The 115,343-nt window shown below is 42.7% G+C and carries 90 protein-coding genes and 1 tRNA gene (2 of these 91 cut by a window edge); 58 read left to right on the forward strand and 33 right to left on the reverse strand.

The features are described from left to right. On the forward strand, positions 1-771 hold the 3' portion of the coding sequence (locus V7R35_RS10940; protein WP_334015016.1) for a methyltransferase domain-containing protein. It extends 21 nt beyond the left edge of the window; only the last 771 of its 792 coding nucleotides appear in the window; its start codon lies beyond the left edge, outside the window; it ends in the stop codon at positions 769-771. Between the two features lie 177 nt (positions 772-948). Here V7R35_RS10940 and metG read toward each other — a convergent pair whose 3' ends face one another. Further along, complete coding sequence (metG, locus tag V7R35_RS10945) at positions 949-2,976, reverse strand: methionine--tRNA ligase (RefSeq protein ID WP_334014862.1); 2,028 nt, start codon at positions 2,974-2,976, stop codon at positions 949-951. 108 nt (positions 2,977-3,084) lie between these two features. Here metG and apbC point away from each other — a divergent pair, with 108 nt between their 5' ends. The 6 genes from apbC (at position 3,085) to V7R35_RS10975 (ending at position 9,561) form a co-directional block, all read left to right on the forward strand. After that, the gene (gene apbC, locus V7R35_RS10950) at positions 3,085-4,188 is read left to right on the forward strand and encodes an iron-sulfur cluster carrier protein ApbC (protein WP_334014863.1); all 1,104 of its coding nucleotides are present in this window, start codon (positions 3,085-3,087) and stop codon (positions 4,186-4,188) included. A 104-nt stretch (positions 4,189-4,292) separates the two neighbouring features. Continuing rightward, entirely contained in the window at positions 4,293-4,886 is a 594-nt protein-coding gene (gene dcd / locus V7R35_RS10955; RefSeq protein WP_334014864.1) for a dCTP deaminase, read from the forward strand. 21 nt (positions 4,887-4,907) lie between these two features. Beyond that, positions 4,908-6,353 (forward strand): SLC13 family permease, encoded by a 1,446-nt coding sequence (locus V7R35_RS10960; RefSeq protein WP_334014865.1) that lies wholly within the window; start codon positions 4,908-4,910, stop codon positions 6,351-6,353. A 91-nt stretch (positions 6,354-6,444) separates the two neighbouring features. Continuing rightward, positions 6,445-6,521 (forward strand) — tRNA-Pro (locus V7R35_RS10965). A gap of 228 nt (positions 6,522-6,749) precedes the next feature. Then, the gene (locus V7R35_RS10970) at positions 6,750-7,151 is read left to right on the forward strand and encodes a hypothetical protein (protein ID WP_334014866.1); all 402 of its coding nucleotides are present in this window, start codon (positions 6,750-6,752) and stop codon (positions 7,149-7,151) included. A gap of 1,060 nt (positions 7,152-8,211) precedes the next feature. After that, a complete protein-coding gene (locus V7R35_RS10975; protein ID WP_334014867.1) occupies positions 8,212-9,561 on the forward strand; it encodes a hypothetical protein in 1,350 nt (449 codons plus the stop codon). A gap of 876 nt (positions 9,562-10,437) precedes the next feature. Here V7R35_RS10975 and V7R35_RS10980 read toward each other — a convergent pair. Then, positions 10,438-10,602 carry a hypothetical protein gene (locus V7R35_RS10980; RefSeq protein WP_156844054.1) on the reverse strand — a complete coding sequence of 55 codons (165 nt, stop codon included), beginning with the start codon at positions 10,600-10,602 and terminating at the stop codon, positions 10,438-10,440. Between the two features lie 79 nt (positions 10,603-10,681). Then, a complete protein-coding gene (locus V7R35_RS10985) occupies positions 10,682-11,800 on the reverse strand; it encodes a hypothetical protein (RefSeq protein ID WP_334014869.1) in 1,119 nt (372 codons plus the stop codon). 1,156 nt (positions 11,801-12,956) lie between these two features. Here V7R35_RS10985 and V7R35_RS10990 point away from each other — a divergent pair. Genes V7R35_RS10990 through V7R35_RS11010 form a run of 5 tightly spaced genes read left to right on the forward strand, consistent with a single transcriptional unit; the run spans position 12,957 to position 21,788 of the window. After that, positions 12,957-14,753 (forward strand): sigma-70 family RNA polymerase sigma factor, encoded by a 1,797-nt coding sequence (locus tag V7R35_RS10990; RefSeq protein WP_334014870.1) that lies wholly within the window; start codon positions 12,957-12,959, stop codon positions 14,751-14,753. After that, complete coding sequence (locus tag V7R35_RS10995) at positions 14,746-16,161, forward strand: ATP-binding protein (RefSeq protein ID WP_334014871.1); 1,416 nt, start codon at positions 14,746-14,748, stop codon at positions 16,159-16,161. Before V7R35_RS10990 ends, V7R35_RS10995 begins: the two co-directional genes overlap by 8 nt. Further along, positions 16,158-19,049: a Z1 domain-containing protein gene (locus V7R35_RS11000; RefSeq protein WP_334014872.1), complete on the forward strand. Its 2,892-nt coding sequence runs from the start codon at positions 16,158-16,160 to the stop codon at positions 19,047-19,049. The genes V7R35_RS10995 and V7R35_RS11000 overlap by 4 nt, the downstream gene beginning before the upstream one ends. Continuing rightward, complete coding sequence (locus V7R35_RS11005; RefSeq protein ID WP_334014873.1) at positions 19,033-20,028, forward strand: PD-(D/E)XK motif protein; 996 nt, start codon at positions 19,033-19,035, stop codon at positions 20,026-20,028. The genes V7R35_RS11000 and V7R35_RS11005 overlap by 17 nt, the downstream gene beginning before the upstream one ends. Then, positions 20,028-21,788 (forward strand): AIPR family protein, encoded by a 1,761-nt coding sequence (locus V7R35_RS11010; protein WP_334014874.1) that lies wholly within the window; start codon positions 20,028-20,030, stop codon positions 21,786-21,788. Before V7R35_RS11005 ends, V7R35_RS11010 begins: the two co-directional genes overlap by 1 nt. A 24-nt stretch (positions 21,789-21,812) precedes the next feature. Here V7R35_RS11010 and V7R35_RS11015 read toward each other — a convergent pair whose 3' ends face one another. Continuing rightward, complete coding sequence (locus V7R35_RS11015; protein ID WP_334014875.1) at positions 21,813-23,345, reverse strand: DNA cytosine methyltransferase; 1,533 nt, start codon at positions 23,343-23,345, stop codon at positions 21,813-21,815. Positions 23,346-24,386: 1,041 nt separating this feature from the next. Between V7R35_RS11015 and V7R35_RS11020 the strand changes: the two genes are divergently transcribed. From V7R35_RS11020 to V7R35_RS11055, 8 genes are all read left to right on the forward strand, one after another. Beyond that, a complete protein-coding gene (locus V7R35_RS11020) occupies positions 24,387-24,599 on the forward strand; it encodes a helix-turn-helix domain-containing protein (protein WP_334014876.1) in 213 nt (70 codons plus the stop codon). Further along, entirely contained in the window at positions 24,599-25,867 is a 1,269-nt protein-coding gene (locus tag V7R35_RS11025; protein ID WP_334014877.1) for a hypothetical protein, read from the forward strand. Before V7R35_RS11020 ends, V7R35_RS11025 begins: the two co-directional genes overlap by 1 nt. 463 nt (positions 25,868-26,330) lie before the next feature. After that, the gene (zorA, locus tag V7R35_RS11030; RefSeq protein WP_334014878.1) at positions 26,331-28,409 is read left to right on the forward strand and encodes an anti-phage ZorAB system protein ZorA; all 2,079 of its coding nucleotides are present in this window, start codon (positions 26,331-26,333) and stop codon (positions 28,407-28,409) included. A gap of 3 nt (positions 28,410-28,412) precedes the next feature. Then, positions 28,413-29,144, forward strand: coding sequence for an OmpA/MotB family protein (locus V7R35_RS11035; protein ID WP_334014879.1), 732 nt, complete (start codon positions 28,413-28,415; stop codon positions 29,142-29,144). A gap of 27 nt (positions 29,145-29,171) precedes the next feature. Continuing rightward, positions 29,172-30,602, forward strand: coding sequence for an EH signature domain-containing protein (locus tag V7R35_RS11040; RefSeq protein ID WP_334014881.1), 1,431 nt, complete (start codon positions 29,172-29,174; stop codon positions 30,600-30,602). After that, positions 30,602-34,054 carry an SNF2-related protein gene (locus V7R35_RS11045; RefSeq protein ID WP_334014882.1) on the forward strand — a complete coding sequence of 1,151 codons (3,453 nt, stop codon included), beginning with the start codon at positions 30,602-30,604 and terminating at the stop codon, positions 34,052-34,054. The genes V7R35_RS11040 and V7R35_RS11045 overlap by 1 nt, the downstream gene beginning before the upstream one ends. A gap of 262 nt (positions 34,055-34,316) precedes the next feature. Next, a complete protein-coding gene (locus tag V7R35_RS11050) occupies positions 34,317-35,261 on the forward strand; it encodes a slipin family protein (protein WP_334014883.1) in 945 nt (314 codons plus the stop codon). Between the two features lie 2 nt (positions 35,262-35,263). Further along, on the forward strand, positions 35,264-35,716 hold the full coding sequence (locus tag V7R35_RS11055; RefSeq protein ID WP_334014884.1) for an NfeD family protein: 453 nt from the start codon (positions 35,264-35,266) through the stop codon (positions 35,714-35,716). Positions 35,717-35,920: 204 nt separating this feature from the next. On the opposite strand, the gene V7R35_RS11060 is transcribed toward V7R35_RS11055, so the two are convergent. Then, positions 35,921-37,297 (reverse strand): sensor histidine kinase, encoded by a 1,377-nt coding sequence (locus V7R35_RS11060; protein ID WP_334014886.1) that lies wholly within the window; start codon positions 37,295-37,297, stop codon positions 35,921-35,923. Continuing rightward, on the reverse strand, positions 37,297-38,823 hold the full coding sequence (locus tag V7R35_RS11065) for a DUF3369 domain-containing protein (RefSeq protein ID WP_334014887.1): 1,527 nt from the start codon (positions 38,821-38,823) through the stop codon (positions 37,297-37,299). Before V7R35_RS11065 ends, V7R35_RS11060 begins: the two co-directional genes overlap by 1 nt. Before the next feature lie 250 nt (positions 38,824-39,073). On the opposite strand from V7R35_RS11065, the gene V7R35_RS11070 reads away from it, so the two are divergent. Beyond that, positions 39,074-39,745: a nitroreductase gene (locus V7R35_RS11070; protein WP_334014888.1), complete on the forward strand. Its 672-nt coding sequence runs from the start codon at positions 39,074-39,076 to the stop codon at positions 39,743-39,745. Here the strand turns inward: V7R35_RS11070 and V7R35_RS11075 are convergent. From V7R35_RS11075 to V7R35_RS11085, 3 genes are all read right to left on the reverse strand, one after another. Then, positions 39,742-41,655, reverse strand: a complete 1,914-nt coding sequence (locus V7R35_RS11075; protein ID WP_334014889.1) for a putative bifunctional diguanylate cyclase/phosphodiesterase — start codon at positions 41,653-41,655, stop codon at positions 39,742-39,744. The two genes, V7R35_RS11070 and V7R35_RS11075, sit on opposite strands and share 4 nt — an antisense overlap. 238 nt (positions 41,656-41,893) lie before the next feature. Beyond that, complete coding sequence (locus V7R35_RS11080; RefSeq protein WP_334014890.1) at positions 41,894-43,048, reverse strand: iron-containing alcohol dehydrogenase; 1,155 nt, start codon at positions 43,046-43,048, stop codon at positions 41,894-41,896. A gap of 22 nt (positions 43,049-43,070) precedes the next feature. Then, on the reverse strand, positions 43,071-43,931 hold the full coding sequence (locus V7R35_RS11085; RefSeq protein ID WP_334014892.1) for a type 1 glutamine amidotransferase domain-containing protein: 861 nt from the start codon (positions 43,929-43,931) through the stop codon (positions 43,071-43,073). Positions 43,932-44,042: 111 nt separating this feature from the next. Between V7R35_RS11085 and V7R35_RS11090 the strand changes: the two genes are divergently transcribed. The 7 genes from V7R35_RS11090 (at position 44,043) to V7R35_RS11120 (ending at position 56,347) form a co-directional block, all read left to right on the forward strand. Next, entirely contained in the window at positions 44,043-44,951 is a 909-nt protein-coding gene (locus V7R35_RS11090) for a LysR family transcriptional regulator (RefSeq protein ID WP_334014893.1), read from the forward strand. 194 nt (positions 44,952-45,145) lie between these two features. Continuing rightward, positions 45,146-45,397 carry a hypothetical protein gene (locus V7R35_RS11095; protein WP_334014894.1) on the forward strand — a complete coding sequence of 84 codons (252 nt, stop codon included), beginning with the start codon at positions 45,146-45,148 and terminating at the stop codon, positions 45,395-45,397. A gap of 169 nt (positions 45,398-45,566) precedes the next feature. Then, on the forward strand, positions 45,567-47,486 hold the full coding sequence (locus tag V7R35_RS11100; RefSeq protein WP_334014895.1) for a methyl-accepting chemotaxis protein: 1,920 nt from the start codon (positions 45,567-45,569) through the stop codon (positions 47,484-47,486). Positions 47,487-47,667: 181 nt separating this feature from the next. Then, entirely contained in the window at positions 47,668-50,286 is a 2,619-nt protein-coding gene (locus V7R35_RS11105) for a M1 family metallopeptidase (protein WP_334014896.1), read from the forward strand. Positions 50,287-50,587: 301 nt separating this feature from the next. Further along, the gene (locus V7R35_RS11110) at positions 50,588-54,643 is read left to right on the forward strand and encodes an ExeM/NucH family extracellular endonuclease (RefSeq protein ID WP_334014898.1); all 4,056 of its coding nucleotides are present in this window, start codon (positions 50,588-50,590) and stop codon (positions 54,641-54,643) included. Positions 54,644-54,663: 20 nt separating this feature from the next. Beyond that, positions 54,664-55,284: a PEP-CTERM sorting domain-containing protein gene (locus V7R35_RS11115; protein WP_334014899.1), complete on the forward strand. Its 621-nt coding sequence runs from the start codon at positions 54,664-54,666 to the stop codon at positions 55,282-55,284. A 178-nt stretch (positions 55,285-55,462) separates the two neighbouring features. After that, entirely contained in the window at positions 55,463-56,347 is an 885-nt protein-coding gene (locus tag V7R35_RS11120; protein ID WP_334014900.1) for a WYL domain-containing protein, read from the forward strand. A 29-nt stretch (positions 56,348-56,376) separates the two neighbouring features. Here the strand turns inward: V7R35_RS11120 and V7R35_RS11125 are convergent, their stop codons facing one another. Further along, complete coding sequence (locus tag V7R35_RS11125) at positions 56,377-58,503, reverse strand: response regulator (RefSeq protein WP_334014901.1); 2,127 nt, start codon at positions 58,501-58,503, stop codon at positions 56,377-56,379. Positions 58,504-58,932: 429 nt separating this feature from the next. Here V7R35_RS11125 and V7R35_RS11130 point away from each other — a divergent pair, with 429 nt between their 5' ends. From V7R35_RS11130 to V7R35_RS11140, 3 genes are all read left to right on the forward strand, one after another. After that, complete coding sequence (locus V7R35_RS11130) at positions 58,933-60,789, forward strand: alkaline phosphatase PhoX (RefSeq protein WP_334014902.1); 1,857 nt, start codon at positions 58,933-58,935, stop codon at positions 60,787-60,789. A gap of 60 nt (positions 60,790-60,849) precedes the next feature. Then, the gene (locus V7R35_RS11135) at positions 60,850-62,619 is read left to right on the forward strand and encodes a hypothetical protein (protein ID WP_438823467.1); all 1,770 of its coding nucleotides are present in this window, start codon (positions 60,850-60,852) and stop codon (positions 62,617-62,619) included. A gap of 460 nt (positions 62,620-63,079) precedes the next feature. Further along, positions 63,080-63,682, forward strand: a complete 603-nt coding sequence (locus V7R35_RS11140; protein ID WP_334014903.1) for a hypothetical protein — start codon at positions 63,080-63,082, stop codon at positions 63,680-63,682. Here the strand turns inward: V7R35_RS11140 and V7R35_RS11145 are convergent. Then, the gene (locus V7R35_RS11145; RefSeq protein ID WP_334014904.1) at positions 63,662-64,636 is read right to left on the reverse strand and encodes an endonuclease/exonuclease/phosphatase family protein; all 975 of its coding nucleotides are present in this window, start codon (positions 64,634-64,636) and stop codon (positions 63,662-63,664) included. The two genes, V7R35_RS11140 and V7R35_RS11145, sit on opposite strands and share 21 nt — an antisense overlap. 465 nt (positions 64,637-65,101) lie before the next feature. On the opposite strand from V7R35_RS11145, the gene V7R35_RS11150 reads away from it, so the two are divergent. Beyond that, complete coding sequence (locus tag V7R35_RS11150; protein ID WP_334014906.1) at positions 65,102-65,707, forward strand: BON domain-containing protein; 606 nt, start codon at positions 65,102-65,104, stop codon at positions 65,705-65,707. 81 nt (positions 65,708-65,788) lie between these two features. Continuing rightward, positions 65,789-66,199: a hypothetical protein gene (locus V7R35_RS11155; RefSeq protein ID WP_334014907.1), complete on the forward strand. Its 411-nt coding sequence runs from the start codon at positions 65,789-65,791 to the stop codon at positions 66,197-66,199. A gap of 63 nt (positions 66,200-66,262) precedes the next feature. On the opposite strand, the gene pyk is transcribed toward V7R35_RS11155, so the two are convergent. Both pyk and V7R35_RS11165 read right to left on the reverse strand, forming a co-directional pair. Next, on the reverse strand, positions 66,263-67,699 hold the full coding sequence (gene pyk / locus V7R35_RS11160) for a pyruvate kinase (RefSeq protein ID WP_334014908.1): 1,437 nt from the start codon (positions 67,697-67,699) through the stop codon (positions 66,263-66,265). A 361-nt stretch (positions 67,700-68,060) separates the two neighbouring features. Beyond that, positions 68,061-68,912 (reverse strand): MurR/RpiR family transcriptional regulator, encoded by an 852-nt coding sequence (locus V7R35_RS11165; RefSeq protein ID WP_334014909.1) that lies wholly within the window; start codon positions 68,910-68,912, stop codon positions 68,061-68,063. A 284-nt stretch (positions 68,913-69,196) separates the two neighbouring features. Between V7R35_RS11165 and zwf the strand changes: the two genes are divergently transcribed. From zwf to V7R35_RS11195, 6 genes are all read left to right on the forward strand, one after another. After that, positions 69,197-70,690, forward strand: coding sequence for a glucose-6-phosphate dehydrogenase (zwf, locus tag V7R35_RS11170; protein ID WP_334014910.1), 1,494 nt, complete (start codon positions 69,197-69,199; stop codon positions 70,688-70,690). A gap of 1 nt (position 70,691) precedes the next feature. Then, positions 70,692-71,384, forward strand: a complete 693-nt coding sequence (gene pgl, locus V7R35_RS11175; RefSeq protein WP_334014911.1) for a 6-phosphogluconolactonase — start codon at positions 70,692-70,694, stop codon at positions 71,382-71,384. Positions 71,385-71,395: 11 nt separating this feature from the next. Further along, positions 71,396-73,222 carry a phosphogluconate dehydratase gene (edd, locus tag V7R35_RS11180; RefSeq protein ID WP_334014912.1) on the forward strand — a complete coding sequence of 609 codons (1,827 nt, stop codon included), beginning with the start codon at positions 71,396-71,398 and terminating at the stop codon, positions 73,220-73,222. Then, positions 73,222-74,175: a glucokinase gene (glk, locus tag V7R35_RS11185; protein WP_334014913.1), complete on the forward strand. Its 954-nt coding sequence runs from the start codon at positions 73,222-73,224 to the stop codon at positions 74,173-74,175. Before edd ends, glk begins: the two co-directional genes overlap by 1 nt. Positions 74,176-74,178: 3 nt before the next feature. Next, positions 74,179-74,823, forward strand: coding sequence for a bifunctional 4-hydroxy-2-oxoglutarate aldolase/2-dehydro-3-deoxy-phosphogluconate aldolase (locus V7R35_RS11190; RefSeq protein ID WP_334014915.1), 645 nt, complete (start codon positions 74,179-74,181; stop codon positions 74,821-74,823). 756 nt (positions 74,824-75,579) lie between these two features. Beyond that, the gene (locus V7R35_RS11195) at positions 75,580-76,191 is read left to right on the forward strand and encodes a hypothetical protein (protein WP_334014916.1); all 612 of its coding nucleotides are present in this window, start codon (positions 75,580-75,582) and stop codon (positions 76,189-76,191) included. Positions 76,192-76,565: 374 nt separating this feature from the next. Here V7R35_RS11195 and V7R35_RS11200 read toward each other — a convergent pair whose 3' ends face one another. The 4 genes from V7R35_RS11200 to gap all read right to left on the reverse strand — a co-directional run bounded on the left by V7R35_RS11200 (position 76,566) and on the right by gap (position 80,497). Then, positions 76,566-76,982 (reverse strand): tyrosine-type recombinase/integrase, encoded by a 417-nt coding sequence (locus V7R35_RS11200; RefSeq protein ID WP_438823468.1) that lies wholly within the window; start codon positions 76,980-76,982, stop codon positions 76,566-76,568. 336 nt (positions 76,983-77,318) lie between these two features. Continuing rightward, entirely contained in the window at positions 77,319-77,930 is a 612-nt protein-coding gene (locus V7R35_RS11205) for a hypothetical protein (protein WP_334014917.1), read from the reverse strand. A gap of 545 nt (positions 77,931-78,475) precedes the next feature. Further along, the gene (locus tag V7R35_RS11210) at positions 78,476-79,327 is read right to left on the reverse strand and encodes a D-hexose-6-phosphate mutarotase (protein ID WP_334014918.1); all 852 of its coding nucleotides are present in this window, start codon (positions 79,325-79,327) and stop codon (positions 78,476-78,478) included. 174 nt (positions 79,328-79,501) lie between these two features. Then, positions 79,502-80,497 carry a type I glyceraldehyde-3-phosphate dehydrogenase gene (gene gap / locus V7R35_RS11215; RefSeq protein ID WP_334014919.1) on the reverse strand — a complete coding sequence of 332 codons (996 nt, stop codon included), beginning with the start codon at positions 80,495-80,497 and terminating at the stop codon, positions 79,502-79,504. A gap of 249 nt (positions 80,498-80,746) precedes the next feature. On the opposite strand from gap, the gene malQ reads away from it, so the two are divergent. The 12 genes from malQ (at position 80,747) to V7R35_RS11275 (ending at position 98,698) form a co-directional block, all read left to right on the forward strand. Further along, complete coding sequence (gene malQ / locus V7R35_RS11220) at positions 80,747-82,945, forward strand: 4-alpha-glucanotransferase (protein ID WP_334014920.1); 2,199 nt, start codon at positions 80,747-80,749, stop codon at positions 82,943-82,945. A gap of 127 nt (positions 82,946-83,072) precedes the next feature. Further along, on the forward strand, positions 83,073-85,262 hold the full coding sequence (gene glgB, locus V7R35_RS11225; protein WP_334014921.1) for a 1,4-alpha-glucan branching protein GlgB: 2,190 nt from the start codon (positions 83,073-83,075) through the stop codon (positions 85,260-85,262). 87 nt (positions 85,263-85,349) lie between these two features. Continuing rightward, positions 85,350-87,443 carry a glycogen debranching protein GlgX gene (gene glgX, locus V7R35_RS11230; RefSeq protein ID WP_334014922.1) on the forward strand — a complete coding sequence of 698 codons (2,094 nt, stop codon included), beginning with the start codon at positions 85,350-85,352 and terminating at the stop codon, positions 87,441-87,443. Positions 87,444-87,616: 173 nt separating this feature from the next. Continuing rightward, on the forward strand, positions 87,617-89,170 hold the full coding sequence (gene gndA / locus V7R35_RS11235; RefSeq protein ID WP_334014923.1) for an NADP-dependent phosphogluconate dehydrogenase: 1,554 nt from the start codon (positions 87,617-87,619) through the stop codon (positions 89,168-89,170). A gap of 76 nt (positions 89,171-89,246) precedes the next feature. After that, positions 89,247-89,666, forward strand: coding sequence for a peptide-methionine (R)-S-oxide reductase MsrB (gene msrB, locus V7R35_RS11240; RefSeq protein WP_334014924.1), 420 nt, complete (start codon positions 89,247-89,249; stop codon positions 89,664-89,666). A gap of 533 nt (positions 89,667-90,199) precedes the next feature. Then, positions 90,200-91,645: a glyceraldehyde-3-phosphate dehydrogenase gene (locus tag V7R35_RS11245; RefSeq protein ID WP_334014926.1), complete on the forward strand. Its 1,446-nt coding sequence runs from the start codon at positions 90,200-90,202 to the stop codon at positions 91,643-91,645. A 189-nt stretch (positions 91,646-91,834) separates the two neighbouring features. Continuing rightward, the gene (locus V7R35_RS11250) at positions 91,835-92,965 is read left to right on the forward strand and encodes a M14 family metallopeptidase (RefSeq protein ID WP_334014927.1); all 1,131 of its coding nucleotides are present in this window, start codon (positions 91,835-91,837) and stop codon (positions 92,963-92,965) included. A 115-nt stretch (positions 92,966-93,080) separates the two neighbouring features. Next, positions 93,081-94,739 (forward strand): alanine/glycine:cation symporter family protein, encoded by a 1,659-nt coding sequence (locus V7R35_RS11255; protein WP_334014928.1) that lies wholly within the window; start codon positions 93,081-93,083, stop codon positions 94,737-94,739. A gap of 215 nt (positions 94,740-94,954) precedes the next feature. After that, on the forward strand, positions 94,955-95,284 hold the full coding sequence (locus V7R35_RS11260) for a zinc ribbon domain-containing protein (RefSeq protein ID WP_334014929.1): 330 nt from the start codon (positions 94,955-94,957) through the stop codon (positions 95,282-95,284). After that, positions 95,281-95,574 carry a YeaC family protein gene (locus tag V7R35_RS11265; protein ID WP_334014930.1) on the forward strand — a complete coding sequence of 98 codons (294 nt, stop codon included), beginning with the start codon at positions 95,281-95,283 and terminating at the stop codon, positions 95,572-95,574. Before V7R35_RS11260 ends, V7R35_RS11265 begins: the two co-directional genes overlap by 4 nt. Beyond that, complete coding sequence (locus V7R35_RS11270; RefSeq protein WP_334014931.1) at positions 95,564-98,482, forward strand: DUF349 domain-containing protein; 2,919 nt, start codon at positions 95,564-95,566, stop codon at positions 98,480-98,482. Before V7R35_RS11265 ends, V7R35_RS11270 begins: the two co-directional genes overlap by 11 nt. Then, the gene (locus V7R35_RS11275) at positions 98,483-98,698 is read left to right on the forward strand and encodes a hypothetical protein (protein WP_334014932.1); all 216 of its coding nucleotides are present in this window, start codon (positions 98,483-98,485) and stop codon (positions 98,696-98,698) included. Positions 98,699-98,811: 113 nt separating this feature from the next. On the opposite strand, the gene V7R35_RS11280 is transcribed toward V7R35_RS11275, so the two are convergent. Together V7R35_RS11280 and V7R35_RS11285 are read right to left on the reverse strand one after the other, a co-directional pair. Further along, positions 98,812-99,006: a hypothetical protein gene (locus V7R35_RS11280; RefSeq protein ID WP_334014933.1), complete on the reverse strand. Its 195-nt coding sequence runs from the start codon at positions 99,004-99,006 to the stop codon at positions 98,812-98,814. Between the two features lie 55 nt (positions 99,007-99,061). Continuing rightward, positions 99,062-99,238 carry a DUF1328 domain-containing protein gene (locus V7R35_RS11285; protein ID WP_334014934.1) on the reverse strand — a complete coding sequence of 59 codons (177 nt, stop codon included), beginning with the start codon at positions 99,236-99,238 and terminating at the stop codon, positions 99,062-99,064. A gap of 266 nt (positions 99,239-99,504) precedes the next feature. Between V7R35_RS11285 and yfbR the strand changes: the two genes are divergently transcribed. Beyond that, positions 99,505-100,146: a 5'-deoxynucleotidase gene (yfbR, locus tag V7R35_RS11290; RefSeq protein WP_334014935.1), complete on the forward strand. Its 642-nt coding sequence runs from the start codon at positions 99,505-99,507 to the stop codon at positions 100,144-100,146. 14 nt (positions 100,147-100,160) lie between these two features. On the opposite strand, the gene V7R35_RS11295 is transcribed toward yfbR, so the two are convergent. From V7R35_RS11295 to V7R35_RS11340, 10 genes are all read right to left on the reverse strand, one after another. After that, on the reverse strand, positions 100,161-100,799 hold the full coding sequence (locus V7R35_RS11295) for a phosphoribosyl-AMP cyclohydrolase (protein WP_334014936.1): 639 nt from the start codon (positions 100,797-100,799) through the stop codon (positions 100,161-100,163). Positions 100,800-101,025: 226 nt separating this feature from the next. Further along, complete coding sequence (locus V7R35_RS11300) at positions 101,026-101,601, reverse strand: CC0125/CC1285 family lipoprotein (protein ID WP_334014937.1); 576 nt, start codon at positions 101,599-101,601, stop codon at positions 101,026-101,028. Between the two features lie 23 nt (positions 101,602-101,624). Then, the gene (locus tag V7R35_RS11305) at positions 101,625-101,885 is read right to left on the reverse strand and encodes a hypothetical protein (RefSeq protein WP_334014938.1); all 261 of its coding nucleotides are present in this window, start codon (positions 101,883-101,885) and stop codon (positions 101,625-101,627) included. Positions 101,886-101,902: 17 nt separating this feature from the next. Then, a complete protein-coding gene (locus V7R35_RS11310) occupies positions 101,903-102,451 on the reverse strand; it encodes a hypothetical protein (RefSeq protein ID WP_334014939.1) in 549 nt (182 codons plus the stop codon). A gap of 2 nt (positions 102,452-102,453) precedes the next feature. Next, positions 102,454-102,786: a DUF883 domain-containing protein gene (locus V7R35_RS11315; protein ID WP_334014940.1), complete on the reverse strand. Its 333-nt coding sequence runs from the start codon at positions 102,784-102,786 to the stop codon at positions 102,454-102,456. A gap of 199 nt (positions 102,787-102,985) precedes the next feature. After that, positions 102,986-105,022, reverse strand: coding sequence for a response regulator (locus V7R35_RS11320; protein WP_334014941.1), 2,037 nt, complete (start codon positions 105,020-105,022; stop codon positions 102,986-102,988). A gap of 42 nt (positions 105,023-105,064) precedes the next feature. Then, positions 105,065-105,517: a response regulator gene (locus V7R35_RS11325; protein ID WP_334014942.1), complete on the reverse strand. Its 453-nt coding sequence runs from the start codon at positions 105,515-105,517 to the stop codon at positions 105,065-105,067. A gap of 1 nt (position 105,518) precedes the next feature. Then, on the reverse strand, positions 105,519-107,018 hold the full coding sequence (locus tag V7R35_RS11330; protein WP_334014944.1) for a sensor histidine kinase: 1,500 nt from the start codon (positions 107,016-107,018) through the stop codon (positions 105,519-105,521). Continuing rightward, complete coding sequence (locus V7R35_RS11335) at positions 107,008-107,247, reverse strand: hypothetical protein (RefSeq protein ID WP_334014945.1); 240 nt, start codon at positions 107,245-107,247, stop codon at positions 107,008-107,010. The genes V7R35_RS11330 and V7R35_RS11335 overlap by 11 nt, the downstream gene beginning before the upstream one ends. 17 nt (positions 107,248-107,264) lie before the next feature. Beyond that, positions 107,265-108,593, reverse strand: a complete 1,329-nt coding sequence (locus tag V7R35_RS11340; protein WP_334014946.1) for a sigma-54-dependent transcriptional regulator — start codon at positions 108,591-108,593, stop codon at positions 107,265-107,267. 432 nt (positions 108,594-109,025) lie between these two features. Here V7R35_RS11340 and V7R35_RS11345 point away from each other — a divergent pair, with 432 nt between their 5' ends. Continuing rightward, entirely contained in the window at positions 109,026-109,631 is a 606-nt protein-coding gene (locus V7R35_RS11345; protein ID WP_334014947.1) for an exopolysaccharide biosynthesis protein, read from the forward strand. A 12-nt stretch (positions 109,632-109,643) separates the two neighbouring features. Here the strand turns inward: V7R35_RS11345 and V7R35_RS11350 are convergent, their stop codons facing one another. Together V7R35_RS11350 and V7R35_RS11355 are read right to left on the reverse strand one after the other, a co-directional pair. Next, the gene (locus tag V7R35_RS11350) at positions 109,644-110,570 is read right to left on the reverse strand and encodes a LysR family transcriptional regulator (protein WP_334014948.1); all 927 of its coding nucleotides are present in this window, start codon (positions 110,568-110,570) and stop codon (positions 109,644-109,646) included. A gap of 55 nt (positions 110,571-110,625) precedes the next feature. Continuing rightward, positions 110,626-110,976 carry a rhodanese-like domain-containing protein gene (locus tag V7R35_RS11355; RefSeq protein ID WP_334014949.1) on the reverse strand — a complete coding sequence of 117 codons (351 nt, stop codon included), beginning with the start codon at positions 110,974-110,976 and terminating at the stop codon, positions 110,626-110,628. A 184-nt stretch (positions 110,977-111,160) separates the two neighbouring features. Between V7R35_RS11355 and V7R35_RS11360 the strand changes: the two genes are divergently transcribed. Continuing rightward, positions 111,161-111,472, forward strand: coding sequence for an ArsR/SmtB family transcription factor (locus V7R35_RS11360; RefSeq protein WP_334014950.1), 312 nt, complete (start codon positions 111,161-111,163; stop codon positions 111,470-111,472). Between the two features lie 177 nt (positions 111,473-111,649). Here V7R35_RS11360 and V7R35_RS11365 read toward each other — a convergent pair whose 3' ends face one another. Both V7R35_RS11365 and maoP read right to left on the reverse strand, forming a co-directional pair. Beyond that, positions 111,650-112,381, reverse strand: coding sequence for a PRC-barrel domain-containing protein (locus tag V7R35_RS11365; RefSeq protein WP_334014951.1), 732 nt, complete (start codon positions 112,379-112,381; stop codon positions 111,650-111,652). 208 nt (positions 112,382-112,589) lie between these two features. Next, positions 112,590-112,946 carry a DUF413 domain-containing protein gene (maoP, locus tag V7R35_RS11370; RefSeq protein ID WP_334014952.1) on the reverse strand — a complete coding sequence of 119 codons (357 nt, stop codon included), beginning with the start codon at positions 112,944-112,946 and terminating at the stop codon, positions 112,590-112,592. Between the two features lie 393 nt (positions 112,947-113,339). Here maoP and V7R35_RS11375 point away from each other — a divergent pair, with 393 nt between their 5' ends. From V7R35_RS11375 to V7R35_RS11390, 4 genes are all read left to right on the forward strand, one after another. After that, positions 113,340-113,507 (forward strand): hypothetical protein, encoded by a 168-nt coding sequence (locus V7R35_RS11375; RefSeq protein WP_334014953.1) that lies wholly within the window; start codon positions 113,340-113,342, stop codon positions 113,505-113,507. A 127-nt stretch (positions 113,508-113,634) separates the two neighbouring features. Then, entirely contained in the window at positions 113,635-114,465 is an 831-nt protein-coding gene (locus V7R35_RS11380; protein WP_334014954.1) for a LysR family transcriptional regulator, read from the forward strand. 74 nt (positions 114,466-114,539) lie between these two features. Further along, positions 114,540-114,890, forward strand: coding sequence for a DUF2750 domain-containing protein (locus tag V7R35_RS11385; RefSeq protein WP_334014955.1), 351 nt, complete (start codon positions 114,540-114,542; stop codon positions 114,888-114,890). Between the two features lie 138 nt (positions 114,891-115,028). Then, positions 115,029-115,343 carry the 5' portion of a ribonuclease J gene (locus V7R35_RS11390; RefSeq protein ID WP_334014956.1) on the forward strand. The gene runs 1,068 nt beyond the window's last position, so the window shows 315 of its 1,383 coding nt (coding positions 1-315); its start codon is at positions 115,029-115,031; its stop codon lies off the right edge, out of view.

Below are 115,343 nucleotides of genomic sequence, written 5' to 3' on the forward strand. Positions count from 1 at the left end.
AAGCCTCTACGTTACCCTGAAAGCTGGGGCGACTTTCCAGCAGGTGAGCATATACAACACGCTATATCGGAGGTGTGTAACGATTTTGCTGAACGCATTTTTGGTTATCACTTTGCCAAAATTGGTGCGCTTAGTTCCTGCATTTCACTAAATAATAGCCCAATAAGGCACCACATAAACTACACACCGCAGTTGCTTACTAAATCACACCAGCAACCTCTTAATAAAAAAGACAGTGAAAGTTATGTAGTGGGTCATTCTCATTGCCTACCGTTTTCTGAAAACAGCATCGACGGCTTTGTGCTGGCAAACGAGCTTGATTTTGCTCAAGATCCACATGAAATACTGCGCGAAGTTGACCGTGTAATAACACAGAACGGGTACGTTATTATCAGTGGTTTTAACCCGCTTAGCTTAGCCGGTATTGCTAAATATTTGCCGGTAAAACGAGACAACGTGCTGCACGATGCGCGCTTTTTTACCAGCTACAGAATTAAAGACTGGCTGCAGCTTTTGGGGTTTGAAATTGTTGAGCAACGGCAAGTACTGTTTTCAACGCTGTTCTTCCAACAAAAGTGGAAAGGGGCGGCAAGGCTTCAGCATTATTTATCTTCCTATTTACCATGGTGTAGCGCGGTGTATGTTATTCTCGCTAAAAAACGCGTTATTCCTATGACCGCCATTAAGCCGAAAAAGAAGTTAAAACCTCAGTTTTCTGCTGTAGGTGCAAGTGCTAGGGCTTCGTCTGCAAGCAGGCTAGCAAGCAAATAAACTGCTGGCGGGTAAGAAAGGTATTAGAGAAGTAATAAAGCGCTAACACAGAGGCTGCAGTGACGAGTTTTGCTTATGACGCTTAAACAAAAAAGCCATGAAAGGGCTAAATAGCGCCTGTTCATGGCTTTCTAGTTTTAGTCAGGTTTGAGCCCAGGTTTATACCTAGTTCACGCGTTATTTAACTCGCATACCTGGTTTCGCACCTTCGTGTGGCTCAAGGATATATAGCTCATCGCCACCAGGGCCCGCAGCTAATACCATGCCTTCACTCATACCAAAGCGCATTTTACGCGGGGCAAGGTTAGCCACCATTACCGTGTGCTTACCAATAAGCGCTTCTGGTGCGTAGGCCGATTTAATACCTGCGAATACCTGTTTAGTTTCGCCGCCTAAATCCAGTTCTAAGCGAAGCAGCTTGTCTGCTTTTTCAACGTGCTCCGCTTTGGCGATGCGTGCAATACGCAAGTCTACCTTAGCGAACTCATCAAACGAGATAGTATCGCTAATCGGATCTTTAGCTAGTGGGCTGTCAGGGTCGATAGCCGGAGCTGCTGGCGCTAGGCTTTCTTTTGAATCTTCAACCATGGCGTCAATTTTCTCCATCTCTACACGCTGCATCATAGGTTTAAACTTGTTGATGGCGTGGCCTGTTAATAGGGTTTGTAGTGAATTCCAGTCGAACTTGTCGTTTAAGAATCCTTCTGCTTTTTCTGCAAGTACTGGCAGCACAGGCTTTAAGTAAATAACCAACAAACGGAACATGTTGATACCCAGCGAGCACACATCGTGTGTAAACTGCTGCTTAGTCTCGTCTTTGATGGTTACCCAAGGTGCGTTGTTGTCGATAAACTGGTTTGCTTTATCGGCCAAAGCCATAATTTCACGCACGGCTTGGTGGTATTTACGCTTTTCAAACAGTGCAGCAATGCTTTCAGATGCGTTTTGGAATTCAGCAATAAGCTCTGGCTCAATCACGTTGTCAGACAATTTGCCATCGAAACGCTTAGTGATGAAGCTTGCACAGCGGCTAGCAATATTTACCACTTTACCTACTAGGTCTGAATTCACTTTTTGCGCGAAGTCTGTAAAGTTTAGGTCGATGTCAGTTACGCCATCGCCAAGCTTAGACGCAAAGTAATAACGCAGATATTCTGGGTTCAGGTGGTCTAGGTAAGTACGGCCTTTAATAAACGTGCCGCGCGACTTCGACATTTTCGCGCCATTTACCGTTACAAAACCATGAATATTCACGCCAGTAGGTTTGCGGTAACCCGCACCTTCTAGCATGGCAGGCCAGAATAGACAGTGGAAATACGTAATGTCTTTACCAATGAAGTGGTATAGCTCTGCGTCTGAGTCGGCTTTCCAGAAGTCGTCAAACTCAAGGTTGTTTTGGTCGCAGAAGTTTTTAAAACTTGCCATGTAGCCAACGGGTGCATCCACCCATACGTAGAAGAACTTGTTTGGCGCCCCTGGAATTTCAAAACCAAAATACGGCGCATCACGGCTAATGTCCCACTGCTGAAGACCTTCAGTGAACCACTCCTGTAGTTTGTTCGCCATTTCTTCTTGAAGGGCACCAGAGCGGATCCATTCTTTCAGCATGCCTTCAAATTTTGGCAAGTCGAAGAAGAAGTGCTCAGATTCACGCAGTACTGGTGTAGCACCAGAAACAACACTGCGAGGGTTCTTAACTTCTGTTGGGCTGTATGTTGCGCCACATACGTCACAGCTGTCGCCGTTTTGATCTTCTGCGCCACAGCTTGGGCACGTACCCTTTACAAAACGATCCGGCAGGAACATTTCTTTTTCAGGGTCGAATAACTGGTTAATAGTGCGCTTGCTTATGTAACCTGCATTGTCTAAACGCGTGTAAATTTCTTCACACAACGCCTTGTTTTCTGGCGAATGGGTAACATAGTAGTTGTCGTAATCAACGTGGAAATCAACAAGGTCTTGATGATGTTCAGCACGCGTTCTTGCCACCATTTCTTCTGGAGTAATACCCAGCTCTTGGGCTTTTAGCATTACTGGCGTACCGTGTGCATCGTCGGCACAAACACTGTAACATTCGTTTCCGCGAAGGCGCTGAAAACGAGTCCAGATGTCGGTTTGAATGTGTTCTAGCAAGTGGCCTAAATGAATAGAGCCATTTGCGTATGGCAACGCACTGGTTACCAGAATTCGGCGTTTTTCTGACATAATGACGTTATTGATTCTTTGCGTTTCAAAATGGCTGCAAATACTAGCGGAAAACCGCGTTTTTTGCATTACGTAATTCACACAAATCTAAACCTAGTAAGGCATTTTATGTTCTTTTCTCGCAAAGCCTCGCCTTTAACACAAAAAGTTGCTGCTATTTTGGCCAAGTATTTTTCATTAGACGCCGAAGATACCTTACCTTGGTGCAAGTTCAGTAAACCTGAGAACGAGAGCGAAGGGGTTACGGTAACGCTGCCATTTTGTATTGCCACACAGTTAGAAACGCTAAAACATGAAGTGATAAAGCAGCTAAAAGGCGCACTTGATGAAACGCAACTTATATTCAAAACAAGCGTGGCTAGTGGTGAAACAGAGGTAGCGCCAGTTACTAACGTGAAAAACATTATTGCGGTAGCGTCGGGTAAGGGTGGGGTAGGTAAGTCTACAACCACGGTAAACCTTGCCTTTGCCCTTATGCAAGAAGGTGCCAAAGTAGGTATTTTAGATGCCGACATTTATGGCCCGTCTATCCCCATTATGCTGGGTAACACCGATGCTCATCCATCGAGTGAAGACAACAAGCATATGCAGCCACTTGAAGCACACGGTATGGCCGCAAACTCCATTGGCTACTTGGTGCCGCAGGAAGATGCGGCGGTATGGCGAGGGCCAATGGCTAGCCGAGCGTTAAAACAGTTATTAGATGAAACATTATGGCCTGTGCTGGATTACTTAATTGTAGATATGCCGCCAGGCACCGGTGATATTCAGTTAACTATGGCGCAGCAGGTGCCCTTAACGGCGTCAATTGTGGTTACCACACCGCAAGACCTAGCGCTTGCCGATGCCCAAAAAGGTATTAGCATGTTTGAAAAAGTGAACGTGCCTGTATTGGGACTAGTTGAAAACATGAGTTATTACCAGTGTAGAGCCTGTGGTACCAAAGACTATGTGTTCTCAAAAGATGGCGGCGAAGCACTTGCCGAGCGCCATGGTTTACCGCTTTTAGGGCAGTTGCCTTTAGATATTCATATTCGAGAGCATGGCGATGCCGGAACCCCATTACTTGTAGCCACGCCCGATAGCCCTTTAAGTGAAAGTTATAGAGAAGCAGCACGTGCGTTATCAATGCAACTAGCGCTAACAGTGCCGCCTAGAAAGTCTGGTGTGAAACATATAAAAGGCGACCCTATTGGTATTGTTGGAAAATAAATTGGCAATTATTTAATAAAAACCCATTAAATCCTTAAGCCGTACAGTTGATTGGCGCAGGCGACATACGCATAATAGCCGCCTAATTTACAGAGGAATACACCATGCGTTTGTGCGACCGCGACATTTACCAATATCTACAAGACGGGAAAATTAAAATTGACCCATCGCCAAGCTACGATCAAATCAGCGGCGTGACAGTGGATATTCGCCTTGGTAATAAATTTCGCGTATTTGAAGATCATCAAGCGCCATTTATCGACCTAAGCGGCCCAAAAGCCCAGGTTCAAGAAGCGCTTGATCAAGTAATGAGCGATGAAATTGAACTTGAAGAAGGCAAAGCGTTCTTTTTACACCCAGGCGAACTTGCATTAGCAATTACTCATGAGTCGGTAACATTGCCAGATAACATTGTTGGTTGGTTAGACGGTCGCTCGTCTTTAGCGCGTTTGGGGTTAATGGTGCACGTAACGGCCCATCGAATCGACCCAGGTTGGTCAGGCAATATTGTGCTTGAATTCTATAACAGCGGAAAACTACCACTAGCACTTCGTCCAAAAATGAAAATTGGTGCGTTGAGCTTTGAGGTGCTGTCTGCACCAGCCGAAAAGCCCTATAACGCGCGTTTAGATGCCAAGTACAAAGGGCAAGCTGGCGCAGTAGCAAGCCGTATTTCGTCAGATGACGAGAGCAAATAAAAAATAGGTAACTGACAGCTAATGCCAAAAACTCCGCCAACTGCTTCAGCCCCTCACAATACAGCCGGTAAGAAAGCGACCAGCAAAAACCTCATTGTATTGCTGGCTTTTATAGTAAGTGTGCTTAGTGGGGCAGGGTTGTGGTTTGCAGGTCAGCCTAGCGATATTTTTCTTACAGCGGCCATCACACTTTTCGTTGCTGTTTTATGGGTAACAGAGGCTCTGCCCATACCTGCCACATCAATGCTGCCTTTTGCGCTATTCCCGCTGTTTGGTGTGCTGTCGCACAGCGAGGCGGCGTCTTCTCTTGGTAGCCACGTTATCATTTTATTAATGGCTGCTTTTATGCTCTCAAAAGGGCTAGAGCGCGCCAATTTACACAAACGTTTTGCTATCTATATGCTGCGTATTACCGGCAGTGGTAGCGCCCTGAAGTTAATCCTTGGTTTTATGCTTACCACTGCGGTACTAAGCATGTGGATTAGCAACACAGCCACCATATTAATGATGCTGCCTATGGCCATTGCCATTATTAACGCAGTAGACAACCCTCGTTTCGGCATAGCGCTTATTTTGGGTATTGCCTATTCAGCCAGTTTAGGTGGTGTTGGTACACCTATTGGCACACCACCGAATATTATTTTCATGAGCGTTTATGAAGAAACATTAGGCAGTGAATATAGCTTTATAGAGTGGATGAAAACCGGTGTGCCTATTGTAATTATAGGCGTGCCGATTATGGCACTGTGGTTGGCGCGAGGGCTTAAACAAGTAGGCGCAATTAACCTACCTGAGCCAGGTACATGGACTACAGCAGAAAAACGTGTGTTGATGATATTTGGCACCGTTGCTATGGCGTGGGTGTTTCGCCCGTTTTGGACCGCATGGATTGGTATAAGCACCATAAGCGATAGCACTATTGCAGTAGCAGGCGCTGCCGCTATGTTTTTAACGAACAGTGGTAACGATAACGGCCAAATAGACGCCAAAGGCCATAGGGACAAACTGCTAGACTGGAAAACCGCCAATGATATTCCGTGGGGCATGCTGCTACTGTTCGCTGGTGGTATTTGTATAGCGAAGGCGTTTAGCGCCTCGGGCTTAAGCGTGTTAATGGGCACATGGTTAACGGGCTTGTCGACATTTCCGGTGTTACTTTTAGTACTTGGCATTTGCTTGTTTGTGACGTTTTTAACCGAAATTACGTCTAATACCGCCACTTCTACATTGCTAATGCCTATTTTGGCTGCAGCAGGTTTAGCAGTAGGTGTAGACCCCAAATTACTAATGATACCAGCAGCAATTAGCGCCAGCTGTGCCTTTATGCTGCCTGTTGCAACCGCACCCAATGCCATTGCTTATTCTACTGACAAGTTCGATATAAAGACGATGGCGCGCGAAGGAATAGTGCTGAACGTACTGGTGGCAATGGTGGTTACCGGTGTTTGTTATCTAACGCTTGCGTGAAACTGGTTAGCAATTAGGCGCTTAACGGCGCTATTTGTTAAATGTCGTTGCAATGTGAATAAATATGAGTACTATTACTCGCTCTTTCGGTCGGTGTGTAGCGCAGCCTGGTAGCGCACTGTCATGGGGTGTCAGGGGTCGGAGGTTCAAATCCTCTCACACCGACCAATCTCTCCTATTTTTCAATGACTTACCCCACTCATTGATTGCTCATGAAATGAGCGTCCCAAAACTGTCCCATAATTGTCCCATTATACAGTAGTACAAGTTTAAGTTTTCCTACCTGTTCATTCATAACTAACTTTCCGTTTCTGGGTTGGTACTCATATACCAATGGTCAGAATTCTCCATAGTCGTAACTAGTTAATCCTGAGGTTTACTAAACAGGACATCACTATGACAAAGAAGACTCAGAAGCGTGATCTGCAAATCATGTTCATTCATCAGTTCAAAAGAGCGACAAGAACACCATGGCCCGACAAATTCCGTTTATGTTGGTATTTCAATCCAAAAACACTGGATTACGTCTACGAACATAAGAACGAGCAATTTGTTACGAACGGGTTTGTTATCTCAGACGGTCTCGCAAATGAGCTTCCAGAAGAGTTCAGGAAGAAATATTTCGAGCCATCGGAGAGGTGCTTATTGTTCTTATTATTCGAGCTTCAAATCGTTGGTTTTATCAATTCAGATGAAGTTGATGATGGAGAGTTTGAAAATGTTTTCGGTGTAACGAAACATCGTTACTTTTCAGCTGAAGCCATTGATGATTGGACTACGCAGGTTGAATCACTTTAAGGGCTGCTTTGCAGCCCTTTTTTATTATGTGCTAAAAGCTCCTTTTTGTGCGGTGAAGTCTTTCATCAAAAAAGTTCGTGCTATTAAATCTCGCTGTAAAGAATTTGCAATTCGTCAAAAATTCATTAAATTTTCAAACAAGGACACATACTAAAAGGGATATCGAATGAAAGCTGGAGCTATCTGTGAGTGAATTAGAAGCTCACCAAATCATTTGCTTGGTGCTAGGTACTATGAGCGGGATTTGTCTTACGTCGTTTTTCATAACTTTGAACCCGACCTTTGCACTGGCAAATATTCTATTCATAAGCAAAGTAGTTCGAGGTATGGAACGATACTACGATGACAAATTGTGTAGAAAAAGTGGACGTGAGTTGATGTCGCAAGCATTATTGCGATTCTTTTAAACAAGGTATGAACTTGAGTAATGGAGTCGCCGTTGGCTTCGAACTTTATACTGCGGAAAATTTTTGGGTTCTATCCAAAAAAGAAGTCCTAGATGAGGAATTTTGTTATGCAGGAATTATGGTTTTTATTACCAATGCTGATATTAATTGTAGGTTCTTTATTTATAATCAGTAGAGCAAATTATGATGATTGATTAGTTCGCTGCATTCCACTATGTATTTTTAAGTTATTTTGTCATCGTTATTCTGCGCGTAAACCCTTACGAAATGAACGTAAAGTTTATGGGAAATATTTAGCGCAAGATTTTGAATGAGCATAATACAGTATTGGCTCAGTGCATTTTTTGTTCGCGGCAATAAGCGGAACCTTCGTTATACGCTACTCCAACTGATTTCAAGTGCTATGTTTGCCTGACTCGAAAAAGAACAAATAGACGCTAAAAAGTTAACACGACCACTTATACAATCACGACCGAATACTTCTTCATGTCGAACCTTCATTATTGTAAAATGATACACCGCCGCTCTGTCTGCTAAAAAAGCAATTAAAAAAACCACCTAAAGAACTTTAAAACAGCCCTGTTAGAGTTCCGATTAGAAAGTCGATATACTCCTTGCGCTTCAGTAAAATTAAAAAAAAGGAAAAGGATTAAATGAAGAAGTTCGCAACTGCTGTACTGCCCATTTTATTAACAGGCTGTGTTGCTACAAGCCAGGGAGTAAAAAGAGATCAAGAGGAGCTAAAAAGTACCTTTAAAAAAAATAATATCAATAATGTATACGCTCAGCTAATCCGAGAAGGAAATAATTATAAATTCACAAACTTTACCCTAAGTGATCAATATAAAAGCACGCGAAACCAAGCATGGGTTAATTTGGGTAATAAAGAGCCATTATGGAATTATTCAGCAGTTGAAATGTGTGTTGTAACTAATACTGGGGAAGACTCGGAGAGAAGGCCATGCTTGACAGCGAGTGAGGCAAGGTTCATGGAGAGAACATATGACGCTGAGAATGTATTTGCTACAGTTGCAATGGTTGGGATTAATATGCTCAAAGGGCACAAAGTAATAGTGAGTTTTCAGGCAGATGACTATTTTGAGGCATACAGTAGTGCTGAAAGTATCGCTTTCTCTAGTAACCATGAACAGTCAAAGCAATTGGCTTTAGTTACTGAGACAGTAAAAAAAATAAGTTCAGAATACCAAGCCTTAAAGCATGACTATGTTGTTTTAAATCAAAAGTCCCCTCCTGGCTTTGAAATTGGCGAAGTCCTACCTTCTGCAATTTCATTCTCGGAAAAATTTAACTCTTTCGATGGCTTATTGGATTATTTGGCTGGTTATCAAGACGCTCTGGACACTGCAAAATTAGATATAGAAACCGAAAAAACAGAAATGGATAATTTTATTAAGCAAAAAGAGTTGTTAGCTGCAAAGCAAAAAGCAGAATATCGAAATAAGAGAACGGTTGGAACACGTCAGGAGCAACAAGCTGCTTTGGCAAAAATTAAAAACACTTATGATGCGAAAGCGTACTTAGTTAAATACCGATGGAACGTCTACAAAGACAGCGTTTTATATTCTCAAGGTCAAGAACTGTATGATAACTTTCTAAAAAAAGAGTTTACTAACGACTATGAAAATCTCAGTGACTTATCGAGCTACAATAGCTTTATTAGTAGATACGCTCCTTTAACTGGAACCATAGTTGATGAGCAATTAATAATAAAAGCAAAACAGAAGCAAAAAGCACTAATACAAGCAGAACAAAAGAGAAAAATGGAACAATTTATTAGCGTAGTAACAAATTTCAGAGCCGAGTTATCTGAAGGGCAAGATAGCCACTGTGGCCTTATTGTTGAAGTAAAAGATAAAATTGTAAATGTACAAACGATGGCAGGTTTAATGTTTATCAAGCGAGATCAGCTTTATCCTGTTGGTAGTGCCCCATGCAAGTTTTACAATAATGTTTATCAGCCACCTGCCGATTTGCCAATTTAAATTTGGCCCGCCCTGAACTAGGTTTAATCTAATTTGTGTTAGCTCAGGCTTGATCTGAGAGCCACCTGTTTCTAGACGATGGCCGTCAGCTTTTGGCACAACTCGAAAGTTTAAAGCGTAAACGCTGAAGGGCCGTTCCTGTCTTAAGCGGGCTATAGGAGTTGTTTGAGCCTATATCTACTATATGTTTGTAGCTGTCAGGCAAATGGAGCTAAACCTAACCAACATTTTTTAATACAATATATTTTGCAATAGAAAAGCACCCCTCTTGGGGTGCTCAATATTATTCGCTTCTTAGCTTATGCGTAGCATATAAAGAAACTAAAATTAATAGCACTGCTATCGCAATGCAGCCAAACGATAAAAGTAGTAATCTATCCGTTAACGCTTGGTATTCGATATTGTCGAAATGTCCAATTATGGCAAAAGCTGTATTAAAAAATGAATTTAATGCAGCTATTGCTACTAGTGAATTGCTCAGTGCCATCCATTTTCGGCTAAAGCGTGAACAACGGTTAAAAAGCCTCTCATAGTTTATTTTCATATTGTGTTCTCTTAGTTGATGTCCTAAAAATAACTAAGCTTTTTGCATGGAAATTTTTTCTGTCGCGCCATGAGTTTTAGTTTTTTTGACTTTTTTGATCGACGGGCGAAATTAAATATCTTGCTTAATGGGCAAAGGCGCTAACGCTAAAACAGTTCTTTGCAGCATCGCAGAAAGAACTAAGGCGAACAGTGATGTGCCTTAGTATGCTATGACTTTCTTTAATTTATTCAATTGACTTGAGGCGGACGTGGAGTAACTGCCGCCACGGAATATTATCGACTATTTAGGGTGGTTAACGAAGGTATACGAAAAGTTTGCTTGGTAAGTGACTATTTAATAATGGCTGAGTCAGACAACTCTTTATCCATGATCGCTAGAGTTTCATGAGCTTCGGCGAGCACACTATTGATCGCACCGTAAACCTCAACAGTGCTTTCCTGCTGCTGACTCGACGTGCATAGAGGTATGTGCGTTAAATATGTATTGTTTATCATTGCGATACTCGATGCATATTGAAGCTTGAAGCCATAAAAAAGCGGAGCCTTTAAGGCTCCCAGAGGTCACTCCAAGGACTTATTCTAAAATTCCTAGCGCTTTTCCAGCGTCGCGAAACCCGTCCAACCTAATTTCAATTACCCTATCCTGGGTGTTTTTTGCGAGTTTTTCTAATTCTGCTAATTGTCCAATGTAGTTCATCTTATTTGTCGCTGCACCGTTCTCATCACTCAATTGACGCTTACTATTAAACATAAGCTCATAGATTAGACTACATTCAGATGATTTGAATTTTATACTATCGAGCAGCAGTCGTTGTTGGCTGGAAGAGAAAGGAGAACATCGACTATCGAATATTCGAGTATGTGCTTTCTCTATCTGTGTTAGAAACCGCTGGCGATGACTGTACATATGCACAAACTCGTAAAGGCCGTCGTTCGATTCCAGTTCCTCAAGATATTTAATAAGTATTCTGCGTCGTATATCTCCATTATTTTTATTTTTTGAGTTTGATGCTTCCATTTCGATTGCTATTTTTGAGCCGGTATTAGCGTCGACAACTAGCGCATCTACGAGCCTAGGGTCATTTCCTCTATGTTCAAGTTGTATCGCTAGGTCACGTTCGGTTGCGAATCCAGAGATTTTTTTCGCTTTTGCAAGCTTTAAAACAATTAGCTGAACTGAAAGATCATGGATGAGGTTTCGTTCGTTCACTCTGCTCACGTCTGAGCGTAAATTCAGTTCTCGATTCAAAAGAAGTTCTGCCTCTCTAACCCCGAAAGACTTCAGGGTGATAAAACTGCGGTCAGTATTGGCAAAAGTCGGGTGTACTGATATGACCCCTTTTTTTTTCAATCTATTAATCAGTTTGTTAACGCTCTCTCGATTGAGATCTAGGTGACGTTGGATAACCGTTTTACTGGATACGCTAAAAGCTCCAGTGATTGCAATTACAGCATTCTCTCTCACCAACCCCCGTGCTGCCGGATCGCTAGGGGCAGATATACAGACGTGACGCATTGAAGTTTCAATTGCTCTTTCTATGTAATTCATTTCTTCTCCTTTTTTTGATTTCACAAGTACATAGAAATAGCCGAGGGGAAATAAGCAGGGGAAAGCAGTTTGCTTTGCATCCTGCCAGCGCTTCGCTAGGCTAGGCATACTGCGTAATGCCAGCGTTTTTCTAACGAAAACCATACACAACTTCGTTTTAGCAACCCTTCTGCAAGCGAGAGCTGACGCGACTTGTCGCTGCTCACGCACTCATTGCTGCGCGAATTCGACATAAGCGTTGCTCGGAGTCAGCTACCGCTGATTAACCACTATTTTCCCTTTCTTCTGCTCGGGGAAAGCGTCGCGTGGGATACCCCGCTCGCAGTGTTCACAACGGTGTTGCGAAGGTTGCAGATTATTGCTGTGCAATACTCAGCAAGTTTGCTGAAGCAAACGAAAAAAGTGGTTAATCTGCGATGCTGACTCCGGCTTCGAGAACCGCTATGTTTCACAAAGCAGTTCTCTACGCAGTAGTTGTTGAGCTGCGCTCAAGCTGTTTTTTCAAACTCGTATCGAGTTTGTGGCTTGACATCTTTGATGTAAAACAAAGGAAAGAGGACTTTGCGGCGCTCACAGCGGTATTTGCTCATTTAAATTGTATGGAACCAATTTAGCACGTCAAAGAAAGGAGAAAAGTAAACAGGATGGAAGATAACCGCGAACACATCAAAATAACTATGGATCGCGGTTCAAATCTATCAAGCGACGGTATCGATCGGTGCTGCTGAAAATGTTGCATCTTTAATAGTCCGAAGAAATGCACTCGATAATCTCATCAGCTGAAAAGCATAGTCTTCATATAGTTTGCTTAGTGCGTTGATTTTGAATGTTCTCAACATAAAAATGTCGTTACAAGCGTACCTTAATGAAACATAACAATATTTGATTAGTTTATTTTTATGAAGTAAAGGTGATCAACGAAAGAGCCGTAATAATGCAGAGTACAAAAAGTAAGATGGTTAGCTATCGTAATGAATCACTCGCACATGAATCTCTACTTTTCAACTGTTTTAATATCAATTGTTTAGGTGTATCTTTACTACTTAAGGATAATAATAATTTTCAGTCGATCCCAAATAACAAGGATGTAACATGAAGTTTACAAGCGTTCTGTCCCTCGTCACCAGAGTCGAAAAGCCCGAGTTCATCAATTCTATTGACTGTATCCTAAGCAGACCTGTCAAACAGGATAAAAAATAGCGTATTAGTAAGACAAACTTCATGGAAAAATTAGTGCGCTTCGAGAAAAAAGCGCTTTTCTATGGAGAAAACAGATTAAAAAGCATTCAGGTCAGGAAGTATGAATCGATTAATAAGCATAGGGATAAAAACTGAAAGTCTAACTATTATTCAAAAGTACACATCTAATTGCTCTTTTCAAGATGAGCTAATAAAGAAAATTTTTTCAAAGTCGTTAGAGTTAAATAAATTAAAAATTTTGGTATTTTTGTTTGATAAGTTTGGTCGAGAGCTTTTGGAGTCGCTCAATGACGAACAGTTGGAGAAAATAAACAAAAAAGCTGAACATTATGAGAAGCTTGCCTTAGTTTTAGATTCTAAAGGACAAGTCGAGCCAGCCATCGCATTACAAAATGGCCGTGAGCTTTCTCAATATTCTGATTGGGAAAGTGATGATGATGATACAACATTCCAAGCGAGTGACTCTCAAATCCTATCAACAATTGCGGAGTTGGATAAGAAAGTAAGTACAGTTACGCTCAGTCAAGAGGGAGAGTTTTGGGATGAAGTCTCGTCTGAACTCTTACCAAAGGCAAACTCTCTAACTCAAAACTTTTCTAAGTTTATACACAAAAATAAAAGTTCTTTACGAAAGTTTTATAGTAGTGATGTCAATCCAAACCTCAGGAGCGAAGAACTCAAAAAGCTTTTTGGTGATGATTTTGACGATTCTGAATTATTAATCGCGATAGAAAAGTTAGATTCAGATATTGAAAATTTTGATGATTGGCTCGAAGCGCTAGATAGCTTTTTAGCTAATTCATCAAACCCTAAGCTATCAAATCCTGCCTATTATGGATATTTTGGTGATCTGGCAAAAGACATTTGTAAACCGTTGTCAGCTCATGAAGAAAGCTCAATTACCCTCAAGATTCAAAATAATTGTTATGCGCTATTATTTGGCTTAGATAATAAGCAATACCAAGAGGTTATAGAAAACATAAGCACCGAGTTCAACGAAGAGCGTGACAATCCATACATATCTTTTGACTTTGATTCAAATAGAGAATTCATTGTTAAAGACAGCCTTGATACGATGCTTTCAACACGTACGGCCTTTATTAAACCTCTAAGTTTTATTCGGCTTTTACGAAATACCTGCGACTTATCCTTCGAATTACAGCGTGTTATTGAAGAGATTCATCAGTTAGTTTCTGAGTTTCAACTCAGTAATCTACGTCTAGTTATAAGTTTGGTAAAAAAGTATAAAAAATTTTATGCCGATGACTATTTGGATTTAGTCCAAGAGGGAAATATTGCAATACTTTCAGCATTAAATAAATTTGAACCAAGAAAAGGGTACAAGTTTTCAACATATGCTACTTGGTGGATAAAACAAGCACTTACTAGGTATATAGATTCGAATATCAGCACCGTTAGAGTACCTGTTCACATGGCCGAAAAAGTCAAAAAGGTGCAGTTTTATTTCAGAGAGCAAGGAATAGCTCTTTCGTCTGAAACTTTGAAAGAAGCTGAATTTGATGAAATATCGCTAAAAACAGATATCACTATATCTGAGTTGTCTTCATTTCATCAGATGCTGTTTTGGAGGGAGGAAATTGAGAACATAGACAACTTGCAAATTTATGAGCCGAAATCTAACGATGATAGCGTACAGTTTATTGAAAAGCTTTTCGAGGGCGAAACTCTGAAAGAAAAAGAAAAGCTGATAATAACATACAGGTTTGGTCTTAATGGTAACTATGAGAGAACACTCGAAGAAGTAGGTCAAGAGTTGGGAGTGACGAGGGAAAGAATTCGACAAATAGAAGCGAAGGCCTTGGAAAAGCTGGAAGTTAAAGCTGGCCTATTAATAGATAGCGCTCCTACGGCATATGGAGAAAGTATTAATGAGTAACAAAGACGAGCTGATTGATGCTCCTCCTATAGCAATAAACCTTATCAGTTCACTTCGGAGCATCGGGTACACATTAGAGTCTTCTGTAGCTGATTTGATAGATAACTCGATTGCCGCAAAAGCTACTAAGATTGATTTACAATTTAATTGGCATAATGGAAAAGCCAGTTTTTATATCTCAGACAATGGAAACGGTATGTCAGAGCAATCGTTGCTAACTGCTATGACATTTGCATCGAGTAACGTATCGGAAGATCGCACAGGATACGATTTGGGAAGGTTTGGACTCGGATTAAAAAGTGCAAGTCTAGCTCAATGCAAAGTTTTAACAGTGATGTCTAAGCAACTTGATAAAGCAACCAATTTATTTCGCTGGGATCTTAATGAACTTGAAAATAAGAGCGCTAATGGTTGGGCTTTGATAAAACTTAAAGATCTGAAGGATATAGAAAATAGCGACCTTTTGAATGAAAAGGGAACTGTGGTTTTTTGGGATGAGATGGATGCTATATACAAAGTTGGTGTTGGTGAAAGTGAATTTTTAGATCTCGTCGATAAGGTGGAAAGTCATATAGCGAAGACATTTCACAGATTTTTGGAAGAACAAATCGCACTTACGGTTAATGGCAGAAAAGTTCTCCCAAATAACCCTGTTACACCACAAAACGCTTCTTATATATCACCAACTGAAAATGTTGGTTCTAGCAGTATGCCTATTGAATTAAAGGCTTATGGTTATGAAATTAGTCAAAAAATCAAGAGTAATTTTGGTCTCTTTTATATTTATCGTGGTAGTAGGGTTATATGCTCAGGGAAAATTAAAGACCTAATTCAACTTGATGTCCGAAACATAAACTTGACTATAGACATTACAAACAAGCTCGATTTTACATGGTCTATAGATATTGCAAAAACCAATGCACAGCCTCCCAAAGAAGTAACCTCAAGAGTAAAAGAGTTTATTTCTTGGGTTTTAGAAAAGGTTCCTAAGGCCAGAAAAAAAACCATTCGAACATTGGGAAGCAAGGATAAAGATATTTGGCTCACTAAAGAAAACGAACGTCTGGCACCACTTCTCATCAACAGAGACCATCAATTAGTGAAGAAAGTTCTTGGTTTTCTTACTGGTGAAGAATCAAAATATTTTCAGAGTCTTCTCGTGCAGTTAGAAAAAGAAGTACCTATTTCTGTCGAGGTCATTACTCAGCAAAATATAAGCCCAAAAGGACAGTATTCTGAATTGTCGGAGCGAGGTATAAAAGATATCAAAATTCACTTGTTGCGATTGACAAAAATAAAAAAGATGTCGATTGAACAGGCAAAAGAAAAACTTAAGAAAGATGCAATTTTTTCTCAGTATTCTGGAATTATTGATGAAGTTTCCGATGGTTTAAAGGAAGAATTATGAAGGATATTAACAAAAAGATTATCAAAGCAGTCTCGCCCATAGTCGAGTTCGCTCTAATGGAGTTTGAAAACCCTTCATTGGAAGAGAGGGACGAAATTGTCCGTGCGAAAGTTAAAGAATTTTTATCCGAACACATAGAAGGAAAGGTTTCCTCAGCAATGCTCGCGCAAGTCAATGAAGAGCAAATTGTTAGCACGATAAGGATAAGTACATGTAAATGGGATTATAAAGTTCAGGTGATATCCGATCCCACTAATCACATTGCTTGGTTAACAGAAGAAAAGAAATCTGGTTGGAGTTACTGGCCTAGTTATGCTGAATATCTAGAAGGTTACTTAGACGATAGCACCATCGAAAATCTTGATGACTCCACTGATAGAGTTATCGAGCAATTAGAAGACCCTTGTAGAAACGAATCTTGGGACAGGCGAGGCTTAGTTGTAGGTCATGTTCAATCTGGAAAAACTGGGCACTACACTGGATTAGTAGCCAAGGCTGCCGACGCGGGCTATAAAATAATTATAGTATTAGCTGGTTTGCATAATAATTTGAGAGCACAAACTCAATTAAGATTAGAGTCTGGTTTTCTTGGGTTCGAAACAGATGAAGATGGTGAAACGGGAAGAAGTATTGGAGTCGGTAACATTAGGGCACCAGGGATAAAGCCAAACGCAGCGACAAATCGGTCTGAGAAAGGAGACTTTAATAAATCAAAAGCTAAATCAATCCAAGGAATCTCTCCAGAAGAAAAACCTTGGATATTCGTTGTTAAAAAAAATAAGAGTGTATTGGAGCATTTATTAAACTGGATAAAGAAGAGGGTAACGGATTCAGAAGACTCAGAAACGGGTAAGGCTATAGTTGATAAACTTCCTCTTCTTATTATCGACGATGAAGCTGATAATGCGTCTGTTGACACAAAAGAACAAGTTTATACACAAGATGATGAAGTAGACTCGGAACATAATCCAACAGCGATAAACAGTCTTATAAGACAAATAATGCACGTTTTCTCTAGAAAGGCATATATTGGATATACAGCCACTCCTTTCGCCAATGTTTTCATTCATAATAAAAATGAAACGAAGAGAGAAGGAAAAGATCTATTTCCCAATAGTTTTATCGTAAATTTGATTGCGTCGTCTAATTATGTCGGCCCATCGTTTGTTTTTTCCGAAAAAGGCCAAAGGCTGTTCACTAGATCAATCACTGACAATGTAGATAACAAGGACGCTCCTGAAATAGGTTGGATGCCCAATAAGCATAAATCGAATCATATACCCTTGTATGAATCTCAAGCGATACTCCCGCCATCGCTAAAAGAAGCAATCCATTCTTTCATTTTAGCTTGTTGTACACGTCGATATAGAGGTGATGGTGATGAACACTGGTCGATGTTGGTACATGTCACGCGATTTAATAATGTTCAAGGTATAGTTAGTGAACAAGTCTCTACTTATGTTAAGAGTTTAAAACAGAAACTAGCGAGAGGAATTGGCCAAGAAGACATTTTAGATTCTATGAGAGAGCTTTGGAATCGAGATTTTAAAAAAGTAAATGAGGCATTGCTCCCAGAGGACAACGTTGAAGAGAGAGAATTTAATATTAAAAACTTTGATATTAAATGTTTACCAGAGTTCGACGTGATAGAGGAAAACTTACTTAGTGTCTTAAATGAAATTCGCATCTTAACTATAAATGGTCTTGCAAAAGATGCGCTCATGTATGAGGAGTTCAAAGAGGTTGGACTGAAAGTAATTGCTATAGGTGGTGATAAGCTCTCGCGAGGTTTAACTTTAGAGGGACTTATGACTAGTTACTTTCTCAGGGCCAGCAAAATGTACGACACTTTAATGCAAATGGGAAGATGGTTCGGTTATAGGCCTCGATATTTAGATCTGTGCAGACTATATACAACCGATGATCTGACTGAATGGTTTTCTCAGATAGCCATAGCTAGCGAGGAATTAAGGGAGGAGTTTGATATCATGGTGGCTAAAAATCAGCGGCCACATGAATACGGCCTTAAAGTTCAAAGTCACCCTGGCTTACTAGTTACTTCCCCTTTAAAAATGAGAGCAGCAAAAGAGTTCAAACTTTCTTTTAGTGGTGATACTTCAGAGACGGTTGCATTTAGTAATGTGGCCGATATCATAAAATCAAATACTTCTGCTATGGAAGCTCTTATTAATGATATTCCACCGAATTTAATTACTAAATCTGGTTATAGTCATACAAATTATGAATCAAAATTTAATGGCATAATCTTCGACGGTGTAAAAAGCGATTTAGTGATCAATTTCTTAGAGCAATATCAGACGCATCCAGATTCATATAAATCAAATAGCTCCTTGATCTCTAAGTTTATTGAACAAATGAATAGTGTAGGTGAGCTTACAAATTGGACAATAGCGATAGCAGGTGGTGACAAAAGTAATCAAACATTTAGTTTAGGCGACATAACTTTACATGCTTCGAGAAGGGCAAAGCTTTTGACGTCTGACGACCGCAAGATTTCTATTCGTAGATTGCTAGACCCTAAACATGAGTTGCTTGGTACAACTGAACTGCAATATCAAGAAGCGCTGAGCCTAACAGTACAAACTTGGAAAAACCAAGGAATGCAAGGTGAGCAACCCAGTTTTCCGAAGAATACAAATATCAGATACGTTAAGGGCAAAGGACTCCACGCGAATAGAACTAAAGCTTTGTTAATCCTATACATGCTAGAAATTAGAAATAAAAATCAACTAGAGCCGGATAATAAAAACTTAGTCCCTGCATTTGGGGTAAGTTTCCCTGCGAGTAATTCTGGAGTTAAAGTTCCATATATCGTTAACAATGTACTTCAGCAAGAATGGAATTTAGAGTATGGCGGCTCAGAATAATTTGGAACTAAGACAAGGCTGGAATCTTCTTACGGAGAAAGGCTCTAATCGAAAAGGAGTAGTGTCTTCGCTTTGGCAGAAACATGCATTTTGCAATATAGTTTTGGGGGTCGAACACCCTCACCAATTAGAGCAGGTTCGTGTTGAGTTCAAGAATTTTTATGACGATAAACTTGAAGAGTTTATTGATGTCGAAGGATTAAAAATAAAGTATTTTCATAGTGCCAGTGGCGAACTCACTGTCACTATCTCAAGAAACTTACATAGCTCACTTAGTATCTTCGAAACAATCACAAATGATATTCTTGAGGCAATATCTAAGCTTTGTCACAAGCCAGGACGTGAAATTTTTTATGGAGTAGATAAACGAATAAGGATTTGGTTGAATTTTTTAAAACAGAAGTCTCCAAAACAGCTATCTACAAGAGAGCAAATAGGCTTATTTGGGGAGCTTTTACTTTTCAAGTCATTAAAAGAACGCTTTGCTAACGAAGCTGTATGGATGAACGGTTGGAAAGGGCCAGAGAAAAACAATAAAGACTTTGTTTATGAAAGCTTTGAATTAGAGGTTAAAAGTATTTTAAGTGATGAGGGTCAAATAAAAATTTCTAGTTTGCAACAATTAGAAATGAATCAGAAATGTCCTCTCTACTTAGCTATTTTGAAACTAGATGAAGTTTCCGAAGGCGAAACATTGCCAACTTTAGTCGATAGATGCTTAGAATTGTTTGAATCTGAGTTTAGTCGGGATATTTTTATTTCGAAGCTTGCATTAGTTGGTTACTCGCACTTCGATAAAAATCTATATACAAAAAAGTTTTCGATTAGGAATGACACGATTTTACAAGTTGATGAGTTTTTTCCACGACTTACAGCTGCTGTTGTTGACAAGCAAATAGTCAGTGCGAGCTACGTGATTTCTACAGCCGGACTAGAAAGTTTCGTTGTAACGGGAGAAAAAATATATGGAGATTTATAGTGGATATTAATGAGTTCTTGGTGGAAATTTACAATGATGTTCGTACTGCACAATCCGAACCAAATTCTTCAGAGAAATTCGCTGAGAGCATTTTCACCGAAATGGTTATGGCTCACATGTCAGAAATAGGCATGTCTAACGAAGCGACAGTTTGCCACTACGAGGATACGTGGGGTAATGCAAAGCTAAAGTTGTCAGGGTATGCCTTTTCTGAGGATGGTGATGCCCTAGACCTATTTATTAGTCACTATGTGGGAGCTAATGAAATAACCCCTCTACCAGACTCGATAGTTAAAAAACTGGCTGAACAGTGCCTTCGATTTATAGGTAAATGTGCTGAGGGTAAATTATCTGGGCAAGTATCGTCCAATCTCGATGTACATGACTTAATTCTTTTGTTAGAAGATTTATACACGAAGTTAGAGCAAGTTAGGTTATTCGTTCTAACAGACTGTCAAACAAAGTCAAAAAGATTTGCGCCGCGGGAAATAACAGGCAAAACCATTCAACTTGAAGTTTTAGATATTGAGCGCCTGTATAACCATCTGAGTGCGGGAAAGCCAAAAGATGAAATTGTATTTAATGTTGTAGAAAAGTACGGCGCTGCTATTCCTTGTATCTATATTCCGAATGAAAATGAAGAGTATGACTATGCTTTAACCGCCCTCCCAGGGGAAATTTTAAAATATCTGTATGAGCGCTATGGTGATAGGCTACTTGAAACTAATGTTCGCTCATTTTTATCGCAAAGAGGTAAGGTTAATAAAGGAATAAGAGACACTTTATTGGAAGAACCCACTAGGTTTATGGCATACAATAACGGTGTCGTGATGGTTGTTGATGAACTAAGCTTGGAGAAGACCCCTGATGGCTCTTCTGGTCTTGCATGGCTAAAGGGGATTCAAGTTGTAAATGGAGGGCAATCAACGGCATCTTTATATTTTACAAAAAGAAAATATAAAGATACTGATCTATCAAAAGTAAAAATCGCAGCCAAAATAATTGTAGTCAAGAATGATGATATTTCAGAGCCACTGATAGCAGATATTTCAAAGTATGCAAATAGTCAGAATGTTGTAAGACAAGCGGATTTAAGCTCGAATAAGCCGTTTCATATTGAGTTTGAAAAACTAGCGAACACTATATTTTGTCCAGATGGTATGTCTCGTTGGTTCTATGAAAGATCCGCTGGAAGTTATAATGTTATGCTAGCGCGTAATGGAGTGACACCTGCTAAACTGTCCAAATTGAAAAAAGAAGTTCCGACATCTAGAAAAATTACGAAGACGGATCTAGCTAAATTTCTTTTTGCGTGGGAACAAATGCCTCACTTTGTGAGTTTGGGAGGCCAGAAGAACTTTTTAGCGTTTATGGACTATGTTGAAGAGAGTCAAATTGAAGTTGACCAATCTTATTTTAAAGAGTCTGTAGCGAAGACTATCTTATTTAAAGAGACTCAAAAAATTTGCCGGAGAGCTTTTGAAGCATTTCAAGGGAATATTGCAAATTATACTATTTCTGTATTGTCGAGGTTGGCAGGATCAAGCTTCGATTTAGAATTAATATGGAAACAACAAGCTCTTAGCGAAGAGCTTAAAGTCTACTTGGTTCAACTTTCACATGTTGTAAAGGTTCAGTTGGAAAAATCTTCAGGAGAAAAAATGCTATCTGAATGGGCAAAAAAAGAGCAGTGTTGGAACGATATAAAAAACACTAATTTTGAAAGACCAAGCCCTAGTATTCCAGAAATTAAAAACTGATTTAGTTTTTTAGTTGGCGGTGGTTCATTCCGACCCACCGTTTAGCAGATTTAATAAGACCTTAGCGATTTGTCTTGCTAAAAGAGGAGGCACGGCATTTCCAACTTGGTGAAACTGGTTTGTTCGTTTTCCCATAAACTGATATGAATCTGGAAATGACTGTATTCTTGCTGCTTCACGCACAGTTAAAGAGCGACATTGTTTCGCTTCGCTGTGTATAAAATAGTGCCCATCTTTACTGATATGGGAAGTTACTGTACTTGATTGGCTATTGAAGTTTTGAACTTTGAACCGATCAACAAATTTACCACTTTTCCAGTTTTTGTGGTCTGGTGCTAAGTAGTCAGGAAAATCGTCAGCTCTCGCATTTCGGCCATAAACGTCTCTAAATGATGCACAGAAAAAGTAACGCAGTAGATCGCTGTCCATATGTGGACGAGATTCATGTAATCTGACGTTCGATAAAGGGCTGTCCTTTACGAATTCGTCGAAGACCGTTGGAGACTTACTTGGATGGTATTGAGCTACAGAGCGAGTGTCAAAATCACTCTGTTCTAATAGCCTTAAGTTGTTCTTCAGCTTGATAACTAGTTCATCATCAATATTACCGCTATTTATTAGCTCATTAATTCCAGTGAGCACGTTTTCTTTCCATGCGTTCAAACTATCTTTATTAAAGCGCTTACCTCTGCTCGATAGTGGACTCCTTAACTTTGGTAAATCTCCAATGGCATCACCGACGCTAATTTTGGGGGAGTGTCTTAGTGGTTCTATTGAGTCTAAATCTTGCCCGTTTTTTTTCTTGATACCAAGAATTATCACTCTATGCCTATTTTGCGGTACTCCGTAATCTTCTGAACACAATATAAAGTCTTTAGGGTTTGTTTCTCCCCGTATAAACTTCTTCCCAGTTTTTAAGCTATATAGTGAATACCCTGCCGAGCAACACTCAAGGTCTTTGATTATTTGGTCAAATACAGCTCCACCATTAATCTTTGATGAAAGCATACCTTTAACATTTTCCATAACAAAAATATCAGGTGAAAATATTTCCATAATCGATAGATATTCTTTATACAGAAAATGCCGATGATCCTTCTCTGGCACGTACTCTTTATTGCCTTTGTTCCTTGCTCTGCCAACCAGAGAGTAAGCTTGACATGGCGGGCCACCAATTAAAACTCTTGGTGATTGGTCATCACAGCTTTCCTCAATACTTCGAAATAGTTCTATATCGGCCTTCTGATCTCGTCCCATTTCTAGTTGAAGCGTTTCTCTATTAGCTTGCTCCCATAGTTCCTTTGTTGCAGACGTATGCGGGCAGTCTACTTTACCATCGGCATATTGGTAATATTCTTCGGGAATCTCCAGATTGTTTTTTATTAAGAGGCGATAAAATGCTCTCAATGTGAGTGTTGCATGTGCGTGAAGATCTTTTTCGACCGATATTAAACCATCAAATGGAAAATTACCGTTGTCGTCTTCATAAGAAAAAAAGCCTTCTCCTAATCCTCCAGGCCCAGCAAATATATCAATAACCTTGACTGACTTTTCCAACTACATCTTTTCCTTTTAAGACTTTGCTCCAGGATAATAATTTTTAGCGTTTTGTAAACTTTTTTCAGCAAATAGATATTAGATTGTATAATTTTCGACATATTCTAGACACGAAAGCTTACCAGAAGGATTGTGAGATAATATTCGGCTACTTTATGCATCATTATCTGTACTTTGGAATTTACGGCAACAGATGACCAACGTTCATTGCAAAATGCCATTGACGAAACCGTTAAGTTGTATGAAAAGCACTTTGAAAATATTTCACAAACGCGATGTATGGAGCGAAATAGTAACATTGCTGCACGTTGTGGTGGTCATGCATATCATGCTCCGTCTAATTGTGAGTGCCGTGTACCTAGAGCATGTAAATAATCTTATTTTATCTTCGTAAATAGAGCATCCCAGGGTGCTCTAATCATCACCCTGGGTCGGTAACACCTCTTTCCACCAAATTTTGCAAGTTAGCGTTGTGCCGGAGAGCAAAAAATAGAGTCCAGCCTTTCAGTCCGATGAATGTATGATGACGAAATTCGAATGAAGCATCCTCCTGCAACCTTCTCATTTCAGCAACCCACATAAAAGCTGCACCTGATCTTTCCCCTGAATTAGCACCAATCTTTCGAAAAGATTTTTCACTGACCGTTTTATCTGCTTTGGAACTATTACCGATATTGGGTGGAATTTTATAAATCCTGAGGCTGTGAGCTAAATATCAAGTGAAGGCAATTACATTGTTGCTGACTATGCAGTCAATGAAATTGAAAATGCCATATTTTTCATTATATTTCAATTAAATAAAATCATTTTTATAGGCCTCATAAGCTATTATTTAGCAAACTTCGCTTGATTATAGTTTTTAAAGTGTTGAGATTTTTTTCAAAATTTTTTTAATTTTTTATTACTATAAAGTTCAACACTTTATTTTAACTTTGTTTGTGAAAAGTACCTTTTCGTCCACAAAAGCACATAATCTTGCATCGAAAAATTTAACTTTTTTTGTAACATGACCTCAGTTTAACGAAGCAGGTAATGTTCTAAATGAGAAAAATTCGAGTTGCTAAGTACATCAATGAATACTTGTCCGACGACCCTGTTTCGTCGCAAACCGTGATCAATTGGATTAAGAGCGGTGTGCTGAAAGGTGCTAAAAGGGGCGGTATCTGGCTAGTTCACGTTGATGATACGCATGAGTCAATGACATACCAATCTCCTAAGGATGAGTGTTTCAATATCCTCATGGGGGCTAACTGATGGATTTGGTGATAGTGGGACGTAAACGAAAAATTGAAAATACAGATTTGCCGTTAGGACTTTATTCACGCCCATTGCGAGGCAAAATCCGTTACTTTTATCGCAATGCAAAAGGAAAGGACACTTACTTTCCTATCGAATATAAACTTTCCGATATTAGAGCGTCTGTTGTCGAGTTTAATGAAAAAAACCGAAACAGCGCAGAATCTTTGAAGCATCGCTCAGATAAGTACAATGTATCGATATATAAGATATGGTCGAAGATCAAAGAAAACCTTGATGAAGAGAACGAAGGTAAATCTAAAAATACACTGGAAACATTTGAGAGAGATTGTTCTCGTTTTATCGAATTTTTCGCAAACTACTACACTAAAGATATTACCCTAGAAGATGTGAACGAGTATCTTAATGAGTATCACGCAGATGCGTCAGTTAACGTTCGAAATAGAAAAATTCATTTTTTAAGAACTGTGTTTGCCGAGTTTACGGACTTGAGCTATATGGAACGAAACTGCGCGAATGACAAAAAAATTAAGAAAAAGTCTAAAAAAGCTAAATTAAAAGCGCCAGTTCGTATCTCAAAGTATGCCCTTATAATGATGGCTGACGAAGCTGAGCCATTTCTAAGAACAGCAATAATGCTTTCACTTCAAACTTGTCACGCGGTTAATGAGGTTGTGAATCTGAAATATTCAGACTGTCACTATTTTTCTAGTCCTAAGGTGTATTGCACTGAAACAGAAACCTATTTAGAGCCTAGCGAAGATACTCCGCAAGAACTTTTAGTCCATGGCATGATGTGGATTTCTCGCGAGAAGAACCAACACACTGCTGCTTCGAGAGTTGAGATTCCGATTACTGACGAAATGATGGCTACGATTAAGGTTTCGGTGCAAGATTTAGGTGAGGCTTTCGTTAAGGGTAAGGAGCCAAGCTGCCCTTACATTGTTCACCGTCAAAAACGTTACCACAAAGTTAATTACTCCGATGATTTTAACCACCCATGGCAACTGAAGCCTAGCTATTTGAGTAAAGAGTTTTCGAAATTACGGGATTCGTTACAGTTGTATTCGGACATCGAAGATAGAAGAGATCGTCCAGGGTTTCACGGCATTCGTTCTCTTGCAATTTATCTCCATGATAAGCAGGCTAGGGACGAAGAAATTACGATGAACCGTGCAGCACATTCAGATTTAGGGATGACCCAGCGCTACAAGGAAGGCCATGAAAAATTCAAACGAGTACCTCCATCCACGATTACACTTTAATACTAAAAACCGCCGAAACGGCGGTTTTTTTATGTCCCTAATTTAAAAAATAGGTGTCACAAAATACAGTGCTTTTAGTTTTGTAAGTTACTGTTTTTACGATGTTTGCTGTTTTTTGGGGTTTTACGGATTTTGAGTTGTTATTTAAGTTTAGTTGTGATTTTAAGTTTTTGATTTAAAAGTTATTTTCAGGTTTTATTTGATATCCGCTACAACAAATGGGGTGTCAGGGGTCGGAGGTTCAAATCCTCTCACACCGACCAACTTCTCTGCTTGATATTCCCCTTTTCTTGGTAACTCTTTTAATCTATTTTCATGAGTACTTCCATGTTCTTATCTTATTGGATTGTTATCTCGCAATACAAAAAATTAATTTGTCAATTTCACTAATACTTTAGTATATTTTTGGTTCGAGGATCCCCTCAGCTTTTTGAAGTTTTGCGGCTATTAAAAGGAATCAATAATGGCAAATGAAAAGCATATCGAGCTTTCTTGGTTAATCCCAGACTTTTCAAAACTCTCTTTTTCTCCAAATACCGGAACAGAGTTAAGCACCGCTTTTATAGTTTTACTCCTATTTGTTACTACGGTTTTTGCTCTCTTTTTCCTTTATAAATGTTTTAGGACGTGGTTCAAACTAACATGGCTCATAAACCGCCTCAAACCACTAGACCGTGAAGATGTGGCTGACATGAGAGAGCAGCTGTTTTCTCAGGCCAAAAAGAAGGACAAAGGCATTGGTTTTTTATGGCTGGAGTTTGACGAAACTCTGGTCGAGATTCAAAAGGGCGATCACGTCGAATTGAGAAACACATTAGATGCAGGCCACTTTTTTAACTCCTACACGTTAGCTCGAAGTGTGACTGAAAATCGTTTGATTGCTGCTGTACCTGGCTTCCTTACAGCGCTCGGCGTTATCGGCACATTTATGGGCCTCCAGCTAGGTCTCGCCGATTTAAAATTAGGTGCTGGAGTCGATGTAGATCAAATGCAAGAAGGTGTAGCTGGTGTTGTAAACGGTGCAAAAATTGCCTTTCTAACTTCAGTTTGGGGTGTCGCACTCAGTGTCTTTTTTAACTTTTTCGAAAAACTAGGTGAACAGCTAATACGACGTAAAATAAGGGTAATAGAGGACCGTGTAGATTGGCTTTTCCCGCGAATTAGGCCAGAAGAGCAACTTCAGAAAATATCTGAAAATAGTTCTGAATCTCGAGAAGCTCTGCAAGGCTTAGCTGAAAAGATAGGCGAAAAAATGCAGGACGCTATGGTTACAGCAACTCAGGGAATTCAGTCCAGCTTAGAAAAAAGCCTTACTGAGATCATGGCGCCTGCTATCGACAAACTGGTAGACGAGACCTCCGAAGGGAATCAAAAAGCACTGGAAGGCTTACTCGAAAGCTTTATGGATGGTTTCGGACAAGTGGGTAACCAACAGCGTCAGGCATTAGATGATGTTTCATCTAAAGTTAGCCAGTCTGTTGATTCCATGCAAACCACTATGAACAGCTTTGTTGAACAACTACAGAAAACACAGGCAGATTCAGGAGAACGTGAAAAAGCCCTAATCGCTGATATTTCAAATCAGGTGAATAGTCTGTCATCTCAGTCGGAAGCAATTCATCATAAGCTCACATCCTTTGTAGAAAATCAAATTGATGAAATGTCTACACAAATGAAATCTCGCGAAGAGGCTTCGGCTAAAAGAGATGAAGAATTGGTGAGCACGATTAAATCTCAGGTAAATGAGCTGGTAGAGAACTCGCGCAGACAGGGTGAAACGTTGAGTACCTTTGTTGAGACGCAGCTTAGTGGCCTGACTAAGTCATTTGATGAAAGAGAGCAGCGTTCTTCACAATTGGAATCTGAACGGAATGCCCAGATTGCACAACAAACTCAAGCTATTTCCACACTTTCAAACGAAATCCTTCAGTCAGTGGAAAAGTCGGTAGCCGAACAAGTGGCTACTGTTAAACAATTAATAGCACAAGGACAAACGTTGCAAAACAGCATTAATTCTACTGTAGATGCCAGTGCGCAAGCTACACAAGCCATGCGCGAATCTTCAACTGAACTGCGTGTTTCTGCTGATAATATGCGTGTCTTGAGTTCTCATGTTAATGACGCAGGTAATAAGCTGTCTGGTGCGATTAAAGAAGCGGTGGAAAGTACGGCTGATTTGGCAAACCAAAATCAGATGTCTGCACAAAGAATGGAAAGCCTACGCGAAGAGTTAATGAGAGATGTTTCGCGATTCAGTGAGTTAACTACACAGCTCAAAGGCCTGATAGAAAGTGCTGGTTCAACATTCTCTGAACTCAAAGCAACTCAGAAAGAGTTCATAGGCGATCTAAAAGGCGAAGTAGACCAGCTCAGTAGCAACATGACCCAGATGCTCGAAGACTATGCGATACAAGCTAACGGCCAGACGGCAGATCATTTAAAAATTTGGTCACAATCCGTTACCGATTATTCAACGCAAATGAATAATGCGGTCAAAGCTCTTTCCAGTGTTGTTGATGAGATGCAGGTTAAATTGGGGTAACTCATGGATAGGTTATTCAATCGCGGTGGTTCAAAGGTTGATGAAGAAAATCCATACTGGATGTCCTTCTCTGATTTGATGTCTGGGCTACTGGTTATTTTCATTCTGGCAGCGGTGGCGCTTATCATAGAGCTTACCCAAAAGTCACAAAAAATAGATGCCAGTATTGAAGAGCTTAAAAAGGCAGAAGAAGCTCGTAGAAACATTCTTATCGACATTCAGGAAGAATTGGCAAAACAAAACATTCATGTTGAGATTGTTGAAAACGATACGGTTCTTCGGATCCCTGAAAGTACGCTTTCTTTTGAATCTGCAAAAGATACGCTACCAGAAGATGATCAAACACGGGAAGAAGTCAGAGCTATCGGCATCGCACTGCATAAAGCAATTATTACCAACGAGCGATGGAAGTACTTGGATACCGTGTTTGTGGAAGGGCATACGGACAGTGTTGATATTTACTATCGTGGGAAGCGTAACTGGGGGCTATCTGCCGACAGAGCGGTTTCGATTTGGAAGCTATGGCAAGCCGAGATCCCGGTAGAACCGAAACTGAATGAACTTCAAAACTTCAATGGCCAGCTTCTATTCTCAGTGAGTGGTTACGCCGATACGCGCAGAGTCGATTTAATCGAAGAAACAGAAGAGCAAAGAGCTCGCAATCGCCGAATCGATATCCGCTTTACAGTCAAAAAGCCCAAGCTTGAAGATTACGAAAAAGCCAAAGATGTCTAAAAGAATCTGGGACATGTGGAGCGAGTAATGAAGTTCTTCTTAAGTGATGAAGCTTATCGTAAAAATATGAAAGTGCTCGAAGCTTTAACTGCTGAGCACAAAGCGATTGCGAAAAAGGCAGGTACGGATAATCCCAAATTTGAAGCGGCATGGTCAAAGCTTTTTAATCTGTTATCAAGAAACCGCTTTGATCAATTTCGCATCGATAATCGATTTGATGTACGCGCACTATCAATTGCTTTAACTGCAAATCAAAAGCTTCGTAGCGCTATTAATATCGATCGAGAACTCCTCAGTAATATTTCGGTTGTTATCCCTAACGGCAGTAATTTGTTTATTGAATCACTCTTTCAGTATTTTTTAAGTGATTTTGATGCCATATCAGATCCAGATGTCATTGGTGACTGGTTGTGTAAAGAGCGAAAGCGTAAAGGATTGGAGAAAGGTTTGGAGGAACAAGTGCTATGTGCTGATGGCCCAACATTCTTGGCTAAACAAGCAATTAAGCGCGAAGCAACCTTCGAACAACAAGTAAAGCACTGGGGGTTCGATCAATACGCCTCGGGTGACTTTGTTAAGCGGGCTCAGTCAGTGTATTTTGTGGAGCAACTTCAGAATATTCCGGTAAATCAACCGCACGAGTTACTTGAAGAAATCAGTAGAGAAACTGTTGCTAATAGCCGTTACGATTCAGAGGATCTTATCGGTCACCTGGCATTGCGAATCTTAATCGACAGAGCGCCAACACAAAATGTGCACGAGAGCTGGCAAAATGCCGTCATAGCGATTGCAGGCGATCCTCGTGTACCCAAAAATCACCCGCGTTACATTAAATGGTGGAGCCAGCTAAACCCGCAACAAAGTAAAAAAGTACAGAGTTGGTTATCCAAACTGGATCTCAAACTATTCCTCGAAGCGCTAGAAGATTACTCTAAAAGTACCCGTGACGATGACATGATGCGCATGTTCCCGTCTCGCAAACACTTTTTGGAGGGGATGCACGAGGCTGGCACGATTGTACATACTAAACTTTATCTCTCCAAAAAAGCGGATAAATATATTCGCGAAAATTACCGGCCGGAACATGTACCTGATTACTCGATCGTTGAAGATGGTGATCGCTCTATTATTTATGCGGAACTAACCAAAGGGCATATGATAGAGGGAAGTCATAACTGCCAGATTTGGTTTTATAAAAACCTACATGAAACGGCTCCTGTCTTACAGTTTGGTAAACAACGCTTAAGATACGACGATTTAACGGGGCGCATGAGCCGTCAAATGTACGCTCGTGGATGCAGTGTATTTGACCATTTTGCACATGTTTCTTCAGACACTTTTAAATGGCAACAAAAGTCAGTGGATGCATTGAAAAAGATGGGTGTTCAAATAAAAGCTTCCGATGTGCTTAGCGAAGAAGATTATAAAAAATATAAGCGGATGTACGGAGTAGGATAATGAAAAATTGGATTTCATCTTTGTTCAGTGTGAAAGACTCAAGCGCAAAGTTTGATTTTGAAATCAGCAATGAAAGTATCGATTTTTACTGCCCGGAATACCAATTTAATAAAATCAAATCCGGTGGAGCAGATGAATATCTCACAGCGCAGTTTGTTGCCTTACAAATGCTCGCCGAAGAGGGCAATGCCGAAGTAATCCCTCACGGATTTATTGTGCCCCATCATGTTGTCGCGGCGTTAGATGAAGATGTTTTCCAGCTATTAAATTTGCCAACAAGATGGAGTGGTAAGGCCGCCGTAGATATTAAGGGCACTACCTCAGGTGAGTCCTTTAAAGTTACAGTAAATGTAGAGTCTCCTTCCGGCCGCATGACGGCAGCTTACAAACAAAATGGGAGTATTCTCGCTTTTGGTGACACGCAATTTACGCTAAATAAAGCAATGTTCGACGCTTTCACCGCACTTACTGAACATTCGGGGTCAGCTAAAAGTGAATCGGATAATCTTTTGCTATTGTATAGTTTGCAGCAAGCTCAACAGGCGGGTGCAAAACTTTCGCTTAGTCACTTCGATAAGCTGGATATACATGTACCTGACAAAGTTGCAGTAGAAGCTGAGCTCGATGCTTACGGTAATCTTATCCTTACCCCAAGTATGGGTCAAAAGACCGATCACGATAAACTTCAGCGTGTATTAGGGCAGTTACAAGCCGAAAATGGCCGCACCTTAAAAGTAGGTAACGAAATTATTCTCTTTAACGAGAAAACCGCCAAAGCCGCCAAAGAAATAATTAGCCACCGGGCCATTCCGCGTTCTCAGGTACAACAGTTTTTAAAAGCCCCCGGAGCGTTTTTGGATGCGTCGCTTGTTGATCTGGATGTCGGTTTTGCCCTTCGGGTAAAAGGGGCCACTCGATTTAAACACGCTTACTTTGGTGAAACCGACGAGTCGGGAATCGATTGGTTTGGCCAGAGCCATGTTGCCGGAAAAATCCTGCCTATAAGTGCGGTAAATAAAGAAGTTAAAACACAGGAAGATCTTGCGCAACTTCTGCAAGTTATTATCGATGCCAAAGCAACAGGTGCGACCGAAGTTGTCTTTGAGGGCAAAAATTACGATATCGGTAGTGAAGCCGACGTAACGCAAACTCTCACCAAGCTGCAAGACAAAATTAACAACCAGCCAGACGATGACGGCGGAAAAGAGCCGAATTCTCCAGACGGACCTAATGATGATGACGTTGATATCGACGATGGCCCAATCGTTATCGATATTGCCCTCAATGATGACGAACTGGACAGCCCTTCTAAGCTGGTTGAAGATGCGCTCAATGATGTGCTGTATAGTGAAGAACTCGACTGGTCGAATCATAAACGTACACCGTTCCCGCATCAGCTAGTGGGCGTTAAATGGATCCTCGGGCTAGAAGAAATGGCACGCCAGAATGAGCTGGTTAATGGTGCATTGCTGGCAGACGACATGGGGCTGGGTAAAACCTTTATGTCGCTTTCTGCTACGGAGCATTACTACCGGTTGTGCGAAGAAGCGGGTGAAACTTGTCGTCCTACACTAATTATTGCTCCGCTAAGCTTATTGGAAAACTGGAAGGACGAAGTCGCCGAAACTTTTAATGAATCGCCCTTCAGAGACATTGTTATTTTACAGTCAGACGGCGATCTAAACCGCTTCCGTGATGGCAGTACCGAAACCAAAGCTTCTAATATCGATGAGGAATCATTCGAACCTCGCTATTCCCTTAAATTCGGCGAAAAATACGGGCCGGATCGCTTGGATTTACCGCGCCGCTTGGTGATCACCACCTACCAAACGTTGCGTGATTACCAGTTTTCCCTGTCTCAAATTGACTGGGGGTTAGCGGTGTTTGATGAAGCGCAAAATATTAAAAACCCCAATGCATTGCAAACCCGTGCTGCCAAGGGCTTAAAAGCCAAATTCAAACTGCTGGCTACAGGTACTCCGGTAGAAAACAGCCTCGCCGATTTTTGGTGTTTAATGGATACCGCTTGTCCCGGCTATTTAGATTCTTATCAAACGTTTAGGCAAACCTATATAACGCCTATCCTGCAAGCAGCGGGGGATGAAATCGATAGAGTTAGGGCAACCCTTGGGCGCCAACTGCGGGAAAAGGTGGGGGCACTTATGCTTCGCCGCGTAAAAGAAGATAACCTCGAAGGTCTACCGCAAAAGCATATGCTGGTGGGGATAGAGTCAAGTGACTGGCAATACGAACCAAAACTACATGCCATGATGACTGCCTATCAGCAAAAGGTGTACGAAGGCTCTATAGAAGCGCAGTTAGAAGATGAAAACAGTCACGTGCTAACCACCTTAATGCGCTTGCGTGATAGCTCTCTGCATCCACGCTTGGCAGACGGAGGCCGGTTAGACGCGCCGACATCAAAGCGTGAAATCAAAACTCTGTTCGATGAATCCGCCAAAATGGCCCGAACCATCGAAGTACTTAACGATATCAAATCCAGAAACGAAAAGTGTATTATCTTTGCGGTAAATAAACGCTTGCAACGTTTCTTAAGTATTGCGCTGGGCAGCCACTTTGGGCTTGGACCATTGCATATTATCAATGGCGATGCCAAAGCGGTCGTAAAAAAAGTCGGTTCCTTAAGCCGTAAATCCATGATCACAGACTTTGAGGCTAAAGAAGGCTTTAACGTAATTATCATGTCGCCAGTAGCTGCCGGTGTGGGCTTAACTGTTGTAGGAGCTAACAACGTTATCCACTTCGAACGACACTGGAATCCGGCTAAAGAAGCACAAGCCACCGATAGAGTATTTCGTATCGGTCAGAAAAAAGACGTAAATATTTACGTGCCCATACTACATCACCCCAGCTTTGAATCTTTCGACGTTAACCTGCATCACTTGTTATCGCAAAAGTCTATGCTTAAAGATGCTGTTGTGACACCTGGCGAGGTCATGCCTAATCCAACGGGCTCCGACAAGCATAGCCTTGGTGCTGACAGCATAATCACATTTGAGGATATGCCACGCTTAAGTTGGAAGCAGTTTGAAGCGCTAACGTTAGAATTACTCGCCCGTGAATATCAGGCTGACAGTGCGTGGCTAACCAAAGACGGTTCAGATTTTGGTGCCGACGGTGTGTTAACCTTTGCCGGCGAAGCCATATTAATTCAGGCGAAACATAAGCAAGGTGCTTATAAGGGCCACAATGCAGTGCAGGAAATATCCAACGCTAATGCAATTTATGGTCAGCATTTAGGGCGGAAAATTACTCAGCAGATATTTATTACCAACGCTAGGCAATTAGCGAAAACAACACGTGAAATCGCCGGTAAACTTAACGTTACCGTTATTGATGGCAATGAATTATGCGCGCTCTGCGAGCGACATCAGATTACGTTCGGGCAAGTTTTAACAAGATTGTCCAAAGAACGTTATGTTGTTAATTAGAGAGTAAATCATGAAAAAATCGAGCTTAACTATACAGCTTCCCCTCGTTTTTAAATTAATTATGAAACTGAGAAATAATTAGATTGGTCGGAGGTTCAAATCCTCTCACACCGACCAACTTCTCTGCTTGATACTCCTAAAGTCAAACAATTACCTCTGAGTTCGTAACGTTTTCTCACAATTAAACCTCTAGCCGTAACTCAATTTTGTGATATAACATCCCAAGAACATTGTTGTTTTACTTCCTCACTGGAGCTTGTAAATGGAATTAGAAACGTTACTAGACTACGTGTTTTCGTACCAAATCATTCTTCTTGTGCTGATTGTTATCGGCCTAAAATCTTCCATTAAATTTGTACCTCAGAACCGTGCGTATATTATCGAGCGCTTCGGTAAGTACAACACTACTCTTGAAGCTGGCTTAAACTTTATTGTGCCGTTTATCGATACGGTGTCTGCTGACCGCTCTTTGAAAGAACAAGCGGGTGATGTGCCTGAGCAATCCGCTATTACTAAAGACAACATTACGCTTTCTGTTGATGGTGTGCTGTATTTCAAGGTAGTAGACCCTTACAAAGCTACCTACGGTGTAGAAGACTACGTGTTTGCCGTAACTCAGTTAGCACAAACCACTATGCGTTCTGAACTAGGTAAAATGGAATTAGATAAAACCTTTGAAGAGCGTGACTTATTAAACACCAATATTGTGTCGGCGCTTAATGAGGCTGCTGCGCCATGGGGGGTGCAGGTTTTGCGTTATGAACTGAAAGACATAAACCCGCCAAACTCAGTGCTTGATGCCATGGAACAGCAAATGAAAGCTGAGCGTTTAAAGCGTGCTCAAATTCTTGAATCGGAAGGCGACAGGCAAGCTGCTATTAACCGTGCTGAAGGTGATAAGCAAGCCATCGTACTTGCCGCTGAAGCAGACAGAGAACAGCAAATATTAAAAGCTGACGGTGAAGCGCAAGCCATTATTCGTGTAGCTAAAGCCGATGCAGAAGCTATTGAAACCGTTGGTAGGGCAGCTGCCACAGAAGAAGGCCAAAAAGCGGTGCAGTTAGATTTAGCGAAAGGCGCTATTTTGGCAAAAGAGAAAATTGCGAAAGAATCGTCTGTGGTGTTATTACCAGATGGCAGCACTGAGATTGGTAATGTAGTGGCACAGGCAATGACTATTGCCAATACCATAGGCAAAAAGGCGTAGCTATGGAAAATATGCTAACAAATCTTCCACATTTTCTACTTGGCTTGGGCTTACTGCTTCTTATTCTTGAAGTAGTAATGGGCTTTACTACCATTTTGTTGTTAACGCTTGGCGTTTCGATGATGATTGCATCGGGCTTGATGTACCTTGGTATTATTGACGAGTCTCTGTTGTCAGCATTTGTGGTTATTGCGGTACTAGACGCTGTGCTAACCCTTATCGTATGGCGTCCGCTGAAAATGCTTCAGCAAGACCGTGCGCCAAAAGAAGTGAAGTCTGACTGGATTGGTACTACGTTTGATGTTGAGTCGGATATCAGCCCAGAGCAGCCAGGAACAGCGCGTTTTTCAGGTGTAGCGTGGAAGGTGAAATCAAACGCTAATATCGCACAAGGTGCCACGGTTGAAGTGGTGCGTGTAGAAGTAGGGGTTTTACACGTAAAGCCAGTGCAATAGCCCCAATGTTCAAAGCAAAAGCGTTAAAAGAAATAAAGATAAAATAAAAAGCACCATTACGGTGCTTTTTTTACGCCTATACATGTGCTTTCGGAATGCGGGGCGTAGGCTTTCATAGCCGCCCTTAGCACATCATAAGGTTCCCGTTCCAATAACTTTGCCTTTATTAATTTTGGGGAGATACTGGTTACTATTAACCGCTTGTTACTTACCACTCACCATAGGCAATGTTATAGTCACTGACGTTCCTTCACCAGGCGCTGATGCTAGGTCGATGGTGCCGTTCAGTTTTTGCGTTACCAAATTATAAAGTATGTTCATACCCAGCCCCGTGCCGCCTTTATCTCTTGCGGTGGTGTAAAATGGCTCAAAGACCTTCTTGTGTAAACTATCAGGAATACCTTTTCCGTTGTCAGTAACGTTAAGTTCAATCATATCGTTTTGCTTAACACACTTTACGCTAACTTTGTTTACTTCGTTGTTGGTATCTGAGAAAGCATGGCGCTGTGCATTAGATATTAGGTTTGTTAACAGTTGCGCCACAATACCTGGGCAAGCGGTTATGGTGATATCCGGCGCAACGTCTATATCCAACGCAATCTGCTCTTTTTTCAGCATTGGTTTTAACGGGTTACAAACGCTGTGAATATATTCATCAAGCACAAACTCTTCGATCTCAAGTGACGTTTGATCGGCCGACGTGCGTTTAAAGTCTTGTACTAACTTTGCGGCACGCAACAAATTCGATTCAGCTAGGTTTAATCCTTCTGTACACACTTCATTGAATTCTTTGAAACCATCTTCTGATAGCTCTTCGTTTTCAAAGTCTTGGTAAATAGTCTGTAACTCTTCTTTACAGCTGCTTACCGATGTTAAAGCAATGCCAAGTGGTGTATTTACTTCGTGCGCTATACCTGCCACTAAATTTCCAAGCGCCGCCATTTTCTCTGACTCAACCAGCTTTTCCTGTGCGCCTTCCAACGTTTTAAGTGTTGCTTCAAGTTCAGCGGTACGCTCAAGTACTTTTTGTTCTAGCGTATGATTAGCTTCAACAAGTTGTGCTTCATAATCAGACCTTTCTTTTGCACTCACTGCACGCCCGTAAAGATCTGCCAGCGATGCCGCAAATACTATTTCATCATCGTGCCATGTGCGGCCTTCTCCCTGGTGCTCACAGCAAATGATACCGATCATTTTGCCTCTATGCCTTATTGGAACATCAAGCATTGAGCTGATATTTAATGGCGATAAATAAACCTCTGCAAACTCAATAGTGGCAGGGTGGGTAAGGGCATCGTGAGCGGCTATACTTCTTTCAGCGTCTAGTGCTGCAAAGTATTGTGGAAAGTCTGTTCTGCTTAGCACTAAGCTTTCATCATCAAGGTTGTTGCCTTTGTCGATTAAAAGCTTGCAGCGAATCGAAGACTGGGTGTCGTCGTACAACCAAATACCAGCACGTGTAATGTTTAAACCTTTACACACCGAGTTAATAATAAGCTCGGTAGCTACCGATAATTCACCGTTATCGATATCAGGGCTTTGTCCAACGCTAAGTAATATAAGTTCAAGTGCTTCTTTCATTAATCTTCGTCCGGTGCTTGGGCGCGAATGTCTTGAATTTTATCGAAGTGTTCTAACATTACATGAGCAATGAGGGGGTCGAATTGTGTACCGGCATTTTCCTGCAAATACGCTTTTACCTCTTCCTCACTCCATGCGGGTTTGTAACACCGTTTGGAAAGTAAGGCATCAACCACATCAACAATGGCCATAATTCTGCCCTCTACAGGGATATCATCACCTTTTAATCCTTCTGGATAACCCTTACCATCCCAGCGTTCATGGTGCGTTTTAGCTATGATAGCGCCCATTTTCGCCACAATGCGATTTGAATCAGCCAGCAGTTCGTAGCCTTTTTGCGCGTGGGTTTTCATTATTTCCCATTCTTCAGGATCTAACTTGCCAGGCTTATGTAAAATCGTTTCGGGGATACTTATTTTCCCAACATCATGCAGCGCTGCCGCGTAACGTATCGTCTCAATAAATTCCTCTGTCATATGCAGTTTTTCAGCTAAAAACTCAGTCATAAGAATAACGCGTTTTACGTGACCGCCGGTTTCTTTACTACGCATTTCTATGGCGTCGCTTAACACCATAATTAACTCTTTCTGCGTTTCTTGGATATCTTCTTTCTGTGTTAAGTTCTGAAAAATAACCGAAACGTTCGATGCAAACATTTCCAGTGTTTTGCGTTTAACTACATCCAGTGGTTCGTTCAATTTGATATATAAGATGTTATGACCATCCTTGCCAGAGGGGTAATAACCAATGAACAACTCGTCCGACTGATAGTGCACTTTGGTTTCAAGCACTTTCTTTACGTCAGCTTCTATGTCGGGCGGAATTTCCTGCGAAATACCAGGTTGGCATAACCCAATTAAATCGCCGCTAGCACCCAGCACGGTCATTTTAGTATGTCCATAAAGGTCTGTGTGCTGTGTTGAAATATAAAGTACCGAGTTGTTAAGGTTTAGCAGTGTTAAGGTTTGTTTTAAGACGGCAGATCCAAACTGTGCCAATGACTGACTTTCCAATACAGAAGAAGACGATTTTAAGACCTCTTCCATACCGCGCTTACCCGCTTCTATGGTTTTGATATCGCGGTAAGAACGAATAGAAGAGTATACGCATGATTTGAGCTTTAAAGATGAAAGCTCTGTTTTTGCTTTGTAATCATTAATATCGTATTGCTTTATCACATCCTCTTCGGGTGCCTGCCCGGGCTGTCCCGTTCTTAATATCAATCGCGTGGAAAAGTTCTTTTGAACATTTCTCACTTCGTCAATTAGGCGCAGACCTGCATCGTCGGTTTCCATGACCACATCAACAAATGCAAGGGCTATGTCTCTGTGTTCTTCGAAAAGTGCAATACCTTCTTTTGCACTATGTGCAGATAAGAATTCGAGGCCGCGATTTTCGAAGGTGAATTTACGTAAGGTAAGTTTGGTAACCTCGTGTACATCAGCTTCGTCATCAATAATGGCCACCTTCCATGGTTTTAGCTTTACGGTGTTAGACTTACTTGAAGATTTTTTAAATATGGCCATACAACTTGTTGTTTTTGATCTGTGTGTAATAAACGTAATTCACAAATTACGATCCCGCAAATAAAGGAATCGTGAATTTATACGAAATGCTAATAAGGTGAGTTGGAAATACTGCTCAGCGTATACAGATCTTGAAATAGATATATATCAGAAAAATCAATCCGTTTTGGAAGCTCCACACATTGCAACGCAACACACTGCTGTTTACTCTACGTTAACATTTCGATTTACGTTAACGAGCAATCAAACTATGAACTTTGCAGAATTTGCTGCGTCACGCAAAAGCGTGCGCGGGTTTACCAAGCAACCAGTTACCAAAGAAACCGTAGACGCCATCATTAACGCAGCTAAATGGGCACCATCTTCTTACAATACGCAAACGTGGAAAATTCACGTCGTTACTGGTGATGTGCTAGACAATATTCGCAAGGGAAACACCGAGAACACCTTAGCGGGTAAGCCACATGTTCGCGACTTTCCCTACAAAGAGGACTACGAAGGTATTCATCGTCAGCGCCAAATCGATGTGGCGGTTCAACTGTTTGAAGTAATGGGAATTACGCGGGAAGATAAAGAAAAGCGAATGGATTGGATGATGCGAGGGTTTCGTCAGTTCGACGCGCCTGTTTCGCTTGTATTAACCTATGATAAATCGTTAGAACCTGCTGGAATTACGCAGTTTGGTTTGGGGTCGCTTGCCTATGGTATTGTGCTGGCAGCCTGGGATCTTGGGCTTGGCTGTGTAATAAACGGGCAGGGTATAATGCAGTCTGAAGTGGTGCACAAATGCGCCAACATACCAGATAATGAAGCCATCATGATTTGTATTGCGTTGGGTTACCCAGACTCAGATTTCCCAGCAAACGACGTGCGCTCAACACGGGCTGATAACGCCGAGTTTGTTACCTATCATGGCTTTTAATGAGTAAGTTCCGTTTGACTGGGTGTGTGCGAAGAAATAAGTGCCTCAATATCTTTTCGAGGCACAGGCTTACTCCAATGATAACCTTGCCCTATATCGCATTCCATCGTAACGAGTTTTTGAAGTTGCTTAGCATCTTCAATGCCCTCGGCAACGGTTTTCATGCCAATACTTTTAGCAATGTTGATAATGGCTGATACAAGAGGCTCACCATCTTCATCGCTGTTGTTACCGCTATGAAGTTTTTCAATAAAAACACGATCTATTTTTAATTTCTCGGCTTTAAATTTTTGCAAGTAACTTAGGTTTGAATAGCCTGTACCAAAGTCGTCTATGGCAAAGCGTACGCCTAAGTTTCTAATAGCCTCTAGCTGTTTTGAAATTCCTCGAGCAGATTCTGCAATGATGCTTTCGGTTAGCTCTAGCTCAAGATATTGCGGGTCTAATCCAGATTTTTCCAGTGCGTTAGCCACAGCGTGGGGCAGCGAGCCGTCTTTGAATTGCGCAAACGATAAATTAACCGCAATACTTATTTTAGGCATGCCTCGTCGCTGTAATTTAGCACAGAATAAACAAGCTTCTTCCAGTACCCATGCACCCAATTGCGTAATTAAACCACTGCTCTCGGCTAACGGTATGAATTTGTCGGGTAGTATCATGCCTCCATCTTTCTGAGGCCAGCGCAATAAAGCTTCGACCGCACAAATAGCACCTGTTTTTAGGTCAATTAATGGCTGGTAATACACTTCAAACTCATTGTTCTGCACTGCAGGTCGAAGCTTTTGAATTAAGGTAAACTTTTCGTCGCTCTCAACATCAAATGAAGCGTTGTAATACGTGTAGCCGTTTCTTCCACTTCTTTTCGCTTCATACATCGCTACGTCTGCTTTGCGGCAAAGTTGTTTGAATTGATTACCGTCTTGAGGTGCTCGGGCAATGCCTATAGAACAAGAAACCACAATTTTGGTTTGTAACAATTCAAACTCGGTGGAGCACCACGAAATAATGTTGTCGCAAAGTGCGTTTAACTGTGCTTCAGAACGAATACCAGACGCAAGTACAATGAATTCATCGCCGCCAAAGCGAATAATGCGCTCGTTCTCTGTCATGTGGTCGGTCATGGTTTGCGCTAACTTTTGCAGAAAGCGGTCACCAGCTGCATGCCCTAAAGCATCATTAACTGGTTTGAAGTTGTCTAAATCAATAAACAATAAAGCAAGCTGCTTTCCGTCTTGCGTGCTTTCTGTCAGTAATTCTTTAAATAGCCGTTCGCCTAATACGCGGTTGGGTAGGTTGGTGAGTGGATCGTGATGAGCTAGGTGCTGTATTTGTTGCCTGTTTTCTTCTACTTTGGCGTTTTCAGTTTGCAACGACGTCAATAAATGCCTGATATCTTGAACCAATACATAAACGGCAAAACCAATTACACAAAAAATTACCACAATGAATACGAGGTGAGACCAGCTGAGATAGGGCGTATTTACCGAAAGATGGCTCTCCAAAATAAGCCATGTCAGCGTGATACATTGAAGTATCACAAACGACAATACCCCCAGAAAAAGCCCTCTGCCGCCGAGGAGTGCGGCAAAAATAATAATTCCAGGGTAACCTAGCATAGCAAGGTCGAAAGTGCCTGCGCCAGTTGCCGACAGGGCAAAGAGCATTGTAGAAAGCGATGTTAAAAGGATATAACTACTTGCTGTAGCGTGATATCTACTTGCAAACCACGCTGACGCTGCCATTGCCAAAAAGCCTATTAAGAAAATATTAAATGTAATGCCTCTGGCAAAAAAAAGGCAGGTAAGTAGACCAAGCGCAGTTACTGCACTTATTTGTAAAACGCGTTTGCGCCGAAGGTGTGAAAGTCTAGCCTGATTGTCTTCGGATGATAATCGATGTTCTTGCTGCATTGTTTACCTAGTTGGCTACACTTATCGTCGTATTATTGAGCTGCCAAATGGCAGGGGGACAGAGCGTTATTTATTGTATCGCTTTCGGGTGATTGCCCTTTTGCTTATACAGTATAGCGAACTTTTGCTGGGCTGTAGATGACAGTAGTCAGATGCGATGAAGGTTAAGGATGAAAAAAAGGCGTAAGGGAAAAGGAGCGCAACCTAATTAGGCTACGCTTCTTGTTTGCGAGTTTTCTTAAGCAGCTAGCGTTAATATTTCTCTTGCTTTAGCAAGGTCGATATCGCCGTGCTCACCTAACTTGGTTAAGCCATTTCGCTCTAAGTTTTCAATAAGACCATCGATGGCCGATTTTTCAACGCCGTGGTCAGATAATCGAGTTTTAACTTGCATGGTTTCAAAGAAGTCTTGAACTGCCTTGATGGTTAAATCTACGGCTTTATCCTTGTCAGCCTCGTTAATACCGAACACGCGCTCGCCTAGCTGTAGAATTTTTTCCTGCTTTTTCTCGCGCTGCACAAACATGAGCGATGGAAGTACAATGGCCAGCGTAACGGCATGGTCAAGGCCGTGTAGGGCGGTAAGTTCATGGCCTATCATATGCGTCCCCCAGTCTTGCGGTACGCCTTTGCCTATCAGGCCATTTAACGCCATCGTTGCAGACCACATAATGTTCGCGCGAACGTCGTAGTCTTCAGGCGTTTGAAGCGCTTTTGGTCCTTCTTGAACAAGTGTTTGAAGAATTCCTTCAGCAAAACGGTCTTGAAGGGGAGCGTTCACTGGATAGGTAAGGTATTGCTCAATAACGTGAACAAACGCGTCTACAACACCGTTAGATACCTGGCGTGGCGGCAGTGAGAAAGTAAATTCTGGGTCAAGCACAGCAAATGCTGGCTGCACGGTTTCTGAAGAAAACGCGCGTTTTTGAGATGTTTCTTTTCTGTTCACAACAGAGTTACCGTTGCTTTCAGACCCGGTGGCAGGAAGCGTAAGCACTGCGCCTATAGGTAACGGGTTTTTGAAAGGTGCGCCTTTGATGAGGATATCCCAAGGATCGCCTTTGAAGTTTACAGCAGCCGCAATGAATTTTGCGCCATCAATAACGCTGCCGCCGCCAACGGCTAAAATGAAGTTCACATTGTTATCGCGAGCTACATGTACGGCTTTCATCAGCGTTTCGAATTCAGGGTTTGGCTCTACGCCTTGAAACTCAATTACGTCTGCATCTTTAAGCGATGCTATTGCTTGGTCGTAAACGCCATTTTTCTTAATTGAGCCACCACCGTAAAGAAAAAGCACTTTGGCGTTTTCAGGAAGACGAGTTGCTACTTCGCTAAGTTGGCCTTTGCCAAATAGAATTTCAGTTTGGTTTTTGAATGTAAAGTTTAGCATTTGGTTCACCTGTTCTCTTTGCTTATTCGTTTAGCAATTTAAGTAGCTTTTCTGCTAGTAAATCGTCCGAAAAAGGGTTTTGGCCCGTTATAAGTTCGCGGTCTACTACCACGTTTGGAGGCCACATTTCTTTGTATTGCATGTTGCTGCCAGCGCCTGACATTGCATCTGCAGGATAGTACAGCAGCGATGCATCGTTAAGTGTACTCTCGAAGTATGCTTCTTCTGGCGTCGAGAATATTGTCATTTTGTAGCCATCATATATCCACTGGTTAGGTGCGGCTTTACCGCCATTTTTCAATGCCATCTCGTACGTTTGCGGGTTAACTTGCGCAGAAAGTAAGGCAATTGGCCCATGGCAGATGGCCGCAGTGGGTTTTCCTTCATTATGAATGTGCTTAAGAATCTCGCCCACTTTTTTATTGTTAGCCAGATCTATAAGTGGAGCATGTCCACCGAGAATAAATACGCCTTCATACTGAGACAGACCATTTTGAATAACTTCATTTAGCGACAACGTGTCGTTAATACCTTCAAGTGACGCAACCAACTCTTGGATCTGCATCATTTTTTGCTCGCTGCCATCAAAGTATTGAGGTGTTACAGAGTTTACGTCAACCGATGGGGCATTGCCTTTTGGAGACGCTAATACTAACGTGTATCCCGCATCGATAAGCGCTTTCGCTGGTACGCCAAATTCATTTAAATAGTAGCCCGTTGGTGCTGTTTTACCATCGCTTAGCTGCATTACGTTTTCGCTAGAAAGTAATACAAGTACTTCACCTTTACTCACTGCTTTTTGTTGGTCGTTTGCCTGTGCAGATACTTCAACGCCTACGGTTGCTGAAAGCGCTACTGTTAAAAGAGGAATAACTGATTTCATTCATTTGCTCCTGTCGCAATAAATTGTGGGTGTATCCTAGAGCGTTTGTGAGTACTGTAGAAGTCAGATAAATTGGCATGAGTCATCAAAATTCTGATGGGTGAAAGGATAATGTCATACCTAACTCAGCTAAAAACTTTTGTGGAAGTGTATCGAAGTGGCAATATAACGCGGGCCGCGTCGCGCCTTCATATGTCTCAACCCGCCGTTACGTCTCATATTCAGGCAATGGAAGCCATTGTAGGGAAGGAATTGTTTATTAGAAAAGCAAGGGGAGTAGAGCCTACTCCTATTGCAGACGATCTTGCACTTCAGGTAGCAAGCCATATCGATACTTTGGAACAGAAGGTATCATCTATTAGAAGCCGAGCCTCTACCGACCATGGCACATTGCATTTAGCGGGGCCCGCGGAATATTTAAGTTTGGTGGCTGGGCCTACACTGGCTAACTTACTCCAAGCTGATAAAGTCAACTTAGTAATTCATATGGGCAACAAAGCCAATACCTATAAGCTGCTTGAAACAGATGTAGCCGAGTTGGCCATTACAGCATCCGAGCCTTCACACGGTATGTATGAATATCAAAAGCTTGATAGCGAACGCTTAATTCTGGTGATGAATAGGGTTCAGGGTAAGTTATTGGCTGAACAAACGATTACTGCAGATATTTTGAACCAGCACAAAGTAGTGACTTACGATGAACAAAAGCCATTAATAAGACAGTACTTTTCTGATGTTTTCGGCAGTACCTGCGAGTCGCCCGTAGCTGCGGTATGCCCAGACATTCGCGCTATAAGTACCATGATTAAAGCCGGTGTTGGCTACTCGGTGTTACCCGATTACTTGTGTAAGGAAGGCATTGCTAATGGCGAGTTGGTGCAGCTTGGCAAGCCTGGTCCACAAAATGATTTGTACTTGGTATGGAAAAAAGGGGCGCTACGACACCCACGTGTGGCATTTGCTAAAGATGTCATTATGGCGTTTGCTAATTTGAATTATTCCACCGAATACCCAGATTGAACCAGCAATCTTTTACATCATCCAAGCTTTCTTGCGCAATGTAGCTGCACTTAGGTTTTGAACCTGCGTATAGAATCACGCGAGAGAAACGTGGTGAACTGTTGTAGGTCAGTGCATCGCGTGCACAGGGCGTAAATGAAACTTTAATAAGAAATATATAAAAGCTATTTAAGAACTATATAAGAACTATATCTATGGCAAAACCAAACGCAAAAGGGCCCACAAAAACCGTTCAAATATACTGTGTAAAATGTAAGACTCAGCTATACAAATATAGAAAAGGTGGAAAGGGCGCTTTAGTAAAGTGTTTTAAAGAGCGCATAGTAGATGACTTTACGAATGAAGAGGGGCAATGCCCTAATTGTAATAGTATCTTCGCCAGGCCAGCCATGATTAGAGGTGCGCCAGCCCTTAAAATAGTGGGCGGTAAAGTGACTATGAAATAGTGACGTTTACGTGTTGTACTAGCTTGCAAGTGACATCTTATAAAATCACTAAATAGTGCTGTTAAAATTTGCACTTATCTTTTTTTTGCCTAAATTTAAGTTAAGGGACCAGCCGACCACAGGAGTGACATCTAACAATACCGCTTGTTGCAAACAGTGAGAAGAAAACATGTCTATCCAGCGAAAGTTCCTGTTAGCCATATCTACAGTGATCGCCCTTTTAGCCCTCATCATAGCCATCGTTACTGTTTTTACTACCTCCTCAAGCATTTCTAGCCAAATTCAAGATCAGAAGGAAGAAACTGGCGACCGACTAATCAATATATTGCAAGTAACCGACACGCTTATGCTTGAACGTGTAAAAAGCAGTATGGCATTACTAAAGCAACGAGGAGCGCAGTTGGGTACACCCAAACAGTCAGGCATGGTAAGTGTGAAAAATACACAGGCTAGGCAACTGCTTTTAGGTAACGAAACACAGGCTAATAACTTCGAGTTAGTGGACGGTTTAACTAGCGTAATGGGCGGAACTGCAACGCTTTTTAGCCGCACGGGTGAAGATTATATCCGTGTTAGTACAAACGTAATCAAAAACGGCGAACGTGCAATTGGTACTAAACTGGCGCCTAACGGAAAGGCCATCAAACAAATTCAACAGAACAAAGCGTATTACGGTGCGGTAGATATTTTAGGTAGTCCTTACCTTACTGGTTACGAACCTATGTTTGATGCGTCTAACAATGTTATTGGTATTTGGTATGTAGGCTACTCAGCCGACTTAAAAGTGCTAGAGGACGCCATTAAGGAAAGTCATGTTTTAGAGGATGGCTTTGTTGCTTTACGAGATGGCAAGGACAACATAAGAATGCACTCTACGCATGTAAACGATGAAGAAGTTAATAGAGCACTTAGTAATAATGATGACTGGATTGTAACGGTTATTCCTTTCAGTGAATGGGGCTATGATGTCATTTTAGCTGCGTCCACTGACGAAAAAGCCGCATTAATTGGCGGTGCTGTGTTTACTGTTATTCTTAAAATTGTACTTGCTAGCGCGGGTGTATTAATAACCATTTGGCTGTTGGTGAAAAATATTGTGGGTCAACCGTTAGATGAGTTCATTGAAGTCGTTAATAACCTTTCCTCAGGAGAAGGCGACTTAACATTCCGTTTCCAAGCTTCTCGCAGTGATGAGTTTGGTGTAATGGCAAGAGCGTTCAACCAATTACTCGGGCAGCTGCAAGAAACCTTACAAAATGTAGATGAAGCTACCGAGGGTATGCTTGCGAAGTCCGAGGCACTCAATTTAACGGCTTCTGAATCAAGTAAGTCCGTTGATTTACTTTCCAAAGAAACGAAGAACATCAACCATTCGATTTCGCTTCTGCAGCAAAATGCAGACACAGTGTCGGCTAACATACGAAGCTCAAGTGAAGCTGCACAAGCTGCTGACAGTGATACCAGAAACTCTGTAAGTGTGTTGTCGCAAACTATTAGTGACATAGAAGCACAGGCCAGTGACGTTGATGCATCGGTACAGGTAATTACAGAGCTTGCACAAGCAAGCGAGGAAATTAGCGGTGTAATGGAAGTAATTCGAACCATTGCTGAACAAACCAATTTACTCGCATTAAATGCGGCTATCGAAGCCGCAAGAGCGGGTGAGCAAGGAAGAGGCTTTGCTGTGGTGGCAGACGAAGTACGCTCGTTGGCAAGTCGTACTCAATCGTCTACCGAAGAAATAAGGATAATGATTGAACGACTGCAGCAAGGCAGTCGCGTGGCCTCTGAAAAAATGCAGCACAACAAAGATACTGCATTTAAAACGGTAGAGGTTACTAAGCATGCAGGTGAATCATTAAAGCAAGCGTTAGACGCTGTTGCCCGTATAACACTGCTTAATAAAGAAGCGACATCGATGGCTGACGGACAAAAAGATGTGGCAAACAGCGTGAATAATGGGCTTGGTAGCATTCAAAAAGTGGGTGAAGCAAACCGTGATTACGCCCATGATGTAGCGCAAAATTGTGAGGAGCTGGTGGCGCAAATTAAACGTATGCAAATGCAGCTTCGACGCTACCATTTTTAATAAGCGCACTATTTTCAGCATGTAATTAGGCGCATTCATCGCTGAATGCGCCATTTTGAAATGAATCGTAACAATTTGGTGGAGTTAAACAGGGGCATCGCGTTGCCCTTGGGGTTGTTCAACATTATCCTACCCCGTGGATAATAATAGGGCGCAAGCTCTACAAAATGGACAAACCACGATGAAACAATTTAACGCGCTTTGCAGGTATGCGGCGATAGCCATAGTTGGCTTTTTCGCAGTGTGCTCATCGGCACTTGCCGCTGATGTGGAGTATCGCTTGCCTTCTTCGGTAACGCCGAAGTTCCAAAAAATACACCTTAACCTAGACCCAAACCAGCCCGACTATTCTGGTTACACTGACATAGATATAACCGTAAACACCATAACGAAAAAAGTGGGTTTTTATCAACTAGGGTTAACAGTAACGCGCGCTGAATTACATCAAAACGACCACGTTGTACCACTAAACGTTGAAGTGGGTGAGTACGATATTAATTGGGCGATGTCTTCGTCTGATATTGCTCCCGGTGAATATACCCTTCATATCGAGTTCGATGGAAAAGTAAACACATCTTCTGACGGCATGTATTTGTCGAGATTTGAAGAAACGAATTATATTTTTACCCAGTTTGAAGATATGCATGCACGCAAAGCATTCCCAAGTTTTGATGAGCCCATTTTTAAAATTGCATATCAAATGTCGATAAGTGCACCAGAGCAGCAAACCATAGTAGGTAATACTCCGGTGCAAGATACTGAAATAAAAGGCGGCGTTAAAACGGTTTTATTTGAGAAGACCAAACCTATGCCAACCTACTTGATTGCTTATACAGTTGGGCCTTTTGATAGTGCAGAGATGACGGGGCTGCCAGTACCTGGTCGTATCTATGTGCCTAAGGGTTATGCAGATAAAACGAAGTTCGTTATCAAACACACGCCTGAAATTTTAGCGTCTCTTGAAGACTTTTTTGGTATTAAATACCCGTATAAAAAAATGGATTTTGTGGCCGTGCCTAACTTCACGCATGGTGCAATGGAAAATGTGGGCTTGATAACCTATCGCGATAGCCTTTTACTTCTTGATGATAATCCAAGCGTTACAGAACGCTCACGCCCTTTAAATGTTATTGCCCATGAACTTGCACATCAGTGGTTTGGTAACTTGGTAACGATGGCGTGGTGGGATGACCTATGGCTTAACGAAGCATTTGCGTCGTGGGCAGCAAGCCACACCATGAAGCAACTTTATCCAGAACTAAATTATGCCGACCGTATAGTGCAAGAAGGTGCATTTGGTGCTGATGCAAGTCCAACTGTTAAGCCAGTTAAAAAAGTAGTTAAAAGTCAGCCTGATGTGATGGACGGCTTGGGCCTGAATTACTCTAAGGGCGAGTCTATTCTACAAATGATTGAATCGCTGATTGGAACAGAGAAGTTTCGTGAAGGCGTACGCAACTATATGAACAAGCACGCATGGGGCAATACAGTTGCAGATGATCTATGGAATGCCCTCGACGGTGTATCAGATTTTAATCTAAGTGCCATGATGAAAGCGTACTTAGAGCAGCCAGGTTATCCGGTTATTGCTATTTCAAAGGATGGAAAGGTGACGCAGTCGCGCTTTCACTTGCAAGGCGCAAGTGTTGAGGATAAGACTTGGGCAATACCTTTAAAGCTAACATTTGAAAAAAACGGCGAAATAAAGCGTGAAGTGGTTTTCGTCGATCAAAAGACCACAGCACTTCCGCAGTTAGCAGAGGCGAATTGGGTTTATCCAAACGACAATGCGACAGGATATTTCCGTTGGGCAGTGGCACCCAGCCAGTTAGATGCGTTGCTAAATAACTTGGATGTGCTAAACAAGCGTGAAAAGAAAAACGTGCTGTACAACTATCAGGCACTGCTAAATGCTGGCACCGTTGGTGTAGACAGCGTGATGAAAATACTGAACGCTCTCGCAAAAGATAATGATCCTGCCGTTATTCGCGCTGCTGTAAGTGTGCTTGCTGAATTTGATTATCTGGTAAATGATGACAATAAAGCACAGTTTGCAGCACTGCTTAATAAAGACTATTTACCACTGCTGACATCGCTTTCATTAACGCAGAGTGAAGACGATTCTGCCGATGTTATTCGCCTTCGTAACCAGCTGTACAGTTTATTGGGCATGCATGCCGACAGCAAAGCGCTTGTCGAGCAAAGTGAAACCTTGGCTAAACAGTATATTGAAGACACCAGTAGCTTACCGTCAGGTATTGCGGGTACTGCTATTGCAATCGCCACAAAGAATAGTGTGGAAAAAGACAGTGCAAAGTGGCTTTCCAGGTTGGTGAAAGCGTTTAAAGATGCGCAGTTACCTAACGTTAAAAATACGTTAGTTTATTCAATGCACTTCAGCGACAAGCAGTCAGTGTTCAAGATGCTCGATTTAGCACTGACAGATGATATTACTCCTGCGAATACCATGTACATGGTGGTGAGGGTTGCGCGTAATCTAGATAATCATGCGCTGCTTTATGAATGGCTCGAGAATAACTACGAAGCGCTTTTTGCAAAAATGCCCGAGTATCATGTGACCAGAATGCCTGAGTTTGTATCGACAACGTGCTCGACTGAAAACCTTACTATGGCGAATGCATTTTATAAAAAGGTGCAGCCGTCGCATCAATCAATCACTCGTGGCGTTGAAATTATGCAAGATGAATCGGCACAGTGCTTGCGACTAAAAGCGGCGTTTCAAGCAGACTTTAACGATTTTTTATCGGCGTACAGTGCTTTCGCTAAACCTGCGAAATAGCCTTCTTTGATATTCAAAAATACCTAAAAAGCGCGCTATCAAGTGCGCTTTTTTTGTGCAGTAGTTAATGTCTGGCACTAAGGTAGTGCAACGAATGTAGGTAAATTGAGACGCGTTACAAATCAACTTTCCCTGTACCAAGGTTCAGTGGAGTTAATCAATAAGTAAACTTATTTTAAGTGCGTAAGTCGCTGATTTTTATGCTTTGTGACGTTTATATTATTATTTTCGTTAAGTACTTGCTGTATATACCCATGTATTAGATTTTATGCCTTCCTACAAAAGATGCGGAAGGCACAACATGGCAAATTGGGACAACACACAAAAGCCGAAACTGACTAAGTCAGCAACGGTGATAAAAACACTACTTACAGGAGCAATATCGTTAAGTGCAATCTCTTTCGATGCACTGGCGTCAACAACGGTATGGCAAGAAGATTTTGAAGCAGCTGAGCTTCAAGGTGTTGGGGTAACAGGCCCTGTTGCAGGAAGCGACCAAGCGCGAGTTTACACATTTGATAACTGGGATATTGAATTAAGCAATGAAGCCGGCCTTACGGCGACGACTGACTGGTTTCGTGTTAACAACGGTGCATTACAAGCCCGAGACGTTGACGGCGAAGTAGTATGGACGACAAAGTCGATTGATATTAGCGGTCAAGGTGAGGTAACTGTTGAGGCTGCACTATCTCAAAACGGTACATTTGAATCTTCAGACTATATCGACGTTTCTTACTCGATAGATGGCGGCGCGTTTCAGTTAATCACCTTAAATGCAGGTGATACCAACACGGTTATTGATGACTTCGGCACTCAAACCGTTTCCGCAAACGTGGGTACTGGCGCTTCATTAGTTGTACGCGTAGCTATGAAGAATAACGCGGGAACTGAGTATTTGAACCTAGATAGCGTTACTGTAACAGGCACTGGTTCAACAGATGACAATGGTACCGACCCAGGCAATGGTGATCAGCCTTCCAATGAACTTCTTGTATTAAGTGGCACATGTTTTAATTGCCCAGATTTACAGGCTATTAATTTAGCCAGTGACTATGTAGAAACTGACTACTACGCAACGCTTGATACAGCGATTGCAAATAATGAAAGTGCACAGTCGCTGAAATCTACCGCGCATAACATTATTGAAAATGGCCATCGCATGCTGTCGTATTCAGAAGTATGGACAGCACTTACTTATACTGACGAAGACCCGTTAAATACTGATAACGTAATTTTGTTTTACAAAGGTACTTCACAAGATAAAGACACCAACGGCAGTGGTCCACAAAGCACAAACCAGGACAACTGGAACCGTGAGCACGTATGGGCAAAAAGCCATGGCTTCTCAAGTTCAAGCCTAACGGCATATACCGATATTCTTCACCTGCGTCCTACCGACATTTCGGTAAACAGCGCCCGTGGTAATTTAGACTTTGATTTTAGTGATTCAGCATTGTCTGAAGCGCCGGCGAACCGCGTTGACGCTGACTCTTTCGAACCGCGCGATGCAGTAAAAGGCGACGTTGCACGTTCTATGCTTTACATGGATGTGCGTTACGACGGACTGACAAGTGGTGATACAGAAGAAGACCTAGTACTTGTTAATCGCCTTACCAGCACGTCTGAAGCAGCATTTGGCAAAGTATGCGTACTACTACAATGGCATGAGAGCGACCCGGTAGACGAGTTTGAGCGCCGCCGAAATGAGCGTGTTTTTGAGTTCCAAGGCAATCGCAATCCGTTTATCGATAAGCCTGAACTTGCTTCAATGATTTTCAATGAGAGCTGTGATGGCTCTTCAGGTACAGGTACAGATACAGGTACAGACACCGGCGGCACCGATGATAATTCAGGTGAAAACCCTGATCCAGGTACCGGAAATGGCGGTGACAGCGGCGAGCAGCCAGCACCATCGTCTAATTCAGTTTATATATCTGAATACATTGAAGGCGGCAGCTACAACAAGGCCATTGAGCTATTTAACAGTTCTTCTGAGCTGGTATACTTAACCGATTATGAGCTAGTTATGCTTTCAAATGGCGCGACAGCAGACAGCGCCCGCAAAGTATTCAAACTTACAGGTGAAATTGCTGCAGGTGGCGTAGCAACGTTTGCAAACAGCCGCGCAGTAGCTGCACTGACTGATGGCTCAGTAATTAATAACTCCGTTATTAACTTCAACGGTGATGATTATATTGAGCTTGTATACAAGGGTGAAGTAGTAGATTCACTGGGTACGTATGGCGTTCGAACTAACTGGGGTAAAGATAAAACCTTAGTAAGAAAAGCATCGGTAACAGCAGGCAACGCAACGCGCAGCGGTAGTTTTGATGCCAGTGTGGAGTGGGATAGCTATGCGAAAGATACCTTTGACTACTTTGGTGCACACAATGGTGCGGTGTCTGGTCCAACTGATCCAGTAGACCCAGTTGACCCAGTAGACCCAGTTGACCCGGTAGAGCCAACAGAGCCAGTGGCTGAATTAGTGCTAATTAGCGCAATTCAAGGCGAAGGCGAAGCATCTGCAATGGTTGGTACCGACGTTATTGTTGAAGCTGTAGTGACAAGCGTTGTGCCAGGAATGAGTGGTTTCTTTGTGCAAGAAGAAGCAGCTGATTCAGATAATAATGCATTAACTTCAGAGGGCGTTTTTGTTTACGCGGGTTCGTTTGATGTGTTGCCTCAAGTAGGTGATGCAGTGCGTTTACAAGCAACGGTAGGCGAACGCTTCGGTGTAACTCAACTAGCGCTGTCGGCAAACGCTGAAGTATTAGGCACTGGCGAGAGTGTGCTTTACACGCAACAGGCGTTACCGTTCGCACAAGACCTAAACTTAGAAGCCTTTGAAGGTATGCAAATAAGCTTCGAACAAACGCTAAAAGTGTCTGACACCTACAACCTTGGCCGCTACGGTCAGTTTAATGTGTCTTCACAGCGCCTTATGATACCAACCAATCAGTTTGTTGCAGGTACACAAGAAGCGTTGGCATTAGCGGAGCAAAATGCACGCGATTCACTACTTGTTGACGACGGTTATTCTTCTCAAAATCGCGATAACCTGCAGTTCCCTGTTGGCGGTCTTTCATACACTAACCCACTGCGTTTAGGCGACAGTGTTGAAAACCTTGAGGGTGTTCTTCATTACGCGTTTGGCGCTTACAACCTAATTCCGGTTAGCGATTTACAAACAGTGCGCACTAACCCAAGAACACGTGCACCGTTGCTACAAGCTGTAGGCGATGTGAAGGTAGCAAGCTTTAACGTGCTTAACTACTTCAACGGCCCAGATTTCCCAACTTCACGTGGGGCAGACAGCGAGCTAGAGTTTGTACGTCAACAAGCTAAAATCGTTTCGGCAATTGCCGCTGTAGATGCTGACGTACTTGGCTTGGTTGAAATTGAAAATGACGGTTACAGTAGCGATTCTGCAATAGCATCGCTAGTAGACGCAGTAAATGCAACGCTTGGCAGCGATGAATACACTTATGTTGCGCTTGAAGGTCAATTAGGTGGTGATGCCATTGCTGTTGGTATGATGTACAAAACCGCTGTAGTAACACCTGTAGGTAGCGCAATTACTTCAGCCGAAGTACCGTTTGACTATGGCAATCGTCAGCCATTGCTTCAAAACTTTAGTGTTAACAGCAACGGTGAAACCTTTACGTTTGCAATTAATCACTTTAAGTCAAAAGCCTGTGGAAGCAAAGCATCTGGTAACAACGCTGACTTAGGCGATGGCCAGAGCTGCTGGAATCAGCTGCGTACTGAAGCATCTGAAGCATTACTTGCGCTAATTCAACAGAACAGCGACGTGCTTTCTGACCGTGTGCTTATTATGGGTGACTTAAATGCATACGCAAAAGAGTCTCCAATCCTAGCCCTTGAGTCTGCTGGTTATAGCAATTTAGTAGAGCTGTTTGACGGCGATACGGGTTACTCGTATAGCTTTGGCGGTGAAATTGGTTATATAGACCACGCGCTAACAAGTGCCTCACTAACAGAGTATGTAGTGGATACAACAATTTGGCACATCAACGCTGATGAGCCTCGTGTGTTCGATTATAACGTTGAATATAAGTCGCAAACACAGCAAGCAAGCTACTACGGTGCGGATGCCTATCGTTCTTCTGACCACGACCCTGTGGTAGTCGTAATGAACTTCCCTGAAGAAGTGATGGTGGGTGATTTAGATAACGATGGTGACGTTGACTTTAACGATGTTATGGCGTTCTACCAAGCTTTTATTTCGGGTCAAGCCAATAACGATAGCTACGACTTCAATGGCGATGGCGCAATCAACTTCTTTGACATTCGTGCATTAATGGCAATGTGCTCACGCGCTGGCTGTGCAGTTTAATTTATTTGGAATTACAAAAAATGAAAAAGTTATTTTTAATGTTAGTTGCAGCGGTTTCTTTTAACGCAAATGCAGCACTTATTAGCCTAACCACCGACAAAAACGTGTATAACGTTGGCGAGACGGTAACCGTAACGGTAAGCCTGACAGGCCTTTTAGTTGGAGCCGATCAATCAAAATTTTCTGCGTATGTTACAGCGTTTAGTTTTGATACAACGCTACTCCAGTATGTTGATGGGAGTCTAGAAAGCTTGATGCCTTTTGGTGGTTCTACTCCTACATCTATACCTATGGTGTTACCAAATTTTCTAATAGAGACTTTCTCGGGGTCTGTTACTGGCAATAATGTTTCAGCTCAGTCAATTGGTGGGATAGGTTCGTCAGCACCGCAGTTCGGTGGTAATACTGTTGCTCTCTATACTGTGGAGTTTATCGCTAGAACGTTGGGCGATAACGTAACCCCCTTTACTTTCTTACAAAGTGATTTCTCCGATGCGTTTGATCCATCAGTACAGTCAACATCAGCAGATACGCGAACAGCATCATTTAGCGTTGCCGAAGTGCCTGCACCTAGCACGTTACTACTTTCGCTATTGGCCTTAGCAGGTGTTGCAGTAGCACGTTCACGCAAACAAGGTTAAATGTAAGCTAAACCTTTTATAGTTTAAAGGCCCGGCAAATGCTGGGCTTTTTTGTGGCAGGTTTCCCTATGTTTTTATGGGTAGTGTTCACACCCACTTTTATTTCAGCGATTACTGCTTTACACGCGATTCAAAATAAACCACACTGTCAGCATAATAAAAAACAAAGCGCTGCCATATGCTCAACACTATTTCCTATTCTCAACGTCAACGCCTTGCGTATATCGATTTCTGCCTGCTATTTAAGGGGGCCATTCATCGCCAAGATCTTATAAGCCGCTTTGAAGTAGGGTTGTCTGCAGGTTCACGCGATTTCACATTATATAAAGAACTGGCACCCGATAATTTGGTGTATGACCCACGTGAAAAAAGGTACTTTCAAACAGAATCATTTAGTCCGGTATTCGAACACGATGCCAAGCGCACGCTAGTTAAGTTGGCTAATGATATATCAGATGGTTTTGATGCCATTGGCGATATTCATTTTCCTGTGGAAAGTGCTTCTTCATTAAACGTGCCTGATATTTTTGTGGTGGCAAAAGTGGTACAGGCCATTGTGAATAAAAACGTTATTAGCGTTATCTATACCTCTTTGTCCAGCGGCAGCGGAGCGAGAGAGCTTGTACCTCACAGTATTGTAGACAATGGTCAGCGCTGGCATGTACGTGCTTTTGACAGAAAGTCACAGAGCTTTCGCGATTTTGTACTAACGCGTATTAGTAAGGTAACCATTAAAGAAGTGCCTAAGCCTGAAGAGTGTATAGAGCAGGACGAAGCATGGCAGCGTTTAATACCGCTTGAAATTGTGCCACACCCAAAGAACATAAAGCACCCAACCGCTATTGAGCTTGATTACGCAATGGAAGAGGGCGTGCTTGAGCTTAATGTACGTGCTGCCATGGCAGGCTATTTATTAAGGCGTTGGAATGTAGATTGTACAAAGCATGCAAGCCTTCGGACCGGTGAGTACCAATTGTGGCTAAGAAATCAAAGCAGCTTGGCGAATACCGATAACCTTGCTATTGCACCAGGTTACATTGGTGAGCAAAGTACGTATCAATAAGTGTAAAGCAGCAGGGCCCTTAGTAAGTTTTAATTAGGGCCTATGTATTTAACAATGCAGGCTAACAGCGTTTCTTTATCTAGTGGCTTGGTCAAAAAGTCGTTCATGCCTGCTCCTAAGCATTCTTCTTTGTCTTCAACAAACGCATTTGCGGTAAGCGCTGCGATAGGAGTCTCTAACTTCAATGTGTTCCTAATATGAAGCGATGCTTCTATGCCGCCCATAATTGGCATATTGCAGTCCATCAGTATGAAATCAAAAGTATGGCGTTTACAGGCCTCTAAAGCGTCTTTGCCGTTTTTTACATGTAATATTTTATAGCCTTCAGCTTGAAGCATGGTTTTTACAATCTCTGCATTAATTTCGTTATCTTCAGCCAATAAAATGCGTTGGCTTTTAACGGGAGCCTCATGAAAATGGCTTGTTTTTGAAGGTTGCTTAAGCAGTTTACTGAGGTCTTGTTCTAACTCTCTTCGATTTATCGGTTTAGCGTGGGTGCGCCAAATCATATCCGACATATCATCTTCATTTTGCATTCGTTCAAGCTCAGCAGAAATCAGAATAACTTTTGGAATTTCCTTATTTTGCTTTGCTAATGCTTTCAGTAAATCTATACCGCTCATTTCCGGCATGGATAAATCGAGGATAATAACATCGTAGGAGAATGGGTCGTCTGCGAGAAATTCTGCAGCACTCTCGAAGCTCTTGCTGTAGATGCCTGCAGAAACAACAATGTGGTCAAAATATTCCCTGCTGGTTTGCAAATCATCCACTACTGCACAGCGCAAACTCGTACTTGGAGTAATTGTGATATCAGGTAATTTAGATGGGTGTGCGACCATATGAAAACTAAAGGTACTTCCTTCACCCTCTTTAGACATAACCGCTATGTCACCACCCATTAAGCGGGCAAGTTGTTGCGCAATACTAAGACCTAACCCAGTGCCACCGTAAACACGAGTAGTCGACTGATCGGCTTGCTCAAATTTATCAAAAATATGCGGTAATTTTTCTTCCGTAATACCAATACCAGTATCAACTACATCAAAAATTAATTTCATACTGTCTTGCAGCTGCTCAACACGCACATCAAGCGTTACCGAGCCTTTTTCGGTAAACTTAATGGCATTGCTTAACAAGTTATGAAGAACTTGAGAGATGCGAGTTATATCACCTTCAATAATATGGGGAAGTTCAGCTTGCTTGTTGTAGTGAAAGTTCAGCCCCTTACGTTGACAGTAAACACGTTGGAGTGATACGACATCGTCTAGCACTTGAAGCAGGTCGACAGGCGCCTTTTCAATTTTTATCTTGCCCGCTTCTATTTTTGATATATCAAGAATGTCATTAATCAAAACTAAAAGCTGTCGTCCTGCTGTCTTCGCCTTCTTTAGATACATGCTTCCTTTTGAAGGGTTGTCTATGGACAGTTCAATCATGCCAAACAAACCATTCATCGGTGTGCGAAGCTCATGACTCATGCTAGAAAGAAATTCTGATTTCGCTTGGCTTGCTTTCTTGGCTTCAAGTGCAGCATTTTCTGCTTCAACTTTGAGTGAGGTGAGGCGCGATATTGAACTTCGAATTTCTTTTTCCATCGGGGAAAAAATAAATATCGCTTCAAGAACAAGCAGTGTGAGTGTTCCCAGCCAAAGGTAAATTTCAATTGTGGCGACGAAGTCTACGCGCTGTGAGGCCTCTTGTTCAAACAGGTCTACAACATCGTTAAGCAGGGTAAGCAATACCGATACATTATTTATTGAAAACGTTTCATTAGCTTCACAGTTTCTCGCTTGGTACAACATTTCAGACTGCGAAATAAATGACTTAACCTTCTTGTCTAGCTGCACGTCGCCAAAATAAATAGCCTGTATAGGTGATGATAAATCTTCAAGGTTAATTAACCTTTGGTGGTTAGTTTTAAACTTATTAACAGCATTAATAAATGACTGTCTTTTGTCCTCAGTTCCGCACACAGCTTTGGTATTCGCAAATAACGCAATACGCTGAGATAGCATGCGTTGCTGGCCCGCAATATTGATAATTTCAGCATCAAGTTTTTGTGCGCCAATAAGGTTATAGAGAACCGTAAACGACAACGTCACAAGACTTGCCGTTAATAACAAAGCAACAATGTACCTAGTGCGGATGGTCATTAATATGAAAAATGATGAAATGCTAAACAAAAGATAATAGAAAGATAGAGTAAGCGCAATAAAGTGCTATTCAATATCTCGCGATAAACGCCTCTTTCTCATTGGTTTTTGCTACTGCCTAGGCGCGGTTTTTCAAAATAATTCTTTAAATACGGTTCTTGAAAATAAAGCGGCGCTCTTATTCCAATATTGATGCAACGCTTTTTAATTTATGAGCGGTGGAAAGTGTGAACATGTGATGGGAATGCTGATAAGTGCGTGCTTGAAACCACTATTTACGCCGTGTCAAAAAACATTAATAAATCATAAATTTAAGTGTCACTGAAGCTTCATACTTTTCATTCACTCTCTTTGCTCGTGGACTTCTGCAGTCATTCTCGCAGGTAGGCGTCTTAAAACAATAAAGCTTGGAACAGGCAAGGATTCATTATGAAAAGCAACACACTTAAACACGTAAAATATTCAGCCATTGCGTTAGCTGTAACGCTTGGTATGACCGCATGCTCACTAGAGGGTGATGACGGCGCAGACGGTATTCAAGGCCCTGCAGGCGAACAAGGCCCAGTAGGTGATCAAGGTCCAATTGGAGAGCAAGGTCCTCAAGGTGATAATGCCGGTACACTTACACGTATCGCTACCGTTCCACTTGGTGCAGAAGTAACGGGTATTTTCCTATCTGAAGAGGGCGACCTATTCTTCAACGTTCAGCATCCTTCAGGTACTAACACTGCAACCAATAGCGTTAACGAAATGCCTATCAACACTGGAACAGTAGGTGTGCTTGCGGGGGCAAACTTTAATAATTTGCCAGTAACGCTACCAAATTCTCCAGTGCCATCTTCAGATGAAGAAAAGCAGCTTGTAATGACGGCAATTGGCCAGTATCAAGTACTGGGTCAGACGGGTGATACGTTTGATGCAGACCTGCCAGAAGGCTTAGGGCACATCTATACGCTAGACGGTGCAGAGCTTGTACTTGAAAACGATATGCCTGATTTCAACGGGTTTATCTCTACCGCCGACAATGAAGGCTACCTGTTCTCTAACTGGGAAGAGTTGCCAGGTGGTATGAGCCGAATGAAGGTTGAGAAAGATCAGTTTGGCATGTGGGAAGTAACAGAAGCGATGATGCTAGATTTTTCACCTGTATGGGGCACAGCGGCAAACTGTTTTGGCTCTATGTCTCCGTGGAATACACCACTTACTTCTGAAGAGTGGGTAGTAAATTCATCTGTTGATACCACTACTTCGCCAAGTTGGAACGATCCTGAGGCAGTTTCAACAAACGCGCGTTTAGGCCGTATGTGGCAAATGACTGCACCAGATGCGCCAAACCCTTACAACTACGGCTATATTGCTGAAGTAACCGAGCCTTTAGCTGACGAACCAGTCATCGTTAAGCATTTCACTATGGGACGCTACGAGCACGAAAACTCGACAGTAATGCCAGATGGCAAAACCGTGTATTTGTCACAAGATGATACTGGCGGTGTGTTGTTTAAGTTTGTTGCAGATACTGCTGAAGACCTTTCAGCTGGAACACTTTATGGTGCCAAGCTTACGCAAGACGCCGGTCAAAACGACCCTGCAACAACGGGCTTCACCGTAGAGTGGGTTGAGCTTGCAAGCGGTGACAATATGACCATTCGCGCATGGATTGACGAATATAACGGTATTGGCACGGACGATTATGTAGAAGGTCAAAGCTCTTATATCACTATGGCTGATGTTCAAGCATGGGCAGACGGCGATGCTAACTACCCAAGTGTTGAAGACGGCGGTTCAAGCGTAACTGCAGGCCAGCCAATGGATGACCGCGTAGTATTTCTAGAAAGCCGAGCAGCAGCGCGACTTAAAGGTGCCACAGCAGAATGGCGAAAGCTTGAAGGTATTTCTATTAACCAAAAACGCGCGCAAGAGGCAGTGGAAGGCGTGGATACCATCGAAGGCGAAGTTGTGCAAAACGCGTATCTTTACATTGGGATAGCAGATATTGACAACACAATGACAGACGGTGAAGGCGATATGCAGCTTTCTACTCGCGTTAAAGATTGTGGTGGTGTTTATCGCGCTAGGCTTGAAGCAGGGTACAACATTTCTCGAATAGAGCCTGTAGTTATGGGCGGCACCTATCGCTCAAGTCTTACTGGCGCTGAGCGTTGTGATGTGAATCAACTATCTCAACCAGACAACGTTATTGTTATGAACGACGGACGTATTCTTATTGGCGAAGATGGCTTCCAAGAAAACAATACGCTGTGGATGTACGAACCAGCAAATAAGTAATTCTGCGTTTTAACTCTCTATTCCGGGTACATACGTACCCGGATTTTTTGCGTTGTGAATATGATGAAATACCTACAATTTATGTCACATGCCAGCGTTCTGCTTGCATTACTAATCAGTGCAGGCTGCACTGACCAAACAGCAACTTCTGCAGGAAGTGTTACAAGCAATTCTGATGAAGTGATCAATCACACTTACCCATACCAAGAGGGTGATGATATTCCTGCTCTTGCCTATATTGAGCACAACGAGACGTATAATCCTGAGTCGGTTATTCCACCTCAGTGTTACACCAAAACAGAAGGCGTAAACAACCCGTGTTACGCATGCCATCAAAGCTATGATGCTAGCGAAAAGCGTCCAAACCAAATGGGAGACGGCACACTTCAAGGAAACTACGAGTTTTCTGATGTGGGGTTAACCAACAGCTGGAAAAACTTGTTCATTGATAGAACGGCACTTATTGCTGGTATAGACGATGCCACCATTAAAAAGTATGTCGAGCAAGATAACTACAGTGAATCGTTTGGGGCTGTATCAGAAGGTGCCGAACCTCAGAGTACTCGGTCACAGGATCAGAACACTAACGCGGCACAGCCAAAAAATACTTGGCTTCCGGACTACATGCAGATAAAGAATTTAAGTGCTGCCGAAGACGCTTTTGACGAAGCGGGCATGGCAAAAGATGGCAGCAAATGGGTGGCGTACAATTATAAACCCTTTCCAAGCACATTTTGGCCAACGAACGGCTCTACCGGCGACGCAATGATTCGTTTGCCAGCAAACTTTCAACAGATTGATGGAAGCTACGATCGCACTATTTACATGCTGAATTTAAGTTTGGTAGAAATGGCGCTTAAAAATATTGAAAGCCTTACCGTTGCGCCTGTTAACGAAAAGCGTTTGCGTATTGATATTAATAAAGATGGTGAACTCAACGAGCATGAGACTGAATTAGTTCGTATGTCGCATTATCTTGGTGATGCGAGCAACAACGAACTTGCGCATATGCTGTATCCTGAAGGCACGGAGTTTTTGCATACCGTACGCTATGTGGGCGTTGACGATGATGGAAATATTTACAATGCGCCGCGAATGAAAGAAGTGCGTTATATGAAAAAGCACATGTTTCGAACGCGCGAGAGCCTAGCGTCGGCTTATTATGCTGAAGCAAAAGACAAGCATTTTGAGAAGCTACCGCAAACACGCTACTTAGGCGAGCAGGGCATTGATAACGGGTTTGGATGGACTATTAATGGTTTCATTGAAGATGAGACAGGTGCGCTTCGTCCACAGCATGATCAAGAACTGGCGTTCTGTAATGGCTGTCACAAATCTGTGGGTGCTACCTTCGACCAAACGTTTTCGTTTGCGCGCAAAGTACCAGGCCAAGAAGGGTGGGGTTATATTGACCTACACAGCATGGAAGATGTGCCAAATATTAATGAAGAGCAGGGCGAATTCTTAACGTATATGCAGCGTGTAGGTGGCGGCGATGAGTTCCGTCAAAACGGCGAAATGCTGGCTAAGTGGTTTAATGATAATGGCATGGTAAATAAAGAAGCACTTCGCAACGCGAAGTCTGTTTACGATATTATTACGCCAAGCCCTGAACGCGCGTTTGCTTTAAACAAAGCGTATCTAACCATTGTAAAAGAGCAAAGTTATTTGTTCGGACGCGATGCCACACTAACAAAGGCGACAAACGTGCTAAGTATTATTGATGCACAGCAGCCGCCTTTGAAACCTGAGCATCGTTTTAAATGGGATATGCGTCTAAATTGGGACAGAGCAGCGCCTGAGGCAGTCGCAAAGACGAACGAGCAGTAACCCTTTGTTCATCTACTTTTGAAATCAATATCAGCGTATACCAAAAATCATTGGTATGCGCTTTTTTGGTTTGTATTTCTTTTTGATACCGAGGAAATTAGAAAAAACGACGAAGTTTAATCGACGCATCTTGTTTTTTAATCGTCTGTCTTACGTATACAAAGCACTGTAAAAGAACCACTATGGTTACTACGCTTTCCATGATAACGCCCTATTTTATAATTTATAACTGTGTTGGCGGTGCCTCCGCACCTAGGTCTGTTTCAATTTAGCAATAGCGGTGCCTGTTTTGCTTTGTCATTTAAAAACAATTGCTTAAGATTCTTTGTCGTGGTTTTTGTTTGTGAGTTTAGTAGTGGTTCGTGAAAAACTGTCTGTAGGCTTAGAAACTTTTACATAACGGTTTGTAGCTCGATAGAAAATGTTCCTTTGTGCAAAGGAAGGTGGTCGCCTGACTACCTTGAACTTTGATACACTTCACACCATGCAACACTTCCAACAGAAGCAGCGCCACAAGTGCTTATTAAACGAGATAAAAACAAACATGTTAGAAATTCGTCATTACAATAAATCAACGATACAGCAAGTAGATGTGCTAAGCGGAATATCACCGACATTACTAAAGCGTGTTTTCGTTGGGTGGTTAGTGTTTGCTTTTATCGTTGAAATTATCGTTTTTACGGCGCCTCAGCTTAGTGAAACGTTTGTTAATGTAACTACCGCGTCGCTTATTTTGTTTACAGTACTATTGTGGTTTCAAAGCAGAATGGCTGAAGGATGGCCGTCAATTATTCACGACAACGGAATGATTGGTGTTGTGGTAGAGCCAACATCGCGCGAGTTTTTGTGCGCCAGCGTCGATATTATTGAGTCCATTGAACCCACTATTGTAAAACCCAATAAAAAAGCGGTTCAGGTAAACCTTATTCAATCGCAGTTAACAGACAGTGATAAAGAACAGCTTGAAAAAGCGGTTTGGCCCAGAGAGTCACAACTTATAGGGTTAAGTCATTTTGCTGAACCCTCTGACGTATGCGCTGAACTAACTAGATTTCAGCGCTAATTGAGTGAGCAGCGGGAAGTGATCTGAGCCAATGTCGCTCAGTCTGGTAATTTGTATTAGTTCAAAATGGTCTGAATGAAATACATGGTCTAAGGGCCATTTCACTAGAGGGTAGTGGGCGTGAAAGGTGTTGAAAAATCCGCGTCCGATGCGCGGATCTTTAAGCCCACTTATCTTTTTAAAATGACGCGTGGTAGGCGACCAAGCAACATCATTTAAATCGCCAGCAACAATGACAGGCCCGCACTCTTCATCTACTGCTTTGCCAACAATGTGTAGCTCTATATCTCTTGGCTTAGCGTAAGTGTTCTCGGTAGGGCTAGGTGGTTTGGGGTGCACAAACCATAGTGTTATTTGTTTTCCATCAATCGTGGTTTTTACTTCAATAGATGGCACGTCATTTTCCACTAAAAAATGCAGCGTTGCATTAGTTAACTTATGCTTACTATACACATGCATGCCGTATAAATTATCAAGCGGGCATGCTTTACAGTAGGGATATTTATTTTCAAGCGGTTTTAGTCCGCTTTCCCACTTTTCGTTCGACTCTAAAGTAACCAAGAAGTCGGGAGAGGTGTCTTGTACGTGTGAGATCAATTTATCGAAGTCGTCATTTGGCATATATACGTTGCTAGATAGAATGCTTAATGTTGAGTTAGCACTTTCTTTTGGTATTCGCTTTACCTCTTTTTTATAAAGTGGCGTGTAGGGCACTATCCATATGCACTGATATATAAAGGACATGACTAAACTACATGCAAGCAGCAAAGATACAGAAGACAACTCAGCAAATAGGGTATATGCAAGATAGCCGCAAAGGATTGCTAGCATCAATGCCGTTATTTGCAGCCTGGGGAATTCCCACATACGCACCAACCAATGGGATGAGGGAAGATGTGGGGCGAGAGTTAGTAAAGTAAGTACAATCGATGTTACGTTTAGCACAATTTCCATATTACCAACTCCTTTATTTTCACAAGCTTGTAAGCCAAAAGCACTACCTTAAACAAGAATAACACTACGCACAGCTTCTTATTAAACACTGCTTCTTAAGGTCGAAAACCACTTTTCCACTTCTGCTAAGTGATTTTCTACGCTTTAAAACCGTTAAAGTTCAGCGATGTGAAGTGCGGCTTTATCACTACTTAACGACGCTAAGTGTTTTATCACAGCATTATTTCACTTCTCTTTAAGCCCAACATTTCCGTCGTTCAAGGTTTTCTCCATTGCATACATTCCTACGCACTGGTTCAAGGAAATTGTGCTGAGTAAAAAATTCTCAAAACAACGCAAAAGTTTCAAATGATTAAATATGAAATATGTGTAGGGTTGTTGTTAGTTTCTTTTAAATCAATGGGTTATGAGTTTGGCAGGCTTCTGGCATGAGTTACATCGAAGTTTCGACAAAGGAGAAATGTTATGAAACGTACACTACTTTCAATGATTGTTGCTACATCTTTAACAACTGCTGCTTATGCAGGTGATATGAACACAGACAACAAGTGGGAGAAAGGTGCCAAAGACGCATGGATTGATGGCAAAGCAGAAGCTACGCTGTTGTTCAATGGTAACCTAGATTCGTTCGATATTAACACTGACGTAGATAACGGCAACGTAATTCTAACGGGTAAAGTTGAAAACTCGGTAGATAAAAAGCTGGCTGAAGAGCTGGTGGCAAATATCGATGGCGTGAAGTCGGTAGATAACAAGCTGACCATCGTCGAGAACCGAAAAGACATGTCTGAAGATTCAATGTCAGATGACATGAAAACAGCCTACGACAAAAGCACTAGTGAACTGACTGACGCAAAAATTGCGACAGTAATTAAGACACGCCTGTTGATGGATACTGACATTTCAGGTTTCGATATCGACGTAGATGTTGAAGCGGGTAATGTAACACTGACCGGTGATGTTGATTCTGACGCTGAGCGTGACCTTGTAATTGCTATTGCAAAAGGTGCATCTGACGTGAAAGACGTAGAAGATAACCTGCGTGTAGTAACAGAAACAGCGATGAACTAAGCGAAAGCGTTATTCATCATTTAAGGGGCTTCGGCCCCTTTTTCCCTTTTTTTATTATCAGCTTCGTTCAAGGATAGAGAAATGACTTTTTTACGCTGGATATACTCAGGTTTGGTAGTGTCGATTCTACTTGTGATCGTAGGTGTTTTCGGTAACGGCATGTTTTCAGTTGGTCAAGCAAGCGCAGAAGATAAAGCGCACTCCTACAGCCAAGATATAAAAGGCTTCGAGCAAAGATATTCATTGGCCAAATTTGACCTAAAAAGAAAGTCACACCTTTTAAGAAAAATGCGAATGGAATACTTTATCGCCCAGGCAAAACAAGCCGATATTCGAGGCTGGGAAAGCAAACGCGAACGTCTTTTGGAGCGCGCTGATAACGTACTAAGACATCATTTGTCGCAGTACGCCTACGAAGACAACAGCGTATTGCAAGCGTCAAGCATTGATACTTCAGAAAGTTCAGTTGATAGCGCTATCGCAGCTGACTAGATAAAAAAAGCGAAGTATTGGATAAACCAAGACTTCGCTTCATGCTTTTAGTGTGTTGAAGACTTATTCAACATCAACAATTTTAAGCGTGTTTGTTGCACCTACTTTTTCCATTTCATCGCCGTACGTCAGTATTATGCTGTCGCCGCTTTTCACTAGGCCCTTTTCTTTTAACGATGCTATAACATCGTATTTCAAGCGGCCAGGTTCACTTTGCGACGAGTCGAAATACACTGGTTTTACGCCACGGCAAAGGGCCATTGTATTAAGCGTAGACTCATGACGCGACATCGCGATAATTGGTAGCGACGTGGTTATACGCGACATCAATGTTGGTGTGCTGCCACTTTCTGTAAGGCCAACAATCGCTTTCACGCTAGGTAAGTGGTTGGCTGCATAAACAGCAGATAGCGCAATAGACTCGCTAGTGGATGAGAACTGCTCATCCATACGATGCTTAGATATTTTTACACTTGGGTGAGTTTCGGCACCTTCGCAAACACGCGCCATAGCCGCTACGGTTTCAATAGGGTAGTTACCCGCAGCAGTTTCTGCTGAAAGCATTACGGCGTCAGTGCCATCAAGTACCGCGTTCGCAACATCCATTACTTCAGCACGGGTAGGCATTGGGCTGTCGATCATCGACTCCATCATTTGTGTTGCAGTAATAACCACTTTGTTTAGCTGGCGCGAACGAGCAATAAGTTTCTTTTGAACACCCACAAGCTCTGCATCGCCAATTTCAACACCAAGATCACCACGCGCAACCATCACAGCGTCAGACGCTTTAATGATATCAGTCATGGCCTCATCAGACGCTACCGTTTCTGCACGCTCAACCTTGGCACAGATTTTTGCATAGCAACCTGCCGCTTGCGCTAGTTCTCGAGCATATTCTAAATCAGCACCACTGCGCGGGAATGATACCGCAAGGTAGTCAACGCCAATTTTTGCCGCTGTCTTAATGTCTTCTTTATCTTTGTCTGTTAGCGCGTCTGCTGACAAGCCGCCACCTTGACGATTGATGCCTTTGTTGTTTGAAAGTTTGCCGCCAACGGTAACTTCAGTAATGACTTTACGGCCTTCAACGCCAGTTACTTTTAACTGAATACGCCCATCATCAAGTAACAGAATGTCACCAGCAGACACATCGTCTGGCAATGCTTTATAGTCGATACCTACGCGTTCGATGGTACCTTCGTCACGGCCTAGTTCAGCGTCTAGAACGAATGTGGCACCAATCTCTAACTTAACAGCACCTTCTGCAAAGCGGGCAACACGGATCTTAGGGCCTTGAAGGTCGCCAAGAATAGCTACGTACTTACCTAAGTTCTTCGCTGCTTGACGTACACGTTTTGCACGCTCGATATGATCTTCAGCTTGTCCGTGAGAGAAATTCATGCGCACCGTGTTTGCACCCGCGGCAATAAGCGCTTGAATTTTTTCTAGTGAATCGGTGGCTGGACCTAAGGTGGCAAGAATTTTCGTTCTTCTAATCATGGGATTCCGTCGCTGTTTTGTAGTTAGCAATAACAAAAGGAGATAGGTTGCAGTGAATGATACTGCTTCCTGTAATCGCTTTACGTAATTTTATTACAGAATAGTAGTTGAATTTGACAAAAATGTGAATGAAAGATAGAAATTCTCCCAACTGGCTTGACCAGTTGGGTAAGGAATTCTGTACATTCTGTTTAACATAGCACCGCATTGAGCGGTTTTTCTTCTTCATGATGCAAACCAGCATAAAAAAGTGAGTAGCACTTATTAGCACTACAGATGAACGAATATTACAAAAAAAAGGGCAGATACCGAGGTATATGCCCTTTTCGTTTATTCAAGATCATCTATTAAAACGTGATGATCATTCGTTACGTTTTTCGTAGCGTGAGCCACGAAGCGTGTCTTTCACACGCTTCAAGTTTTCTCTAAACTTATTACCGCGGCGAAGTGTGAAGCCCGTTGCCAAAACGTCGATAAGCGTTAGCTGTGCAATACGCGATGCCATTGGCATGTACATGTCGGTGTCTTCAGGTACTTCTAGCGACAGCACATAGCTGCATTCTTGCGCTAATGGACTATCAGCAGAAGTAATGCCTACTACAGTCGCATCATTCATGCGCGCAATTTGTGCTATTTCTACAAGGCTTTTCGTGCGGCCTGTATGGCTAATTAATACCACCACGTCACCGTCAGAACAGTTCATGCAGCTCATTCGCTGCATCAAAATGTCTTCAAAGTACACAACAGGTACGTTGAAACGGAAAAACTTATTCAGCGCATCGTGGGCAACCGATGCTGAAGCACCAAGACCAAAAAATGAAATCTTTTGCGCTTGGGTAAGTAGGTCGACTACGCGATTTACTACATTCACATCAACCGACTGCCTTGCTACTTCCAAAGACGCCATGGTCGATTCAAATATCTTATTGGTGTATTCGTCAGGACTGTCGTTCTCATCAACGTGACGGTTAACGTATGGCGTACCGTTAGCAAGGCTTTGTGCCAAGTGCAGTTTAAAGTCGGGGAAACCTTTAGTATCTAAACGTCTGCAAAAGCGGTTAACTGTGGGCTCGCTTACATCCGACATTTTAGCGAGGGTTGCTATACTCGAATGAATGGCAGTTTGTGGGTTTGCAAGAATAACCTCAGCCACTTTCTTTTCAGACTTACTGAATGCAGCTTTACTTTGTGTAATTTTTTCTAAAATGTTCATACGGATATAGCAAATATTCGGCATATGTTGTTGTAAGGTACATTGGTTATAGTACCCAATGTGACGGCAGTGACAAGAAAAATGTAATTTTTTGACATTTTTTATTGCTGTGGCCAATGTAAATCAGGGTAAACTGAAGGAAAATAGAAAGAATCGAATCCTGTAGTTGGTTCAAGTTGTAATTTTACTACATTTGGTGTTAACTATACGGTAAAAATAGTCGAGGGTGTTGTAAATAACTGTACAATACACCGCGCATACATACATTTAAAAGGTCGACGAATATGGTATTGGATAATTCCTACGAGCCCTGTGATTTTGTACTTTTCGGTACGCTGGGCGATCTTTCACGACGCAAGTTATTGCCTTCATTATACCAGCTTGAAAAAGCCAACCTAATGCATCCAGACACCACCATAGTGGGTGTTGCTCGCCAAGACATGTCTTTAGAAGACTATATTGAAGAAGTGCATTCCAACCTTGTTAAGTTTGGTGAAAAAGAGCTGTGTAATGAAACGTGGGAGCGCATGAAAGCGCGTCTGCATTACGCATGTGTTGATATGAAAGACGTAGAGAGCTACTGCGTACTAGATGATCACGTTGACCCAGACCGAACCATGGTGTGCTACCTTGCAACGCCGCCAGCTATTTATGGCGACATCTGCCGCGGTCTACACAGCTGCAAAATCATCGATTCAAGCGTACGTGTAGTATTGGAAAAACCAATCGGCCACGACTTAGCATCGTCAAAAGTCATCAACGAACAAGTTGCAGAATACTTCGACGAGAAACAAATTTATCGTATCGACCACTACCTAGGTAAAGAGACTGTTCTTAACCTGGTGTCGCTTCGTTTTGCAAACTCTATCTTCGCAACAAACTGGGACCATAACTGTATCGACCACGTGCAAATCTCAGTGGCTGAGTCGGTAGGTATTGAAGGTCGCTGGGGTTACTTTGATGACGCAGGTCAAATGCGTGACATGGTACAAAACCACTTACTTCAAATTCTAAGCCTTGTTGCCATGGAGCCGCCTACAACGTTAGACGCAGACAGCATCCGTGATGAAAAGCTAAAAGTTCTAAAAGCGCTTCGCCCAATTAACTCGTTTAACGTTAATGATGTAACCGTTCGTGGCCAGTACACGTCGGGCTTTGTTAAAGGTGAAGAAGTGCCAGGCTACCTAGAAGAAGAGGGCGCCAACACACAAAGTAAAACCGAAACCTTTATCGCTATAAAAGCCGAAATTGACAACTGGCGTTGGGCGGGCGTGCCGTTTTACCTTCGCACCGGTAAGCGTATGCCTACCAAGGTGAGTGAAGTTGTTATTTACTTTAAGCGTCAGCCGCACAACCTGTTTGGCGACAGCTTTAAGAACTTGCCACCTAACAAGCTAGTTATCCGTCTTCAGCCAGATGAGGGCGTTGAAATTACCGTAATGAACAAGGTTCCAGGCCTAACAAGCTCAGGCTCGATGGATCTTCAAAAATCAAAGCTTAACTTAAGCTTCTCTGAGGCGTTTGCCGACGAGCGCATTCCTGATGCCTACGAAAAGCTGCTTCTTGAAGTTATGTTGGGTAATCAGGCGCTATTTGTACGCCGCGATGAAATTGAACAAGCATGGACATGGGTTGATTCAATTCTTGAAGCTTGGAAGCAATCGAGCGAGCCGCCAGAGCCATATCAGGCGGGTACATGGGGTCCAGTTGACTCAATTGGATTGCTTGCACGTGAAAACCGCAGCTGGTACGAAAGCAAAATAGCGAAGAAGAAATAAGATGGCGTTAACAACACTTTCATTCGAAACTCCTGACGCGCTAACCAATGCATTTGCTGAAGACTTAGTTAGCATTCTTAAAACAGGCATTAAAACCCGCGGGCGCGCGTCGTTAGTGGTTAGTGGCGGTCGCACGCCGTTGGCATTATTTAAACAACTTAGCGAAACAGAGCTAGAGTGGGATAAAGTTGATATCACTCTTGCCGACGAGCGCTGGGTTGATGAAGGCCACGAAGCTAGTAACACTAGCTTGGTAAAAAATAATCTAATACAAAATAAAGCCGCAGCAGCTCGTTTTATTGAACTAAAAAGCGAGCCACAAGACGCAAAAGACGGTATAGCAACAGCAGAAAGTAATCTTGCTGAAATGTCGCAACCGTTTGATGCGTTAATTCTAGGCATGGGTGAAGACGGTCATACCGCGTCGTTGTTCCCATGTTCTGAACAAGTGCTAGACGGCTTAGATATGAACAGCGGCAATACCTGCATTGCGGTTCAACCTACAACAGCACCTCACCAACGTATTTCATTAACGCTACCTGCGTTGCTTAATAGCAGAAATATCTTTTTGCACCTAACGGGCGAAAAGAAGAAGCATGTATTGCTTGATGCTATTGAAAATGCCACCGAAGCGCAAAAGCCCATCACAGCCGTAGTTAACAGAGCTCCGGTTACCTTGATGTGGGCGCCATAGGAGACAAGAGAATGAATCCAAAAATTGCTGAAGTTACGCAACGAATTATCGAGCGTAGTAAAGAAACGCGCAAAGCGTACCTAGAAAAAATTGAAGAGGCACGACGTCAGGGCCCGCACCGTGGTGCGTTGTCGTGCGGTAACCTTGCACATGGTTTTGCGGCATGTGGCTCTAGCGAAAAAGCCGATCTTCGCTCAATGACCAAAGCTAACGTAGCTATTATTTCGTCGTACAACGACATGCTGTCTGCGCATCAGCCTTACGAAACGTATCCGGCTATTATCAAAGAAGCAGTGAAAGAAGTAGGCAGCGTGGCACAGTTCGCGGGCGGTGTACCTGCAATGTGTGACGGTGTTACTCAGGGCCAGTCTGGTATGGACTTAAGCTTGATGAGCCGCGATAACATTGCTCAAGGTGCAGCTATTGCGTTGTCTCACAACATGTTTGACAGTGCGCTAATGCTGGGTATTTGTGACAAAATTGTTCCTGGGCTACTTATTGGTTCATTGACATTTGGCCACCTTCCAACAGTGTTTGTGCCAGCAGGCCCAATGCCATCGGGTCTTCCGAACAAAGAGAAAGCTCGCGTTCGTCAGCAGTATGCTGAAGGCAAGGTAGGCCGTGACGCGCTTTTAGAAGCTGAGTCTCAGTCTTATCACTCTGCGGGTACTTGTACGTTCTACGGTACGGCTAACTCTAACCAGTTAGTGGTTGAGATGATGGGTCTGCATCTTCCTGGCTCTTCGTTTGTAAATCCGGGCACGCCGCTTCGTGACGCTTTAACAAAAGCGGCGGCTGTTCAAGCTACTCGACTTACTGATCTTGGCGATAACTATACGCCAATCGGCCATATTGTTGATGCAAAAGCGATTGTTAATGGCCTAGTAGGGCTATTAGCTACTGGTGGTTCAACAAACCACACAATGCACCTTATCGCGGTTGCGCGTGCAGCTGGTTACATCGTTAACTGGGATGACTTCTCAGATATCTCAAACGCTGTACCGCTACTTACACGTATTTATCCGAATGGTTCTGCCGATATTAATCACTTCGTTGCAGCAGGCGGTATGTCGCTGCTTATCCGCCAGCTTCTAGATGCTGGCTTATTGCACAACGACGTTAAAACCATTTGTGGCGAAGGTCTGGATTTCTACACCAAAGAGCCTGTGCTTATTGATGGCAACCTAGAATGGCGAGATGGCCCGACAGAGTCGCTTGATAAAGAAGTACTTGCTACAGTTGAAAACCCATTCAAGCCAGACGGTGGCCTTAGTGTACTAGACGGTAACCTAGGTCGCGGTGTTATTAAAACGTCTGCACTGCGTAACCCGCAATGCACGCTTAAAGCGCCTGCCGTGGTGTTTGAAGATCAGTTCGAACTGGATGATGCGTTTAAATCTGGCAAGCTTGATAAAGACTGTATTGTAGTTGTGCGCTTCCAAGGCCCATCAGCTATTGGTATGCCCGAACTACACCGCTTAACACCACCACTAGGTGTGCTGCAAGACCGTGGCTTTAAAGTAGCCTTGGTGACAGATGGCCGTATGTCTGGTGCGTCGGGTAAAGTACCAGCTGCAATCCATGTTACACCAGAAGCCTACAAAGGCGGTTTGCTTGCAAAAGTACACGACGGTGACCTAATTGAATTGAACACAGTTACTGGAGAACTTACGTTACACGTTGATGAGGCAACCCTTGCTGAGCGTGAAGCGCAGCCTGCAAACTTGGCTAAACATCACGTTGGTATGGGCCGAGAAATGTTCGCAGGTATGCGTGCAATGCTTACCGGTGCTGAAGAAGGTGCGTGTTCACTTTTCTACACGCAGGAGCAAGCATAATGAGCCAGAAGTTTGTGGCTGATGTTGGCGGTACAAATATACGTTTGGCTCGGGTAACCGAGTCGGGCGTGGCTGATATCAAAAAATACATGTGTAACGACTTCGCCAGTATCGACCTTGCCATTGCACAATACTTTTCTGATATGCCAGAGCATGTATTCACAGAAGGGTGCATTGCTATTGCATGCCCTGTGCTTGGCGACCAGGTAGAAATGACCAATCACAGCTGGGCGTTTTCACAAAATGCGCTGCGCTCTCAATTGAAGCTAGATGCGCTTTACGTAATTAACGACTTTACAGCGGTTGCACACTCATTGCCGGTACTGGGAAGCGACCAGGTTATTCCTATTGGTGAAGGTATTGCGAAAGAGAATGGCAATATTGCGGTATTTGGTCCGGGTACTGGCTTAGGTGTTGAGCACATCACAATGACATCGTCAGGCTGGCAAACGCTGGATGGCGAGGGCGGTCATGTTGATTTTGCACCAGTTGATGAAACTGACGTTATTGTGTGGCGACACCTTCACGCTATGTTCGGTAGAGCATCAGCTGAAGAGGTAATGTCGGGCCGCGGAATTTTAAACATCTACACAGCACTAGCAAAGCATGCTAATGAGCCAGTGGAGTTTACCGAGCCAGCACAAATTACCGACGCCGCGCTAGCGGGTTCATGCAAAATTGCAGAGGCAACACTTACGCAATTCTGTCGCATTATGGGTAGCTTTGCCGGCAACCTGGCACTGAATATGGCTACCACAGGCGGTATCTTTATTGGCGGCGGCATTGCAAACCGTTTCCCAGATTTCATTAAGAATAGCGACTTCAGAGCCCGCTTTGAAGCAAAAGGCCAAATGAAGCACTACGTAAAAGATATCCCCACCTATTTGATAGCAGAACCTGACCATGGTCTTCTTGGTGCAGCTGCTTATCTAAATCAAAATACAGCGAGCTAAACTATGACTACGAAATGGAAATATACGCCAGAGGAAATTTTTGCAGCGGGTCCAGTTGTACCTGTGCTGGTAATTAATGACGTTGAAAAAGCAGTGCCTCTAGCGAAAGCGCTCATGGAAGGTGGTATTAAAGTACTGGAAGTAACGCTACGTACGCCTTCGGCTATTGATGTTATCAAGCGCATTGCAGACGAAGTACCAGACTCACTTATTGGTGCTGGTACGGTAACTAACGCACAGCAGCTTAAAGCCGTTGTTGAAGCAGGCGCTAAATTCGCCATCAGCCCAGGTATGACAGCCGATTTGCTTAAAGCGGGTATGGATGCAGAAATTCCACTTATTCCTGGTATTTCTTCTACGTCTGACCTTATGAAAGGTAAAGACGCAGGCTATACGCATATGAAATTCTTCCCTGCAGAAGCGTCGGGCGGTGTTAAAGCGATTAAGTCTATTAGCGGCCCGTTCCCTGACGTAACGTTCTGCCCAACAGGCGGCATTGGCCCTAACAACTACAACGATTATTTAGCGCTGAATAACGTTAAATGCGTTGGCGGTTCGTGGCTAGCCCCAGATGATGCTATTGAGTCGGGCGACTGGGCACGCATTACACAGTTGGCTAAAGAAGCGATTGCTGGTGTAAATAAATAAGTATTTCTCCGAATTGAAATAAGAGAAAAGGGACGCTAGTTGCGTCCCTTTTTTATGGCTGGTATGTACGTTTCGATGGTGAATATGACCATAGGCATGCTGGTAACGACTCAGGTGAGTCGCTCACATTTGACCTGACGTTTTTACGTGCGGGTGATATATAGCATGACTGTCGGATGTAAACTAAGTGTGGGCTTTCTAGAGTAAGAACGTCTGATTTGCACGTTTAACAGACCTTCACAAAAAATTTTCCATCTCCAAGGTCAGTAGACTAACACAAAGAACAACTGCACACTGAGATGCAAATCTTTGGTAAGGAAACCATTGCTAGCAACTCAAACTCATAACTAAACACGACATCGTCCAGAACAGACGTTACTGTATCAATTGGTCGAACATCACTATCCTGAATTTCTAAAGCACCTGTCGCATAAAGGAAAGTCGTTATCGCACCATGTAGAGAAAGAGTTTGAAGAATTTCTCATACATGGTCGATTGGACCATGGATTTCTACGTGTTGCTTGTGATGATTGTAAGTATGAGAAACTGGTAGCGTTTGAATTTCTTATACTTAATCTTTTTTGGTTAACTGCAGAAAATGCAACCAGTTAGTTTCGAATTGCCCACTTATACTGTCTGAGAAATTTACACTTTTAAAACAGATTTTCGTAACGATTTGTTTTTTATGAACATTATTTTTGGCACTTTTTGTGCTCATGTAAGTAAAGAGCACAGAAGCATATAGAAGGCAGTCACATGAAAAATATAACCGTAAAGATATTTGCTATTTTTGGCTTATTTATAAGCTTACACGCCCAGTCCAGTGTCATATATTCGTCACCAGATTGGGAAAAACCAGGTACTCAGGGTAATGCGTGGTGTGCAACTTGCGGAGGTTCGTGGTTCGTTAGCGACGAATTTACGCTAAATTCCGGAGCTACTATTGGCGGTACAAACTTAGAGGTCGCTAATTGGTACGGGTCTAATTGGAATGTAAACCTTTCAATTTGGGATGTTAGCTTAACAACCAAACTGTTTGAAACTGTAGTTAGTTCGTATGCGACTATGGCAAGCTCTACCCCTAGTTCAGTTGTTTTGAATATGTTGTTTGACGGTCCAACTCTGGCGGCAGGTTCTTACCGTATGCAATGGTTCGAACAATCTAACATGGCAATTTATACTTATAGCGGTAACTCAAATACGTCTCTGCAAGGTTCTACTCGCACTAGCATCAACTCTACTGGTGGTATGCCCGCGGAAGGGGTTAGATTTCAGGTTCTTGCTACTTCAGTTGAAGTATCAGCACCTCCTACCTTAGGGCTGTTTGGCCTAGTTCTTATTGCAATATGCAGATTAAGAAGAAAGTAAACTTCTAGCACTTTCGTTAACAAGGCATAAGCAATAATGTTTTCGGATTTGTGTGAGAAGTGAGCGAAAATAGTTCAACATGTTGTGGTGAACCGAAATGACAAGAGCAAGCTACCTTCTCTAGGGCACCACGTTACTGCTTATCCTAGCTTACAACTAAAAAAGAGGTTCTATTTTAAATGAGTAGAGGTTTTTTCGAATTTCGAAAAGGTCTTTTGAAAGTTTTAATTGAGCGGTCGCTTCCGGTAGGAAGCGAATGTTCAAAATTCCGATATTCCAAGTTTGCTGAACGACCGCTCCATTGTCTACAGCGGACAAGCGCGTTAGTAACCTTCAAGGTCCGCTTTACGCTCATAGCAGCCCAACTCATTATCCTAAGTTTTAATAGATTCTGATATTTCTAAAGCGTCGTCCACTTCAATGCCTAAGTAGCGGACAGTGCTCTCTAGCTTCTTGTGGCCCAGCAAAAATTGCACTTCCCGAAGGTTCTCAGTCTTCTTATAAATGAAATAGGGTTTGTTTTTGCGCAATGAAAATGAATAGGTGCTGTAGAGCGAGGCATCTAGCCCGAGTTTTTCAATCCATCCGCGAAAAATGCGATTGTATTGTCTAGTTGATATGTGCTCAACTTTGTTTATGCGCGATTTAAAAAGGCAATCAGACGCTTTTAGAACAGCTTTCTTTACCCAAGCCAAGATCGATTCTCCCGTTTTCGGAGTTATCTCAAATTGGACAGGACTTCCAGTTTTTGCTGAACAACATGGGTACGCCTCAGCACTGAACTCCCGCAAACAACATCTGATACTTTGAGTTTAACGAGGTCACAACCTCGTAGTTTGCTATCAAGACCAAGATTGAATAATGCGAGGTCAAGCGTCCGGCCTTCAAGTTTTAGTCGAATTCGGATACCCCATATGTGAGATAACTTAAGAGGCTTTTTCTGCCCAATAATGCGGTCTTTGTTCCAAGGTGTGTGAGTTTGTTGCCATGACTTGTCTCCTGCTTTGTAGGAAACATAAGTATGGCAGTAAAGTTGACTGGCGAAAGTTAGATAAGGAACTGAACTTCAGAGTGTAAGTTGTAAAGATTAGACGAGAAACAACAGTCCAAGTAAACATTTATCAAATTCACTCGCTAACAGCGCAGTCGCTTCGGTTTAAATCGCAAACTAATCCAGTCGTCGACTTAGTATATTCAACATCGCTTTCTATCAAGTTCGACAGAAAACTTTGTAATAATTCCTCATCCATTAAAGATGCCATTTCAAGATGTGTTAAATCTTCAAATGTGTGGCGTTTTACAGTGTTGTTTTGAATGTTGTTCCAGTCGCTAGCCAACGTAACTTTGTCTGCTGTCGACGTATACACATAGGTGGCTTTAGCATTTACTTCTACTGCATCAACAATATTAATGTCTTTCGCCTGAAGTTTTGCATTGCTGTAAACAATATCAACGGCGTTGTTTATGTCTTCTTCTTCAATAAACACAGAGTAGAACTTATCTTTGTGAAGCATTTTCCAAAGCGCCAGTGTTGAGTGATGAAAATCTGTCATAGGAGCAATTAAATGCAGTCTAGATGTTTCTAGTGCTGAAGCCACGCGTTGCGCTGCAACGCTACCCATCGACACGCCAATAACATCCACTTTTTCTGGGTTCCTTTTTTGAACTTCAGATAAAACCGGTTCAACGGCATTAAGGCCGAATGAAAAGTTACTACTGGCGTTAGCACTTTCAATCACTATTACATCTGCGCCTGTAACGTTATTAAGTCATGCTTGATGAAATGCAACAGTCTGTTTAGGCGTATTAAAACCAGGAAATACAATAATTAGGTGGTTACTGTTTTTGGGAGGTGGGATATCGTCGTCTCGAAAGTTCCAACGCTTGTGTTTGTCATCTATTTGAAGTGTAACATGCAGATTAGTAAAGCGGTGTTCTGGTTGATTTTGAACAGTAACACAGTGTTTGTTTTGCGAGCATAAATGTAAAACTTTAAAAATTTCTGACACGTTTTCATCGACGGCAGGCGAATACTGAGAAGCTATTTGATGCGCGACCAAATGCGCACAGCCTGTCAGGTTTAAAAGTAAGGGGGCAAATAAAAATGATGTTAAGACGACCTTTAGCAACCTAAATGCAATTCCTTTGCTTAACATAAGTCATCCAATTGGCTATTAGTAAATTATGCGCTGTCAGCTAAAAAATGGTCGTGGGAGTCTTAGTTAACTTACCACGGCCATTTTTAGTACGAAGCTGCTGATTCCGCTTATTAAAACGTTTTTCGCTATCGAGGCACCACAACCTGTGTAAGCGCATGACTTTCACCTGGCTCTAGAGTTTTTCCTTGGGTTAGGGAAGTCTCTACACAAATCATGTGTTTGTAACCAAAGGGGTCCATATCTGAAATTGATGCGGCGCCCAGCCACGGGTTCCATACCACTAGCGAGTCGTTACCTTCTGATTTAACGTCAGTAAAAGCACTCTTTTCAACTTCAATTGTAGTGTTTTTAACAGCGCTAAGGTGAATGCGATCTGTTTCACCGGTAATGGTATAGGGGGTAGGAGAAGGCTTGATTTGCCAGTCTGCAAGTTTGTCTTTGTAGTCTCCGTCAATGCCTTGAAGCTCAGTGTGATTGATATGGTCGACATGGAAATAGCTGTGAAGCGCGCAGTTATATTTAAACGGCACCGTACCCGTGTTCTCGGTAATAAGCGACATTGTTAATGTATCGCCAATGATAAGTTGCAACGTAACGTTGCAATCGTATTCGAAGCCTTGGGCGCGGGTAAAGCTAGGGCGTAGCGTAATGCTTGTGCCTTCTTCTGTATCTTGTGAATCCACTAGCTTCCACACCTGGGTGCGCAAAAAGCCGTGAGCGGGTAGGGCACCTTTCTCTTGTCCGTGGTCGTCACTAAACCATGGCCAGCATACAGGTACACCGCCTCGTATTGGGCGCTCTCCGTTTAAATACGCATGTGGGCTTACCCAAAGGCGTTCTTTTCCATCCAATTTAGGTACAAAAGACAGAACATGCCCACCAAACAAACTGACTTTCGCTGTCGCTTTGTTATTGTCTATCTCAAGAAAAGTAAGTCCATTAGACTCACTTAGCGAAATTGAATTAACGGGTGACATAAACCCTCCTTGGTGGGTGATAGCTTAAAAACAGTGACAGGGAAAAGCGTGTTTGTCACCACCTTCATATGAATGTGCCGATGAAAATAAAAAAGGTGCAAACACAATGTTTACACCTTTTCAGATTAACTCAAATAAATGACAAATAAACTAAATATTTGTTATGAATGCCGTTTATTTAGAAATGTGAGCAACCAAGTCTAGTACTTTGTTTGAGTAGCCCCACTCGTTGTCGTACCAAGATACTACTTTTACAAACGTATCAGTTAGTGCGATACCTGCTGTGGCGTCAAACACAGATGTGCGCGCGTCACCTACGAAGTCATTAGATACCACAGCATCTTCTGTGTAGCCCATAATACCTTTAAGCTCGCCTTCAGAGGCTTCTTTCATTGCCGCACAGATAGCGTCGTAGCTAGTAGGCGTTGCAAGGTTAACGGTTAAGTCCACAACCGACACATTTGGTGTAGGTACGCGGAACGCCATACCAGTAAGCTTACCGTTAAGTGCTGGGATAACTTTACCAACGGCTTTCGCTGCACCTGTAGAAGATGGAATGATGTTTTGGCCTGCGCCACGACCACCGCGCCAGTCTTTCATAGATGGGCCATCTACTGTCTTCTGAGTAGCAGTAGTAGCGTGTACGGTAGTCATTAGACCGTCAACAATGCCGAATTTATCGTTAAGCACTTTCGCTAAAGGTGCAAGACAGTTTGTTGTACAAGATGCGTTAGAAACAATGGTTTCACCTGCGTAGCTGTCTTGGTTTACGCCCATAACAAACATTGGCGTGTCGTCTTTAGATGGCGCAGACATTACAACTTTCTTTGCGCCCGCTTCAATGTGCTTTGCTGCTGTTTCTTTAGTTAGGAAAAGACCCGTAGATTCAACCACTACATCTACGTCAACTTCGTTCCACTTAAGTGCAGCTGGATCGCGCTCTGACGTGATACGGATAGTTTTGCCATTAACAATTAGTGAATTATTGTCTACAGTTACTTCACCGTCGAACAAACCGTGGGTAGAGTCGTACTTTAATAGATAAGCAATGTAGTCTGTGTCCAGCAAGTCGTTAATAGCCACTACTTCGATGTCTTGACGCTCTGCTGCAGCGCGCATTACCAGACGTCCAATACGGCCAAAACCGTTGATACCGATGCGAATTGTCATAACGTACCCCGATAAATTTTAATAAAATATGAAAATAAATTACGTAAAGTATGGATCAAAATGCCATAATTAGCAAAATAAAAAGCTAAAGTGTTGCAAAATTACGAACAATGACTTTTGCAATCGTATTCAGATATCGCCCGAGCGCGGTTTCTAGAATAATGTTAAAAAATTGTTTTATACGTATGTGCTTTAGTTTTCTCTTAAGCACGATAGCGTTACTCTATCGAACAACAGGAATTACACACCATGACACAACAACTTCTGCAACAATTGGTTGAAATGCGGGGAATAGAAACCCAGTACGTAGACGCATGGGGAAATCCAGCAACCATCGCAGAATCGAGCAAGGCTAAGTTGTTAAATGCACTTGGCTATGACACCAGCAGTGACGAAAAAATTCAGTCACAAATTGCACAAGATGTTCAATCTGTTTGGTTGTCTCCGTTGAACCCTGTTCAAGTTGTACGCCGTGGTGAAGACATTACGTTATCGGTACGTTTACCTATAGAGTTAGTAAACGATGAGCACGTACTTACCGTTACCCTGGAAAGCGGTGAGGTGCTTACTCACGCGTTCACGCCTGTAGATGAAAGCATGACAACAATGGCGCATATCGACGACGTTGAATTCCATGAATACGTGGTTGCGCTGCCTTTAGATTTACCGCTTGGCTATCACGATGTGGCGCTATCAGCAGACGGCGACCAAATTGCCACGTCACGTATTATTATGGCACCACAGGCTTGCTTTACTCCTGATCCTATTAAACAAGGGAAGAAAATTTGGGGTTTAAGCGTTCAGCTTTATTGTGTGCGTAGCGAAAACAACTGGGGGATTGGTGATTTCTCTGACCTTGCTCAGCTTATCGAGAAATCGGCAAGTGTGGGTGCAGATTTTATTGGCTTAAACCCAATTCATGCGCTTTATCCGGCTAACCCTAATGCATGCTCTCCATATGGTCCAAGTTCACGCCGCTGGTTGAACTATTTGTATATCGACGTAACGGCAGTAGAAGGCTACGACGATGCGTCAGTACAAGCGTTAGTATCAAGCGACGACTTCAACAAAACGTTAGCGCATGCGCGTAACGTAGAACACGTAGATTATGAGGCGGTTGCACATCTTAAACTTGCTGCGCTTCGTGCGGTATTTGATGTTTACGACGCAAAATACTTAACTAAGAGCACTAAACAGAACAAGGCCTTTAAAGCGTTTGTTGAAGCTGGTGGTGAAAGTCTTGATATGTTAGCGGTTTACGATGCACTTCAGTCGTCGCTTAAAGCGCAAGGAAAGGAAAGCTGGGGCTGGCCTGTATTCCCTGAAGAGTTTAAAGATTATCACAATCCTGCAGTGGCTAAGTTTAAGAAAGCGAACGAGCAAGACGTTAAGTTCTACCTATTTTTACAGTGGATTGCGGCGCAGCAACTAGAGCAAGCGAGCAATAAGGCTACTGAAGCTGGCATGACTATTGGCTTGTATCGCGACCTGGCGGTAGGTGTAAGCGAAGGAAGTGCGGAGATTTGGGGTAATAAAGACCTTTACTGTACCGACGCCAGCGTTGGTGCTCCGCCAGATATCTTAGGCCCATTAGGCCAAAACTGGGGTCTTCCGCCAATGGACCCACGTAAGCTTTACGAACAAGCTTATCAACCAATTATCGACCTATTCGCTTCTAACATGGCGTCCTCAGGTTCACTTCGAATCGACCACGTTATGGCACTTCTGCGTTTATGGTGGGTAGTGAAAGGCGACGATGCAAAAGAAGGTGGATACATTTATTACCCTGTAGATGACCTTCTAGGTATTTTGGCATTAGAGAGCCATAGAAACCAAAGCTTAGTCATTGGGGAAGATCTTGGGACCGTGCCAGAAGAAATCCGCAGCAAGTTGGCAGATAACGGCGTTTATTCATACCGCGTGTTCTTCTTTGAGCAAGCGGAAGATGGCGGTTTCTTCTCTCCTAGTCACTACCCAGTGCAGTCGATGTCAACGTTGACTACCCACGATATGCCAACCCTTATTGGTTACTGGCACTGCCTTGATCTTGAACTTGGTAAAGAAATTGGTCTTTATCCTACACAAGAAATTTTGGATACGCTTTACACCGACCGTCACGACAACAAACAGTCTATTTTGGATACGCTTCACGGTCACGGCTCTGTAGGTGATAACGTAGGTCGCGATGTGAACTATGTTGGCATGAACCAAGACCTAAACTATGGCATGCAGGTGCACATGGCAGGCGGTTCAAGCGCGTTACTAAGCCTACAGCTGGAAGACTGGCTGCAAATGGATAAGCCAGTAAACATTCCAGGTACGTTTGACGAGTATCCAAACTGGCGCAGAAAGCTTACGCAAAACATTGAGACAATGTTTGAAAATGCACAAATTAATGAGTTAGCCGCTAAACTTACACACGCAAGAAAGCAAGCGAGTAACAAGTAATAGCCTAAATTGGATAGTTGAATTAAAGAAGTGACTTAGTGCTTCTTAATCGAGTAAGATGAAGCGTCAATTCTGGCGCTTTACGAATTAAACCCGCTGCAATGCGGGTTTTTAATAGGAGTAGCGAATGCAACAAGTAGTGCAGCAGTTTGAACAAGCGGCATGTTCACAGCCATTTTCCCAACTGGGTGTTGTAGAAAACAACGGAACGTTTCTTCTTCGTATCTGGAGACCAGGTGCGAAGTCTATTTCAGTTAAATGGGAAAACGCTGCACTACCAAAGGTTACGCTACAGCCTGTTTCAAATACGGGCTTATTTGAAGCTGAAATCTCCAAAGCGCATTGCGGCCATACCTATTCTGTAAACGCAGAATACGAAGATGGCGAGCACACTTACTTCGACCCTTACCAATTCACTGAAAATGCCTATCACGCCGTACATTTTATCGATGCCAAGCCAGCAAACTTGTATCAACAAGCGGGCGCTCAGCTATTAAGTGTCGATTCAACCGAAGGTACGGCAATTAACGGCGTGCGTTTTTGTGTGTTCGCACCCAATGCCAGCGCTGTGTCGGTTATTGGCGATTTTAACCAGTGGGACGGTCGCGTTAATCCTATGGAAAAGACGTCTATGGGGTATTGGGTGTTATTCATCCCTGGCCTGCAGGCGAATGAACGCTATAAGTATCAAGTGAAAGATGCAAAAGGCCATGACCTTCCGCATAAGGCCGACCCATTAGGCTTTAGCGCAGAGCAATATCCGTCGCACGCGTCTAAAGTTTTCGACCATACCGCATACACGTGGAACGATGAAAAGTGGATGCAAAGTCGCAAAACCAATAAATACGAAACGCCAATGAGTATTTATGAGGTACATCTTGGTTCGTGGAAACGACCGGATGCGCAAAGTGACGCACGCTATTTATCTTACCGCGAGTTGGCCGATGATCTTATAGGTTATGTTAGCGACATGGGCTATACCCACGTTGAGCTTTTGCCTGTGTCAGAGTTTCCTTTCGACGGTTCGTGGGGTTATCAACCCGTTGGCATGTTTGCGCCAACAAGTCGTTTTGGCAATCCTGACGACTTTAAGTATTTTGTGGATAAATGCCACCAAGCAGGTGTTGGTGTAATTATTGACTGGGTTCCTGCACATTTCCCTGAAGATGGACACGGCTTAGCGCGATTTGACGGCACCTGCGTGTACGAATATGAAGATCCAAAGAAAGGGTGGCACCCTGACTGGAATTCGTGCATTTACGATTTCGGTAAAGACACTGTTCGTCAATTCTTAGTGGCAAACGCACTGTTTTGGCTAGATAAGTTCCACGTTGATGGCCTTCGTGTAGATGCAGTAGCCAGTATGCTTTATCTTGATTACTCGCGTAACGACGGTGAGTGGATCCCAAATGTAGACGGTGGCAATGAAAACTACGAAGCCATTAGTTTGCTGCGCTGGATGAATGAAGAAGTATATAAGCATTTCCCAGATGCAATGACCATAGCGGAAGAGTCGACATCGTTTCCTAAAGTATCTCGACCTGTATTTGATGGCGGCTTAGGCTTTGGATTTAAGTGGAATATGGGCTGGATGCACGATTCACTGCATTACATTGCCAAAGACCCCGCCTATCGCAACTATCACCACGGTGATATTACGTTTAGCATGGTGTATGCGTTTGATGAGAACTTTGTACTGCCTATTTCTCACGATGAGGTTGTACACGGTAAAGGCAGTATGCTGAGAAAAATGCCAGGTGATGAATGGCAGCAAGCTGCAAACCTTCGCTGCTACGCAGGTTTTATGTACGGTCACCCGGGCAAGAAACTCAACTTTATGGGCAATGAGCTTGCTCAATCAAGAGAGTGGAACCACGACGCTGGCCTAGATTGGGATTTACTTCAATACGAAAAACATGCGGGTATTCAGTCTTTGTATAAAGCACTTAATAAGCTTTATACGACAACGCCGGCGTTATACGAGTTAGACCATCATCATGAAGGCTTTGCCTGGATAGATCATGAAAACGCAGATCAGAGCGTGGTCTCTTTCGTACGTTCTTCTAAAAACGGTAGTCAGAAAGTATATGTGGTCTCCAACTTTACCCCAGTACCGCGAAACAATTTTAGACTGGGTGTAGATGCACCATGTACGCTTGAACTTGCGCTTAATACCGATGATAAAGCATTTTGGGGTAGTGATTTTGCTACCGTGCCACGTGTGGTTTCAACGCCAACGCCATGGAACAATAGGCAGCATTCGGTAGACATAAATCTACCTCCATTGGCTACTGTGTTTTATGTAACGTCACAGTAGTGAATGAAGTAGCGTTGTTTTAAGTTTGTTTTGAGAAAAAAAGCGCACTTATACTTTTTTAAAAGCGGAATACATAGGTAACGTAAGTTGGAAGATACAAACGGCACTAGTGCAGCAATTAGCTGTAGTACAGGCTCTGAGCATCCTTTGGGTGCCACGCTTATGCGTGGCGGCTGTAACTTTGCCGTTTATGCGCCAGATGCCGTTGATGTCATTCTATGCTTGTTCAACAGTGATACCGAAGAAGCCACGCTTGAAATATCGCTTCCAGAAAAAACCGGTGACGTGTGGCACGGCTTTTTGCCAAACATTAAAGCGGGTCAATATTATGGTTACCGGGTAGAGCGCAACGACGGTGGTATTCATGCCGTACCTACCGATAAATTGCTTATCGACCCATACGCTTTAAAAATAAGCAGGGCAATTAAATGGGATGCACGTCGATATAAACACGACTCTCAGTTTATGATGCCCAAATGCATTGTAGTAGACCACAACGCGTATTTACCCAGTGCAGTTGCCGCTCCTAAAGTACCAAAGCACAAACGCATTGTGTACGAGGCACACGTAAAAGGGCTAACTAAACTGCATCCTGATGTGCCAAAAGCGCACCAAGGTAAATTTATTGGTGCCGCACACCCTAGCGTTATTAAACACTTAAAATCGCTGGGTATTACCACTGTGCAGTTTATGCCTTTATGCTCTTTTATGCCGGAACCATTCATAACGGACAAAGGGCTGACCAATTATTGGGGTTACAACCCGGTGAATTTCTTTGCACCGGAGCCTCGCTATGGGGTAGCTGATGCACTGGCCGAGCTGAAAGAAATGGTTGAGGCTTATCATAAGGCCGACCTTGAAGTTATTGTTGATGTGGTATTTAACCATACGGCAGAAGCTGGGCAGGGTGGCCCTGTGCTTTCTTTTAAAGGATTTTGCCCTTACCAAGCTTATTTGTACGAGCAAACCAAGTCAGGTGAACTTGTATTCTCAAACCATTCTGGTTGCGGTAATACTATAAATACTTCACAGCCATTTATGATGGCCCTTATTCTTGATGCAATGCGACACTGGGTTAACGTAATTGGCGTAGATGGTTTTAGGTTTGACCTTGCAGTATGTTTAGGGCGAGAGCCTCAAACCTTCACAAATAAGTCAGGGTTACTTCGCGCAATTAGCAGCGACCCAGTACTTAAAGATAAGGTGCTTCTGGCCGAGCCTTGGGATATTGGTTATGGCGGTTATCAAGTGGGGCAATTCCCATCGCCTTGGTTAGAGGTCAACGATAAATACCGCGATACTATTCGCGCCTTTTGGCGCGGTGATGATGGCGTTACGGCTGATTTTGCAACACGTCTTATGGGGTCTCGCGATATATTCCACAAAGGACGTCGACACATAAGCACATCGGTGAATAACGTAACGTATCACGATGGTTTTACGCTACACGATTTAGTGACTTACAGCGAGCGTCATAATCGAGATAATTTAGAAGATAACCGAGACGGTCATGGCAATAATTTATCTTCAAATTATGGTGTTGAAGGTGAAACGCAAGACGCATCTATTATTGAGATGCGCGAGCGCCAAAAACGCAACTTGTTTGCTACCCTTATTTTCTCTCAGGGCACGCCACATATTCTTGGCGGCGATGAGTTAAGCAGAACACAAAACGGCAATAACAATGCGTATTGTCAGGACAACCCTGTTAGCTGGCTTAACTGGGAGCTAAACAAACGTAAGGAAGACTTTTTGAAGTTTTGTCAGTACGTTATTCGTTTGCGTCAGTCTTCTTCGCTGCTTAGCGAGTTAAAGTTGCACGATGACACGTTCACATTGTCGCGCAACGTGAAAGAGATTAACTGGTACAAGCCAGATGGCTCAGATAAAGCATCTGAAGACTGGAATGCCCGACACAACAAGGCCTTTGGCGTTGAAATAAAAGGGTGTGTTAACGGGGCTCAAAAACCTGAACACTGGTTTTTGTGTGTCAATGCTAGTGAAAACGATGTTCGCTTCCATCTACCCACCGCTGCGCCAAAAGGCGGGTGGACCATGCATTTAGATACGCGTTATCAATCACTCAACGAGCAACCATCAATTTGCATTCAAACGGTTTTTTTACAGGCCAGTAAGTCGCTAACGTTGTTCAGTTTTACCGAATATAATGATGGGTATTAGCTGGCTAAACAGTTACTATCGGTTAAAAAATGCACTGCGCATAATTTTTAACGCTTAAGAAGTTTACCAATGGTGAGATTTACACCGTAACACACGCAATTGTCTATGTATGACTGTTCTTTATGGTGTTAGGTGGTATCATGCGCTCCCATCTGAAATGTGAGGATGTTCCTATGCAAAACAAAGGTGGTAATGCACACGACGACAAGCCGTGTGATATTGGTTTTATCGGTTTAGGGGTAATGGGCAGTAACCTTACCATGAACCTTGTCGATCATGGCTACCGCGTTGCCTGCTTCGACTTAGACCAAAACAAAGTTGAATCGATCCTAGCGAAAGACGCAAGCGAACGAGGCGACGATGTTGCCCCTCGCGTAGAAGGCTGTAGTTCGTACACCGAACTGTTAAGCAAACTTAAAGCCCCTCATCTTATCATTATTTCTGTGCCCGCCGGTGACCCTGTAGATCACGTTTGTAACCACCTTATTGATGCTGGCATACATGCTGACGATATTGTTGTCGATACAGGCAACAGCTTGTGGACTGACTCTGTTCAGCGTGAAGAGCAATATAAAGGCAAGTTTATCTTTTTCTCAACGGCGGTATCAGGCGGTGAAGTAGGCGCGCGTTTTGGTCCATCGTTAATGCCATCGGGTAACCCTTATGCGTGGACGCGCATTGAGCCTGTGCTAAAAGCGATTGCCGCAAAAGTTGACCCTGAAACGGGTAAACCTCTTGAAAGCCACACGCCAGGTAAACCTGTACTGGAAGGTGAGCCTTGTGCCACATATATTGGCCCTGTTGGTGCGGGTCACTATGTGAAAATGGTGCATAACGGCATTGAATACGCAGATATGCAACTTATTTGCGAAACTTACCACGTAATGCGTCAGGCATTGAACATGGCGCCTGCTGAAATTGCTGCAGTATTCCGTCGTTGGAACGAAGGCAAGCTCAACAGCTACCTAATGGAAATTAGTGCTGAAGTGTTAGAGCAGCTTGACCCTGAAACCAGTCAGCCATTGGTTGATGTTATTCTTGATAGAGCAGGGCAAAAAGGCACAGGCCTGTGGACAGCGGTAAGTGCACTGCAGGTGGGCAGCCCAGCACAAACAATTACTTCAGCAGTTTTTGCGCGCAGTATTTCAAGTTTGAAAGAAGAACGCGTTGCAGCAAGTCATGTTCTTGCAGGTCCAGATGCGCCTAATTACACCGACGAACAAAAAATGTCTATTGTAAACAAACTGGAGCAAGCGCTCTATTGTTCAAAAATCTGTGCTTATGCTCAAGGTTTCCAGCTTATGGCAATGGCTGGAAAAGAACATGGATGGACATTAGAGTTTGGTGAAATAGCCAAGATTTGGCGTGCGGGCTGTATTATTCGTGCGGTTTTCTTGCAGTCAATTTCGCAAGCCTATGACAACAATGAAGACTTAGCTAACCTGCTGATGGACCCATACTTTGCAGAGCAGATCACGCAGTACCAATCTGACTGGCGAGAATCAATTGCACAAGCAACGGTGGCTGGTGTGCCTTGCCCAGCTATGATGTCTGCGCTAAGTTACTACGATTCATACCGCACTGCGGTGTTACCTGCGAACCTGTTACAGGGGCAGCGTGATTACTTTGGTGCGCATACGTATCAGCGCGTAGACAAGCCTGCTGGTAAAAAATACCACATTGAGTGGAGTGATCCAGCGCGGTCGCAAACGGCTATCAAGAAATAATAGGCGTTTTGCAAACGATTGTGTAAAAGGTGTATTTGGCAACAAATACACCTTTTTCAGTTTTAGAGGTATAAACATGTCAAACGACAGTAATAGCAATAATGATGAAAAATGGCGTAGTTCGTTAAGCGCTGAGGAATTTCGTGTTTGCAGAGAGGCGGGCACCGAACGTCCTTTCACAGGTGCATTATTAGATGAAAACCGTGACGGCGTTTACGTGTGTAAATGCTGCGATGCACCACTTTTTCCCTCCGACACTAAATTTGACGCAGGCTGCGGATGGCCTTCGTTTTACAAACAGTTGGAAGATGGCAATGTTGATTACCGTGAAGACTTGTCACACGGTATGCGCCGCGTCGAGATTTTTTGTAAACAGTGTAATTCGCATCTTGGCCATGTATTTCCCGACGGGCCGGCGCCAACAGGACAGCGCTATTGCGTGAACTCAGTATCGATGACCTTCAAAGGCGAAGATAATGTTGAGATAAAAGGCTAGAGGCGGAGAGAGCAAGGAATAAAGGTAAACAACTGGTTAAAAATTAACCTCAAATTGAAGCCGCTTTCAGAATAAATCAAAAAACCGCCAGAAAACGGCGGTTTTTTTGTTTATTTCACTACTTCAAACTGAAATATTATTTCAAAAATTAGAAGTGCCAGTACCAAGCAGATAGCAATGTAACGACATGTAGATTTTCTGCATACGCCAATAAAAACCTATTGTGGATGATGGTTATCACTAATTGTTGAAGCCGTGTATTCATTTACGTTAAATCCAACATTTATTTCTTTTTAATTCCAACACGAGCAACGTCTATGCTTTTGTCGGAAAATTACTAAATATTATCTTGTCTGCCTATCAATCTCGCATTTAGTGAAAGTAATCAACAATTTGGTCATCTAAACGACTTTCTCTAATATAGCGCACGTCACCGTCAGACGATATCTCACCTCTGTGTACCCTAATAATAAAAAGTGACTGACGTAGCGACGCGAAACTAAACGTTAATCTATATCGATGAAGGCAAAAGCATGAATCAACAGTTTGAGCAGGAATTACAAAGCAGCTGGCAAGAGCGTCAGGAATACGCAGAAATGATGTTGCCCCTTATTGGAAAGTTGTACCGCAACAAAGCGGTAGAAATTTCGGTATACGGCCGCTCACTTTTGAATGCTAGTGCCATTGATGTAGTAAAAGCGCACCGCAAAGTACGCTTGCACGAAGGTATTAAGCTTCGTCTACGCGAAAGCTACCCAATTGTTGAAGCGCTTAGCAACATGCAGCTAGCGCCTGCACAAATTGATATTGGCAAACTTGCCTTCGATTTCCATTACGGTTCGGCGGTTGACAACAACGACCTTACGGCCTACCTCAACGAAAAACTAAACGACGTTGCAGGTAAAGAGGACGACCAGAAGCCTCAAGACGTTGTACTATATGGTTTTGGCCGTATAGGTCGTTTACTCGCTCGACTACTTATCGAGCGCCAAGGCAAAAACAACAAGCTTCGCTTGCGCGCCATTGTTGTGCGTGGTGGTCGTGAGGGCGACCTTGAGAAGCGTGCTAGCTTGCTTCGCCGCGATTCAGTTCACGGTCCATTTAACGGCAGTATCACTATCGATCACGAGCGTAATGCACTTAAAGCCAACGGATCTTACATCCAGGTTATTTATGCAAATAGCCCTGATGAAGTAGATTACACGCAGTATGGTATCGAAAACGCTATCGTTGTAGACAACACCGGTATCTGGCGCGACCGCGATGGCTTAGGTCTTCACCTTAAGGCCAAAGGCGCTGCAAAAGCTATTCTTACCGCGCCGGGCAAAGGTGACATCAAGAACATCGTACACGGTGTAAATGACGCTGAAGTAACTCCTGAAGATACTATTGTTTCTGCCGCTAGCTGTACAACAAATGCCATCACGCCAGTGCTGAAAGCGCTTGACGAAGAATACGGCATTGATAATGGTCACGTTGAAACCGTTCACTCTTACACGAATGACCAAAACCTTATCGATAACTATCACAAAGGCGACCGTCGCGGACGTAGTGCACCTTTAAATATGGTTATCACTGAAACCGGCGCGGCAAAAGCAGTTGCAAAGGCATATCCTAAGCTGGCTGGCAAACTTACGGGTAACGCAATTCGAGTTCCTACACCTAACGTGTCACTTGCAATCTTAAACCTAAATCTTAAGACTGAGGTTGACCGTGTTGCCGTTAACGAGTTCCTACGCGATACTGCGTTATTCTCGAAACTTCAGCATCAAATTGACTACACAGCCAGTAAAGAAATAGTTTCTACTGACTTAGTAGGTTCGCGCGCTGCCTCAGTGGTAGATTCTCAAGCGACTATCGCTGCTGATAAGCGTTTAACGCTTTATGTTTGGTACGATAACGAGTTTGGCTACAGCTGCCAGGTACTTCGCGTTGTTCGCGATATGGCAGGGCTTAGCTTCCCAACCCTTCCGCTATAAGCGACGGGAAGAGGTCAGTTGGCGCAACATGACCCACTAAATTGATTAAAAAACCGACCTAAGTGGTCGGTTTTTTGTTGGTGTAAACAAATTGTATACTTTAAGCATTATAAAACCTGCCCTCTACGTGGTATTTGTGTTGGTGTCTATGCTAAATTAGCGCACAAATAATGAGGAAAACGACAGTCTATGCATATTTCCAGTCAATTCGACAGCGGCAACATTGAAGTTGTAAGCGCACAGTCACCAGACGATATTCGTCTAGCTATTCCAAAAGATAACCAATCTGAATTTGCTCAATGGTTTCATTTCCGTTTAGTAGGTGAGACATTTGTTACTCACAACATGACCATTGGCAATCTTGCTAAGTCAGCTTATCCAGAAGGGTGGAAGGGGTATAATGTTCTTGCCTCTTACGACCGACAAACGTGGTTTAGAATTCCTAGCGAATTTGATGGCGATAACCTATCGTTCTCGCTAACACTTGAACAGCCAAGTGTTTATTTTGCGTATTTCATTCCTTATAGCTACGAGCGTCACCTAGACCTTATTCACGATGCACAGATGTCGCTTTTATGCGAACACAGATTCTTAGGCCTAACCCTTGATGGTCGAGATATGTCGTTGTTGGTAATTGGTGAAGAAACACCAGAGAAGAAAAAAGTGTGGATCACAGCGCGTCAGCATCCAGGCGAGACCATGGCTGAATGGTGTGCTGAAGGTATTATCTATCGCTTGTTAGACGAGCAAGACGGTTTAGCTCGCCAACTTCTCGATAACGCCGTATTCTATGTGGTGCCGAACATGAACCCAGATGGCAGCGCACGCGGTCATCTGCGCACCAATGCGGTAGGCACAAACCTAAATAGAGAATGGGCTACGCCAACAGCTGAGAAAAGCCCAGAAGTACTTTACGTATTAAATGCAATGTCTGAAATTGGCGTTGATATGTACCTTGATTTACATGGTGATGAAGCGTTGCCATACAACTTTGTAGCGGGAAGTGAAGGCAACCCTAGCTATAACGATGACATCAAGGCATTGGAAGAGACATTTAAAAACGCGCTACTTAACGCGACGCCTGAGTTCCAAGATGAATTTGGTTACGACAAAGACGAGCCAGGCAAGGCAAATCTTACAGTGGCTTCTAACGCCGTTGGCGAAAAGTTTAAATGTATGGCATATACAGTAGAAATGCCGTTTAAAGATAACGCTGATGTACCTGACGATATTTATGGGTGGTCGGTACAGCGCAGCCGTCAACTGGGAGAAGATCTTCTTATTGGCGTGAATGCTGTAGTGAAAAAGCTGAAAGGCTAAAATTCGTTTTAAGGAAGTGAGAACTTCCCTCAAAAGGCCTCGACAAACAGAGGCCTTTTGGTTATCAAAATATAATAAACAAAATAATCAATCATAATAAAAAAGGGGAAATACCTTGGAAGGGTTATACGGTTTTTTAACCACGCTTGACGGCTTTTTAGGGGGAGCTTTCTGGTTTCCTTATGTGCTTCTTGGTGTGGGTCTTTTCTTCACTATCTATCTTAAGTTTCCACAAATTCGTTTCTTTAAGCATGCCTGGCAAGTAGTTACAGGTAAGTTTGACAAGGAAAGTGATCCAGGCGATACCACACACTTTAGAGCATTAACAACGGCGCTGTCTGGTACTGTTGGTACGGGTAATATTTCAGGTGTGGCATTTGCCATTTTCCTTGGTGGTCCTGCTGCGCTATTTTGGATGTGGGTTACTGCGTTTTTGGGTATGACAACCAAGTTCGTTGAAGTAACGCTATCACACAAATACCGTGTTAAAACCGAAGACGGTACGATGGCTGGTGGCCCTATGTACTACATGGACCGTCGCTTAAATATGAAATGGCTAGCGGTTGCTTTCGCTGTTGCAACGGTAATTAGTTCTTTTGGGACGGGTAACCTACCGCAAAGTAACGGTATAGCGCAGAGTATTGAAGCAACGTTTGGCTTCGAGCCTTGGATTGTGGGCAGTGTGCTAGGTATTCTTCTTGCGCTTGTAATCTTAGGCGGTATTCAGCGTATTGCTGCCTTTACCGCGCGCGTTGTTCCGGTTATGGCGGTTATCTATTTAATTGGTGCAATGGCAGTAATTTTTGCCAACCTTGAAAACATCGGGCCTTCGTTTGCGGCGGTTATTGGTGATGCATTCACCGGTTCAGCAGCAGCTGGTGGTTTCTTAGGTGCATCGCTTGCGTATGCATTTAACCGTGGTGTAAACCGTGGTTTATTCTCAAACGAAGCGGGTCAAGGTTCTGCGCCAATCGCCCACGCAGCGGCAAAAACAAAAGAGCCTGCTTCTGAAGGTATGGTGTCACTACTAGAGCCTTTCATCGATACAATTCTAATTTGTACGGTAACAGGTTTGGTTATCCTGTCGTCTGGTGTATGGAAAGAAAAGCACGAAAACATCTTTGACCGCTCTGACATGTTTTTCGTAGCAGGTCAGTACGACGATGCAAACCAAGCCGACGTAGATAAGCTTTATGGCTATCTGAACGATATCGACGGCAATACGGTAGAGCCATACACAGGGTCTATCACGGTTGTAAATGGTACTGCAGTAAGTGATGGTTTTACCCTGCTTAACGCACGAAGTGTGGCGGAAGACGTAAAATATGCAGTTGGTAGTGAAGACCTATTTACGGGAACGCTGAAAATTGTTGACGGTAAACCAGTAAAAGACAACCTAGAGGTGAGTGGTAAATCGCTGGTGCACTCTGCCGCGCTGACTACTATTGCGTTTACACGTGGTTTCTTTGGTGATTTTGGCCAGTACATCGTTTCCGTAGGCTTAATGCTGTTTGCGTTCTCAACAGCCATTGCTTGGTCTTACTACGGCGACCGTGCCATGACCTACTTGTTTGGACCTCGTTCAATTATGCCTTACCGTGTAATTTACGTAGCAGGCTTTGTGTGGGCTGCATTCTCTGATACCACGCTAATTTGGGTATTATCTGCCATAGCTATTGTTGTTATGACGCTACCAAACTTGTTTGGCATTATGCTGCTATGCAAAGAAATGAAAGAAACGGTTAACGACTACTGGACTCGCCACAACAAGTAAGTGAGTTAACTGAAATAAAAGCGGGTGTGAACCCGTTTGAAATGCGCGCGTAAATACCACTATAACGTGTTATTAAGCGCGCATTTTTTATTGGCAATTGAGGTCATCGACTTCATAAAATTGCGTAACTTAAGTATTATACTCATCCGCGCAAAAACCTGCTGATTATGCATTGAAGCAGCGTTCTCATTCGCACCCAAAAACAGGAGCAACATATGGCATTAGTTGACTGTCCGTCGTGTGGTAAAAAAACATCCGACAAAGCAAAAACATGTCCACACTGCGATTTTAAAATCGGTGATGCAACGTCTGAAGACATTGAGCGCAAGCAAAGCTTACAAAAATTTCAAAAACTACAGAGTATTCAAAACCAGTCTCTACTTGCTATGCTTATTTTCGTTGCAAGCTTTGGTTTTATGTACTGGGGTGGAACACGCCCAGGCGATCTTCAACACAATTTAGCTATCCTTGGGGCGGTAGTGGGGTTTGTATGGTACCTCGTTAATCGTGCTCGTATTGTTTACATTAAGCGTTTTCCTAAATGAATATAGAAGTATTAGTTGCCAGCATGACGCCAGAAATCTATGAGCGTCTGCGCAGTGCTGTCGAAACCGGTAAATGGCCTGACGGCACGCCATTAAATGAAGAGCAAAAAGCAAGCAGCATGCAAGCTGTTATGCTTTATCAAGCAAAAATAGAGAAGTCTTCCGAACACATGACTGTGGGCGAAAGTGGTGAAATTGTTCACAAAAGCAAGTCAGACTTTAAACGCGCTTTGAACGATAAACAAGATGATGAAAATACAATAGCGCGGTTTAAACAGGATGATATTTAATCGATTTTTTGCGCCTGCTTACACAAGCGCAAAGCCTGAAAAACGGATACAGGCCATTGAGAATTTGTCGCCAGACAAAGCCCAAGAAAAAACAATATTACATGAACTTGCGTTTAATGATGAAGACGCAAATGTAAGTTTGGCAGCGCTGAATAAGCTAAACAGCTTCGTACTATGGTCGAAAATGTCGCAAATAGCGAAAGACGGCCGAATGAAGAAAGCGGCAGAAAAGCAAGTGAACGATGCACTTTTAGGCAACAGTTCATTAGCGCTTTCAGAACACGACAAAGCGGTTTTTCTTAAAGAGTCAGCAAGCGCCGAGTTAATTACGCAAATAGTTCAGCGCGACAGTGCTTTAGTTGCGAATGACGAACTTGCTAAAGCGCTAATAGCAAAGGTTGCTAAGCCAAGCTTTACGCAGTTTGTATTGTTTAATGGTGCTTCTACCAATTTGCAAAATCAACTTGTTGCAGAAAGCACGGACGTTTTGGTTCTGCAAAAATGGCTTAAGAAGGCGCAAGACAAAGCACTCGTAAACAAAATTGAAGAGCGTATCAGCGCCATTGCCGAAGCTGCGCAAAAGCCTGTGGAGTTTAAAAAGCAGCTTACGCTATGTCTCTCTAAGTATCAGGCGCTTCGCGATAAAAGCGACGTTGAAGTGGTAATGCAACAAAAGGCTGCCCTTGATAGTGAGTTAACAGGGCTTGCTGGGCAATACGAATTGCTCAGCATGGCAGAGCAAGAAGAATACCGAGAAAAGCAATCGCGAATAGTTGAGCAAGTTGAGCGCTACATTGACCGAATAAAACCCGAGTGGGAAGCCAAGCAGCAGTCTGAACAGTTAGCACAAACCAGAGCGCTATATGAACAGCAACTCGGCCATGCTAAGAATCAGGTGAATTGGCTGTACAACGAACGCTTATGTGAGGCAACGCTTGCCGATGTAGCAACAGTAAATGAAAGCGTTAGAGCCGTTGAAGCAACGATTGAGCAATTAGCGCGCATCGATAGTAATGCGCAACTGTCTGAGAAAAGTAAAGCCGCCCTTGTAGAGCTTAATGACAAGCTCGAACGGTTCTCAATGCAGCAGCAATATGGTCAAAAGCTACTTGTGAAATTAGGCACAGTTGAAGCACTTGGCCTAAAGCTAATTGAGATGAGTGAGGCACAAAATAACACTGATGCGCCAGAAACGGTTGAAAACATTGGACGTGCTGAAATTGCGAACACAGAGATTGATAGCACTGGAATTGATGTTGCTGAAAATACAGAAGCAGTAAAGCAGACATTTGATGAGGCCGTGAAGGAATACCGTTTAGCGAGCGCTGAATTGATTCGCGTACCACAGCCGCTGACTGATCGCTTCGACAATGTGCTGTCAAAAGTGAAAGCACAGGAAAAAGCGAAGAAAAATGCATTAAATGACGCGCTCAAGCAGGTGCGAAAGCAAATTAGCGTTGTTGATAATTTAATAAGCCAAGGCAAGTTTCGCGCTGCGTTAAGTAAGTTTGTAAAGCTTGATGGCAGTGTAAAGGCGCTATCTGAAGATGCCTTTCGTCAGATAGAAAAACGCTTTAAGAAAACTGCTGACGACGTTTCGCGCTTAGAAGGTTGGCAAGACTATTTGGCCGCGCCGCGCAAACCTGCGTTACTTGAAGAAGCAAAGGCGCTTGCTACCACACCGGTAGAAAATATAAAAGCCCGCAGTAACGCAATTAAATACCTTCGTAAGCAGTGGTTAACGCTTACTTCTGTTGTGCAGACAGATGAGCAAAGAAGTGTAGAGGATGCTGCACTTCAGCGGGATTTCGATGAGGCGTTAGAACGAGCTTTTGAACCATGTCGTAAGCACTACGCCGAACTTGATGCAGCACGAGAGGCCTCACTAAAAGCGCGTGAAGGTATTATTTCGTCGGTAGCAGACCTTAGCGAAGACATGCCGATAGACGAATTAGCGAAAGCGTTTGATAAGTTATCCAAGCAGTGGCATAGCGCTGGTCAGGTAGAGCAAAGCGTTTATGAAGGTTTAAAACAACAGTGGAAACAAAGCTCTGCGCCTATCTTAAAACGTGTGAACGATTGGCAATCACAGAACCAAGTTCAAAAACGCAAGCTTGTTGAGCAAGTGAAAACGCTTGTAGATGCGGAAGACATAAACGCTGCAGCAGATGAAGCACAAGAAGCTCAGCGCGCATGGAAGGCAATAGGACATGCTGGAAAGCGTGAGGAAAGCAAATTGTGGGCAGAGTTTAAGAAAGCAAACGATGCTATTTTCGAGAATTTAAAAGCGCAAAGAAAGTCTCAACACAATGAAGCAAACTCACAGTTGGATGCACTAATACAGTCTTTATCGTCGTTAGAGATAAACGCTGACTACGACGTGTTTAATGCAGCAATCAGTGACGTTATCGAACAGTCTGAAGCGCTACCAAAACCACAGCGACTAAAAGTGCAGCGTCGTATTGATGACATCAAAACGAAGCGTAAGGCGTTTGAGCGCGAAAAAAGGAACCAAGCCGTCGTAGCGAAAGCCGAAGCGCTTGTTGGTCTTTTGCAAGCGGGTGAGTCGGCAAGCGAAGATGATATTAACGCTATGACAAATACACTTGGTAAGCGCTGGGCAACTCTAATAGAAGGTGCATCAAGCGCTGACACTACTCACAATCGTGCGTGGTTAACTGTGGCGCTTGAGGTAGCCTGTGATGTACCAAGCCCTGAAAGTGATAGCAGCACACGCACCAGTGTGCAGCTTCAAATGATGACGGCCAAGCTTGAAAACGGTGAGTCTGCTAGTGCAAGTGAACTGTTGTCTCAATGGCTTTCTCACGGCGATATCTCGGCTGAGGAAGAGCACCTTAAGCAGCGCATCATCAATGTTATTCAAACGAACCCTGAGGTTGTCTCGTAAATGGAGAATCATGTCGAGTATCAGTTTGAAACAGAAATGTCGGCCTATCGGTTTCTGAACACGGTAAAGCATATCGATGCCGAAGGCTTACGCGTTAAGTTTGGTCGAAGCGATCATCATGTAAGCGTTAAGTATCGTTATGTGTTAGGCGAGTTCGATGCCACGCTTTCTACATTAGACGACCTTGCGCTAGAGTTAGGCGGTCAGGAAGTGTAAGCGCAGTGCCATTGAAGGCCGTATAAACGGTCTTTCAATACATACTTAAGCGAACCCAATAAAAAAAGCCAGACACTACGTCTGGCTTTTTGTTGGGACAGAAAAGAATGCTATTAACAGTCTTTATCTTCTGCGCCTACGCCTTCTTTCACATCTTCACAAGCGTCTTCAACCGCGTTACCTGCATCGGTAACAATTTCATCTAGCTCTTCGCCAGCGTCTTCTGCTTCACCATCACCACATGCTGCTAATGAAAGTGCGAAAGCTGATGCTACTAGTACCTTTGAAAGATTTTTAAATGAAAACATATCCTTACTCCTTTTCCTAAAATGTATATAGTATTGCTATTAATGCTCTAGCGGACTATGCGCGAGGTGCCCGACCGCGTAAGGCATTAGCGACAAGCGAGATTACAAGTAGCGCGATAAAAATAAAGAATAAAAATTGCGCAATACCTGTAGCTGCTCCTGCAATACCACCAAAACCAAAAACTGCTGCAATAATGGCGATTATAAAAAATGTAATGGCCCAACCTAACATAACGATATCCTCTTATTGCTTCCATGAAGTTCATATTAATTGATGCTAGCTTTGTGCCTGTTTTGTTAAGTTTCTGTTTTTTAATGATAAAATGGCTTTTTTCTGTGTTTTTCACATCAGCTTTGAATATTGTTTATAAACGGCTTACATGAATTTTTGCACTTTTTACACAATTCAGTTAAAGCTGGAATTGGTGAAAAGATAGCAATCTATCTTAAATAGTGTTGATATAAATGAAATAAGATATTCGAATAAAAGGGAAGGGTATGGCAAACACGCATTCAGCATTTATTGGTTTAATGCAGCGGGCGCGTAATGTAAAGCGTTGGCCGCTAATGGCGCAGTTCCAAGAAGAGATGCTTTCAACACATATATATGAGGCTTCTGTCGTGGCACATATGCTAGGCGCTATTGCGTGCGATATTTTTAATGAAGAGATAAACCCTGATCGTGTTGCTGCTATGGCTATTTTTCATGAAGGCAGTGAAATAGCAGGAATGAGTGATATCCCAAGCCCGGTGAAATATCATGACCCAGAAACTACAGCAGCAATTAAGAAGTTAGAGCGTAGATTCGAGTCGATGCTAATCAAAACATTGCCTGAGGCATTACAGGCGCGCTATAAGCCGCTTATTGAGCAAGATAAAGAAGATGCCCACGTAACCCTGGCAAAGGCTGCCGATGTACTGTGCGCTTACCTAAAGTGTGACTACGAGCTGTCGAAATCTAATGGTGAATTTTCTAACGCTATGAAAGAAATGGAAGTTCAGCTAAAGCGCTACCGCGAGAAACTTCCCGCGGTAGACTACTTTTGTCAAATCTTCTTAGAAGATGCGAAAGGCACGCTAGATGAGCAAACCAAAGACTTGGAATGGATAGAGCGCGCCAATACGCTTCACCTTGAATAACAACCTATCACGACTTAGTTGCTGTTAGGGTTGTAAGGTAGTGATGACTGGTGGGCAACAATACGAAGGTCGCCTTCGCGGTCTTTCACATAGGCAAAGGTGTATTCCACTTTTGTTTCGCCACCGCTTGTGTCGGTAAAGAAGTAGTTACCCATCGCAACGGCCATTCTGCAGCTGTTGTTAATAATGCCTACGTTATCAAACTTCACGTTAGTGTATGGCTTAATTGCGAAGCCTTTGTCTTCCGCATAGGCGTCGTTTCCTCCTACGAAATAAGACAATGCAGCATCAAAGCTTCCACGGAACTGATCGTTGGCTGCAAGCGTAGGCTTGAACAATACGCTACTTAGGTCGTAACCATACATGTCCTGAATAAAGTCGGCTGCTTCTTTTGAGTAATCACCCTTATCTGTGAATACGGCACCAATTCGAACAATACCCTTACCCCACATCTTTTGCGCCTCTACAACTTCGCGCTCTGTAATGCACTCGTCTGAGTACAGTAGCGCGTTATTTAGTGCGTCAGCCTTTATCATCGGTGCACTGTTAGCAGCAGTCATTTGTGGTTTCGCAACGGCACTACAACCAGTAACAAAAATAACAGCGGCAGCGGTAGCAGCAATTTTGGTGGTTAGCGTAGCTAGTTTTTTCATGATATGACTCCTTCGTCATTGGCATATATAACTGAGTAATCTTTTCTGCATAACTTACGTTTTGCATCTTATGTGGTTAAGTCTATACACCAATGATTACGCTTACTTTTTTACAACATTAAAAACTCATTAATAGAAAATTAAGTTAAGTCTAACTGCCAAAAAAGAGCGTGAAGCAATCACAAAAACATACTCGTTGCCGGCGAAGCTCGATTTTTGAGACTCGCTACTTCTTCCTTTTTAGTGGCGTTTCTAGAACGCTCCTTGCGCTGAATGCTTTTTTGCCCAAGCTTGCTGCACTATTCGCCATTTTCACCGTTATGGTGTAATACACGTCGTTAATTTGGGTTTTCACAATGTCGTTACTGGTGGCGCCAGCCATAGGTTGTGCTACCTCTTCACATCCAGACATCGTGCACTGGGTATTTTGAAACGCCTGAGGCGGTTCGTTTGAGGCAACCACTTCTCTGGCTAACTGTGGCTTTTTTTCAACATTTGTTTTCACAATTTCTAGGTGCGAAAAGTTTTGTTTTTCGGCAATCTCTGCGGCGCGATGAAGCGCATACTGTTGAACTAGGTCGGCAGGGGTTTTGTCGGTGGCTTTAAATAAAACAACATAGTCTGATTCAGATACTTTTTTGCTTGAATAGCCATAACTCGATTTTACTGTAGCTGCTTTATAGGGCGTTGGAGCTGCAATGGGAGCAGAGGCGCAACCTGATAAGGCGTTTAGCAATAGAAATGTTGTACTAAGAATTAGACTAGTTTTGTAAAGTTGTGATACGCGCGAGGTTTTGTTCATTGTTATTCTCTTTCATTGGTTAGTCAGCGAAACAGGCTAAAAAGCCCAGTTTTAGCAATTGATGTTAAAGCAGTTTTACGTTGTTGAGTCACATTCGGACTTGTTGCACCTTTAAAAGCACCGACAGTTACAATAGCGGCCAAAACACTTGGTTCTCCCATTAACTCAGCGCACTGTGACTGCGCTTTTTCTACAGCCATATTGGCTTTTAGTCTCTGCACAGCATAGTTTTGCTTATGTGCTTCGATATTCTTTAACTCTGTTTTTAGAAGTAGATTAAACATGATGGTATGTAGATACCTTATGGTTTTTGGTGTGAGCTCGTATTGTCTTGGGTAAGCACTGTGCTAGCTGTATTTATAAGCGAATCAAAACTGGTATGTTTGAGTGCCGTTTTTGCCAATTTAAAACACATGAATGTTACAAGGGTGTTGATGGTGAAAAGTATGGACAGTATAAAAATAAGACTTAGACCATAATCATATAACACAGCACCTAAAATGGCATTTAGTAATAACCAACATATAGCACTAATTGCCAGTGTGGCGAGCGAAGCAAAAACGGTGACGAATACCGATTTCTTTACCAACATTAGTTCACTGTTTAATAGCGAAAAAAAAGATGCACCTTGATGTACTTTTTCCGCGTAAGCGCTTTTCACGTCGTCAGCCGCTTGTTGCATTTTATCTGTCGTAGACTGTACGACATCCACCTCTTCATTAAGCACTTTATTTGCATGAGCCTTGTATTGCTGCGTGCTAAAAAAAGCTTGCTCCCTTGGAGGAGTAAGCTGGAATGGGTTATCGAGGCTCAGCGAGAACTGAGCACTCTTGAAGTCGGGGGCGTACATGCCTATTTAGCTTTTCTCAATAATGAGGTAATTAGCATGCCGGCAGCAAACGCGATACCCGCGGTGGTTACCGGGTTTTCAACTGCAAAGGCTCGCACTTTAGATTCCTGCCATTTTTGCTCGGCAAGCTTTTTGCGCGCTGCCATATTTTGTGCAGAAGATGTCGCTGTTTGACGGATGTTCTCTTCTGCAACACCCGCAGTATCAGCAAGCTTATCGATTGACGCGTGCAATGATGCTTTCATTTGATCTGTCATAGGGTGTGACGGCTCGCTTGCCGGTTTCGCGCCATTTGACTTTTTAGCCTGAGAATTTGATGACGACTGTGTAGCCATAATGCTCTCCTTACAATTTATGGGTTCACCATAAGAGTTGCAACGAGTATACCATTGGCGGAAATACTTATTAGTCACTGAAAAATATGATTATTTTTTGTTATTTTGAGCTGGGATGATGCCGCTTTAAGATATAAAGTTCACAGCATCATGTAATATTTTCATCAGCTTAAAATATTAGCTTAACGAGGGTGAACGCCTAATCTATTACTGATTCAAGATCGTCTTTTGTCACTGGTTTCAGGAGCGCATTATCAATGCCTATCTCAGACATCATCTGCGAGTCTGCCTCGTGACCACTCACTATAGTGATTCGTGCCGATGGTTGGGCAGCCTTTAGCTCTTTTGCAAGCTCATAACCATTGTAGTCGGGCAAGGTTAAATCCATTAGAACGTGATCAAACCGTTTATCTGATGCAGCATGAAGTGCGTCCGAACCGCTGGTTTCAACGGTAACGGTATGCCCTAAATGGGAAATAAATAACTGCAATAACTCTGCTGCATCGCTGTCATCTTCAATGACAAGAACGTGTTTTCCATTATTCGAGGTTTCTGCCAGACGTTCATTAACTTCTGCGCGGGTAGTCTCTGATGGCAAGGTAGTGTGAATTTCTGCAGTTTTAGTCGACTTATCGTTCTGAAAATCGCTAGATAAACTACTAGGCAGGTATTTGCCAAGTAATGAAGTAAGCGCAAACCTATCTATTGGCTTGCCGATAACGTCGTTAAACCCTTCTTGAATTAGTGATTCTCTTAATCCCTTTCTACTCGCTGCTGTAACGGCAATAACTGGGATTTGTTGCCCGTGGCGACGCATGGCATGAAGCGCTTCAATACCATTCATTACTGGCATGTGAATGTCCATTAGAACAAGGTTAAACGGTTGATTTTGCTCTTCTGCCAGTAGTACCGCTTCAAGGGCTTTAACACCATTTTCAGCGTAGCTAATTTCTGCCTGTGATTGTCCAACAATATGGCCTGTGAGCCTTCTTATTTCCTTTAAATCGTCAACAACTAAAACCTTGCCAGTTACGCTGAAGTTAATGGACGTTGACTGTGCTTGTTGAACTTGCCCAAGCTGCAATTCGGTTTTTGGTTGCTCTTCAACATCGCCCGGATTTATATCGAAGGAGAAGGTGCTTCCTTCTCCTAGCCTCGAAGATACGCTGATGTCGCCACCTAACTTTTGAACTAGCTCTTTACAAATGGCAAGCCCTAACCCCGCACCGCCGTGATTTGCACGCATTACATCTTCAATTTGTTCAAACGGTTGGAAGATATTGGCAAGCTTATTTGGTGGCATACCCACGCCGGTGTCGCTCACATGAAAACGCAGTTGGGCGGGCTTATTATCAATTCTATTCGCTTCAACAAATTCAATCGAAAGGGTAATGCTGCCTTTATCGGTAAACTTCACTGCATTAGAAATAAGGTTTAACAGTACTTGGCGTAGGCGAGTAGGATCGGTATCAATAAACTCTGGAATTGGCGTAGCTGCGACAATATCTAAACTTAGCCCCTTGTCTTTAGCGCTTAAACGCATAAGCGAGTGAATGTCTGTTAAAAAGGCGCAAACATTTACTGCTTTTATATTTAGGTCTAGCTTGTCAGCCATGATACGTGACATATCAAGCAAATCGTTTAGCAAGCTAAGTAGGTGGCGGCCATTTGACTGAATAATGGAAAGCTCTTGTTTAAAGTTACTGTTTCTAACATCGTCAATTAACAGCTCGGTATAGCCAAGGATAGAGGTTAGCGGCGTGCGTAACTCATGCCCTAGGTGTGCTAGAAACTTGTCTTTTGCTTTGTTTTTTTGCTCTATTTTATCGCGCTCTAAGCGTTCGTTTTCAATATCGCGTCGCACCATGGCATAGCGAATAGTGCGCATAAAGCGTGGTGTTTCTATTTCTGACTTCTGTAAATAGTCTGCCGCGCCAGCACGCATAACCATTTCATCTACAGTAACGTCTGACTGGCCCGTTAAAATAACAACGGGCAGATTGAACTGGTTAGCTTTTAAATTTGCCATAACGTCTATGGCATTTTCAGCACCCAATAGGTAATCAAGTAGACATAAATCGAAGCTGTGTTTTTTGAGTTTTGCTATTGCGTCTTCACTGTTTGTTACCCACGTCAAATTAAACGAAGGTGAGTCGCACTGTGCAAGATAATCCGATGTTAAGAAGTAGTCATCCTCATCATCTTCAATAAGCAATACGTTAATTACATCAGCCATTATTTATCCTAACTTTGATTTACTGCAGTCATCTTTTACTGGTTACTCGTGCGGTAACTCGACGAACTCAATCCAATAACGGCCAAGTGCGCGCATAAGCTCAACCAAACCTTCGAAGTTCACTGGCTTGGTGATGTAAGACGCGCAACCCAAATCGTATCCGCGAAGCATGTCTTCTTCTTCTTTAGATGTAGTAAGAATAACAACGGGAATACTGCGCAGTTTAGGGTCGTTTTTAAGTTCCTGTAGCGCTTCTCTGCCGTCTTTTCTTGGCATATTGAGATCGAGCAATATAAGGCTAGGTCTTGGCGCCGACTCCGGATCAGAATATTTGCCCTCGTGACGAAGAAACTCTAAAAGCTCAACGCCATCTTCAACACAGAAAAGGTTATTTAGTACGCGACTCTCTTTAAGCGCGTCGACGGTGAGTAAACGATCATCTTCGTCATCATCTGCCATCAAAATATTAATCGGATGGGTTTGTTTACGCGTCATGCTATGAATCTCCGTTATTGTTGTAGCCAAAAGGCTCACTATTATTCGGTATAAGAATAGTAAAAGTAGCACCCTCGCCAGGCGAGCTGTGCGCACTAATTTGTCCGTTGTGTCTTTCAATAATTCTGCGAACCACCGCAAGTCCTATGCCCGTACCTTTATACTCACTGCGCCCATGAAGGCGCTGAAACGGGGCAAAAATCTTTTCGGCAAATGACTGCTCAAACCCTATACCGTTGTCTTTTATTGAAATCTTTGACCATGTGTACTCATCAGACTGAGTAATATCTTGAAGTTCGCTTTCATTAGGCACATCAAAAAGTACATCGATATGAGGAGTTACACCGTCGGCCTGAAATTTTAATGCGTTGGATAATAGATTCAAAAACACCTGTTCCAATTGCGATTTATCGCCGCGAATAGTGGGCATGGTATCGGTGTTTATCGTTGCTGATTTCTCATCAATGGCAATCTCAAGGTCATCTAAAACGCTGGCAAGTGCGGAATTTAAATCGACATCGGCAAACTCTTTTCCGCGGGTTGAAACACGTGAAAAGGCTAAAAGGTCAGAAATAAGCATAGACATTCGTTCAGCTGCATTTAGCATTCGACCAAGGAAGTCTTTACCTCGCTCATCGATTACATCACCATAACCTGATTCTAAACGATTGCCGAAGGCTCGAATTTTTCGTAAAGGCTCTTGCAAGTCATGAGAAGCAACAAACGCAAAGTCTTCAAGTTCTCTATTACTTCGTGCAAGTTCGTCAGAATAAACGCTAAGCTCTTGGGTACGTTCTGCTATTTTAGATTCAAGGTCTTCGTTTATTTTTTCTAAGTCTTCCTGATACTTTTCGTGTTCACGAGAGTTGATTTTTAATAACAGAAAAACGGCAATGACAAGGAATAGGGTAGTTGCGGATGAAATAATAAGTGTATTTACAGAATCTCGCCTTAGCTTCATAAGGTTTGCTAAGTGCGTACCCTGCATATCACGTTCAGAGTCATCGATTTTTCTGAAAGTGCTCTCGAACTGCTTATATAAAGATAAACCTTCATCGCTGTTTACAAGGTCAATAGCACCTTGAATATCGTCGGACTTCGTTAACTCAACCGCTTCAATCATTTCATTGATTTTACGTTTAGTAAGCGATAGCAAATTGGTTATACGTTGCTTTTGATTTTCGATGTCAGAAGAATAAGAGCTTACCTCAACCTCTTCCATTAGTTCGGTGAGGTTGCCTAACGTTTCTTCGTAATCTGCGAGATAATCTGTATTGTTAGTTAGCATATAGCCGCGTTGCCCCGACTCAACACGGAGTACCGCTACGTGAAGTCGATTAACGGCATTAATCACGCGATTGGTAGTAAACAATCTTGCTTCCAGTGCTGACAAATCATTCAGCGTGTTCACAACATAGAAAGAATTAGCAGTAATAACGCTAATAACGACAATGACGATAATTATCCAACTGTAAATTGAAGACAGCACTCTATTTATCATGTGGTGACGCCAAGGTGTCTTGACGCATTGCTGCCGTCATTTCAGTCAGTTTTGCACTGCAATCTTTTGCACTAGTAATTATCTTGTCTAAAGCCTGTAGCGCTTTGTCTGCTGGTACGTCGCCATTTAGGGCCATTTTTACCAGCTCTGCCTGCATAGAAATTCTGTTAAGCGGTTTTCTGGCGTCATGCACGAAAACGTGTAGTTGCGCCAGTTCATCATCAGTCATTTCATTCACCTTCCGCACTAATCGTCTTTGCTTAAATCGCCATATGCATGAAGGCGGTTATAAAGTGTTTTCGTACTAATACCCAGCATGTCAGCAGCCATTGTTTTGTTGCCATTCACTTTTTCTAATGTTGCGTAGATAAGCTCTTTCTCGACATCTTCTATGGTGCGACCAGCTTGAAGAGCAGGGGTTGTGCTTTGTTTTTGAGCAAAAGGCGATTCGATGGTTTTTGGTAGTTCCAACGTCGCGCCGTTTGGGTCGCTCATAATTGCTGCGCGATGAACAAAATGCCTTAGTTCACGCACGTTGCCCGGCCAGTCATAGGCTTGTAGGGTACTAAGCTGTGCTTCTTCCCATTTGAACGAGGCACCATTATCTTTATTAAACTCTTCTATAAAGGTTTTTGCTAAAAGAGGAATGTCTTCTTTGCGTTCACGAAGTGGCGGTATAGTGATAGGGAATACCGCCAATCTGAAGTAGATGTCTTCGCGCAGCACTTTGCTTTGCGCTATTTCTTCCATTGTTCTGTTAGTGGCCGATACCACTCGACAATTTACTGGGATAGTTTTTGTACCCCCCACGCGTATAACCACCTTGTTTTCAAGAACGCGCAGTAAATTGGGCTGCATATCAATGGGCATTTCAGTAATTTCATCTAGAAATAGCGTGCCACCCTCGGCCTGTTCAAACACACCTTCTTTCTTGCCAACAGCACCTGTGAAGGCGCCTTTTTCATGACCAAATAATTCACTACCAATAAGCTCTTTAGAAAACGCGCCGCAGTTAGTTGCAATGTAGGGTCCTTCACTTTCAGAAGCGCGGTGTATCGCAGCAGCAACCACTTCTTTACCTACGCCACTTTCACCAAGAAGCATAACGTTGGCACTGGTTTTACTTACTCTGGAGATCAGTTTATACAGCTCTTTCATCGCAGGAGATTCGCCTATGAGTAAATCAAAGTGCTTGGTTATTTTGTCTTCGTCAGTCTTAGGCTTTTTCTTTTTACTTAATACTGCTTCAATTTCTTCGCGCTGGATTGGCTTAACGAGGTAATCGATATTAGGGCCACACAGGCCTTTAATAACCTCTTTAACTGATGGATGACCAGTAATGAGTGTAACGCGAGGTTGTTTTGGCAACGCATCTAGTTCGTTAAATAAGTGTGCCCCGCTGCCGTCTGGTAGCATAAAGTCAAGAAGAACGTGGTCGAACGTTTCTTTGGTTAACCAATCACGGGCCTCTTCAAGCGTGGCTGCAGTAAGTACTTCGTGGCCTAAAAATTCAATAATGGTACAGGCAACGTCGGTAAACTCTGTGTCGTCGTCTACAAGTAAGATAGTAAGCACTGATATCCCTCTCTCTTTTAACGCCAAATTTCACAGCATGTTGTTTATTGTTGGTGTTACTCATGTCGCTGTGAAATAACAATTCAAATCAAATATATATATTAATCATACGCTATAGAGAAGCAGTTGTAGACATCAACGGTGGTTTTGCGCTAGCAACGTGCTTTTACATATTCGGAATGCGAGAAATGCATTGCGTACTTTAATGAAAATGGCGTTGAAATTTGTCTATTCGTTGATGTTTATTAGCAAAAGTTATTCCCTTTATTACAGACTAATTGGAATAAAGGTATGGCATATTTTTCGCACAATTTGTATGTATTCATAATGCTCAAACACGTTTTATCAGCACTTTTCTTTTCAAAAAAGTTGATTGTTTAGTAAACGTTTTACACAGCGTTCGCGGAGCGATTCGCTTCAAAGGATTTGATAATGTTTGTAAGAACCATTGAAAGATCAATGACATTAAGCGAGCTTCTTGAAAAATGGCGGCCCGGTAGAAAACAAGGCGTGCTCGTTTTTTCAACGCTTTGGAAAAGTATGGAAAAACGTGGTTTTGGACCTATGCTTGCACTACCTGCATTCTGGGCATGCACACCCGTCGGCGCCATTCCAGGAGTACCATCGATTGCGGGTGTGACAATATTACTCATTACTCTGCAAATTTTACTTGGTCGTCGTCATCCGTGGCTGCCATCAAAGATAATGGCACTTGAATGCGATGCAAATCAGATAAATACAGTTGTGGCTAAAATGAAGCCGTACGCACAACGCGTTGATAAGTTATTGGTCCCGCGTTGCTTTTTCATGCGAGAACCCGTATTTCGATCTCTTATTGCGCTTTGCTGTGCCGGCTGTGGTTTAATTATGATACCGCTAGAGCTTATCCCGTTTATGGGGTTAATACCGGCCTTTGCTGTTTTGATAATGGCTGTAGGTATGGCAACTGACGATGGCGCTGTGGCCTTAATTGGCGTTTCGATATCACTTTTGGGCTTTCTTTTGGCGTTTGATCAGATTTCAAAAGCATTGGGATAATTTGGAAAATTCCTACATCGATTGACAGCTTTCCATTAGTAAATCTGATGTAGGTAATTGCATAGATTGATAACGTAACTCACCCATAAAAGCACGAGCTGCTGGACCTAGCGTGTCACCATCGTCGAAAGACAGATAAAGTAGCGCTTTACGTAACGCAGCATTATTGTCTAATGGAAGAGGGACCAAAGTACCATCTTCAATGTAGTCTTTTGTAATAGCAATGGGAAGCCACGCAAACCCCAAACCCTGGTTAATAATATCTAACGATGTTCTAACATGGCTTACAGTCCACCGCTGTTCTGCGCCAAGCCAGCCAACATCTACCTTACGTTCGGCGGAAGAGTCGCGCACTACAATTTGGCGATGTGATTTTAAATCTTCTAGTGTGAGCGTTCTTCCCAATTGGTGAAGAGGGTGGTCTTTGTGTGCTACCGCAACGAACTCGATTTCACATAAGTCTTCGCTGAAGCCTGTGGGGAAAACGAAAGGGGAAATCGCCAAGTCTACTTTACCGTTATTGAGCAGCGCATTAGCACCACTAAGTACTGTTTCTTCAATTTCTATTCGTAGTAAGGGGAATTCGGCTGAGACTTTGGATAATACGTTATATAACAATGCTGACGGGAAAATAATATCTACCGCAATTCTTAGGGTGGTTTCCGTTCCGGTCTGCAGGCTATTTGCTACAGCTTCTAGCTTTTCCGCTTCGTTTAAAAGAAACGAAGCCCTGCGATACATTAATTCACCTTGCGGCGATAGCTTTACCTTGCGCCCTTCATTTTCAAAAAGTACAACACCAATCGCGTTTTCGAGTTTTTGAACAGCATGATGCACACTCGATTGGCTTTTATGTACTTCTGTTGCAGCTTGGTTGAACCCGCCGGCGTCAACTACAGCTTTAAACATGCGCCATTGTTCTAATGTGGATTTTAGCATTGTAATTCTTCTTGTTACGATTTTAAGGTGTTATATCACATGCCTCGCGCAAGTGTCATTGAGCATTGGCGTCCTTAATGGTTTGAACGGAACAAGTGATAACAGAGACATTTTCGTAACCCATAAGCAACAGTTGTTCTGCCCCTAGTTTTGCACGCATACCTGATGCACAGAACAAGTAAAGTGGCGTTGCAGCATCCTTAACAAGAGCAAGCACTTTCATCTCAAGCACGCCTCTAGGAATAACAACGGCACCATTTACTGACATGCTGTCAACTTCTTCACTTTCTCGGACATCTATCACAATGCCATGGTTGCTTTCTAATTCTGAGCGCGCTTGCGCAGCGGTAACAGTACGAATGTTGAAGGCAATGTTGTTTATGCGCGTGGTTAAATCGATGAGCATACATCCTCCAAGATCAAAATTACCGAAAAATAAGCTTGTCCTAATGTATATGCGTGATTTGTGGCATGCAAGGCTCCGCGAATTTTTCTCATCGCAAATAATGGCAATTTACAGATTTGAGTTATACTTTAGTATAATAACGCGATACATTTGTACCGTGAATTTTTTCTTTAAGAGAGGGCTTATGTCCGAAGATGCCGTAACGAAATCAGAAGATATGGTGCAATACGCTGTGGAAGCGGAGTTGTTTCTAAAGCAGTTTGCAAATAAAACACGTCTTATGATTCTGTGTTCATTGCTTGATGAAGAAAAGTCGGTAACTGAACTATTAGATGGTGTTAATGTTTCTCAGCCCGTTATGTCGCAACATTTAGCGTTATTACGAGAGGCTAAAATGGTGGCAACTCGCCGTGAAGGGCAGACTATCTATTATCGATTGTCCGATGAGCGCGTGCAGCGATTAATTGCGTTAATGAACGAATTTTTCTGCAACTGAAAATAAATAGCCAACGGAGGCAAACGTGAGGTGTGATACCTAGTTGTGCCTTCGCTGGGATTTTTTCTGTTCACTGCATTAGGCAGTATAAATCTTTGCTTTGTTGTTGCCGGTTCTACCAGGCAATATATACTAGACAGCTTTCACTAAACAATCATACTGACACAGCATTAGATACTAAATTTCAGATAGTAGTTTTTCTACATATCCAGTTTCAGACAACCTGTCTGTATCTACTTCAGGCCGCTCTAACAATGCGTTATCAGGCATTCCTACTTTAACACTGTGCGCCGCCCAGTCGATTTCTTGAATGTCGGTAGGTAATAGCGCCAAATGCTTTCCACCCGGTAGCCAATTATTAGTATCGACAATAAGCAATACAATGCTCCAAGTATTGGTGTTGATAACGAAGTCGCTAATATGGCCCACATTTTCGTTTGATGTACTTACTTCGTAGCCGCTAACTTCATCGCAGGCTCGAAGGTGATTTTCCTTTTTCTCTCTGGTGTTATTGTCTTCTTCTTCACGCTGTAACTCTACAAGCTCATTGGGGTGCGCAAATTCGCCCCATGCACCAGGACCAATCCAGTAATAGCCGTATCCAAAATACTTAAAGAGGTTTTCTTCATACTCTCGTGAAACAGGCTTATGTTCGTCGATAGAGGGGCTATTTTTCAGTGTATCAACGGTCATATTGATATTTACGTGACCATCGTCGCAATCGAGTTGAGTGACAGATATAGGGGAGATAACAACCTTTCGGCTGAGTGGAAGCCACGTATTTGTGTCTGCTACCAAATATCTTACTACATGTGTTTCGTCGTCAAAAAGTATATCTCGTATACCGCCAACTTTATCATCGGTTGCGTGTATAGAGTAATGCATGAGCTTGTTTGCACTAATAAACATAGTCTCGCCTCCTTTGCATGGCTTTGAACGCGCTTGTTTTACATTGCGGTACAAGCCGAAAAATAAATGCACTTAGCTAAGTGTAGACATTCCCTCAACTTTCTTCATTTTGTTCTACCATGTTCTTGATTCAGATCATTCTTTTTAAACAAAAAAGCTCGCAAGTTTGCGAGCTTTAATAATTTTTGCATGGGCTTAAAACGCTGTTTTAGGCCACATCAAATGTTTCTTCAGTGTAGTCATCATCATAATCAGACTGATTACTCGCACTACTATGAAGCGTGTAAAAATGCTTTTTACCTCGTGCTAAGCGAACGTATTTTGCCCACGCTTTTTCAACATTGTTGACTGCGTCAGCTTGTCCATTAACAAACTCAACAAAATGCTGTTCATCTTCACTTTCTGGCGCAAGCTCTCCGCTCTCTAGTGCAAGCAATGTTTTACCAAACTGGGTTAAAAGGTTGGCTTCAGTAATGCTGAAGTCTCCCGATTTTCTAAATCCATAGGGAAATTTTTGACGGTCAATAAATGGCTTTGGTGATAGTCGAATAGCTAAACTTTTCATGGTGTACCCAACATAATTGTCTTGTTCAGCGAACTTTTAAGGCAATTTATAAGAAATTTAAAACAAAAGATTTTTTTCATATCAATAAAAAATTTTTACGCTTAGTTTTCAAGTGCCTAATTATGTTTAACCACATCTCTGTGACGCACTCAGCTTTTAGTTGTTGAAGTCTATGTTGATGTTTTTAATGGCTTTTAAATTTTGTATGAGAAGTTGAGTTTAACCTAGTGCGATGAACGTTGTTGTTTTCAGCCGCGCATCAAATCCAATACACTGAGCGCTTACTAATTCATCAAAAATTCTTGTCGCTACGATGATAAAAATTCGTTTTTCATTTTTTTACTAAGGTCAATAATGAAAAGGTGTTAATAACCAAACAACCAAGAGAAATAGATGAGTAAAGACTATCGTTACCAGCGTGATGAATGGGACTCGGTAGAAGAGGACGAAGGTCACGTTAAAAAGTCCACTGGTAAGCGTCATAACGACGTGAAAACCAAACAAAAGCGTGATATTCAGCGCCGTGAAAAGCAACGAAGGTTGCATCAAGAAGCGTATTAAACCAGCGAGTTGGTGAATTTTTGTTAAAGCGTACCGTTTATCGCGGTGCGCTTCTGTGCTTTTGTGTTTACTTGCCGTATTATCTGTGTCAATTTAGCGTCAACGCAAAACGGTTGTTAAATCAAGCATGGATATACGCTTTCTTACCACCTTTATAGAGGTGGCAAAAACTCGTCATTTTGGTAAAGCCGCAGAGAATCTGTATCTTACCCAGTCGGCCGTTAGTGCCCGCATCAAACTTTTAGAAGAATACTTTCATACCACCTTATTTATAAGGCAACGAAACAGTATTCAGCTTACGCAGTCTGGTGAAAAGCTACTTCCGTACGCAAGACAGCTGTGTGCGACGCTAAATGAGGCGAAACAAGAGCTTCAAATACAATCTTCTGAATATGTTGTTTGTGGCGCTACACAACTTGCTAGTGAAATGCTTCTGCCTAAAACGCTGAGTCATTTACACAACACATACCCCGATTGGTCGGTCAAAGCAGAGGTGTTAACGCTTGACTCTTTATCAAGACAACTGCATGAGCGCGTGACAGACATTGCGTTTTCAACCGAGCCACTCAAGTCAGAAGAAGTTAACAGTGAGGTGTTGCTAGAGCGTGATTTAGCATTGTATCGCGTAGGCGAGCAAAAAGACTCGCTGGATGCCGCCGACTTTGTAGCCATAGATTGGGGCGCAAAAGCGCGTGATGTTTTACTTACGTCTTTCCCTCAATTACGAGACGCAAAACTTCGCACCAACTCTCTTACACTTGCATTAAATAACTTGCAAAGTGAAGGGGGTATTGCGGTGCTGCCTACAGATGTAGAAAAGCAATTATCTGCATCGGTATCCATTACACAGATAGCGGCGCTAGATAACGTCTCGCTCAAAGTGTTCATTCACACCATGAAGCAGGTTAGACGGGTAGGCTTGCCTGAAATCATTGCTAGTGTGTCACAAAATAATTAGACCGCGAAGGTTACAGTAAGCAGCTACACTTACTTAATCAAACTTCAACTCAATACGCATTGTGAGAAATTCCTATGTCGGATTTACATCCACTATTAGAAAAAAATGCTGTTCAACGCATGACGTCAAGCTTGGAAACTATTAAGACAGAACAAAAGCTCTTTATTTTAAAAGATGAGCATGGCTGCGTCATGTTAACAACGGACGAAGAAGATGGCGTTCCTGTATGGCCAGATGCATCGCTTGCTCTGCTTTGGGCTACCGAAGATTGGGAACACTGTGAGGCAATGGAAATTTCTACGAAAGACTTCCTTGCGAAATGGGTGCCCGGCATGGCCCAAGATGAATTAATGGTAATAGTATGCCCTGTACCCGGTGAAGACGGAGAAGTGATAACGCCTGAAGAGTTCGCGGAACAGCTGTAGGGTGATCCGGTTAGCGAATGGCGCCTTATCATAAATATCAAAAAGGCGTAAGGTGCTTGAGTGTTCATGCAACAGTGATAGTTCAACGATACGCGTACTTCTGCATTAAAAACACAATATTTATGAGGTAAGTTCAGTTTGTTGCAACCATCTTTGGAGGATTTGTGGTTTGTTCCGCTAGGAGGAACAGGTGAGATAGGGATGAATCTTAATCTCTATGGCCATAATGGAAGCTGGTTAATGGTTGATTGCGGCGTATCTTTCGATGAACCACTCACGCCGCCTTACAAGCAACAGAAAGCTGACAATTCGCTTACCAAGGGGGTTACCCACCGTGTAGTAGCACCCGATCCCTCTTTTATCGCAAATCAAAAAGAAACCCTTGCTGGAATAGTTATTACTCATGCGCATGAAGATCATGTGGGTGCTATTCCGTATTTATGGCAGAGGCTG

Source organism: Alteromonas sp. S167 (assembly GCF_036864375.1).
Classification (GTDB): domain Bacteria; phylum Pseudomonadota; class Gammaproteobacteria; order Enterobacterales; family Alteromonadaceae; genus Alteromonas.

Bases quoted from the DNA above. Each gene is read 5' to 3' on its own strand.
- metG (WP_334014862.1), bottom strand. From the start codon at position 2,976: ATGTCAGAAAAACGCCGAATTCTGGTAACCAGTGCGTTGCCATACGCA.
- apbC (WP_334014863.1), top strand. From the start codon at position 3,085: ATGTTCTTTTCTCGCAAAGCCTCGCCTTTAACACAAAAAGTTGCTGCT.
- dcd (WP_334014864.1), top strand. From the start codon at position 4,293: ATGCGTTTGTGCGACCGCGACATTTACCAATATCTACAAGACGGGAAA.
- V7R35_RS10960 (WP_334014865.1), top strand. From the start codon at position 4,908: ATGCCAAAAACTCCGCCAACTGCTTCAGCCCCTCACAATACAGCCGGT.
- V7R35_RS10970 (WP_334014866.1), top strand. From the start codon at position 6,750: ATGACAAAGAAGACTCAGAAGCGTGATCTGCAAATCATGTTCATTCAT.
- V7R35_RS10975 (WP_334014867.1), top strand. From the start codon at position 8,212: ATGAAGAAGTTCGCAACTGCTGTACTGCCCATTTTATTAACAGGCTGT.
- V7R35_RS10980 (WP_156844054.1), bottom strand. From the start codon at position 10,602: ATGATAAACAATACATATTTAACGCACATACCTCTATGCACGTCGAGT.
- V7R35_RS10985 (WP_334014869.1), bottom strand. From the start codon at position 11,800: ATGGTTTTCGTTAGAAAAACGCTGGCATTACGCAGTATGCCTAGCCTA.
- V7R35_RS10990 (WP_334014870.1), top strand. From the start codon at position 12,957: ATGAATCGATTAATAAGCATAGGGATAAAAACTGAAAGTCTAACTATT.
- V7R35_RS10995 (WP_334014871.1), top strand. From the start codon at position 14,746: ATGAGTAACAAAGACGAGCTGATTGATGCTCCTCCTATAGCAATAAAC.
- V7R35_RS11000 (WP_334014872.1), top strand. From the start codon at position 16,158: ATGAAGGATATTAACAAAAAGATTATCAAAGCAGTCTCGCCCATAGTC.
- V7R35_RS11005 (WP_334014873.1), top strand. From the start codon at position 19,033: ATGGCGGCTCAGAATAATTTGGAACTAAGACAAGGCTGGAATCTTCTT.
- V7R35_RS11020 (WP_334014876.1), top strand. From the start codon at position 24,387: ATGAGAAAAATTCGAGTTGCTAAGTACATCAATGAATACTTGTCCGAC.
- V7R35_RS11025 (WP_334014877.1), top strand. From the start codon at position 24,599: ATGGATTTGGTGATAGTGGGACGTAAACGAAAAATTGAAAATACAGAT.
- zorA (WP_334014878.1), top strand. From the start codon at position 26,331: ATGGCAAATGAAAAGCATATCGAGCTTTCTTGGTTAATCCCAGACTTT.
- V7R35_RS11035 (WP_334014879.1), top strand. From the start codon at position 28,413: ATGGATAGGTTATTCAATCGCGGTGGTTCAAAGGTTGATGAAGAAAAT.
- V7R35_RS11040 (WP_334014881.1), top strand. From the start codon at position 29,172: ATGAAGTTCTTCTTAAGTGATGAAGCTTATCGTAAAAATATGAAAGTG.
- V7R35_RS11045 (WP_334014882.1), top strand. From the start codon at position 30,602: ATGAAAAATTGGATTTCATCTTTGTTCAGTGTGAAAGACTCAAGCGCA.
- V7R35_RS11050 (WP_334014883.1), top strand. From the start codon at position 34,317: ATGGAATTAGAAACGTTACTAGACTACGTGTTTTCGTACCAAATCATT.
- V7R35_RS11055 (WP_334014884.1), top strand. From the start codon at position 35,264: ATGGAAAATATGCTAACAAATCTTCCACATTTTCTACTTGGCTTGGGC.
- V7R35_RS11060 (WP_334014886.1), bottom strand. From the start codon at position 37,297: ATGAAAGAAGCACTTGAACTTATATTACTTAGCGTTGGACAAAGCCCT.
- V7R35_RS11065 (WP_334014887.1), bottom strand. From the start codon at position 38,823: ATGGCCATATTTAAAAAATCTTCAAGTAAGTCTAACACCGTAAAGCTA.
- V7R35_RS11070 (WP_334014888.1), top strand. From the start codon at position 39,074: ATGAACTTTGCAGAATTTGCTGCGTCACGCAAAAGCGTGCGCGGGTTT.
- V7R35_RS11075 (WP_334014889.1), bottom strand. From the start codon at position 41,655: ATGCAGCAAGAACATCGATTATCATCCGAAGACAATCAGGCTAGACTT.
- V7R35_RS11080 (WP_334014890.1), bottom strand. From the start codon at position 43,048: ATGCTAAACTTTACATTCAAAAACCAAACTGAAATTCTATTTGGCAAA.
- V7R35_RS11085 (WP_334014892.1), bottom strand. From the start codon at position 43,931: ATGAAATCAGTTATTCCTCTTTTAACAGTAGCGCTTTCAGCAACCGTA.
- V7R35_RS11090 (WP_334014893.1), top strand. From the start codon at position 44,043: ATGTCATACCTAACTCAGCTAAAAACTTTTGTGGAAGTGTATCGAAGT.
- V7R35_RS11095 (WP_334014894.1), top strand. From the start codon at position 45,146: ATGGCAAAACCAAACGCAAAAGGGCCCACAAAAACCGTTCAAATATAC.
- V7R35_RS11100 (WP_334014895.1), top strand. From the start codon at position 45,567: ATGTCTATCCAGCGAAAGTTCCTGTTAGCCATATCTACAGTGATCGCC.
- V7R35_RS11105 (WP_334014896.1), top strand. From the start codon at position 47,668: ATGAAACAATTTAACGCGCTTTGCAGGTATGCGGCGATAGCCATAGTT.
- V7R35_RS11110 (WP_334014898.1), top strand. From the start codon at position 50,588: ATGGCAAATTGGGACAACACACAAAAGCCGAAACTGACTAAGTCAGCA.
- V7R35_RS11115 (WP_334014899.1), top strand. From the start codon at position 54,664: ATGAAAAAGTTATTTTTAATGTTAGTTGCAGCGGTTTCTTTTAACGCA.
- V7R35_RS11120 (WP_334014900.1), top strand. From the start codon at position 55,463: ATGCTCAACACTATTTCCTATTCTCAACGTCAACGCCTTGCGTATATC.
- V7R35_RS11125 (WP_334014901.1), bottom strand. From the start codon at position 58,503: ATGACCATCCGCACTAGGTACATTGTTGCTTTGTTATTAACGGCAAGT.
- V7R35_RS11130 (WP_334014902.1), top strand. From the start codon at position 58,933: ATGAAAAGCAACACACTTAAACACGTAAAATATTCAGCCATTGCGTTA.
- V7R35_RS11135 (WP_438823467.1), top strand. From the start codon at position 60,850: ATGATGAAATACCTACAATTTATGTCACATGCCAGCGTTCTGCTTGCA.
- V7R35_RS11145 (WP_334014904.1), bottom strand. From the start codon at position 64,636: ATGGAAATTGTGCTAAACGTAACATCGATTGTACTTACTTTACTAACT.
- V7R35_RS11150 (WP_334014906.1), top strand. From the start codon at position 65,102: ATGAAACGTACACTACTTTCAATGATTGTTGCTACATCTTTAACAACT.
- V7R35_RS11155 (WP_334014907.1), top strand. From the start codon at position 65,789: ATGACTTTTTTACGCTGGATATACTCAGGTTTGGTAGTGTCGATTCTA.
- pyk (WP_334014908.1), bottom strand. From the start codon at position 67,699: ATGATTAGAAGAACGAAAATTCTTGCCACCTTAGGTCCAGCCACCGAT.
- V7R35_RS11165 (WP_334014909.1), bottom strand. From the start codon at position 68,912: ATGAACATTTTAGAAAAAATTACACAAAGTAAAGCTGCATTCAGTAAG.
- zwf (WP_334014910.1), top strand. From the start codon at position 69,197: ATGGTATTGGATAATTCCTACGAGCCCTGTGATTTTGTACTTTTCGGT.
- pgl (WP_334014911.1), top strand. From the start codon at position 70,692: ATGGCGTTAACAACACTTTCATTCGAAACTCCTGACGCGCTAACCAAT.
- edd (WP_334014912.1), top strand. From the start codon at position 71,396: ATGAATCCAAAAATTGCTGAAGTTACGCAACGAATTATCGAGCGTAGT.
- glk (WP_334014913.1), top strand. From the start codon at position 73,222: ATGAGCCAGAAGTTTGTGGCTGATGTTGGCGGTACAAATATACGTTTG.
- V7R35_RS11190 (WP_334014915.1), top strand. From the start codon at position 74,179: ATGACTACGAAATGGAAATATACGCCAGAGGAAATTTTTGCAGCGGGT.
- V7R35_RS11195 (WP_334014916.1), top strand. From the start codon at position 75,580: ATGAAAAATATAACCGTAAAGATATTTGCTATTTTTGGCTTATTTATA.
- V7R35_RS11210 (WP_334014918.1), bottom strand. From the start codon at position 79,327: ATGTCACCCGTTAATTCAATTTCGCTAAGTGAGTCTAATGGACTTACT.
- gap (WP_334014919.1), bottom strand. From the start codon at position 80,497: ATGACAATTCGCATCGGTATCAACGGTTTTGGCCGTATTGGACGTCTG.
- malQ (WP_334014920.1), top strand. From the start codon at position 80,747: ATGACACAACAACTTCTGCAACAATTGGTTGAAATGCGGGGAATAGAA.
- glgB (WP_334014921.1), top strand. From the start codon at position 83,073: ATGCAACAAGTAGTGCAGCAGTTTGAACAAGCGGCATGTTCACAGCCA.
- gndA (WP_334014923.1), top strand. From the start codon at position 87,617: ATGCAAAACAAAGGTGGTAATGCACACGACGACAAGCCGTGTGATATT.
- msrB (WP_334014924.1), top strand. From the start codon at position 89,247: ATGTCAAACGACAGTAATAGCAATAATGATGAAAAATGGCGTAGTTCG.
- V7R35_RS11245 (WP_334014926.1), top strand. From the start codon at position 90,200: ATGAATCAACAGTTTGAGCAGGAATTACAAAGCAGCTGGCAAGAGCGT.
- V7R35_RS11250 (WP_334014927.1), top strand. From the start codon at position 91,835: ATGCATATTTCCAGTCAATTCGACAGCGGCAACATTGAAGTTGTAAGC.
- V7R35_RS11260 (WP_334014929.1), top strand. From the start codon at position 94,955: ATGGCATTAGTTGACTGTCCGTCGTGTGGTAAAAAAACATCCGACAAA.
- V7R35_RS11265 (WP_334014930.1), top strand. From the start codon at position 95,281: ATGAATATAGAAGTATTAGTTGCCAGCATGACGCCAGAAATCTATGAG.
- V7R35_RS11270 (WP_334014931.1), top strand. From the start codon at position 95,564: ATGATATTTAATCGATTTTTTGCGCCTGCTTACACAAGCGCAAAGCCT.
- V7R35_RS11275 (WP_334014932.1), top strand. From the start codon at position 98,483: ATGGAGAATCATGTCGAGTATCAGTTTGAAACAGAAATGTCGGCCTAT.
- V7R35_RS11280 (WP_334014933.1), bottom strand. From the start codon at position 99,006: ATGTTTTCATTTAAAAATCTTTCAAAGGTACTAGTAGCATCAGCTTTC.
- V7R35_RS11285 (WP_334014934.1), bottom strand. From the start codon at position 99,238: ATGTTAGGTTGGGCCATTACATTTTTTATAATCGCCATTATTGCAGCA.
- yfbR (WP_334014935.1), top strand. From the start codon at position 99,505: ATGGCAAACACGCATTCAGCATTTATTGGTTTAATGCAGCGGGCGCGT.
- V7R35_RS11295 (WP_334014936.1), bottom strand. From the start codon at position 100,799: ATGAAAAAACTAGCTACGCTAACCACCAAAATTGCTGCTACCGCTGCC.
- V7R35_RS11300 (WP_334014937.1), bottom strand. From the start codon at position 101,601: ATGAACAAAACCTCGCGCGTATCACAACTTTACAAAACTAGTCTAATT.
- V7R35_RS11305 (WP_334014938.1), bottom strand. From the start codon at position 101,885: ATGTTTAATCTACTTCTAAAAACAGAGTTAAAGAATATCGAAGCACAT.
- V7R35_RS11310 (WP_334014939.1), bottom strand. From the start codon at position 102,451: ATGTACGCCCCCGACTTCAAGAGTGCTCAGTTCTCGCTGAGCCTCGAT.
- V7R35_RS11315 (WP_334014940.1), bottom strand. From the start codon at position 102,786: ATGGCTACACAGTCGTCATCAAATTCTCAGGCTAAAAAGTCAAATGGC.
- V7R35_RS11320 (WP_334014941.1), bottom strand. From the start codon at position 105,022: ATGGCTGATGTAATTAACGTATTGCTTATTGAAGATGATGAGGATGAC.
- V7R35_RS11325 (WP_334014942.1), bottom strand. From the start codon at position 105,517: ATGACGCGTAAACAAACCCATCCGATTAATATTTTGATGGCAGATGAT.
- V7R35_RS11330 (WP_334014944.1), bottom strand. From the start codon at position 107,018: ATGATAAATAGAGTGCTGTCTTCAATTTACAGTTGGATAATTATCGTC.
- V7R35_RS11335 (WP_334014945.1), bottom strand. From the start codon at position 107,247: ATGACTGATGATGAACTGGCGCAACTACACGTTTTCGTGCATGACGCC.
- V7R35_RS11345 (WP_334014947.1), top strand. From the start codon at position 109,026: ATGTTTGTAAGAACCATTGAAAGATCAATGACATTAAGCGAGCTTCTT.
- V7R35_RS11350 (WP_334014948.1), bottom strand. From the start codon at position 110,570: ATGCTAAAATCCACATTAGAACAATGGCGCATGTTTAAAGCTGTAGTT.
- V7R35_RS11355 (WP_334014949.1), bottom strand. From the start codon at position 110,976: ATGCTCATCGATTTAACCACGCGCATAAACAACATTGCCTTCAACATT.
- V7R35_RS11360 (WP_334014950.1), top strand. From the start codon at position 111,161: ATGTCCGAAGATGCCGTAACGAAATCAGAAGATATGGTGCAATACGCT.
- V7R35_RS11365 (WP_334014951.1), bottom strand. From the start codon at position 112,381: ATGTTTATTAGTGCAAACAAGCTCATGCATTACTCTATACACGCAACC.
- maoP (WP_334014952.1), bottom strand. From the start codon at position 112,946: ATGAAAAGTTTAGCTATTCGACTATCACCAAAGCCATTTATTGACCGT.
- V7R35_RS11375 (WP_334014953.1), top strand. From the start codon at position 113,340: ATGAGTAAAGACTATCGTTACCAGCGTGATGAATGGGACTCGGTAGAA.
- V7R35_RS11380 (WP_334014954.1), top strand. From the start codon at position 113,635: ATGGATATACGCTTTCTTACCACCTTTATAGAGGTGGCAAAAACTCGT.
- V7R35_RS11385 (WP_334014955.1), top strand. From the start codon at position 114,540: ATGTCGGATTTACATCCACTATTAGAAAAAAATGCTGTTCAACGCATG.